Raw genomic sequence first — 113,695 nt, forward strand, 5'->3', positions numbered from 1 at the left:
TCGGTGGGGTAGACGTCGGAGAACTGGGTGACGCTGGTCACCTGATCAGCGGAAGCCGCGTAATCAGAAACGCCGTTGATGTTCAGCTCGGCGGCATTTGCTGCTGGGCTGTTGACAACAGCCAAAGGGGCCAGAAGGCCAAGGGCAGCAGGAGCCACCAGCAGTTGCCGGCAAAGCTTCATGGATAGGAAGAGACAAAAAAACCCCAGATGCGATCGCTGGGGTCAAAGGTTGCAAAAGGAATGCTTCCGATCAGTCTATCAGGGCCACCCAGGCAAAGGCCATGCCGATCCCCATCCAGATCCCAGCACCCAGCCGCTGGCCTTGGGAGCCAAGACGTTCCAGCAGCCCTTTGGACCATGCCGCCACCAGCAGAAGCAAGGCTCCCTGGCCTAACAGCAGGCCAAGGAAATACGTCAGTAGAGGCGTGGCTTCAGCCCCAAAGATCGTGCTGCCCAGTAGAAAGCCATGGAGGGCGATCAACGGGCACAACCAGAACGGTGACAGCACGGTGAGGGCAATCAATCCCTCCGCAACAAGGCTGAGAGACACCAGAGCTTCTGCCCAAGGCGCAATCGCATCAGGCAGCGGAATGAACTGCGAAAGCACACTGCCACCGAGGCCAAGGGCCAGAAGCGGTACCACCCAGGCCAGAGGGCGTTTCAGCCCGATCAAGGCGATCGCCAACAGGAACAAAAGATGGTCAGGACCCAGGAGCGGGTGCCCGATGCCACTGATCAAGCCCTGCCAAGCAGTCAGTGCTGAGCTGTCACCCATGCCGAAGGGATGGTGCGCAAACGCCGGACTGGCGATCAAGACAACTGCCGTAAGTGACGTGGCAGCAATCTGAAATGGCCTCCGAAAGGCCAAGGGCAAAAAATTCAAAGTCGATCCTCGTCGGTGTTGTCCTGGCGGGCGTTCTGACTGACGTCGGCGGAGCCGACGTTTCACAGCTGCGGGACAGCGACGGATTTTCACCGCTCTTTCCCCGTTTCCATCAGCGGCTGATCCCCGCTGATACCAGCATTTCACTATAAGGATGAGATTCGTGCTGAACAAAAAAATCCCCTGACCGGTCAGCCAGCCAGGGGAAACATTTGAGTCGAGCGTTCTCAGCTCTGCCACGAGCTGGGGGTTAAGGCCTTCAGGACCAGCCTTTTACCGACTGGGATTCGACATAAGCAGCAACATCAGCAATTTCAGCTGCGCTCAGATTTGGGCCAAAAGCAGGCATACCGTTTTTGCCATTGGTCACCTGATAAGCGATGGCCTCTTCATGACCCTCGTTGTAGTTGGCGAGATAAGCCTTGAGGTCATCCTGTTGGAGGGTGCGCTGACCATTCACAACGTTGCCGCCGCCGATATGGCAAGCCGCGCAATTGGCGGAGAACACTTGCTCACCATGGGCAGCATCTGCAGCAAATACCATGGATGGAGCGATCAATGCGATCAAAGCGGCCAGGGCCAAAGAAAGAAAGTGACGCATGAATGAGTGTTTTGACTCAAGCAACTTGATTCAGAGACCTCACTAAAGCCCCAGAAAAACACCGTTCTTCACTTTTTATACGTTGAGATGTAATGGATAACTCTGCAGAATGGCGAATGTGTCATGGGGCTCTTAAGCCATTGAGAGCACTCCTGATTGGCCTAGTGGCAGTGTTTGTGGTGATTCTTCCTGGGCACCCGGCCTCAGCCTGTGTGGAGGGCTTGGCCTGGGGAATGCCTCTGGAGCAGGTGGATGCTCATTTGGGTCAGGCGAAACCCATCGGAGATCGTCCCCAGGAAAGATTTGAAGTTCAAGATGTGATGCTTGATCGGCTGCCTGTCTCCCGCGTCACGTTTGAGTTGAGCCAGTCCCAGGGCTTGCAATGGCTCGCCTACGAATTCGCGATCGATGACATGACGGAAGTGCTGGCCGGATTGCGGGCCCGCCATGGCTCACCACTCAGCACGAGTGTTGAAGAAGCGGACCACAACGATCAGATTTGGGTCTGGAACACAGGGGAAGACCTGATCACAGCTGTTAAACGGAAGGCCAATGAAGAGCAGAAATTCCTGCTCTCCTATCGCCCAAGTCGCCTGCATCCGCAGACGCTCTAAAGAACTCCTTACTGGACCACCTCTGCCGCATGAAAATTCCAGGAGTCACCGTCCTCCAGCCATAACTCCCAAGCCAATCGTCGGCCACGTTTAAGGCGAAGCTGACCACCAAAGCCAGCCGGGGAAGGCTGATACAACTCGGTGATGTCATCGACAGGATGACCATCCCGAGTGAGCACCTCCTCCACCGCCTCTCCAAGCCGGGCCGTCAAGTCGCACCGCAGCTCATCAATCGTCACGATTGCTGGCTCGAAAAATCGAGCACCAGATCGCCGACGTCATCGCGACTGATCTGAAACCCGAACCCATCAACAGTTCCTGACCACAAGCCTGCATCGAGATCAGCCTCGACCCCCTGCAGCTGCTCCACCTTGTGATCGAAGAGGAGGCCGAAGCAATGGGCGGCGACCTGGGCGGCCTGGGACGCATCCATCTCATCGAGTTCATGGGCCTCCACCGGACACCCGTCGAGCAGTTCGGCATCGATCACGTTGCCGGAACCGACATCCTCAACAAGAGCTCGCAATCCAGCCAGGTCGTTCATTGCAGCCGCCGTTGAACCAACACATCACCCACCATCATCCCTGGGCCAAAGCCGTGGTGAGGGCCGTGTCCACACTCAATGTGCGCGATCCCAAATGCACCGGCTGCGCCAGCACAGCCTGAGCCAACTCCAGTTCAAAGGGAACAAAACCACCCTCCGGACCCACCATCACCACAGCATCCCCCGGAGGTGTTTCGCGCAGCGCGAGGGAGGCCCCCATCTGTGCAATCCAGCAAGGCCGTCCCGCACAGATGTCCTTCAGCTGGTCTTCCACAAAAGGGCGAAAGCGTCTGTATTGATGCACCTTTGGAACCACGGTGTCGCTCGCGCGTTCCATCCCGGCCAGCAACGCGTCATGAACCTTGTCCGGTGCGAGTAAAGGCGACTGCCAATAGCTCTTTTCCACTCGGGCGCTTTGGATCAGATGAAGATTGGCCACCCCGTACTCCGCCACGGTGCGGAACAGACGGCGCAGCACCTTGGGCCTCGGCAACGACAGAACAACGTCGAACCGGTGTCGCGGCGGCGGTGGCTGACTCAATTCAACGCGTAACACCACTGAATCCGCATCGATCGCGCAGATGCGTCCGTGACCCAAAAGGCCATTGAGCTCACCAACCCGAACGCTGTCGCCTACCGCAGCCCGCAGCACCGCACGAATGTGATCAGCCCGGCGATCAACAAGACGAACATGCTCTTCATCCCGCCAATCAGAACGATCTAAGACAACGATGTTCATATCTGAGGCAAGTCATATGAGCCACAGGCAGCTCCTGTTTAGGACGCCATGCCAAGCAGAGGGGCAACCGAACTGATGCTGACGGTGTTTACACCAAGGCAACAGTTGGAATCAGTCAGGAACTGCAGAACAATGCTGGTATGCAACAACCAACATCAAACTTCGGCAACAACAATCTCACACAACTTCTCAGCCAAAGACTAGATCTTTGGGATCAACAAGATGCCGCACAACGGGATGGAGCATTCCATCGGGCGTTATCTCTGGAACAACAGATCCGGCAAATCAGCGATGAGATCCACAAAGCAATAGCACTTCAGCAGTGCTCAAACACCCCGGGGATCAACTCCTGCTGGCGACGCGCCTGATAGTCGGCATCGGCAGCGCGCAACGCTGCCGCATCCTCCTGGAACCAACAGCCATACAGCAGGTTCAGGATCCGATCGACATCCAGATCGCGATCAGCCACGTCCTGCCAGAGGCGCTGGCTTAACTCAACATCAGCGAACTGAAATTGGGCCTGAGCCAGACGTCGGGCTGCGTCGAAATGAGCCTGCTGAAGCTGACGTGACGGCGAGTCGTACTGGAGCAGGCGACCTTGAATTGTCTGAAGCAAACCCATGCCACAAACCTGACTGCACTCAATTTGAATCCGCAGCTGCCCTTCGACAATGGGTTGTCATGCTGATTTTCATTAACAGACCTAGGGTCAATTCAGACGCGCTGCTGCAATGTCCTCCAACCGCCAGAGGCAACTCGCAGCAGCGCTGCTGATTCTTGGGGCCGTAGCGGCAATCCTTCTCCCCTTCATTTCAGCGACGCTGCTGACACTGGCCTTAGGAGGCATCGCCTTTTCGGCAGGGGTGAGTCAGCTCCTGCGGCTGGGGCAAGGCAATGCTCCGGGGAAGCTCTTCCGCGTGCTCTCGGCTCTTCTCTATATCGGTGGAGCGATCTTCATTTTGATCGACCCGATCGAAGGAGAGATCAGCCTGACCCTGTTCGCGGGAGTGGTTGTGCTGTTTGAGGGAATCATGGAGCTCGCTGCGGGCGCAACGTCGAAAGGCCCGATGGCTGGACTGGTGCTCCTCGATGGTCTGCTCTCCGCAGGCATCGGCCTGTTATTAGTGCTCGAGTGGCCGAGTGACAGTGTCTGGGCCTTGGGAACACTGTTCGGCATCACCCTGCTGTCCTCAGCATTCAAGCTCCTGCAACAGCCCGGCGGGGAAGTCGCTTAACCAGGCAAATCCCCAACCAGACCCTGGGGCAATCAGGGAACGTTGTAGAAAGCAGAAAAAACCACAACCCATGGATCTTGCTCCGTGGATCTAGGTCTTTCAATGGGATAAACAGCGATAACTTGTGAGCAAAAAACAAGCTTCTCGTCGCTTATTGATGACAAATCAAGCCCGAGTTTTTCCCATTATCGCAAATAAAAATACCGCAAGAGCGTGTGATCAGCAGACATCAAATCCCAACAGAATCGTGTCTTGTAAGGCGGCGTGATTAAGGCTCGGGCGTTGCCGTTGCAGGGCGGGAAGAATCTCCAATAACAGATTGTTAGCGCGGCGTGATTCAGTGCACACGCCGACGCGATCTCCAACGGAACGGGCGAGGCGGATCTGATCAATCACCAGCTGCAGCTGGAACACCTGCTGATCCAGGCTCTTGGATTGGGCTTGGGCGCTCCCCATCAAGCTGCAGCCCAGCAGCACTGCCAACCACCAGCCCTGTGATCGCATCGGCACACAACTCCACGCCAGGCATCCCCCTCAACCTCCCATGCCGCCTCCCCCCGGAGTGAGCATGCGAATGGCCTCGCCAGCCTCGAGCTCCAGCTGAACAGAACCGGGTAGGGGATGCTCCGCCCCGTCACAGTCCAGGCGCAGATTCACACCACAAGCTCCGCTTGACCCACCGTTGAGCCCGAACGGAGGCACCTGCCGGGATCCACTGATCAACGACACACACATCGGTTCAAGGAAACGGATCGTGCGCTCCAGGCCGTCGCCCCCAGGCCAACGGCCGTTCCCACCACTGCCGCAGCGCACAGCGAAGGATTCCAGCCGCACGGGATAACGGCTTTCCAGCACTTCGGGATCCGTCAGCCTTGAGTTGGTCATGTGCGATTGCAGGCCCACGGAGCCGGCAAAGCCATCCCCAGCTCCACCGCCACCGGCCACCGTTTCGTAGTACTGACAGCGCCCATTGCCGAAGCTGAAATTGTTCATCGTTCCCTGGCCGGCCGCCTGGACACCAAAGGCACCGAACAACAGATTGCAAAGGACCTGAGACACCTCCACATTGCCGGCCACCACAGCCGCTGGGTAACGCGGATTCAACAGACAGCCCGGTGGCACCACCAGATCGAGTGGTGCGAAACAGCCCTCGTTCAAGGGGATGTCGTTGTCGAGGAGGCAACGGATCACGTACAGCACGGCCGCGCGCGTCACCGCCAAGGGGGCATTGAAGTTGCCCGGCCGTTGGGGCGATGTTCCGGTGAAATCCAACCGCAGCCGTTGGCGTTGCCGATCAAGGCTGACCTCCACCACCAGGCATGAGCCGTCATCCATCACAAGCTGTTGACGGGCGCCCGTCAGGCGCGACAACAGGTGCTGAACACTGCTTGCTGCATCCCTCTGCAGAAGAGTCATCTGCCGTTGCACCACGACCTCCCCCTCCCGCTCCACGAGATGTTGCAGCGCCGCAATTCCGGCCTGATTGGCCGCCACCTGCGCCTGCAGGTCGGCCAGCAGTTCTGATGGGTTGCGTGGCGGCGTTGCCATTCCGCTCCACGCCGTTTCCAAATCAGCGTCGAGGACCCGGCCCTCGCGAACAAACAGCAGGTTGCGCAGCAGCAGGCCCTCATCAGCCATGGTGAGGCTGAAGGACGGCATCGACCCGGGGGCAATTCCGCCCACATCGGCGTGATGGCCACGACTGGCCACAAAGAAGCTGGGCTGATCCCCATTGCAGAACACCGGCGATATGGCGGTGATATCGGGCAGGTGGGTGCCGCCGTGGAAGGGGTCGTTGCTGAGCAGCGTGTCGCCCGGCTGCAGCGGTGCAACATCGCCAGCGGATACCTGAGCCAGCAGGTCACGCACGCTGTCTCCCATCGATCCCAGATGCACCGGGATGTGGGGGGCATTGGCCACCAGGGCACCCGAGGCATCGAACAACGCACAGGAGAAATCCAGGCGCTCGCGAATGTTCACGGATCGGCTGCTCTGCCGCAGTTGTTCCCCCATCTGTTCGGCGATCGCCATGAAGCGGTGGCGAAACAGTTCCGCCTGAAGCGGGTCGTCCGCATCACCCTCCGCCAGCGATGGCGAACCGGCCTGAGGCTGCCGGCGCTCCAACAACAACGTGTCCCCCTGCGCCACCCTTGCCTGCCAGCCGTCATCCAGAACCGTGCATCCGGTGGATTCGGCGATCAGAGCTGGGCCTGAGATCCTTTGATCCAGCACCAAGGCGCTGCGCTCGTACAGGGGAACCTGGGTCCAGCCGCTCTGCTCGAGGTGCATCGGCACCAGCTGGAAACCCGCCAGTTCTGACGTTCGTTCGGCAATCCCATTCGGCCCATTCGGCCCATTCGGTGCTGTCGCATCGAACTGTTGCGGCGCTGTGACCTCAACATTGAGCTGTTCGACGATCAGAGCCTGATCGGCATCGATGCAGTAGCCGAAGCGCAATTGATGGCTCGTCTGAAAGGCCGAGACCAGGTCGTCAACAACTTGGTCCGGAGACCAGGTGAGCACCAACGTCTGTTCTGCAGCGGCATAACGCAGGGCAAGGTTGACCCAGACCTCCGGCGCCTCAGAGTCGAGGTCAGCACAATCGCCCTGGCGACGTAACTCCTCCTGCGCCTCATGGGTCAGCATCTCGACCTGATGAGGCATCTCAGCCAGCAGGGCGGAGGACAGCGGAACGCCGAGATGCACTTGTCGCCGGCAGCGCTGGCGGGCCTGCCCCATGCCAAAGGCGGAGAGAACACCGGCCATGGGGTGCAACAGCACGGTGTTGAGTCCGAGTTCATCCGCCAGACGACAGGCATGCTGACCACCGGCACCGCCGTAGGCCACCAACACCCCGCCACGGATGTCCTCACCCCGATGCAGCGAAACGCGGCGAATGGCTGCGGCCATGGTTTCCACCGCCAGTTGCAACGCCCCCGCCGCTAGCCGCTCCGAGGTCTGCCCCAGCGTTGCAGCAAGATCCGCGAACGCACGCCGCACCACGTCAACATCCGGGGGCAAATCAGCGCAAGCGCCGAACACCGCCGGGAAGCACGCCACCTGCAGACGCCCCAGCAGCAGGTTCGCGTCGGTGATGGTGAGCGGTCCCCCAGCGCGGTAGCAAGCGGGACCCGGTCGCGCCCCCGCGGAGCGGGGACCCACCCGCAGGCGCTCCCCCTGCAGCTCCAGCACCGATCCGCCTCCGGCAGCCACCGTTTCAATCGGCAAGCGGGAGGCCAGCAACTGCAAGCCGGCGATCTCGGTCTGCTCCTTGACCTGCCGCAACGCCTGCGCATCAGCGGAAGCCACGCAGAACACATCCGTCGACGTCCCCCCCATATCGAAGCCCAGCACCGGTACCCCTTCAAAACCGGCAAGCCGCGCCGCCGCGATCGCACCCACCATCCCGGCCGCCGGCCCCGAAAGGATGGTGTCTTTGGCCTGCAAGGTGACCGGAGCCTGCAACGCTCCGCTGGAAGTCATCACCCGCAGTGGCGTGGCAGATCCAAGCGCCCCTCGCACTTGCTGCAGGTAGCCATCCAGCACCGGATGCACGGCCCCCTCCACCAACGCCGTCTGCCCCCGCGGCACCAGGCGGGGCATCACGCTCACCTGATGGGAGCAGACCACGGTGCGAAAGCCAACCTCGCGCAGCATTGCCGCACAACGCTGCTCATGGAGTGGATTGCACTGGGCATGCAGGAACGCCACCACGGCGACGTCGAGACCGGACCGGCGCAGCTCCTCCAAACGCCGCCGCAGCGGTTGATCCAGCACCAAAGGCTCCACCTCATCACCCCGCGCATCGAGCCGACCGGCCACCTCCAGCACCGTTTCCGCCAGAAAGGGACGCTTGGATTGCTCAAGAGCGAACAGATCGTCGCGATGTTGATCGCCGATCCACAGCTGATCCCTCAGGCCTGCATTGGTGAGCAAAAACAATGGCGCACCACAGCCCTCCAACAACGCATTGGTGGCGACAGTGGTGCCGAGGCGCACCTCATCGACGTCCCCCAGATCCACACCAGACGACCCCGAATCCAGCATCGCGACCATGGCCGACACCGCAGGGTCTCCAGAACTCGCCTGCTCAGACAGCACCTTGCGCACATGCAGCCGCCCCTCTGGATCGCGACCAATCAGATCGGTGAAGGTGCCGCCGCGATCAATCCAGAAGCACCAACCCATCCCGCTGCCACTGATGACTGGGCACCACCTTGACGCGCCAGCTCAACGACGGGCCACGGCGTACTGATCCCGCCACAGGATCGCCTCAACAGGAAGCACATCCCAGGGCTGGGGAAGCTTGAGGCCATCGTGAACCGCACGGTGCCGGTGCTCACTGATCCAAAGCAGAGAGCCAACCACCCAGTTGGGCAGGTTGGCCAAAAGCCGGGCCTCAAACTCCTGCTCCGTCTCCTGCTCGTCGTAAAGGAGAACCGTCATCACCTCACGGTCATCCATGGTCCAGCGGACCAGCCAGGTGAGTAGCGGCTCGGGAATCACCGACATTCGAAGATCAAAGTTCTCCTGAATGGCATGCACCATTTCATGGCGTAACACCCGCTCGAGATCCTGATCAGAACGACGAACATTGCTCTCGCAAAGCTCAATCAAGTTGGTGCCACTGATGTAGCCACCCATGAGCCCAGGTTGATCACGGCAGTCGCGGGGACTGTCCACGACACTCACGCCAGACAGGGCGAGAAAAACTGACAAACCAAGATCCAACACCCTTTCCCTCCTTAATCATCCCTTAAGAATCCAAGCACTGGCCTTGCCCGGCTCGGCATGAGCTCAACAAAGCGTTTCCTGGCTTTCCTTTAACGGGCCGACCTGGGAACGTTGGAGTGCGTTTCACCCCAACGACTTGGACAAGCTCGCCACCGCCTGGGCGATCTTTCAGGGGTTGCTGTTGGAAGCCATTCCGTTCCTGATGCTGGGCGTCGCCATCGCGGGGCTCGCCAGATGGGCGGTGCCGCCGGGCGCATGGATCGACAGGCTCCCGAAGAACCCCGTGCTGGCACCGATCATCGGCGCCTTAATGGGGTTTGCACTGCCGGCCTGCGAATGCGGCAATGTCCCGGTCGCCCGCCGTCTGCTGGCCAGCGGTGCCCCAATGGGCACCGCGTTTGGCTTTCTGTTTGCTGCGCCGGTGCTCAATCCCATCGTCCTGGCCAGCACCTGGGCGGCCTTTCCCGATCAGCCCTGGCTTCTGGTGGCCCGACCATTGGGGGCTTTTCTGCTGGCGATCCTGCTGAGTCTGTTGCTGGTGCAATTGCCCGAGACACAGCTGCTGGCAACAGCGCTTCTGGAGGAACGCCGCATGAGCCAGCCCCTGAGCAACGTGGGGCTGCTGCAGCGCAGCAGTGGCCTGATTGGAGCTTCATCCACCACAAAACGCCCAGCCACCAACCAACGGATCAAGGGCTGGCAGGTGTTGGATCAAAGCTGCCGCGAGTTTCTCGATCTCCTGGCCCTGCTGGTGCTGGGGTGTGTGATCGCAGCTCTGGTGCAGACCTGGCTGCCGCGCAGTTGGCTCTTGGCCGTTGGGGGCGCACCGACGGCGTCGATCCTGGCCTTGATGCTGCTGGCCGTCGTGGTGTCGGTCTGCTCCAGCGTGGATGCCTTTCTCGCCCTCGGATTTGCAGCTCAGATCACGCCAGGAGCCCTTCTGGCGTTTCTGTTGCTGGGCCCCGTCGTTGATCTCAAACTGGCGGGACTGTTCACGGTGCTGATGCGCCCACGGGCCATCGTGATCACTGCGATCAGTGCGAGTCTTGGGGTGCTGCTGATCGGTCAGTGGATCAACCTGTGGCAGCTGTGAGGGGCTGGTCGTGCTGAAGAGCGGATCCCTGATGGTGCTCTGGGGCCTCACACTTCTGTGGAGTTTCCACAGTGGCCGCCTCGACCTGCTGCTGCGGGGGGTCTTTCACAGCCTGGTGGGGGTCACCGGCCTGTTGTTGCTGATGGTGGGAGTGGCCCTTTTGCTGGAAAAGGGTGGCCGCCGGGAACGGTGGCGATGGCCCTGGCTGCTCAGCGGCTTGATGGGCGTGCTGGTTTTGATGGTGCCGCCGACCCCCTCCTTTAGTGACCTGGCCAGCAACCGCCCCCAGGGCCTTCCAGATCCACCGGAATTGGCGTTTGTGCTGCCGCCGGAACAACGCAGCCTCACGGAATGGGTGCGTTACCTGCGCAGCCAGCCAGACCCCGATCTTGTCGCTGACAACCCTGTGCGAATCAGCGGATTTGTCTGGAGGCAGCCGGAGGGTCCACCGCTGATCGCGAGGCTCACCGTTCGCTGTTGCCTTGCCGACGCCACACCCGCTGGCCTGGCAGTGGAGTGGCCTGAGTGGTTCACACCAAAAACCAACCAGTGGTTAGCCATAAGCGGGACGATGACAGTGCAAAGCCGGAAGGATCGGCGCATCCCTGTCGTCGTTCCATCAACCATCACTCCGATTGAGAGGCCCGAGCGGCCCCTGGAGCCATGAGGCAGCGGTTGTTGATGCTCATGCTGATGGCCTGCACTGCAGTCCTGGCGCAGCAACAACTGCTGCTGCGCCGAACTCCGCGACTGGTGCAGCTCAAGCCCCAGCAGGTGCAGAGCGGCACCGCGGCACTGGATTTGCAGTTCAGTCGACCGATGAATCGGACCAGCGTCAGCGACGCCACCCGACTGGAACCGAACGTGGCCCATCAGTGGCTGGGGGAGACAACACCCCTGCGGATGGTGATCGATTCAAAGGTCGTGCTTAAGGCCCCGATCGAACTATCCCTCTCCGGCCAAGACCAACGCGAGCTGCTGCTGGATCGGCAGCAATGGTGGTGGGATCCGAGACCCTGGCTGATCGCGACGCGGCCAGTGCCAGGCGGCGAGCAGGTTCAACTGCAAACGCGATCAGGAGGCTGGATTCCCATCAGTCGGGTCTGGCCTGCCATCCCCAGCGTCGTGCCCTTAGGCAACGGCCGAGGCATCGCCCTGGTGGGGCGTGATCAGAACGGCACCGAACAGGTGTGGTGGGAGCAACTGACTCCCCGCAGCACCGCCATCAGCGTGGCGGCCTTAGGGCCACCGACTGTTAGCAGCACGCAGCCACTCTTAAAGGGGGAAGTGCTCTTCGCTCATCTCAGCAGCAATCTCAATGGCGATCTGCTGGTGCAAAGCGGAGGGTTCCGTCCTGGGAGCGATCAAGCCCTGCTGGTGCAGGCCAATGGCAAACGGAAGCATTTGGCCTTGAAACCATCCGGGCCGATGCAGTTGCTTCCCGCCGGGGGTGGCGTCGTGATGCCCACCTATGACGGCCTGACCCTTCGAGCGCTGGAAACAACGAACCAAAAGCCTCAGATCCTGCCTGGGAGCAGGGAGCTAGGTGCCTTCTGCGGCGCCTCCGGACGGGCTGTGCTGATCCGACATTGGCCGGATTACAGACGCTCGATCGAGCTGGTGATTCCTGGAAAAGCACCGAAACAGCTTCACCTTGGCGATCAGGCCGTACTTGGGGTGGCCTGCGACAACCGCGGCGAAAGGGTCTGGGCAGTTCTTGGTCGCTGGGAACAGCAACGCGGGAATCACGAACTGGTGCTGATCAATCAAGAGGGAAAGGTGTCACAACGCCGGGCCCTGGCCCCCTGGACGCTTAAGGCAGGAAGCCCCATCCAATGGAACCCAGTGACAAACCAATTGTTGATGACCCTGACGCAACCCAACCGAACCAATGCTCATGCCGGCTTGATTAACTCCGACAGCTTGCAGATCATCAAGGTCATCAACGACAGCATCAGCGAAGCGCAATGGCTCAACGCAGGCTGACCAGCAGCCTCAACTGATCAACATCAAAAGGAAGCAATCAGTGAAGAGCACGCCCAAATAAGACGTCAGGAGTGACAGCCAAGAACAAAAAAAGGAGGGCAATTATGCCCTCCCGATCAACTAAAAATCCGCCGATCGCCGAAACCTAGAAGGCAAAGGTCACACCAGTACCGACATGGTGCTGCCACCCTTCACCCCAGCCCGGAGCATCTTCCCAACTGTAGGTTTGCTGCCAATGCAGGAACAAGGTTGCATCGCCGACGGGAACAGAGAGTTCGATTTCACCAGCAAAGTCTGTGCGCGGATCTAAGCCTGCATAGCTGCCAGGGACATAAAAACGAGGGCCAGCCTCAATCATCAACGAGATTTCATCACCGCCAAATTTGAATCCCAAACCAACACGAGGATCGGTGTAATTACCGACGTACATCCCATCAGACTCCCAACCCTGACGGTGATCCAGAGAAAGGTAAACACCGTTCACCAGATCTTCAATTCCATCGCCTAGGCCAAAGTTGACATCTCCATCACCAAGAGCCCAGGTCAGATTTGCCCCTAGTTCATTCTTAAGGCCCTGAATATCTTCGCCTTGATCCTGAGTGACGTAATAAGGGTTCCAGGAGAGAGCAACACTTAAACGGTCATTCGGCGCATAACGGGCCTGAAGAAAGCCTCTGATATCCGTGCGCTTGAAGTCGGTGTCATGACCATGATCATCGTGGCCATCATGATCGTGATCGTCATGATCATCGTGGTTGTCGTGATCATCATGGTCGTCGTGATCATCATGGTCGTCGTGATCATCATGATGGTCATCGTGGTCATGATGATCGTGATCGTCATGATCATCGTGGTCATCATGATCGTCGTGGTCGTCGTGGTCGTCATCGTGATCATGGACATGCACTTTTCCATAAAAGTGCTCAGCTTCTCCCCACACAAGTGCGGGACCTACAGCAGCCTCAATGACGATAGAGCCACCATTTTCGAGTCCCCACTCAAAAACACCACCAAACATGCCATCAATGGCGTAGTGCTTGGGATCTCCCTCGAGGTTGATGTCAAATCCGCCATGACCTTCGATGGTGACGATCGGCGTAAAGTTGAATTCACCAGCTTCTAGAGATTCTTCACCACCACCACCATGGGATCCATGGGCCTGGGCGGGTGAAATACCCGCCAAGGGACTCAACAGAAGAACCAGAAGCAGAAGACGTGAACGGAACATGAGATGAGATGAGATGAGACGAGACGAGACGAAAGAGAGTTGAAGACGGAAGTAGGAGTTACATCACCGGATCGATGACCACTGGGAATTCAACGAATTGGCTCCTGACTGATCACAGGAACCACCCTGACCATTGACGATCGTGCAGACGTTGAGCGTCGCTGTCGAAACGGCATTGCGACCTGCAGCAATCCCTTCTCCATAAAGAGGTGTTGTCGCGATCGGCAACCCCGTGTTCTTGCTGATGCGCCTAAGGGTTTTGTTCGGAGTAGCCGAAGGTGAAAAGATCGTTTTGGCACCGGAAGATTTCACTTCCTGCGTGATCTTGCGAAGACTGGAAGGCCTCAAAACGCCACCGGTGGTGTGACTGTCCAACATCGAAATCTCAACAAGTCCAAAGCGATCGGCAAGATGGCTGTAAGTCTTGTGATCAGTTACAAGGACACGGTTCTGAGATGGCAGAGAACCGAACTGCTTGGCTTCCCAGACCTGAAGAGCCTCAAAAACAGCCACGGCGCGTGCGGTGCGCTGCTGCAAGGCAGAGCGCTCACTGGCCGGCAGAACAGGTGACAGAGAACTGGATACAACCCGCACCATCGCAGCGGAATTGGCAGGATCGTGCCAAACATGCGGGTCGCTGCCTCGATAAGACGGCAGGGCAACTTCACCAACAGCGACAACCGTGCCGGGGTTCTTGAGTTTTTTGGCGGAAGGCGTCAGGCCAAAACCGATGTGAAGAACAAGATCGCTCTTGGCAATCTGACTGCGATCACTGGGCTTCAATCGATAGGAGTGGGGATCCCCGCCGGGAGGGATCAGGCAAGTTACCGAGGCGGCAGCACCAGCCAAAGTTTTGGTGATGTCGCAAAGCGTGCCATCAACTGCAACCACTACAGGTTGAGCCGCATGGGCAGGAACAACAGCAGCGCCAAAGGCCAGGGCCACACCGACGCCAGCCGATCGAACCAAGACAGAACGCATGGACGACGGAATTGAGAATGATTATCATTTTGCTGAACACATGGTTCCGCGCCACCATGAGGTGTGCAAAACAACAAGAGGCCCAAGTCAGGTCGCTGAAGAGTTGATGAGCGATTCGTCGTGCGTACTGAGCACAACCGAACTGAGTTTCAGCTACGGGGGCCGCAAGACCGTTGACAGGGCCAACCTGCAGCTTCAGGCGGGAACACTGACCGCACTTGTGGGGCCAAATGGAGCAGGCAAGTCAACGTTGTTGCATCTTCTGGAGGGGCGGCTCAAGCCCAGCCAAGGATCAATCAATTGCAGCAAGCAAATCGGATTGATGCCCCAAAGAGCAGCCATTGACTGGTCATTTCCAATCACCGCTCAGGACATGGTGCAGCTGGGCACGCCCAGCAACTGCAACACAACATCAGCAAACCACCCCAATCAACTTCTGGAACGCGTTGGCATGGGAGCCATGGGGTCCCGGCGCCTCAGCCATCTATCCGGCGGCCAGCAACAAAGAATTTTGCTGGCAAGAGCGTTGATGCAACAGACCGAGATCCTGCTGCTGGATGAACCCTGCAGCGCCATCGATCCGCCAACACGGGAACACTTGCTCAGAGTGATGCGAGAACAGGCCGAATCAGGCCAGACGCTTCTGGTCAGCAGCCACGACTGGGGCAGCGCCCTTAACGACTACGACCAGGTTGTTGTGATGGATGGACAGATCCTTGCCAACGGAACACCCGAAACAGTTCGCGAAAAACTGAGCGACATGACCTGCATGATGGGGAGCCATTGCTGTGGTTGAGCTGGACATCTGGTGGCTTCTGCCCTTGGTGATCTCGTTGTTGATTGGAGCCATCTGTCCAGCCACTGGAGCTCTGCTGATCACCCAACGACGGGTCCTTCTGGCCAATTTGATGGCCCATTCCGTTCTGCCCGGCCTGGTCATCGCCCTCGCCATCGGCATCGACCCAAGCATTGGCGGGCTGGTCAGTGGACTGCTGGGTGCCCTGTTAGCGGAACGCCTGAACCGACGTTTCAAAGGCCGGGAAGAAGGTGCGATGAACACTGTTCTGGCTGGCTTCACAGCACTAGGCGTTCTGCTGGTGCCACTACTGGAAACACGCGTTGATCTCGAGACAATTTTGTTCGGCGATCTACTGGCAGCCAACACAGCCGATCTGGTTCGAACAGCAATCTCAGCCAGCGCACTGTTGGCCATGGTGGTGTGGGGCTACCGCGACCTGGTGTTCATCGGCATCGATCCCGAAGGTGCCGCAGTTGCCAGACGACCTGTGATCCTGATTCGGCTGATCTGCAGCCTGATCACAGCCCTGGTTGTGATTAGTGCGATCACAGCCGTTGGCGTGATTCTTGTGATTGGTTTGCTCTGTGCTCCTGTTCTGATGCACGTCGAGCGGAGCCGAAGCCTCAAAGAATTAATGCTCAGAAGCGCGAGTACAGGACTGCTGCTATGTGGCGGCGGAATGATGTTGGCTGTTGCCATTGATCTGCCGCCAGGACCACTCATTGGCACGCTGTGCTTAGGGCTCTTGTTCACCTACAAAATTGCAGATCAAAATTAATGTGATCATTCTCTCAAAGAACTTTCATTTGAGATCATCCGATTAAGGCGGAACCTCATTCTTTTCATCAATGTGCGCTCTCGCTCCGAACGAAAAGTGCGCTGAAACCCAAAAAATAAAACAGTAAGAGTACTTGCCATACCCACACTAAAGAGCGAGATAGCCGTTGCCTCATTCATCGCGTAATTCATCTACTCAACGAACAACAGCAAACCATGCGCCAGCCAAGGCCGCAATAAGCCCACATGCAAGAGCCTGAAGAACGAATTGGCCTGAATCGTTCTTCTCCCATCGATCGATGACCTTCGATGCCGTGACAAAGGGCTCGTTGTTTCTGATCAATTTGGCGATATAGCGATCAACGAACTCATCATCGAGAGCAAGCCTGTGGAGCTTGGCACGAATCTGATTGACCTCAAACTGATTCATCAATCAAGAAGACGCAAAGTCTTGAACACTAAACAGCCGAAAAGTGCATGGTTCAATTAATTTTAGAGGATGCGAGCCGCAAGACGATTTCACATTTACCAGCTGAATCAGCATCAGACTCTAGCGAGCTTGCCGCCTTCATGGGGCTCGCCTCAGCGAAAGCGAATCAGCCATTAGCGCCAACGGGAAAAGCAGCACATACAAATGCAAAAAATCATAAAAACGCTTTTACGCAGACCGCCAAACAATCAAAAGCAAATAGCGAAACAAATAGATCAATCAAGCGCCGAGGCCATTCTCAACTCTTGTCGCAGCAACAACGATTTCTGTCCAACCATCTAGAAGCCCGTTGCCCCCTTTCGTGTCTTCGGCTGCATGACCTCAATTGTCTTGGGTCTTGTAGTGCTCGAATACCAAACTCTTTGCGCTTCGTCGTAGCTCTCGACATCCTTAAACGACCCATCACTCAACCACACACGGTAGTGATGTCGGTCATAGGGGTCCGAACTGGTTTCGGTGAACTGTTTCATGCGGCTGAACAGGGCATAGGAGCAGTTCTTGTAAGAATCTGAAAAACCATTTTATCGAGAGAAACTCATAACTGCATAGAACCTCTATCCAACACATGATGATATTGAACAGATCCTCTTGATCAGTCATATCCCATTCTTGTGAAGGCTTCGCGCCGAACTTCTCTGTACTGCTCCGCCACATGTTTTCCCCATAACCCCTCCCAATAGAAGAAAATCACGCCGTGACCACGATTGCGGGCTAGGCGTACTTTTTGCTCCAAAACGGCCATGGATGTGGTGCGTTTGCCGAATCCCGCCAACACGCCGATCTGAGACGGAATTCCCCAGCTGCGGGCTTTGCGCAGGGCGGGTTGATCCAGGTCCTTCGCGAATCCTTGGACGGAGTAGGCGTAGTTCTGCACCACCAGCTCTTCAATCAGCCCCCCCAAAGCCCAGAGCTCCCAATCCTGAAGCCAGAGGTTGTATGCCTGACGAAAGGGGCCGGGAGACAGGCTGATCCGTGTGGAGAGTTGCTCCTTCTTGAGACGCTGCCGTAACTCACGCAGGAGAGACGTGAGTTGGTTCCGACGCCATTTCATCCACTGTCGATTGCTGTGATCCCGCGGTGGTGCCATTCCCGTCTCTTGTTTGTAGAGCGCCACGGTGGTGGGGTCGTAGCCGAATTGAACCGGCCAGGCGAAGTGGTCGTCCAGTTGCAGGCCATCCAACGGACAGCGCTTTAACGTCTCCACCACCAAACCAATGAAACGGGCACGCACCTCCGGATGGGCAGGGTTGAGCCAAGCCATCCGATGGTTCCCGTGCATGGTCATCCAGCGTTGGCCATTCGCTTTGGCCAACACCCAGCTGGGGTTCTTGCGGATAACAGCTGAATTCGCCGGCTCCATCAAGCCGTACTCAAACCAGGGCATCACCTTGATGCCGCGGCGCCGACCTTCAGCGGCCAAGGTGCAGATGGGATCAAGACCGAGCCCCGCCTTCTGAAGCGGTGGCTCGACTGGAGCGAAACGGCTGCGGTGAAAGGTGGTTCCTCGGCTCCAGACATTGGGCACCACACGATTGAATCCAGCCTCCTGGAGCTGCTGCATCGCTGCGCTGATGCGCTTCCTGTCGTAATAGAGCTTGCTGGGGCTGTTGGTCAGCCACACCCCCATGGTGCTCCGGTTCCGCAGAAGCCGGTCCAATCGGGACTCCGCCATCAAGGGAGCCGGAAGCGCTGCCATCAGGCTGGCCAGGGCAACGCAAGCCAGTGGCCTCCAGCGCTGATCCACTGCTGTTGAAGCACCGCACCGCACCGCAAGAGTCGCTCGAATCAATCGCGATGCAGCCGCAGCAAGCCCGCTCGTTGAACAGTCCATTCCACCGAACCCAGCATTCAGCGGAACATCGAGCTCACGGAGCTCTCTTCGTGGATGCGCCAGATGGCTTCCCCCAGCATGTTGGCCACGGAGAGAACCTGAAGCTGAGGGAAGACCCGATCCTGCGGAATCGGAATGCTGTTGGTCACCACCACCTGTTCAAACAGGCCCTCGACGGAAAGACGTTCGCTGGCGGGGGGTGAGAACACAGCGTGGGTGGCGCAGGCCAGCACCCGTTCAGCTCCTTGCTCCCGCAACAACCGTGCACCTGCACAGATCGTGCCGCCGGTGTCGATCATGTCGTCAATCAAGATCGCCGTTCGGCCAGCCACATCACCGATCACCGTGAGGCTCTCAGCCATGTTGTGACCGGTGCGGCGCTTGTCGATGATGGCCAGCGGGGCATCGTTCATCTGCTTCGCGAACGCCCGGGCACGCGCCACACCCCCCACATCCGGAGACACCACGACGACATCCCCCAGATCCTGAGTGGAGAGATAGTCCACCAGCACGGGTGATCCGTAGATGTGATCGCAGGGAATATCGAAATACCCCTGAATTTGGGCGGAGTGCAGATCCATGGCCAGCACACGATCAACGCCGGACTGCACCAGAAGGTTGGCCGTGAGCTTGGCCGTGATCGACTCACGACCGGCGGTTTTACGGTCCGCTCTGGCGTATCCGTAATAAGGGACCACAGCAGTGATCTGCCGCGCTGATGCCCGTCGGCATGCGTCCACCATGATCAGCAGTTCCATCAGGTGGTCGTTCACCGGCGCGCAGGTGGGCTGGATCAGGAACACATCGCAGCCCCGAATCGACTCCTGGATCTGCACATACAGCTCACCGTCCGCAAACCGCTTGCAGACGCGGGGGCCATCTGGCACACCGAGATAAGCAGCGATCTCCCGCGCCAGAGCGGGATTCGAGGTGCCACTGAACAGACGCAGACGTCGGCTATCTGGAGCCATCTGCTCCTGTTCGGTACGGGCTGCTGTCAGGAAACTGGTCACGGCGCCCGCGTAACGAATTCTGCTGTAATCCGATGGTAGAGGTGAGCAGCACCCCCATGTCCAAAGGTTTCCCCCTGCTCGTGGGTGCGGGCCCACTTCCAGAGCTGAAAATGCGCCAAGCCTGCGAAGCCTTAGCCCAGGCCTGTCAATGCCCTTTGACCACCGTTGCCAGCGGTGCACCACCCGCAGCAGTCCTGCAGAACAATCCAGCTATTAAAGGGCTTGTGCGGCTAAGCGGTGACGCAGCACAGCCAACGCCGCAGGGTGATGTCAGCTGGTTGCAGGCCCTGGCTGACTGGCGTCAGACGGTGCTGCTGCTGACAACAGCCGACAGTGATGGAACGATCCCCGGCACGGCCCCGGCCTATGCCGCCCTCTGCCGAGAACTGCATGTCCCCCTTCTCGGCCTAGTTCAGCTCCAGGGCCCCTGGAACGGCCCTGCACGACGCAGAGACGGCCTCAGCTGGCTGGGGTGGATTCCCGATGAGAACCATCCAGATCAGGCCGAATGCATCGAGGCTCTCGCCCGGAGACTGCAGCTGCGCAGCCCGGGTTAAGGCTGGGGCCAGAGGGGACGGCTCACCCCGGATTTGATTTGGCGCAACGTCTGCTCACCAGACCGGTCGGCCAGCGGTAGGCGGGTGATTGCTGCAGGTTCAGGGCTGGCGATGATCGCCGCGGCCAAGCTCAACTGTTCCGAACGACTCAAGTTGGTCTCCACGTCAGCATCCAGTTGATCCACCAGAGCAGGGATCAACTCAATGCCACTGGGAGCCTTGACCTGTTCGATCAAGGCCTCAACAAGAATGTCCTGGCGCTGACGACGCTGGGAGACATCTTTGGGGTCTGGTAGGTGACGCACCAGCTGTTCCGCCTGGACTCCGTTCAGGCTTTGGCGCCCAGCCTGGAGATTGACGCTGTAGCCCTGTGCCTTGTCTTGGCGCTGGTAAGACTGCCCAAGCACCACCTCCACTTCGCCAAGTCCGTCCACCAAACGGCGTAAGGCCGCACGGGGCATGACCACATAGCGCTTCGGGTCGCCGTCCTCAAGGCCAACAATGTCGTGGATGGCATCACTGACAAGGCTGACGCCGCCCTGTCGCCACAACTCCGACAAGCGGCCTGGATCCTTCTGCCCAGGGAGCTGAACGCCAAGCTCGGTGGGGATCTGGAGCACCTGAAGCGGCTCCCTCGATGCAATGCGAAGCATCAAAAGGGCATCGGCGTTGGCAGGCCCCTTGGGCGCGGCCTGATTCGTGGGCGCACCAAGACGATTCGCATCAAGACCAATCACCAGCACCGTGACAGGGCTCTCGGGGAAGGGAGCCAGGGTTTCAGGTTGATCTGCGCTGAGAGGAGCTCCCTGGGCAACACGATCGGGTTCAGGCCACAGAGTCGCCAGCAACCACCCGGTGACACCGAGACCCAGCAACGCTGAACCGACACGCAGCACGCCGCGAACTCGGGGTGGCGACAACCAGTTCATTTCGCTGGAACAAGCGCAATGGCGCTTAGTTTCGCCCAGATCTCCAGTTCTTAGCCTGGCCCCGTGAAGCCGTCCTCGATGTCCCTCCGCCACGACTACCGCAACCGACCTCCCGAACAGGTGCGCGTGGTCGTGTTCGGAGCCACCGGGTACATCGGCCGTTTTGTGGTGAAGGAGCTGGTGGAGCGGGGCTACCAGGTGATTGCCTTTGCCCGAGAACGCAGTGGTGTGGGCGGCCGTCAGAGCAGAGACGAGGTCATCGCCGATTTTCCTGGGGCAGAGGTGCGCTTTGGGGATGTCAGCGATCCCGCCTCGATCACGGCCGAGGCCTTCGATCAACCGACGGATGTAGTGGTGAGCTGCCTGGCTTCCCGCACCGGCGGCCGCAAGGATTCCTGGGCCATCGACCACGCGGCGACCCTCAACACCTACGAACAGGGACGGGCTGCCGGGGTAGCCCATTACGTGCTTCTCTCGGCCATCTGCGTGCAGAAGCCACTGCTGGAGTTTCAAAAAGCCAAGCTGGCCTTTGAGGCCGTTCTGCAGGCGGACGAAGAGATGACCCATTCCATCGTTCGCCCCACCGCCTTCTTCAAGAGCCTGGGCGGACAGGTGGAAAGTTGCCGCAAAGGTGGCCCCTATGTGATGTTCGGCGGCGGCACCCTGGCCAGCTGCAAGCCGATCAGCGAAGCAGACCTGGCCAGGTTCATGGCGGACTGCATCCAGGACGATGCCAAATGCAACCAGGTGCTTCCCATCGGCGGGCCCGGTCCGGCGCTGAGCGCTCGGGAGCAGGGAGAAATGCTCTTCCGCGCCCTAAACCGCCCCCAGCGGATGCTCTCCGTCCCCATTGCTCTGATGGATGGTCCGATCGCCCTTCTGGACGGTTTGGCTCGGCTGTTCCCAGGCATCAAAGACACGGCGGAATTCGGGCGCATCGGTCGCTATTACGCCAGCGAATCCATGCTCGTCTGGGATGAGCAACAGCAGCGCTACGACGCCGATGCCACACCGTCCTATGGAACCGACACCCTGGAGCAATTTTTCGAGCGCGTGGCTCGGGACGGCATGGCCGGGCAGGACCTAGGAGATGCCGCCCTGTTCTGAAGTGGCCATCCTTGGGAGACCGAAGGGCCCCCATGGATCAGTCCACTGTTGAACCAGCCAAGGCTGGAGGGGGGCGCTGCACTGGGGTGCTGCTTCATCCGACCGCACTACCAGGGAGTCCCGTCTGCGGCAGCTTCGGTGAGCCATGCCGCCGTTGGCTCAACCTCCTCGCTGCCCACGACATCGGGGTCTGGCAGATGCTGCCCCTGGCCCCGCCTGATTCCACAGGCTCGCCCTACAGCTCGCCGTCATGCAATGCCTTGAACCCCTGGTTCCTGGATGGACAGGACTTGGCCAACGAGGGGTTCATCCATGAGGCAGCGCTCAGGGCAGCTCCGGGCGCTGATGCACCACTGGAGGGCGCAGAGCGTGTGGATTTCAGCCTGGCCCAGCAACGGGCCGATGCCCTGGGAAATGCACTGCTCGAGGCCTGGAGTGACCAGGATCCGGCGCGACACACCGACTTCGGCAACTGGGTGCAGCAGCAGCGCGCCTGGTTGGAAGACCATGCCCGTTTTCAGGTTCTTCATGATCAGCACAGGACGGCTTGGTGGGACTGGCCACTCCCGCTGGCACGACACAACAAAAAAGCGCTGCGGAGCTGGGCGGAGCAACACCAAGAGGCCTTGCTACGGGAACGGCTGATCCAGTGGCACCTCGACCGTCAGTGGCAGGCGATCCGTCGACAGGCGGCAGACCTGGGCATCCAGCTGTTTGGCGACCTGCCCTTTTACGTCAGCAGTGACAGCGCTGATGTATGGAGCAACCGTTCGCTGTTCACGGTCAAAGAGAACGGCCAACTCACCACCCAGAGCGGCGTGCCACCCGATTACTTTTCGGAAACAGGGCAACTGTGGGGCTCACCGGTTTACCGCTGGGGACAACATCGGATCACGCGATTCCACTGGTGGCGGCAAAGAATCGCTCGCCAGCGAGAGTTTGTTGATCTTCTACGCCTGGATCACTTCCGGGCCCTTGCCGCCTTCTGGGCCGTCCCCGGTGCCGACTGCACCGCTGAAAACGGGCAGTGGCAGGCCTCACCAGGCCACACCCTGCTGCGCTACCTCCGCAGGGATGCTGGTGGCGCCCTCCCCTTGATTGCCGAGGATCTTGGCGTGATCACACCGGATGTGGAGGCACTCCGTGATGCATTCCGACTGCCAGGAATGAAGGTTCTGCAATTTGCTTTTGATGGTCATCGCGACAATCCCTATCTGCCTGAAAACACCGATGGTCATGGCTGGGTCGTCTACACCGGCACCCACGACAACCCCACGACCCTGGGCTGGTGGAACAATTTGGATGCCGACAGCAGGGCCCGCATTGCCACGCGGGTGAATGGTGAGATCTCAGCACCCGCCTGGCATCTGCTTGACATGGCCTTTGCCACGACCGCAGGACTGGTCGTCGCCCCACTTCAAGACCTCATGCATCTGGATGACCGGGCCAGATTCAACACACCTGGCACCTGTGAAGGCAACTGGAGCTGGAGGCTGCGCAGCTTTGATGCTGATCTGGAGAATGCCCTTTGCGGCTACGGCACGAGGGGAGCGGTCTGGGGACGATCGCTCTCGGGAGCAGGCAGCTTGTTGACCCGGTAGATCCCCGGCCGCTCTTGATCCACAGGCAGGGGGTCTCCGTTCCAGAGCACCTGATCGCCAGCACCGGCGGGGGGATCCAGGCGGACCTCAATCGGGGCCTGCAACTGGAGCATCAACGTGCCGGCACTGGCCGTGAATTCAAACCTATCTCCACCACCGCTCGAGAGCTGCAGTGCTCTGGGCTCAGCAACAACAACCTCGAGAACCCCCTGAGACTGCGTCAGCGAGCCACTCACCAGCTCAAGCCACTCCTGCGGTGTGCGTTGCTGAACCTGTTCCAGGGGCCGCAAGGCGGCGATGCGGTTGTCAGAGCCAGCCAGGTTCGGGCGACGGTTGATCGCCTCCAGATCAGCACGCACGGGCTCGAGAGTCAGGCTGTTGCGAAGGGCCAAATCCTGCTGTTGTCGGTTGATAGCAAGCAGGCTGAGCGCAATCACGACGGTGTAAACCACCGTGCCCTGCCAGGTGGTGAACACATCGATATTGCCGAGGGTGAAGCGCCGCAGACCCGCCTTTGCAGATCCGCGGCGGAGCAACACCGGCTGGGGAAGCAAGGGGTCGAGGCATCCACTGGGAAGAGCCAGGCGGATCTCGATCTGAGGGAGCATCGAGGCGAGATAAGCCCGCTCGGGCAATCGATCACGCCAGCCACGCTCCAACGCTTCGATGACGGGTGTTGTGATCCGGGTTTCATTGGCCAGGTCCCGTAGCGAGAGGCCAAGTTCCTCCCGCCGCCGCCGCAGCATCAGTCCCAGATCCTGACTTTGCTGATCCTGGGTCTCAACAGAACCAGCATCAGCGCTGGCTCCACTGCGGGCACGGCGCCACCAAAGTCCTGGACGCTTCAGTCGCATGGGCGATGCAGATCCAAGGGGACAGCCCGGTCGAGCATTGGCTTCCATTCTCCCTCGCTCAACCACATCCAGCACCCCTCAGCCAGATCGCCAAGCGGCAACCCCGCAATGACCGTGCGCCGGAGGTCAAGCACCGGATGGCCAAGGACCTCCGCCATCCGGCGAATCTGTCGGTTTCGACCTTCCCGCAGCTCGATCTCCAATAACGAGCGCCCGCCCCTGGTCTGCAGTCGGCGCACCTCTGCGGGTCGGGTCGGTCGCCCATCCAAGGGAAAACCCCGACACCAGCGGTCGAGAACCGCTTCGGACGGCACACCCTCCACCCAAACCCTGTAGGTCTTGGCATGGCTATAGCGCGGGTGGGTGAGTTTCAACGTGAGCTCACCCAGATCGGTCAGCAGCAGAGCCCCACGACTGTCGGCATCGAGACGGCCAACAGGATGCAGTCCTGCCCGATGCTCCGGTGGCAGCAGGTCGAGCACCGTTCGGCGGCCCTGAGGGTCATCGCAGCTGCAGATCACCCCCACGGGCTTGTTCAGCAAAAGCACCCTCGCCGCGCCACGGCTGGGCAAGGCCCTGCCATCCACCCGAATCGTCTGCTGGTGCGGATCGGCCTGGTCCCCAACGCGGGCGACCTGGCCATCCACCGTGATACGTCCCGCCTGAATCCATTCCTCAGCACGGCGCCTGGAACAGAGACCAGCAGCAGCAATCAGTTTCTGGAGACGCTGACGCGTCATCCAACAGGCTCCCGGGGGAGAAGGAGGTCCATGCAGGCGCCCCCAGCAGGGTGGTTGCGCGCTTCGATGCGACCACCATGATTCACGGAGATCTGCTGCACGATGGCCAGCCCAAGGCCGCTGCCACTACGGCTGGAGCGTGCCCGCGAGGGATCCCCCCGGTAGAAGCGTTGAAACATGCGACTGAGATCGGTCTCACTCAACCCGGGGCCGTGATCACGGATGCTGAGCAGCCACCAGCCGCCGCTCTGGCGCACGGTCACATCGACGCTGCTGTCCTCTGGGGAGTAACGCAGAGCATTGTCGAGAAGATTCAGCACCGCGCGGTGCAGACGGCGTTGATCCCCAAGCAAGGGCCCGGATTCAGAGCGATCCAACTGCAGCGTCACCCGCCGCCCCTCCGCGATCGGGCGAATGGTTCCCCAAGCGCTGTCGACCAGATCCTCCAGGGTGAGAGGGACGTAATCGCTGTATTCCTGGGGCAGGCTGTTCTCCAGGCGTGAGAGCTCCAGCAGATCCTCCACAAGCAGCTGAAGACGCCGGAGTTCCTTCTGCAGCCGTTGCACCAGAGCCGTGTCCTCTGAACTCACGGCCAGCTCCAGCCGATCGCTCACCAGCATCAGGGCGGTCAAAGGGGTCTTGAGCTCATGGGCCACATCACTGACCCAGCGCTCCTGCTGCTGTTGCTGGGCTTCGAGGGACTGGCGGCTCTGGATCAACACCAACAAGCATTCATCGCTGCCCGGCAGAACGATGGCCTCCAGCGGGTCCCCCTGTTGCTCCCATTCACATCGCTGGGGGCGCTGCTGATAGCGGCTGCTGAAGATCACCTCCTCAAGTGCGGGAATGTCAAGGGCATCCCTGAGGTTCATGCCACGAACCAGACGATTGCGAGAAATGTGCAGCAAGCGTTCGGCCCGACCGTTGAGATAGGCGATGGAGTGATCCGGAGCCAGGATCATCCAGCCCTGGGTGGCCGCATCAATCCAGGCCAGAAGCTGAGGTGCGTTCAAGGCAAAAGGCCGCTCCTCCTCCTCTCGCAACGACTTCAGGAAGCGCCATCGTCGCTGCAACAGAAGCGTGATCCCGATGCCGGCCGCAAAGCCAAGTACTCCAGAGATCAACACAACAAGATCAGCCGAAGCGGTAACCGAAGCCGCGGACCGTGCGGATCAACTGGGGAGATGAGGGCTCATCTTCAACCTTTTCCCGTAACCAACGGATGTGAACATCCACTGTTTTGGTGTCGCCGACAAAATCAACACCCCAGATTTTCTCCAGCAACTGATCGCGACTCCAGACGCGCTTGGGGTTCTGAATGAACAACTCCAGGATTTTGTATTCCTTCGGGGAGAGGGTCAGATCAGTGCCATCCCGGGTGACCCGGCACTCATTGGAGAACAGGCAAAGATTGGCGTAATTGTGTGATTCAGAGGGCGACGACTCGGTTTGACGGGATCGCCGCAGCAACGCCCTGCAGCGGGCCACCAACTCACGTAGCCCAAAGGGTTTGACCAGATAATCATCAGCGCCAACCTCCAGCCCAAGCACCCGATCGGTTTCACTGTCGCGGGCACTGATTACAAGAATCGGTGTGGTGTTCTTGAAGCGACGAAGCTCGCGACAGAAATCAAGCCCCCCCAGCCCCGGAAGCATCAGATCAAGAACAATCAAATCAACCGGATCAGAGGATCTGTCCACGACCAGTTCGAGAGCCTCTGAGCCATTTGAGCTGGTGAGCACTTCATAGCCCTCCAACCTCAAGGCCTCACCAACTGTCTCCCGGATGCTGTCGTCGTCTTCCACCACGAGCAAGCGGCATGTGGAAACCGCCGCAGACAAGGTCGTCACATCCAACAGGCTGGAAACGAGTTAATTCTGACGGCTGCCTCAGCCAGAAGGATGAGATCAGCGGCTTCGCTTAAGAGGTCAGAAGACGAGATCAGAAGAATTCATCGAAATTGTCGAAATCAACCGCTTTGAAATTGCCCTCTTCCACCTGCACCATCAGGCGCTCGAGCTGAGCGAACAAGGCTCCACCCGTCAGCAGAGACAGCAAGAGAGCCACCAGAAGGGCAGCACCTGCCGCAAAACCGAAGATTTGAAGGCAGCAGCCAATAAACAAGGTCACACCGATCAGGGTGCCGCCGTAACTGAGGTTGATCTCAACTGTTCCAAGAGGCAACAGGGGGAGCCGGTCCTGCTTCCAGCCATCCAATTTGTTCTGGACCTGACGACCGAAAGTCAAGCCGCAGAGCACTGCCATCAACAGGCCGATACCTGCCAGCAGGTAAGGCGGCTGGGGCAGGGTCATCATCCGAAGCAGCTGCTCAAGCTCCTGGGCGCTGATCTCCTCAGGCATCGACGCCGATCTCAAAGAGCTGCGACCTTAGCGATCTCAGCTCAAGGTTCCCAGCTTTGGGAGCCGAGAAAGGTGAGTTCGACAAAGTCGCTGGCGTTGTGATCGTCCCTCCCCATCTGAATTCGGAAGCCCCCCAGATCAAGATCATTGATTGACTCAAGAGCCTGGACAAGGGATTGACGCGTTGGGTTCTTTCCAGCCCGTGCCAGCGCCTCGGTGATCATCCGCGCCGCGAGATACCCCTCAAAACTGGTGAAGCCAAAACCCGATGCCTCATCACTCAGCCGCAGGCAGCGCTGATAGTCAGCCACAACGGGGATCCAACGATTCCACGGGAACGGCACCACCTGGGCCACGCCGATGCCATTGGCTTCGCCCACCGGCATCGCCCTCTGCAGAGCTTGGGTGCCCACAAACGACACATTCATGATCTGAGCGCTGCTGCCTCGTTCGCGCAGCGAGGTGGCCAGGGCAGCCGAACTCACATAGGCAGAAACGAGCACGACTCCGTTGGGATTGACCGCCATAAGGTCGTCCAATGCATCCCCCACCTGAGCTGAATTGCGTTGCACCGTCGTGACCGCCACCGGTTTGAGCCCATGGCTGGTGAGGGCAGCCATGGCGCCGTCAAGGCCATCCTGACCAAAGGCGTCGTCTTGATAAACGATCGCAATGCGATGGTGCGCATCACGCACCAGCTCGTCGACCATCGCCGCAATCTCCCGGCGATAGCTGCTTCGCATGTTGAACACCATGCGCAGCTCCGGCCGTCGAAGCAGACTTGCCCCCGTCATCGGCGCCACCAGCGGCACCTCCGCAGCCTCGATTAACGGCAACGCCACTTTTGTGGTGGGCGTGCCCACATAACCGAACAACGCCAGCAGATCATTGCGTTTCAACAATTGGCGCGTGTTGATCAGCGTCTGCGACGGCTCGTATTTGTCATCAAGACTGACCAACTCGATTCTGCGCCCGTGAATTCCTCCCTCACGGTTCACGGCCTGAAACCAGGCCATGGCCCCGCGTCGATAATCCAGACCGAGTTGTGCCGAAGGGCCCGAGAGCGGTAGGGACTGGCCAAGCACCAGAGCATTGGGATCTTGCCCACTGCCAGGGGGCTGAGAAGCAACAGGGCGAGGTTGAAGCAGCGTGAGCAGTCCACTGCTCAGTAAGGCCCAGCACGTCAGAGTGACTCCAGAGCTGCGCCGCAAATGGCCTCCAAGAAACAGAAGCACTGGAACTTCCTTGCCGTTGTTTCAATTCTGCTTGCCGGTCTTCTTGCGTTCACCGGCATCAACAGGCTTGATGTCGGTCGTGTCCCTAGCCGTGATGCGCTGCGCTTGTCATCGGCATCACGAGCCCTGACAACAGACAGTCAACGGATACCCGGGGACGGCTGGACCTCCCTGCGGGGCGAAAAGCTGTCGGGCCAGGAGATGGTCCTGGATCAACAGGGGCTGGAGGACGCCTCGTACCACGTTCAGGTGGGGATCTATGCCACCAGCACCTACGACCTGGATCTGAGCATCCCCAGTTATTCATCCAACGGTTACGTCTGGATGCGCTGGGGAGAGGAGCTGCAGCGCTATCTGAGTGAACGGGATCAAACCATTGAACAGGGAATCACCCTGGTGAACGGATTGCTCTCCGATGCCGATCCAGTGCTGACGCCGATGTCCTCAGCCCCAGTGCACAACGACGACGGAACGTACTACCAACTGTTCAGCTATATCGGCCGCTTCTACATCGACAAAGCCAGCTTCAGGCACTTTCCCTTTGTGACCGTGAGCCTGCCCCTTGTCCTTGAAATGGAGGATGTGAATGGTTCCCTCGACTATCCCCATTTCCGCTTCGAGCCCGACATTCAAAACAGCGGAATGGGCCTGTTCGCAGGAATCATCGGCTGGCTAAACCGAGGCTGGTCCATTGCCGAATACCGGCATAACTACGCCACCAATTTCGGGCTGGGGGGCAGCGCGGATGACTACAGCCTGGTCATCTTCGATATCACGTTCGGCACCTCCTCCTGGTCTGCGTTCTGGCGATTGATGCTGCCCCTGCTGGTGGTGATGGCCATGGTTCTTCTCGTGTTCAAAGTCCGAGCCGATGAACAGGATGCCCGCGCAGGAATTCCTGTCACCGTGCTGTTGACCCTGGTGTTCCTCCAACAGACCTACCGGGAGGAACTGCCCGACCTGCCCTATCTCACCTTTCTGGATCAGGTCTATGTGATTGCCTATGTGGTCACCCTGCTGGCCTTCATCCTGGTGATCTTCATCGGACGGCGTTACGGAGAGCTGGAGGCAATGCCGGAAGGCGACGCCAAAACTCGCAAAGAGCATCGGCTGGAGCAACTGGACGAAATCTGGCCGCTCACCGTTGTGGTCTTCAGTTCCGTCAGCATCTTCGGCTGCTGGATCACGCTGCCGCCAGGGGGTTGAGACGTTGCAGCAGCCCACCGGCCAGCCGCCCGGGCCCGAAAGTTCGTCCAAGCAGGCCAACCAGGGCACGCACGTCGTCGGTGTGCAGGCGATCGTCACGGATCAGCGTCATCAGCAGACGCCGGCGAAGGTCGGCACCATCGCGGCTGAACAGCAACCGCAAGCCGGCACCGGCGACAGGAATCAGTTCCTTACCAGGCGCGGGTGCGTCCTGGCCGACCACTGCCAGAAGGCTTTCCAGCCGATCCAGGCGCAAGCGGCCTGACTCATCAAAAATCACCTCAAGCAACTTCTCGCGCATCTCGCTCGTGTCTCCCGCGAGCAGTCGACGGGCCACGTAGGGATAAGCGATGGCGATGATCTTGAAGTCGGGATCGAGACGCAGGGCCAGACCCTCCTGGCTGACGACCGCACGGATAATCAGCGCGAAGCGAGCCGGCACCCGGAAGGGGTAATCAAACATCAGCTCCGAGAAACGGTCGGTGATCGCCTTGAAGTTGAACGAACCGACCGAGTCACCAAGGCTGCCGCCGAGCACCTCCTCAAGAGCAGGAATGATCGGGGTGAGATCAGCGGTGGGGCTGAGAAAACCAAGGGATTGGAAATCCTTGGCCAAACCGGGGAAATCACGGTTGATCAGATGCACCACTGCACCCGTCAGGGTGAGACGGTCGCTGTCGCTGATGGAATCCATCATGCCGAAATCGACATAGCCCACATGGCCGAGGTCCCCCGTTCGCCCCCGCATGGCGAACAGGTTGCCGGGATGGGGATCGGCGTGGAAGTAGCCGAACTCCAGCAGTTGCTGAAGACCGCAGATCACACCCGTGCGGATCAATGCCGTTGGATCGAGTTGCTGTGAGCGCAGCTCTTCGCTGTCGCGCATCTTGGCTCCATCAATCCAGGTGGTGGTGAGCACACGGGTGGAGCTGAGCATCCGCTCCACCTTCGGGACATAGACGGCATCGTTTTGAGCAAAGAGAGCCGAGAACCTCTCAGCATTGGCCGCTTCAAGGCCGTAGTCGATCTCCTCGAACAGGCTGCGGCCAAACTCATCGATGATTCCGCCCAGACCGAAGCCAAGATTGAGGGGCAGGAGAGGAGCCGTCATCACACCGAGCGCCCGGATCAGAACCAGATCCCGCCGCAGGATGAAGGTGAGATTGGGTCGCTGAACCTTCACCGCAACCCAGTGCTGGCCCTGTAAACGAGCTTTGTAGACCTGCCCGAGGCTGGCGGCGGCGACTGGCGTGTCGGGGAACTCCTCAAACAACTCTTCAGCTGGTGCACCCAGCTCTTCGCGGATGCACGCCAGGGCGACAGCATGGGAAAACGCCGGCAGGTCGTCCTGCAGGCGCGTCAATTCCTCGAGCCAATCCCGACGCACGAGATCGGGACGTGTTGACAGGGCCTGACCCAATTTGATGAAACAGGGACCCAGACCGGTGAGGGTGTTGAGGATGCGACGCGCCAAGCCCTGCTGCACAGCGGCGTTACTACTGCCTCCGCGCAGCAGCAACACCAAAACCAGGCCAGCCAGGGACCAGAGCACCTGCACCAGCCGCGGGATAGCGACCCAGGGACGCAGCAGCAACCAGCCCAGATCCCGCCGGGGGTCGTAACGCATCGCATCGAGCTGAGTACAGAGGGAGACTTTAAGGAGATCAGGCGGATTCGATGGCGCTTCTGCCCCAGCTCACCCGTCGGCTCGGTGAGCCTCTGTTTCTGCCGGCCCATGGCCGGGGGGCCGCGCTTCCGGATGGACTGCGTCAATTGCTGCGACAACGCGCTGGCATCTGGGACCTACCGGAACTCCCTGAACTCGGTGGTCCACTGGAACCGGACGGCGCCATCGCCGCAAGCCAACGCTGCGCCGCAGCTCAGATGGGTGTGGCGCGGTGCTGGTACGGGGTGAACGGGGCCACGGGATTGCTTCAGGCCGCTCTACTGGCGATGGTCAGGCCTGGGGAGCGGGTGCTTCTCCCTCGCAATGTCCATCGCAGCCTTATTCAGGCCTGCATTCTCGGGGATCTGCAGCCGGTGCTGTTCGATCTTCCGTTTCAAAGCGACCGGGGCCAGCCTGCGCCGGTGGATTCCGCCTGGATCGAACGGGTGCTGGCGGCTTTGCCGTCCGATGGGGCACCCATCCGCGCCGCGGTTCTGGTGCATCCCACTTACCAGGGCTATGCCAACGACCCCACGGAGGTGATCAAACGATTACAGGAGCGAGGCTGTTGCGTGCTGGTGGATGAAGCCCACGGCTGTCATTTCGCCGCAGGCGTGAATCATCCCCTGCCTCCCAGTGCCGTGCACTGCGGCGCCGATCTCGTGGTGCATTCCCTGCAGAAATCAGCTGCAGCCCTCGCGCAAACGGCAGTGCTCTGGCTGCAGGGGGAGCGTCTGGATCCCGTGCGTGTCGAACGAAGTCTGGGATTGCTGCAGACGACGAGCCCCAGTGCGCTGCTGCTGGCCTCCTGCGAAGAAGCCCTTCAACACTGGCAGCGCCGCAGGGGACGCCGACAACTGCTGCAGCGTCTGCAGGAGGCTGAAGAGCTCGCCGATGTCTTACGCCGTAGCGGAGTCCCTCTGCTCAACAACCAGGACCCGCTGCGCCTGATCCTGCACACGGGCCAGGCGGGGATCACCGGCCTAGAGGCCGACGCCTGGTTCCTGCCCAAAGGCCTCGTTGGCGAACTGCCGGAACCGGCAACGCTGACCTTTTGCCTAGGCCTAGCCCGACACCGTGGGCTCGGGCGCCGGATCAGGCACCACTGGCAGGACCTCCGGCGGACCTATCCCGATCGCGATCCACTGCCGCCGTTCGAAGCTCCGCCTCTGCCACTAGTCACCACCACAGACCATTCACCGTCGCAGGCCTGGCACGCAGAACGTCTCCGCGTGTCGTTAGACGAAGCGGGCGGATGCTTGGCGGCTGAATTGCTGTGTCCGTACCCCCCTGGCATCCCACTGCTGATTCCCGGTGAGCGATTGGATCGCAACCGGCAAGCCTGGCTGAAACGCCAGCAGCTGTTCTGGGGTGAACAGATTCCCGACGGTCTGTTTGTCGTCAGCAGGGGGTGAAATCCAGCCCCACAACCGCTTCAATCCATGCATTCGGCAGTGGTGGATGCAACCTCTGACCTGGCTGGTGCTGGCACTGCTGATCTGCCCCTCCGTTGGGGCCAGCCCCAATGGCGAGGAATTCCTTTTGGAAGACATCCAGAAGAGCAAGGAGATCACAGGAATCAAGGGGATCAAGGATGTCGACACGATCAACGCTTTGCCACTCCCTCCCCCAAGCCCCCTGGCCGAAAAGACTCCGGTACCAAGCAAGCTCATCCAGGTGGTTCAAGGAGCAGCAAGCTGGTACGGGCCAGGGTTCTACGGCCGAACAACCGCAAATGGTGAGCGCTTCCGCAAGGGCACGCTGACGGCAGCCCATCGGACATTGCCCTTTGGAACCCAGGTGCGCGTCACCAATCTGAGCAATGGACGCAGCGTTGTAGTGCGTATCAATGACCGTGGGCCTTTCAAGGACCACCGGGTGATTGATCTCGCCCATGGCGCCGCATCACAACTCAAGATGATGCAGGCGGGTCAAGTACCAGTGAAACTCGAGATCCTCAAGTCGTCGCCATAAAGCAGCTTCAGGCTCGCCAGACGAAGCCAACCATGAGCGATTGATAGCCTGAACCAACGAAGCCTCCAATCAGCGTGATCCGTGAGGTTGTCTTCGATCAAAGCCAAGCGCCAGCCGCTCGTGCGGTGCTGCGCAAGCGGCTGATCAGTGGCCTCGGTGTCGGCGGATTTGGCCTACTGGTGGTTGGACTCGGGGGCTGGTGGTTCACCGCTGCGCTGGGGGGAATGGTGCACCTCGGCCTGCTGGAGTTCTTCCGAATGGCCCAGTTCAAGGGGATCCGCCCAGCCACCAAAACAACCCTGGTGGCCTGTCAACTGCTGTTATTCACCACCCAATGGTCGATGCAGGGAGGGCTGCCGGAAGCGGTGGCCTCCGCGGTGTTGCCCCTATCTGGAGCTGCCATCTGCGGCTGGCTGCTCCTACAACCGGTGACGGGCTCCATCGCCGATATCGCAGCATCGATTTTCGGCTTGTTCTACCTCGGGTTTCTACCCAGCCACTGGTTGAGTCTGCGTGGTCTTGAGGACGGGCTGGCGATCACCCTTTCCGCCTGTCTCATGATCGTGGCCACCGACATCGGCTCCTGGGCCGTAGGCCGGCGTTACGGCAAGCGCCCCCTCTCGCCGATCTCTCCTGGGAAAACCATCGAAGGCGCCATTGGCGGCTTCCTCTCGGCGATGTTGATGGGCCTGATCTGCGGTCAGCTGATGGGGTGGGTCCTGCATGGTCTGCCAGGCCTGCTGCTGGGAGCGCTGATCGCTCTGTTCGCGTTGGTGGGAGACCTAACGGAATCGATGATGAAACGAGATGCGGGCGTCAAGGATTCAGGTGACGTCCTACCGGGCCATGGCGGGATCCTGGACCGCATCGACAGCTATCTATTCACCCCAGCGGTGGTGTACTACGCGATCGCCCTGTGCCAACCGCTGCTTTCGAAGTAGCGCCGGTTCAACAACAGACCGGCACTAAGGGGTGACGATGGAATGGCCTTTCAGAACCAACTGGCCAGCAAACAGCTGGGCATGCTCGATCCGGATGGCCGGATCCATTGGAAGCAGGATGCAGGGTTCATCGTCTGTCTCAGGCCGGAAGCACAAGGTGCCTTGCTCAGCGTTAAGGCGGAAGCGACGGCGAGCCGGGTCTTGATGTGCAGCGACAACTGCATGCAACTCGATCAGATTCTCTTCAATGCTTAAGGCGCCCAAGGGGCTGAGACCCATCAGCTGCTCAGCCATCCAGTCACCGAGCCAGCGCCAGGGCTCGGCAAGCACAGCGCTATTGAGCTGACGGCCGTTGAAGCTGACTTCACCCTCCACCTGAAATGGCTGCTGCAACGCCAGCATCTGGCCTGGAGTCAGCAGCTTCATGTCCACCGCAATCGGACCGCTGCACAACGCCACGCTCTGCAGAGGCAGCCCCTGAAAACAAACGTCCCGCGCATTAAGCGACACGCCGTCCAGACGTCCCCGCAGCAGAGACCAACTGGAACCGTTCAGATGCAGTTCGAGGCTTCCGAGGCGGTCGCAGCGGCTGCGAATCCAAAGACGCAGAGCCCCGGCGAGCACAGTGAGAAGGGGATCAGCCACAGGCCAAAAGCGAATAACAACGCTCAGCCACCCTGTGGGGCTGATCGATGTGCGGGAGGTGCCCGCAACAGGGGAACGTTTCTACAGGCCGATCCAGCAACGCCTGAAGCGCCTGTTTTTGCGGGGCGCGCAGAATGCGATCATCCGCACCCCAGATCACATGCAGTGACTGGGATGGCAGGGGTTCTCCACATCCTGCGAAACCACCACTGCGGGCAAATGCCGCCAAGGCTTCAGCCCAGCCGGGGCATTGCAGGTGCAACGAGGCAATTTGTTCTTCCGGAGCTCCCACATCAGCATCGGGATCGGCGAAGGCCTGGCGACACAGCCCCCGCCGCACGCCGGGGCGACCCAGAAACCAGGCACCAAAACGATCCAGCAGGGGCGGCACAGGCATGGGACGCCCCGTCAAACCTGCTGGAGCGAGCAGCACAAGAGGACCCACCCGCTCGGGGTGACGCCGGGCCAACTCCACGGCCACGGAGCCGCCCATCGAGGCACCGATCACCCCAACAGGAGCCTCAGCGGGAAGCCGCTCAAGCAGGGCATCGAGATGACGCAAAACAGCGTCCGGCCCGTAGGTCAGGCCCAAGGGACGAGGTGAAAAGCCAAAACCGAACAGGTCGGGGATGAACAGCTGAAAGCGATCGGCCAGGAGGGGAGCCAGGCGCCGGTATTCCAGAAAACTGCTGTCGAAACCATGCAGCAACAGCAAAGGAGAGCCTTGGCCGAGCACCGCCACCGGGAAGGGATCATCCAGACCCAGGCCAGGCAAATTCCACCACTGCACATCAGCGGCCAGGGTCTCGGCCTGCGGGTCAAGCAGAGCCGGCCGCAATTGATCCAGAAGCGTCTTCAAAGGCTGATGGGGCTGAGTTCAGCGGCACCCACAAGGGCCTCCAGCAAAGCACCGGGCGTCACGGCGAAGGGCAAATGATGCAGATCGGAACCCTCGCGACAGGCGAAGCGACACACCTCCTGCAATTCACTGAGGCTGGCCTGCGCCAGACCCAGATCATCAAGGCTGACAGGCAGAGCCAGCTGCCGCAGCAGCGGCAGCAATTGGCGGTGCGCCTGCCCGGCGAGCCGGTTGCCGCCCAGACGTTCCTCCAATCGAAGCTGCACAAGGATTCCGAAACCCACCTTCTCGCCATGGAGAACGTGGTGACACGCCTCCAGCTGGGTGAGGCCGTTGTGAACAGCATGGGCCGCGACGGTACGGCAACGGGCACCACCAAGTCCTCCCATCACTCCGGCAGTCAGCGCGCAGGCTTCGGCGGTGCGCACCCACGCCGCGCTGTCTGGATCCTCCAGCGCCGTGAGGCTGTCGATCAGCAGTTGATCGCGGAGAACCCGTGCCATCTGCACGGCCTGCTGCACCAGACCATCGCTGCTGTCGCCACTGCTCACGGAGGCTTCGTACCACTTGGCCAGGGCATCAGCGACACCACTGGCCAGAGTGCGAGGCGGAGCTTGGCGCACCAAGCCGTGATCAAAGACGAGAAGGTCAGGGCAGCGATCCAGCGCCACATCCCCTTCGAAGGCACCTTGAGGGGAATAGATGTTGGCCAGAGCCGTCCAGCCCGCGCAAGTAGAGGCGCTCAGCGGAACGGTGATGCATGGAAGAGAAAGACGATGGGCCAGCAGCTTGCCGGCATCCAGAACCTTTCCGCCCCCGGCTGCCAGAACGGCATCACAGCCGTCGGCTTCAGAAGACACTCTCTGGAGGTCCTGCTCACAGCAGTCGAACTGAAGCTGAGCTTGAAGAGGATTGAGTCCCTGGGCCTGCAAATCGGCGACGAAGCGCTGACGCTGCCCCGCGGTTGAGACACTGCGTCCGAGCACCAGCGGACGCGAACACAGCGCTTTGATCTGAGGCAAGGCCTCATCCCATGCTCCATCCCCCCGCAACACACTGGCGGGGGCAATGGAATGGGACGAGATGGATCGAACCATCAGAGGCTTGCACCTGCCAGTTGCGGTGCCGCTTCCACCTGACCTTTGTGACGCACAACCACCTTCTTGTTCTCGTCGACATCAACCTCGGCATGGTCGCCGTCCTTGATCCGACCTGACAGCACTTCTTCTGCGAGGGAGTCTTCGAGAAGACGCATGACGGCACGACGCAGGGGACGTGCGCCATAGGCAGGGTTGTATCCCTCCTCAACAAGACGTTCCTTGAACGCATCGGACACGGTGAGGGTGATGCCCTTCTCGCCCATGCGACCAAAGACTTCCTTGAGCATGATCTCGGCGATCTGCTTGACCTCCTCGCGGTTGAGCTGACGGAAGACAATGATCTCGTCGAGACGGTTGAGAAATTCAGGACGGAAGTACTGCTTGAGCTCCTCATTCACCAAGGAGCGAATCCTGGTGTATTGAGAATCTTCAGCGCTTTCACCGGAGAACTCGAAGCCAAGGCCGCCACCCCCCTTCTCGATGACCTTCGAACCGATGTTCGACGTCATGATGATCAGGGTGTTCTTGAAGTCAACTGTGCGGCCCTTGGAGTCGGTGAGACGACCATCTTCCAGGAGTTGCAGCAGCAGGTTGAACACATCGGGGTGCGCTTTTTCGATTTCATCGAAGAGCACCACGGTGTAAGGGCGCCGACGCACCGCCTCAGTGAGCTGTCCGCCTTCGTTGAAGCCCACGTAGCCAGGAGGCGAGCCGATCAGCTTGCTGACCGTGTGGCGCTCCATGAATTCCGACATGTCGAGGCGGATCATGGCCTCTTCGCTGCCGAAGAAATAGGTCGCCAGAGCTTTGGTGAGCTCGGTTTTACCAACACCCGTGGGGCCGGAGAAGATGAAACTTGCAATCGGTCGATTGGGGTTCTTCAAACCAACCCGGGCCCGGCGGATGGCCTTGGACACGGCTTTCACCGCTTCGTCCTGACCGATGAGGCGTTTGTGGAGGGTTTCCTCCATGTTGAGCAGCTTGACCGACTCGCTCTCAGTCAGCTTCTGCACCGGGACACCGGTCCAGGAGGCAACGATCTGAGCGATGTCCTCCTCATTCACCATGGGGGAACTGTCTGAAGCAACCGACTCGGCAGCCGTCGTTTCACCGGGCTCTGAAGAAGTGTCGGCTTTGACCTCGTCCTTGTTGGCTTGCAGCAGGGAACGAATCTGCTCCCGCAGCTCTACTTCCTTCTCACGCAACTCACCCGCCTTGGTGAAGTCCTGATCGCGGACAGCATCCTCTTTGTCCTTCTGGACGGAACGCAGCTCCTTATCAACCTCCTTCGCAGCAGGAGGCAACTTCGAATTGAGCAGGCGGACCCTGGAGCCAGCTTCATCGATCAGGTCGATGGCCTTGTCGGGCAGGAAGCGATCAGAGATGTACCGATCACCAAGGGTTGCCGCCGCGACAAGCGCTTCATCGGTGATTTTGAGGCGGTGATGCTGCTCATAACGCTCTCGAAGACCGCGAAGGATTTCGATGGTGTCATCGATGGACGGCTCACCGACATTGACCGGCTGAAAACGCCGTTCCAAAGCAGCATCCCGTTCGATGTGCTTGCGGTACTCGTCGAGGGTGGTGGCGCCAATGCACTGCAACTCACCACGAGCAAGCGCCGGCTTGAGAATGTTGGCAGCGTCGATGGCACCTTCAGCAGCACCTGCACCGATCAAGGTGTGAACTTCGTCGATCACGAGGATGACGTTTCCGGCCGACTTGATCTCCTCCATGATCTTTTTGAGACGCTCCTCAAACTCACCCCGGTACTTGGTACCAGCAACCAACAAGCCGATATCAAGGGTCAGGACGCGCTTGTCTTCGAGGATGTCGGGAATATCTCCCTGCTGAATGCGCTGGGCCAGGCCTTCAGCGATGGCCGTCTTACCGACGCCGGGCTCACCGATCAGAACTGGATTGTTCTTGGTACGGCGCCCAAGGATTTGGATGACGCGATCGATTTCGTTGTGACGGCCCACAACTGGATCGAGTTTCGCCTCTGTCGCGAGCTGCGTGAGGTTGTTACCGAACTCATCGAGGGTGGGAGTCTTGGTGGAGCCCTTTCCACCACCGCCGCCACCGGCAGACACTTCGGCCGTTTCACCCAGCATGCGAATCACTTGGGTTCGCACCTTGGCCAGGTCGACACCGAGGTTCTCCAGAACCCGGGCCGCTACACCTTCGCCCTCTCGGATGAGACCGAGCAACAGGTGCTCCGTACCGATGTAGTTGTGACCAAGCTGACGAGCCTCTTCAAGAGAGAGCTCCAGAACACGCTTGGCGCGGGGAGTGAACGGAATTTCAACGGCAACGAAACCGGACCCACGCCCAATGATTTTCTCTACTTCCACCCGGGCATCCTTGAGGTTGACGCCCATGGACTTGAGGACCTTGGCAGCTACACCCGTTCCTTCGCCAATGAGACCGAGGAGTATCTGTTCGGTTCCAACAAAGTTGTGACCAAGCCTGCGAGCCTCTTCTTGGGCCAGCATGATCACTTTGATGGCCTTCTCGGTGAAACGTTCGAACATCGCTGGGCCAATGCAGTGATGTAACCAAGCTATCAGGGTTGAGGGACCGCCGCGAGTGTTCGGTTTGTACGGTCACTTTCCAGTCTGAGACTGGCCTTGAGCGCGCAAAAAATAACAATGAATCCCACAAGATTCACTGCTTATTTTTGTTTCCCAGGGACGGGAAACCGAACAACATCAATCCGACGTTGGAGATGTCGGTGGTGGGATGCGACACCACTGAATGAGGGCATCGCGACCATCGGAGTAGTACCCGGAACGGGTGCCTGCGGTGCGGAAACCGTTCCGGGCGTAAAGCGCCAGAGCGGCAACGTTGTCGCTGGCCACCTCGAGCGTGGCGTGCACCGCACCAACCCGACGTGCCCGTTGCAACAGTGCTTGTAAAAGAAGACCTCCATAGCCGCTGCGGCGACTGGCCGGATCCACAGCAACTGCCGTGATGTGGAGTTCATCGGCCACCAACCAGCCGCAGGCAACTCCTATCAATGTTTCGGAGTCAACAAGACCGATGCAGAGGCGCCTGGTGTCGTCCAGCTCACGCCGCCATTGGTCAGCCGTCCAAAGACCATCGAGAGCAGTCTGATCCAGAACCAGACAGGCGTGCTGCCATGAGGGATCAAGACGCAGGATCTGCAGGGTCGATCCACCCACCGCAGGGTCGATTCCTAGATTGCCCTTCGACGCCGACACTCCGTGACCCAAACCATCACTAGTCAACGGCCCTTCGAGGCGAACCGGGATGCGGAGAGCCCCAATCGCAACCTGGCACCGCTTACAACCGAGCTCGACGCCACAGACCGACTGGTCGTCGGAGGTTGTCGTCTCAGTGATCTGGCGGCGCGCTACGGCACACCTTTATATGTGCTGGATGAGGCGACCGTTCGCGTCACCTGCCGGGCCTATCGCGAGGCTCTGGCCAAGCACTACGCAGGTTCATCTCTGCCGATCTACGCCTCAAAAGCCAATAGCTCCCTGGTGATGAGCAGCATTGCGGCCTCTGAGGGCTTGGGCCTGGATGCCGTTTCCGCCGGTGAACTGCTGACGGCGCTGCGCGGAGGGATGCCAGGGGAGCGCATGGTGCTCCACGGAAACAACAAATCCGACGAGGAGCTGCTGCTCGCCTACGCCAACAAGGTCACGATCGTTGTGGACAACCAACACGATCTGGATCGCCTGGCCGAACTGGTGCCCGCTGGATCAGAACCAGCGCGCCTGATGCTGCGCTTCACCCCAGGCATTGAGTGCCATACGCACGAATACATCCGCACGGGTCACCTAGACAGCAAGTTCGGCTTCGATCCCGATCAGGTGGAGCCCGTGCTGCGCAAACTTGTGGGACAACCCTGGGCCCAACTCACCGGCCTGCACGCCCACATCGGATCTCAAATCTTTGAACTCGAACCCCACCGTGATCTAGCCGCGGTGATGGCCGACAAACTGAAGCTCGCCCGCGACCTGGGCCATCCCGTCAACGACCTCAACGTTGGAGGCGGACTTGGGATCCGCTATGTGGAATCCGATGATCCGCCGAGCATTGAGCAATGGATCAAGGTGGTGGCCGAAGCCGTCACAGCGGCATGCCGTGAGCGTGGCCTCGAGCTGCCACGGTTGATGTGCGAGCCGGGCCGTTCGCTGGTGGCGACCGCCGGTGTGACCTTGTACACCGTGGGCTCCCGCAAAACGATCCCCAACGTCCGCACCTACGTGGCCATCGACGGTGGAATGAGCGACAACCCCCGCCCGATCACCTACCAATCGCTTTACACCTGTTACCTGGCTGACCGCCCTCTGGCCCAGGCTGACGAAAGCGTGAATCTGGTGGGCAAGCACTGTGAATCCGGCGATGTGCTGCTGAAGGACCTTCCCCTGCCCAGCACCGAGAGCGGAGACATCGTTGCCGTGTTCGCGACCGGTGCCTACAACGCCTCGATGAGCTCGAACTACAACCGGATCCCGAGGCCTGCAGCCGTCTTGGTGCACGACGGATCCGCGGAGCTGGTGCAAAAGCGAGAGCAGCCGGATGACCTGCTGCGCTACGACGTTTTGCCAGAACGATTCAACGCGTTACGTTGACGTCAGCGGTTCGTAGATCGGAGTGAACGTGTTGGCGGTGGTGGATCCGCGCCTGGTGCTCGACGTTCTCTTTGCATCTTCCATCGGCTTTCTTCTGTTCTCGCGCGTCAACGAGCAGCGCACCCTCTGGTTGCTGCGGGGCTGGTTGTTCCTGGTGGCCATGGCCTGGTTTGTCCAGCGATTCGCCAACCTGCCTCTCACCACAAAACTGGTGGACGGGTTGGTGATGGCCTGCTCGCTATCGCTGGCCATTCTTTGGCAGGGGGAGCTGCGGCGCTTGATGGAGCTGCTGGGAACTGGTCGACTGGCGGTGTTGCTGGGGAATCCCCAGAAGGAGTTCCGGGCATCCGCCGGCACCGTGAGCCAGATCACCGATGCCGCTGGCCGGCTGTCTCAGCTGCGCCGTGGGGCCTTGATCGTTGTTGACCTGGGGAGCGACCTCAGGCCCGAGGATTTTCTCAATCCCGGTGTTGCTATCGGCGCAGTGCTGAGTCGCGAGTTGATGCTGAATCTGTTTGCTGCCGACACACCACTGCACGATGGTGCCGTTCTGGTGCGTGGGAACCGGATCGAATCGGCCGGGGTCATTCTTCCGCTCTCCCGGCACAGCGTGAGTCGTTTCGGCACTCGGCATCTGGCGGCGCTTGGCATTACCGAACGCTTTGATCGCTGCATCTGCATCGTGGTATCCGAGGAAACAGGGACGCTGTCCCTGGCCAACCAGGGCAAGCTGGAACGCCCGATCACGAGCTCTCGCCTTAAGGAACTGCTGCAGGAGCTGTTCAGCACCGCCGAATCGATGCCGCCGGCACGACGTACGGTGGGAAGCTCTCAGTCTGAATCGCTGTCTTGAGCCGCCCTCCGGCCACCAGCACTGACACGGCCGATCGTTCGCTTCTCCCTGCGGACCTCGACCCAGGCCGGCTCCCGCAGCACGTGGCCTTGATCATGGATGGCAACGGACGTTGGGCGAAATCGCGCGGGTTACCTCGGGTGATGGGGCACCGTGCCGGCGTGGAGGCATTGAAAACCAGCCTGCGGCTCTGCAGCGACTGGGGCATCCCAGCCTTGACGGCCTACGCCTTCTCCACGGAGAACTGGTCGCGTCCAGGGGAGGAGGTGAATTTCCTGATGACCCTGTTCGAACGGGTGTTGCAGGCCGAACTTCAGGCACTGGAAGCCGAACAGGTGCGGATTCGCTTTCTCGGAGATCTGGAAGCCTTGCCCCAGAAACTGCAGCAGTTGATCGCTGACGCCACGACCCGTACAGCCTCCAACAACGGCATTCATTTCAACGTGTGCACGAATTACGGCGGGCGACGGGAACTGGTGCAGGCAGCCCAGCGCCTCGCCCGACGCGCTGCAGCGGGGGAGCTCGATCCGGACAGCATCGATGAGAACAGCATCGCCGCTGAATTGTTCACCGCTGGCGAGCAGGATCCCGATCTGTTGATCCGCACCAGCGGGGAACACCGCATCAGCAATTTTCTGCTCTGGCAGCTGGCCTATGCCGAAATCCACGTCACCGACGTGCTCTGGCCCGACTTCAATGCCGATGCGTTGAAAGAGGCCCTACTCGATTTCCAACGCCGTAACCGCCGCTTCGGCGGACTCGATCCGATCAGCCCATGACGCTCAGCATCCGCCACAACTGGACCACCGCGGAGATCCAGACCCTGCTGGAACTCCCCTTGATGGAGCTGCTTTGGCAGGCGCAAACCATTCATCGTGAGGCCAACCCTGGCTATCGGGTGCAGCTGGCCTCGCTGCTGAGTGTGAAAACAGGGGGCTGCGAAGAGGATTGCGCTTACTGCTCTCAGTCGATCCATAACAGCAGTGATGTGGCGGCCTTTGAGGCCCAAATGCAGGTGGAACCGGTGCTGCAGCGCGCCCGAGCTGCCAAGGAGGCCGGTGCCGATCGCTTCTGCATGGGCTGGGCCTGGCGGGAAATCCGCGACGGTGCCCCCTTCGAAGCCATGCTTGAGATGGTGCGCGGAGTGCGCGGCATGGGGATGGAGGCCTGCGTGACCGCGGGGATGCTTACCGATCAACAAGCGGAACGATTAGCCGCAGCCGGGCTCACGGCCTACAACCACAACCTCGACACCAGCCCCGAGCACTACGACCAAATCATCTCCACACGCACTTATCAAGAGCGGCTGGAAACACTCCAACGCGTCCGCAACGCCGGTGTCACCCTCTGCTGTGGCGGCATCATCGGCATGGGAGAAACCCTGCGGGACCGAGCCTCGATGCTGCAGGTGCTCGCCAGCATGAACCCTCATCCCGAAAGCGTGCCGGTGAACGGATTGGTGGCCGTTGAAGGCACCCCTTTGGAAGAGCAAGCCCCCTTTGAGCCCTTGGAGCTGGTGCGGATGGTGGCGACCGCCAGAATCCTGATGCCACACGCCCGGGTGCGGTTGAGCGCGGGCCGTGAATCGATGAGCCGGGAAGCCCAGATTCTCTGCCTCCAGGCAGGTGCCGATTCAATCTTCTACGGCGATGTTCTGCTCACCACTGGAAACCCCGATGTGGAGGCCGATCGCCAGCTGCTCGCCGATGCCGGGGTAACCGCCAACTGGCAGGAGGAGGCTGCTCCTGCCAACTGTGCTCCCCGCTAAACAAGACGCGCCCCATTCCGAACCCCCGACAACATCTGCGGGACGCTTGCAGAACAAACTTCCGCAATCGTTAGGCCCAACTCCAGTGGGTGTTGATTAAGCAGACTGATTTTCGACAGCCCTATGGATGAAACGCCTAAGCAATGACATCGGCCATCCTTTCCATTGAAAGGACTGAGCGATGTCATCAATTGGTCGAGATCACTCCTCCACAGAAACGTTCTCTAAAGGACCGTTGCATGCTCCACGGAGTGCGTCTTCTGTTTAGGCATCATAAATTTTGCATCCGGGTGCAGTTGGCGACACATCGCAACGCTCTTCCCAGTACAGGTCGTGTTGCGACTGGATTGCTTGTCGAGGCTCGGAATCCTGCTTGGATTGCGTTTTATCGACCAAACCGAGAGGGATGCAGATATCAAAAAAACCAGAGCAGATCGTGATCATCGCTATCCTTGATACTGATTTCTGTCTACTCCTCTAGGCGATAAAAACAATAGGTACTTAACCCGAGAAGAGGAAGCGAAAGGATCACCTCACAAACATGAGGCGACCCTTTTGGCCACGGCTACATCAATCCAGGATGATCAAGACCAGAGAGACATGAGCCACACGGCTCAACAACCATGCCCTTGCTTGTCGCGAAAACCTTATAAGGCTGTCATCCGATTGAAGGAGAAATAGTTCTCTTCTCCTCCCAGCCCAAAGCACCCATTGCATGGGCAAACGCATCACCAAACCAAAAAGGAAAACCTTTCAAAGTCACCTCCTTTGAAGATGAGAAATCTGTAGAACAGATGTCTGGCGGTTGACGATAGGCACTTAAAACTCACCAACTTCAAACAACAAAAATCTGACCCGACAGCCACCAGCCGCCAAATCGGGTAAGAAGGTGCATCATCAAAAGACAATGCAGTTCAAACGTTTTGGCTTGACAGCCGGCATCTTGCTTCTGGCCAGCAGCGTGCAGGCTGCACCTCAGCCAGAGATTCAGGAGTTGTTCAGGGCGAGTCGAACACCAGGCGAACGGATCGTGGCCTATCCGCAGGGCACGCCGGAGCTGAGGGTGGTTCGGGTCAGCCTCCCCGTTGGAGCAACGATTCCACTCCACACCCATCCCTCACCCGTGGTCGTTGTGGTGACGAAGGGCGCGATGACCAACGTGCGCCTTGTCGACGGCAAAGAGGTTGTGAGCGTGGTCCGGCCCGGCAATGGCTTCCTGGATGGCCACCCGGATGAACCTCACTTCGTGACCAACAAGGGCCCAGAACCAGCAGAAGCAATGGTGACCTTTGCCAGCGTTGAAGGTCTCCCCAACATGATCCCCATGAAGTGAGCCATCAACCCAATTCACAACGAGCGTTGACCCATCTGCTTCAGCATTAATTTGGCATCCTGCTCCGTCAGCGGTGACACCATCCGCAGCACCTTGCGATGGATCTCCTGGGGTGCGGTGACATGGCCCTGCATCGATCCCCAAGACCTTTCCCAGAGTTCAGCCAATTGATTTTTATGTTGCATTGAAGGATGAAAATTCATGCGTCGTCTGTATGAATGATCCGAAGCGCATTGATATAGATGCCAATGCAGATTGCTACCAATACAAAAACCATTCATCGATTTCGTCTAGAGGTGTTCTAAGGGGAGAGAGGTAAAACCACCTCCCTCAACTGAGCGATTACCGGGTCCACTTGGCTCCACCGACTGGGGGATAGAGCGCATCCCCCAGGAACTCGTGTAACAATCTCTCTACTGGCACACAGCCTGGGCTGGAGCAGGGTTAAACCAGAGGTAGCCCTTCAACGAGGAGCCATGATTGACCCCATCGTCCTTCCATCACTATTTGGCCTCTTTGTTCTGTCCGTCATTCTTGATGCCGTAAAAGACGACCGCGAGCGTCACCACCATCGCCGTTATTGAGTGCTGGGCTAACGCTGCTTCCCCTTCACGAAGCCAGTGGCGTTTGATCTGGACGACAGCTCCTTGATCAGGGTTGCTGTGATGATCAGCGCTACAAAAACAAGTTCCATCACCAAAGCCAATCAGTACTTGTTGTGAAACACAGTTCCGATGGCTGTGGCTGTGAAGACAACAGCGATTAAAGCGAGTGCCATAGACGGAAGCGGAGCACCTTTCCGTGATGGCATTGAAGTCACTCAAGCGGCCGTATCGAAAAGCACCATCTCAGTGGAATCGGCAGAAGTAACTAGGAACGAACCTGACGAGCGAGCGTCAAAATCAAATACGCCGTCACCAAAGCCAGGAATGCAACCACGATCCGTCTCTGACCCAGAACACCGTTCAAACCAAAGGATTGTCCGGGTGAAGCAGACCGGTTGAGCCATTTGCTACCTGGCCTGACCAAAACACTGCAAGAAAGACTCATTGTTGGTGTCATCCATGTTGAGCTACACCGGATAGGTCAGAGGCTCAGCCATGAAGATCGACAGCGCAAACGCTCAACCCATGGGAAGCCTCATTTTTGAAGAGGGGCACAAGCCCTTTCATGCCCTGGCGTGTCCACTGCGGCCTGCCTCTGTGCGCATCAGCAGGAAGCACTGAAGGGGAACCCACCGTCCTGATGCAGGCTGGAGGGACGTTGAGCCTGGAGCACCGTGGACCCGATCCGCCAAGAGCCTGTGCTGGCGAAAGACAGCCGACTCCTGGTGGCTGCTTTTTATGCCTTCGTACCCCTTGATGACGAGCATCGCGAGACGTTGCTGGCCAGCTTGCCGACGCTTGCTCGCGAAGGGAGTGTGCTCGGCTCGGTTTTGATAGCTCTAGAAGGAGTCAACGGCACGATCAGTGGGCCAGAGGTAGGCGTTAGCGCAGTGCTGGATCACTTGCGCTCCTCCCTGGAACTCGGCAACGATCACTTCGCGCGGCTCGAGGTGAAGCGCAGCTGGGCCGACAAGCCGGTATTTCGCCGCTTCAAAGCCAGGCGCAAGAAAGAGATCGTGACCATCGGCGTGAACAGCGTGGACCCCCACGCCAGCGTGGGCACCTACGTGGAACCTGAAAACTGGAATGCGCTGGTGGATGATCCCGGCACGCTGGTGATCGACACCCGCAACAGCTACGAAACAGCGATCGGAACGTTTGACGGCGCCATCGACCCCGGCACTGAGAGCTTCCGTGAATTTCCGCAATGGGCAGAAGAAACGCTGCGGCCGCTGATGGAACAAAACGGCAGCCAGCGCATCGCCATGTTCTGCACCGGTGGCATCCGCTGCGAGAAGGCCAGCAGTTATCTGCAACAACGGGGCTTTGGAGAGGTGCACCATCTGCGCGGCGGCATCCTCAAGTACCTGGAGCAGGTGCCGGAAGCCGAGAGCCGCTGGCAGGGGGAGTGCTTCGTGTTCGATCAGCGGGTGGCCCTGAACCACCGCCTTGAACCCGGTGAATACAGCCTCTGCCATGCCTGCGGCCTGCCGGTTTCAGCCGAACAACGCGCACTGCCCAGCTACATCAAAGGCGTGCAATGTGTGCATTGCGTGGATCGCTTCACCGACGCCGACCGGGAACGGTTTGCGATGCGGCAACGGCAAATTGATCAGATGCAGGCTTGAGGGATTCAGACCGCATCGGACAATCCTTGCAAGGACGACTCCATGCCGTGCTGCCGATCCTCTACAGCTTCCGCCGCTGCCCCTACGCCATGCGCGCCCGCTGGGCCCTGCTGGAGGCCGGTCTTCTGGTGCAGTGGCGCGAAATCGCGCTGAAGGCCAAACCGGCTGAGATGTTGGCGGTCTCCCCCAAGGGCACCGTTCCGGTGCTGGTGTTGCCAGACGGAGAGGTCATCGAAGAAAGCCATGCGGTGATGGACTGGGCCCTGAATCAGGCGGACCCACGGGAGCTGCTGTGGTCCAGCGATAGCGACACGTCAGCGCTGATCCAGCAGAACGACGGACCGTTCAAGCACCACCTGGACCGGTTCAAATACACCGATCGCTATCCCGGCACCAACAAGGATGAGCAGCGGAACGCCGGCCTCACGATTCTGAAAAGCTGGAACCAGAGGATTGCCGAGCAGGGCTGGCTGCTTGGCGAGCGCATCTCACTGGCTGATGCGGCCATCTGGCCGTTCGTGCGGCAGTGGCGTATCGCCGATCCTGAGGGTTTCGACAACGACACCGCTCTGGCGCCACTGCGCAGCTGGCTCACCGGCTTCCTGGAGGCCCCCCGCTTCGAACGGCTGATGCAGCGGGCCGATCCCTGGAGTGCCGGTGGGCAACAGCACCACTTCCCTGCCGATGCCGTGGCGGTGCCCCTGGATCAACCCCTGTTCCACCTGGCCCTCAAGGGCGACTGGCAGGCCGCGCAGACCAACGGCAGCTATCGCATCTCCACGCGAGGTATGGGACTCGATCAAGTGGGCTTCATCCACTGCTCCTGGCAGGAGCAGGTGAACGCCACCTTTGAACGTTTTTACGCGGATGCCGGCGACGTGCTGCTGCTGGAGATTGATGCCGCTGCCGTCGATGCTCCCCTGCGCGCCGATGCGATTCCCAGCGGCGAACTGTTCCCCCACCTCTACGGAGCTTTGCCGCTGGAGGCGGTGCGCTCGGTCGTCACCATGCCCGCATCAGCATGAGCACGGCACCATAAAAATGGCCAGATCCCGATCGATGCTTGAACACCTGGAAGCCGAGGCCCGCGAACGGGGCCTGCTGCTGCGATTGCAGGTTGGCCGTCCCCTAGGACTGTGGAGCCTGAGGTTGGTGGTGGCCCAGCAAGCCACGAGCGGCAGCCTGCTGCTGCTGGGGGAAATGAAGGGATGGGCCTATCCCGCCGCCACGGGCCTGCAACTCGACACGATGCGCGTGATGCCGATGGCACCTCCAGGCGTTGGTGATCTGATCTGGGCCGCCACCATGGCCTGGGCCCAGGAGGCCACGCCTTGTGCAAGAGCCCGTTTGCTGGCCATCCGCGACGACGAGCGGCAACACCGACGGCTGGTCCGCTACTTCCACCAACGCGGGTTCAGCACGATGCGCGAGGTGGAAGCAGCACTTTGGGATCTTCCCCTCCGAATGGTCTGGGGTGGCGCCGGTGCCCTGATGAGTGGAGAGATCTCCACCGTTCTTGAACGCAGTCTGCGGGGATGGCGTCAGTCAGCAGCGTGATAGCTGCTGCGCACTAAAGGGCCGCTGCGCACCTGGGCAAAGCCCAGTTCACGGGCTACCGCCGCAAGCTCATCAAACTCCTGCGGCGTCCAGTAGCGGGCCACCGGAATGTGCTCCAGCGAAGGACGCAGGTACTGCCCCAGGGTGAGCCGCTGGCAATCCACAGCGCGGAGATCGTTGAGGGTGGCGATCACCTCATCACGGGTCTCTCCCAAGCCGAGCATCAAGCCGCTCTTGGTGGGGATTTCAGGCGCCAGTTCACGGGCGGCCGCCAATAGCCCGAGCGACCGCACATAGGTAGCCCCCCGGCGCACCTCGCCCTGGAGACGCTGCACCGTCTCCAGGTTGTGGTTGAAGCACACCGGTTGGGCTGATAACACCGTGGCCAGCCGCTCACGCTGAGCCTTCACCGCCAGGGCCTGATCAGCCACGCCCCCCCAGAAATCGGGAGTGAGCACCTCAAGAGCGATGAGCGGATTTCGGGCCCGGATCGCCGCCATGGTGGTGGTGAACAGGCTGGCGCCGTGATCGATGAGATCGTCACGGGCGACTGCCGTGAGCACCACATAACGGAGCTGCATCGCTTCCACCGCATCAGCCACCCGTTCGGCTTCTGCAACATCCACCGGCATCGGTGCCTGCCCCTTGTCCACCTGGCAGAAAGCACAGCTGCGCGTGCAGATCGAACCGCCCAGCAAAAAGGTTGCCGTCCCTGCGGCATAGCACTCACCACGGTTGGGGCAGCGCCCTTCCTCACAGATGGTGTGCAGGCGGTTTTGCTTCACCAGCCCCTGCACCCGCTCCAATTCAGAGGCGTTACCAATCGGCCGACGCAGCCATTCGGGCAATCGCTCCGCAGGGGGAATGGCGCTGAACTTGCTCATACCGGCGGACGGCCTGTGTTGATTCTGCTCAAGAAACAACGAATCAGGGCACTGACATCAATCAATCAACCGGCCGGCGCCCCTCCAAGGCTCGGCTCAGGGTGACCTCATCGGCGTATTCGAGTTCACTCCCCATCGGCAAGCCGTAGGCGATTCGGCTCACCGGACAGAAGGGCTTCAACAACCGTGCCAGATACAAGCTGGTGGTATCCCCTTCAACACTTGGGGTAAGGGCCAGGATCACCTCGGTGATCTCCTCCTTGCTGATCCGCTGCACCAGTGCCGTCACATGAAGAAGCTCCGGACCAATGCCATCCATCGGCGAAATCAATCCACCGAGCACGTGATAGCGCCCTTGAAATTCGCGGGTGCGCTCCAACGCCAGAAGATCCCGGGAATCGGCCACCACGCAGATCACCCCATTGCGGCGCTCCGGGTTACGGCAAATCTCACACTCCGGCTCAGCGGAGAGGTGAAAGCAGATCTGGCACTGGCCCACCTGGGTGCGGGCCGCTAAGAGGGCATCCGCAAACTGGTGAATCTGCTCCTCGGGCTGATTCAGCAGATGCAGAGCAAGCCTCTGGGCCGTGCGCGGACCGATGCCTGGCAGACGCTCGAACTGATCAATCAGTCGGGCCAACGGTCGGGTGAAGCCGCTCAGTGGTCTGCCGCCAATGCGAGGAATGTAGGAGTTGTTGAGATCATCTGCCGGAACACCAATCCATGATTAGAGAATTCGATGAGCAACCCCGCTTCACCGCAAAGCAAGGGAGCTCAGGGTCTTGAACAGTGGAAGCATCAGGCCTGAATCTGATCCGAGGCCAAGGCGTGCCCCGATCAAACGCTCCGAAGATGCCACAGGTTGCGCTTTTTTGGCGCTTCACATCAATGAGGCCGCAACGGCAGAATGGGTCGTGGATTGATTTCACCGTTAATGCAGCTCCTCCGGTCTCTCAGTCGCCTAATCGTTTGCGGCGTCCTGGCACTGGTGCTGGGAGCCTGTGCGGCGGGACCGACGGCAGGGCTGCAGTCGTACCAGAGCCCGGATGGCCGTTTCGCCTTCCTGTATCCCACCGGTTGGACCGAGGTTCAGGTGAGCAACGGTCCGCGGGTGGTGTTTCACGACCTGATCCACAGCGATGAGACCGTGAGCCTGATGATCAACAAGGTGAGTGAAGACAACGAACTCAACGAACTTGGCAGTGCCGTCGCGGTCGGTGAGCGCTTGCGCCGAGAAGTGATCGCCACCGCCGGCAGCGGCCGCACTGCTGAGCTGGTAGAAGCGCAGGAGCGCGAGGTGAATGGCCACACGTTCTACGACCTGGAATATGCGGTGCACTTGGAAGACCGCGACCGTCATGAGCTAGCGACCGTGGTGGTCGACCGCGGCCGGCTTTACACCTTGGCAACCAGCGTCAACGAAGACCGCTGGAGCAAGGTTGGTGAAATCTGCGGCCGGGTGGTGCGCTCACTAACTCTGCTGATCTGATCAGAACAAAAATCTGAAGCGTTGGCTGCTGGCCTCACTGGCATCAGCACCACTGCTGGACTTGGCCGGCCACTCTGTATCCAGGTAGCTGATGCCATCAGCATTGAAAGGCACCGCATTCAAGCTGGAGGCATTGAGGTCAGTTGTGCCCATCGCAGTAATCAAGCCGCCCAATTCCATCGGCCCAAGGTCTGTTTCCAACGCCTGACCCGCAGCAGTAATCAAGGCCGGCAGGCGAATCAAATTCTGAGGTTGTTTCATCTGTTCGAACAGGCCCTTGAGCGCCAACTGCTGCCGTTCCAGGCGACCGAAATCACCTCGGCCGTCATTGCGCCAACGCAGAAAACCCTCGAGATCCTTCCCCTTTAAAAGTTGAGGCCCGGGCTGCAGGTCGATCACCAAGTTCTGACTGCGGTCGACGTAATACAACCGCTTGGGCACATCCACCTCGATCCCCCCCACCAGATTGGCCAGGGTTTCGATCGCATCCAAGCGCACCACGATGTGATGGCGGATCGGGCGATTCATTAGTCGAGACAACTCCCGCTCCACCGCCTCCACACCGCCGTAGGCCATCAGGGCATTGAGCTTGATGCCCCCCAAGCCCTCAGCATCGATGTAGCTGTCGCGGGGAATCTGAGTAATCGTCGTGGTGGTGCCCTTCACCCGCACCGTGAAGATCACATCGGTGTTGTTGCCAGTGCGGTCACGCCCCAGCACCACCACTTCCCTGGCACCGAAGCCAGTCCAACCAGCGAATGGGTTGGCCATCGGCGGGGGCTGAGCTGCCGCCACAGGTTGGTCTGCCGTGCTGGACGGTTCAGTATTGATCAATCGGCTCAGCGGCACCGACAGCATCAAGCCGCCGCTGAGACCCACCACGACAGCACAAACAACCGGCCACCTGGTGGCCGCAGAAGATGGCTTGGCAGGAGGGTCTTGTGCCATGGAATACAAGCTATTCCGCATCTTGGCGTGCAGATCCTGTCTGCGGTAGAGGGTCGGACGGCCTCCCGCTTAAACCAGAGGATCGCTGATCACCATTGAGGCGCAGGGAAGCTGGCGGATCAATTTGCTGGTGCGATCACTGCCAGGAATCGGCAGACCCGCCACCCGTCTCCGCTGGGTGCGCAGGATCACCAGATCGTGCTCGCGGCTGAGTCGATGAATGGCCCCATCGATACCGGGTCCCCGCACGATGACGATGTGGAACCGCTCCGCCGGAATCCCCGGCGGTCGCCAGCGAATCAGCTGCTGCTCCATCCACTGACGGTCCTGCCCGCTGAAGCGAGGGTCGTGCACATGAAGCAGGGTGATCCGGAGGCGCTGTTCCTCCGGGGCTGAATTGATCACCCGCAGCGCCAGTTCGAATTGCTCGCGAGCACTGGCGGAGAGGTCTTTGATCGGAACAAGGATCCGGCCCAGACCGCTGTCGGAATCGCGGCCAAAGTTCACCACCACCACTGGACAGTGCGCTGTGCGGCAGACCCCATCAACAATGTCGCCCATCAGCCAAGCCCGCAGCTGATCCGTACGTGCAGCACCGATCAACAACAGGTCTGCGGCCTGTTCAAGCGCCGTGCGGCTCATGCCACCAGCAATATCCTCATCCAGCCGCAGCAGGCTGCGGGTGGGGACGGCCAACTGAGCGCCGATGGCCTCAGCCGTGCTGAGCCGCCCGCGAGCCGCTGCAACCGCCCGATTCAAGCCGCCGCGCATCTCCTCGAGGCTGGGATTCACCATTGCCAGAGGAAGCAGCAGACCTTCAGCCCCCGAAGAGCCCTGCACCAAGCGAGCGGCCATGCTCAACAGCCCCTTCTCGGTGCTGGGGTTAGCCACGGGCACCACAATCCGCAAGGGGCGCTGAACAACCTCGTTGACGCCATCAAGAACCGCCGCCTCCTCCCCGAAGCTGACCGGCACCGCATCGGGACTGGGATCCTTGAGCCGGGTCACCGACTGCTCGGTCAGGATCGGCCCCAGGGTGGCCGTTACGACCATCACCGCCAGCACGCTGTTCAACACGGTCTGATTGAGCAGACCCGCCTGATAGCCGATGAAGGCGGTGGCCAGCGTCGCCGCCACCTTGGGCATCGTCAGCGACCACATCATCAAAATCTGGGCTCGGCGATAGCCGAACAGCCGTCCGCTGAGCCACGACGCCAGCCCCTTGCCGCCGATCGCGCCCACCAGCATCAGCGCGGTGAACTGAAAGTTGCTAAGGCTCTGCCCCAGGCTGCCCAGATCCAACAGCAATCCCAGATCAATGAAGAAGATCGGGATGAACAGCACCCCACCCACGAAGATCACCTGTTCCTTGACCCGGCCTTCGGGCAAGACGGAATTCACCGCCAGGCCGGCCAAGAAGGCGCCGACAATCTTCTCAACGCCAGCCAGCTCAGCGCCCAGGGAAGCCAGGAACAAGGCCACCAAAACGGCGAGCACCATCCTGTTTTCATCGCTGATGCCGCGCAGCACCAGGCGTCGGCCTAGCCAGCGGATGCCCAGCACCACAACCAGGGCAAAGATGCCGATTTTGAGCAGCAACAGGCTGAGGCCCATGCCGCTGAGGCTTCCCTGACCCAGACCAAGACCCACCGCCAACAGCAGCAGGGCAACGATGTCGGTGAAGATCGTGCTGCCCACACTCACCACCACCGACTCATCCTTCTGGACGCCGTAGCTGCGCACGATCGGATAGCCAAGCGGGGTGTGGGTGGCCATCAAGGCACCGAGCAACAGGCACGACACCGAAGCAAAACCAGCCAAGAGGCCGATCGACACGCCCGTTCCCACACCGATCAACAGGATCAGCAGGCCATAAATGAAAGATCGGCGTTTGACCCGGTTGAACTCCTCCAGGTCAATTTCCAGACCCATCGTGAACAGCAAATACACCGCCCCGAGATCTGAAAGCAGCCGAACCGTTTCGCTGGTGCTGTCGACCCAGTTCAAAGCGTGCGGCCCCACGACCACGCCGGCCGCCAGCAATCCCACCAGATCAGGCAGACCGAGCCGCCGGATCAACGGCGGCACCGCCGCACTGATGGCCACCAACAGCGAAAACACCCCGAGGGGGTGATGCATGACATGGCTGATCGAGGCCTGCATGGCCATGGCTGCACCGCCGGCTTGCGGACCCAGCATGGTCACCGCGCCGGCGGCCAACAACGCTTGCTTCAGGAAGAAATAACCCCTTCTCCGGCCTGCACCTGCCAGAGATTGGTGTAGATCCCGCCTTGGGCCACCAGATTGTCGTGGCAGCCCTGCTCCACAATCCGGCCTTGATCCATCACCACAATCCAGTCGGCATGGCGGACTGTGCTCAACCGATGGGCAATCACCACAGTTGTTCGCTCCTGGGTGATCTGAGCCAACGACCGCTGGATGGCAGCTTCGGTGTCGTTGTCCACCGCTGCGGTGGCTTCGTCGAGCACCAGCACCGGAGCGTCCTTGAGAATGGCGCGGGCCAGAGCAATGCGCTGGCGCTGCCCGCCGGATAGACGCTGGCCCCGTTCGCCAACCAAGGTGTCATACCTCTGGGGCAAGGCATCGATGAATCCGGAGGCTTCCGCTAAGCGAGCGGCCTGCTCAATGGCCACTGGGTCGGGATCCGCCACCCCATAGGCGATGTTCTCGGCAACGGTGCCATGGAAGAGGTAGACGTCTTGACTAACCAGGGCGATGCAACGGCGCAGGTCTTGAAGCTGCAGGGTGTCGATGGGGACACCATCCAGGCAGATGCGTCCGCCATCGCGCTCATACAGACGCAACAAGAGTTTCACCACCGTGCTCTTGCCGGAACCTGTGGCCCCGACGATGCCCAGGGTCGAGCCTGCTGGAACTGTCAGATCAAAGCCCTGCAACAGCGCTGAACGCCCTGAATAGGCGAAATCAACCGCTTCAAAGCGAATCTCACCCCGCAGCTGATGCGGATCCACAGGGACCATCCCTCCCTGAATCATCACCGGCGTATCGATTAGATCAAGCACCCGCTGCGTGGATGCCATCGAGCGCTGGTACTCATCCAGGGTTCGACCAATGGCGGTCAACGGCCACAAAAGCCTCTGGGTAATGAACACCAGAACGCTGTAGGTGGCGACCGGCAGTTCACCGGCCAAGGCCTTGAAGCCACCGATCAACAGAATCGCCAAGAAGGCGAACAGGATCGCGAAGCGGATCAAGGGGATGAAGGCTGCCGAAAGACGAATCGCACGGGCGTTGCTCTGGCGATAGGCCAGGCTTTCAGCGCGCAGGCGCTCCAATTCGAGAGCCTCTGCAGTGAAGCTCTTGATCGTGAGCATCCCCCCCAAGTTGTTGGCGAGCCGGGAGGCGAGATCACCAGCCCTTGCCCGCACTTCCCGATAACGCGGAGCCAGCTGACGCTGAAAATGCAACGATCCCCAGAGAATCACCGGAATCGGCATGTAGGCGAACAAGGCCACCTCCGGCGCCACCATCGCCATGCCAATGCCCACCACTAAAACAGTGGTGATCAACTGCAGGATCTGATTGGCACCTCGATCCAAAAACCGTTCGAGCTGATTGATGTCGTCATTCAGCACCGACATCAGACGACCGGTGCTGTCCTGCTCGAAAAAGGCCAGCTCCAGCTTCTGTAGATGGTCGTAGGCCTCGAGCCGCAGGCTGTGTTGTGTGGTCTGCGCCAGGTTGCGCCAGAGCACGTCGTAGAGGTACTCGAATAGCGACTCCGCCGCCCAGATCACAAAGGTGAGAAGAGCCAGCATCCAGAGTTGCTGTCCCGCCGTCTTCAGGCCAAAGCCCGCCAACACAGATTGCTCACCACGCAACACCACATCCAGGGCAAGACCGATCAAGGCTGGTGGCGCCAGATCGAACAGCTTGTTGAGCAGAGAGCAGCTCACCGCAGCGAGCACCAAACGACGCTGCGGGGCGAGGTGGCGCAGTAGCCGCATCAACGGTGAGCGGCTTGCTGAAGCTTTGCTGAGGGTTCGTTCCAACAGGGTTTTCTCCCTCTGAAGACGCACTACAACGGAAGAACAACCGAAGGAGGTGCCATGAGCCGATCAAGGTCGTTCAACCGCTTTCACCGTTACTTGGCACGACAAAAACGCCGTGGACTGCGGGCTGTATTGCCGCAGTTCCAGAATCACCAAGACAACCAACCAGGCCCAGTCGACGGCAGCGCAGATCGTCTGCATCAACTGAGCCAACGTGAAATGGAGTTGGACCTGTTGGAAGCCGAGGCTTAAGCCTCAGCCGCGGTAACCGCCGCCGCCGCCGCCGCCACCACGGGGGCCGCCTGAACGCTCCCGGGGGGTGGCTTTACTAACGCGAATCATGCGGCCCATCCACTCGACGTCCTGGAGGTCGTCGATTGCTTTCTGTTCATCGGCATCGTTGGCCATCTCGACGAAGGCGAAACCGCGTTTGCGACCTGTCTCCCGATCCAGGGGAAGGCTGCAGTTTTTGACCTCGCCGTACTCAGTGAAGAGATCAACGAGGTGCTCTTGCTCCGCCTGGAACGAAAGATTGCCGATGTAGATGGTCATGGACCGTGGAACCGTTGGACTTGATCGATCGCTTGAGCCGGTTCCGAAAGCTCGGAAAGTGCCAGTGCTCAAACGTGAACCCGATGACGTTACAGGGCAGTCGTATGAAACAACACAAAAAAAAGAAGCAATTCCGAAGACCTGCCCGCAATTCGCCCATCCACACCATTGTCAGAAGACCCTGACAGAGAAGTGAGATGACATTCGACAGCCTTTACTGCCAAACCCTGTGCTGGACCACTGACGGGGAACTGGATCCTGGTGACAAGCTTGTGCTGCTCAACAGCTTGATTCCACAGGCCACACCTACCGAGCAGATCGAGCTGATTCAAGTCGTGGAGAAGCTGGCCCTGCTTCAGCCTGAAGTCACCGTTCAGGTGTGCAGTCTCTAACCAAAATCGAGCCCCTGGGATCAGAAGGCGTAGGCCTCAGCCGCCTTGGCCTTACAGGAGGCCTGGGCTCCCGTGATTCCAGCCCCGTTCTGCACCTCCGCCAGGAAACAGCGGCAGGTGTCTTCCACCATGCCTTCAGGAGGAACCTTCCCAGCGCTCTGCAGCTCGGCCTTAACGGCCGTTCTGCAGAACTGGGTGATCAGGCTGTTGTCCGAAGCCACTACCGAAACAGGGGCCAAAACCAGGGCAGCAGCCAGAAGCTTGCGCATCAGGAGGCCTGAGTGATCTGCAGTTCGCGGTTCATCACCCGCAGGCGACGCAGATTGTTGAACACATCCTCGGGCATGCCCTTGGGCAGATCCACCAGGCTGTGGTTGTCGAAGATCTGAATGCGACCGATCAACCGTCCCTGCAGACCGGTCTCGCCGGCAATAGCTCCAACCAGATTGCCCGGCTTCACCCGATCGCGGTGGCCCACCTCAACCCGGTAACGCTGCATGTTCTCCTCGGGAGCCCGCGCCGGTCGGTCGCGCCGCTCCCGGCGATCTCCCCCATTCCGATCGCGGTCACGGTCGTTGCGACGGGTGTTCTGAATCCAGTCATCGTCCCCTTTACGCAGAAGCGGATCAGGACCGATCGCCAGATTGAGAGCCGCCATGGCCAGTTGCTCAGGGCTCAATTCCAGCTCGGTTGCCACCCGCTGCATCAACTCCTGAAGCAAAGCCGCTTCATCGGCATCGGCGCGTTCCGCCTGGGCCGCATCGCTCAATCGCTTGCGCAGACGGTCAAGACGTCCCTGGTTGATCGCCGTATTGCCAGGGACTTCGATCGCTTCGATCGGCTGACCGGTAGCCCGCTCAAGGTTGCGAATGAAGCGTCGTTCCCGGGGGGTCACAAACAGAACGGCTTCTCCGGTCCGACCGGCCCGGCCCGTACGGCCGATGCGGTGCACATAGGCCTCGCTGTCGAACGGCATGTCGTAGTTGATCACCAAGCCGATGCGCTCAACATCGAGACCGCGGGCCGCAACGTCGGTGGCCACAAGGATGTCGACCGAGCCACTGCGAAGCCGTTCCACGGTGCGTTCCCGCTGGTTCTGCGGAACGTCGCCATTGAGAACCGCCACCTGATGGCCGCCTGCTTCGAGGGTTTCGGCCACCGTCAGGGTGATCGCCTTGGTTCTGGCGAAGATGATTACACCCTCTCCACCACAGGCATCCAGAACCCGTTGCAAGGCCTCGAGCTTGTGCGGCATCGGCACCGTGATCGAACGCTGGCGGATTCGCTTGCCTTCTTGATCCTTGGTGCGGATCGTGACCTCAGCAGGATCCTTGAGATAACGCTTGGACAGGCGACGGATCTCCGGCGGCATCGTTGCCGAGAACAGCACCACCTGCCGCTGCTCAGGCAACTGGCCAAGGATCCACTCCACATCATCGATGAAGCCCATGCGGAGCATTTCGTCCGCTTCATCAAGCACAAGGCTGCGCAGCCCACTGGTGTCGAGCGTGCCCTGCCGCATGTGATCCATCACCCGTCCAGGGGTGCCCACCACCACATCAACCCCACGCCTCAGGGCACTGATCTGAGAGCGGAAATCCGTGCCGCCATAAACGGCAAGCACCTTCAGGTGGGGATGGCCGGCGGAATAGGCCTTGAAGGAATCGGCCACCTGCATCGCCAGCTCCCGGGTGGGGGCGAGCACCAGGGCCTGGGGGGTTTTCTGGCCACTCTCCAGGCGCTCAAGCAACGGCAACGCAAAGGCTGCTGTTTTGCCGGTGCCGGTCTGGGCCTGACCCACCAGATCACGGCCAAGCATCAGTTCGGGGAATGCCGCCTTCTGAATTGGGGACGGTTCGCTGTATCCCTTATCAGCCAAGGTGCGCATCATGGCTTCGCTAAAGCCAAAACCAGCAAAACCGGACTCCGGTTCAGACGGCGTGATGGTGGTGGTGAACACCTCAGCATTCGGTTCAGATTCCGGAAGAGCCGATGCAGAAAGATCGACTGCGCAGGCGGAATCGTCGCGCTGCTGCTGCTGTTCAGTCATAGAAGGTGGCTTCGCCTGATTGATCTCTGAAATCAGGCTCACAACCTCCCTGCAACCGAAACAGTTGCGCTCTGGTTGTGTTGCCTACGCTTCAAAGGTTGAAGTTCAATTTATCACCCGGCCGTAATCATCCTGCAGGCGTTCAATGTCGTCTTCCCGCAGATCCTCACCATGCTGAACCTCGAGAATCAGCAAATCAGCATCGTCTGCACGGGCGCGATGCACGGCGCCGCAGGGGATTGAGAGCATGACGCCAGTGCTGGCCGGTTGCGAGTGATCACCGCAGAGCAGAGCACCTGAACCAGACACCACGGTCCAACTTTCGCTGCGGTGATGATGCCGCTGCAGAGACAACTGCTGCCCGGCACGTACAAGCAAGCGTTTAACCAAATAATTCTCCCCCTGGACCAACGTTTCGTACCAGCCCCAGGGACGCTCAACACGCATCAGTACACCCGAGTCAGATCACTGTCACCAGGTCAAGGCTGACACGGGCACGGGTAATGGCTGTGTATAGCAATCGGCGTTGATGATCAGCAGCCGGTCCATCCTCTAGGGGATCAGGCCAAAGCACGATCACCCGATCCGCCTCACTGCCCTGGGCCCGATGGATGGTGAGGGCGACAGCAGGCTCCAAGCGACGCAAACGGGCTGGATGGAAGCGGCGCACCTCCAGTTGGCCATCAGGGTCCACCACCTGAAACAGCAAACGTCGTTCGGAACCGGCCCCGATGGCAACACCGAGGTCGCCATTGGCCAAACCGAGTTCCGGTTGATTGCTGCCGCAGATCACCGGCAACCCGACCGGCCATCGCTCGACCTTGAGCAGGGCACTGGCCCCCAGCAGCGTGCGGTGAACATCCTCGAGGCTCCAGGGCCCCCGACGGCGTGGACACAGCAGCAGGTCATGCTCCAGGGACTCGAACAACGACCGGGAAGCTGCCATCAGCTCCTGGTCGCTGCAGCGGTCAAGGTCACGCGCCAGCACCTCCAATTGTTTGAGGCGCTGGATGCAGCGCTCACGCACTAACGCCGGAAAACGACGCAAGGGGCTGGGATGCACCTGAAGATTGGCCTGTTCGGGCAAAGCAGTTAGATCCGCTGCAAATGCCGTCAGATCCCCCTGACGCAGCAGCTGCGCCATCTCGGCCAGAGCACCTCGGTTGCGATAGGTGCGTTCCAAATGCACCGCACCGGCGCCGAAACGGTCGCGCACCTCGGGCTGCTGAAGCCGATGCCAGACCGCTCCACTTCCCACCGGAGGCAGCTGGGCTGGATCCCCCACCAACAACAGCCGACAAGCGCTGGGCAACGCCTCCAGCAAGGCCTGGGTCAGGGCCAGATCCAACATCGACATTTCATCGATCACCAGGAGGTCCAACTCCAAAGGGCGATGACGGTGTCTGCCGAATCCACGGCTGCCAGCCTCGAGCCAGCGGTGGAGGGTGCTGCAGGGCAACGGAGCCCGCTCGGACAGCACCGCATCCCCCAGGCGCCGGGCTGCCTTACCGGTAGGTGCCGCCAATCCGATGCGTAAGCCGGGATCGCGTGCTTCCGCCCGGGCCAAAATCTCAACCACAGTGCTGGTTTTGCCCGTGCCGGGGCCACCGCTGAGCAGCACGACCGACGCCTGATCCAGGGCGCGCACGGCGGCGCACTGTTCAGGATTGAGACGAGCCGACAGCCCTGGGTCGGCATCATTAACGGGCTCCGGGAAGGAAGCATGGGCCCGCTCCACCAGCTCGTCCACCACCTGCTCCATGGCCTGCAACCAGCGGCGCCAGCCCAGCCGGTCGCCCTGACGAAGCAGGGGGGAGGTCTCCCCCTGCAGCCATCCACTGGCTTCAGCAACGACCAAACGTTCCGGCGTGAGAGGCACCGTCAACTCCCCCTGCTCCAACGCCAAGACAAGGTCGCGACTGAGCTCCTCCAACTCCGGACCATCGACTTGGGGCGGAATCCGACGCCGCAAAGCGGCATGCAGACCGGCCGTAAAGCCGGAAGGCCAACCACTGTTTCCCAGGGGCAGGAGCTCCGTCACGACGTCACCTCAGACAGGGCACGATCAAGAGCTGCGATGCGATCAAGCGGCACGGATTCGACGATGCGGCCAGGGCCGACAGGACCCTCTGGAGAGGCACTCATCGATCCGGGCATCCCCCGCAAGAAGCAGTAGACATAGCCCCCCAGATGCCGCTCGGGGGCGTAATCCGGCAGCCGCCAACGCAGATGTCGATGCAGGGCCACCAGGTAGAGGTGCGCCTGAAGGGGGTAGTGGTGATGCAGCATCTGATCCTCCATCGCGTCCTGGGAGTAGTGATGCGGACCGCACAGCCCGGGTTCAACACCGGTGCGCCGCTCACCGATCCAGTTGCTCTTCCAGTCGAGGACCCACCAGCGCTTGTGCTGGGGGTCCTGGAACACCAGATCGATCGACCCGGTGAGAAAGCCACGACTGTTGATCGACAACGACGCCAAAGCAGGGCTGTAGGACGCACCAAAACGGGCTTTGGCATCGAAGGCAAAGGCAGCGACCAGATCGGCAGTACGCACGTGCTGAACCGGCAAATCAAAGCTGAGTTCGGGCAGGCGCTGGTCCGGGCCCAGCTGATCCAGCGACAACGACCCCAACGGTCCACCCAGGGGCGTCTGAAGCACCTGATCCAAGCCCGTCAACACATCGTTCTGCAGGCCTGGATCGAGGCCAGCCCGCCGTAACTCGGCGGCGATCAGCTCCAGTCGTTCGCTTGGCTCCGGCGACTCTGCTGCGGTGAAGGGGAACTGTTCGAGAATCCGATGCAGGCAATCCCCCGCCGCGGCTCCACGGGGGAAGGCCGCCAAAGGCCCCGTCTCAGACCACTCTGATTCAGCAACTGCCGAGACAACTTCCTCGGCCCCTGGGTCACGATCGCGCCCATGCTCATGGAGCCGAATCTCGTCGGATGAGGCAATCCAGGCTGAGTAACTGGCACGTCCCCAACTCCGATCGATGCGCTTGGGAATCGGACCCAAGGCCAACGTCTCCGCCCGCAGCGGAGACCGCCAACGCGCCCCGCTGGGCAGGCTCTCCGCCAGGGGGGAGACGCGGATAGAAACCTCTCGCTCGACCAGGGCATCACTCAGCCGTTGATCGGTCAGGCTTTCGATCGCGTCTCCAGCCGCCTCAGCACCAAAGAGCCAGGCAGGCATGGGCGAGCCCTCCTGGCCAAAGGCTCGAGCCCAGATCAGGATGAGCTGGGATTTGGCTCGGGTCACCGCGACATAGGCCAGCCGTTCGGCCTCGGCCATGGCCTCCTGCTGCGCCTGTTGCGCCGCTTGCCAGCCCTCACCCCAGTGGACATCCACCCGAACCAGGCACTCACCAGAACGGGGATCACGCCAGAGCGGGCCAGCAACAGCTGGGGGTGACTCCCAGAGATACGGGCAAATCACCACCGGATATTCGAGACCCTTGCTGCGGTGAACAGTGACCACGGCGATGGCGCTGTCGGCCTGATCGCTGTGGGGCTGGCGCGCTTCCGGCACGGGCCGACTGGGATGTAACCGCTCCCGCCGCAACCAATCCGCAGCAGTGGCCACGTCCAGCCCCTGGCGGTGCATTGCTTCCTGCACCAGCCGAGCTGCCTGCTGAAGATCCCCCAACATCCGCCCCCGTTCCGACAGACCCGCCAACTGTTCCCCCTTCAGCAGGTCGGCCAGCGCTCCGAGCAGGCCCAGCCGGGGCATCAACTCGGCCAGTCCACGCAATTGCAGGGCCAGCTGATCCAACCGGTCCTGGTCCAAGCCATCTGGCGGTATGCCCATCAATCCCGAACAGGCCAGCAAGCGCAGGCGAACGTCATCGCCCGGTTCTGCCAGCGCATCGAGGAACCACTGCAAGAGCAGGGCGGCTTCACTTTCGAGCACATCCCCCTGCGTCACCAGACGCGTAGGGAGACCACAGGCACCCAGGGCGCGCCGCAGCGCTTCAGCCTGCTGATGGCGGCTCACCAACACACACAGGTCGGCGGGGTTGAGGGTGTCCTGTTGCTGCAGTTGCTCCAGCACCATTGCAGCGAGGCGATGGGGCATCTCCTCCTCCAAGGCACTGCGGGTGGATGGCGACTCGGTGGAGATCAACTGCAGTTGCAACGCCGCGGCGTCCTGCGGTGGCGTGGCAGAGCTGCAGGGCTGCACCGCGGGCACTGGAAGCGCAGAGCGGGGGAGACCAGGAGCCATTAACCGGTTCAACCCCTCCATCAAGGGTGCCGTCGTACGGAAGTTGTCGAGCAGGTGATCGATCCGCTCCACCTGCTGCCGGGCCGCCATGTAAGTCGCTAGATCACCGCCGCGAAAGCGGTAGATCGCCTGCTTGGGATCCCCGACCATCAGCAGCAGATGGCGTTCACCATCGCCGAAAGCCCGCTGCAAAAGGCGCCACTGCACAGGGTCGGTGTCCTGGAACTCATCCACCATCACGGCCCGGTAGCGCTGTTGCAGCGACGCAAGCCAAGCGACGTCGCCATCACCGGGATCCATCGCCGCCAACAATCCGGCAAAGGTGATCACACCGCGACGGCGGCGGCGGCGGTCCAGCTCCTGCAAGCCTCGCTCCAGCAAGTACTGCCAGGTGCGCTCCAACGGTGCATCCCAGAGCGCTGCGACGGCGGCCTGCAATCCCGGCATCACAAGGCTGGGGTCGGTTTCACCGCACTTCCGCGCGATACGGCACCAACTGGAGGGGTGGAAGTAATCCTTCAGTGGCTTCTCATGGGACGCAATCTCCAGCAGCGAGGGAACAGCCGTCTGGACACTGAGCCACTGATTGATCTGCGCACAGCGATCGCTCTTCGGCTTGGCGGAGTAGGGGGTGGTGGAACCACATCCCTGGGCTTTCCATTGTTCAGCGGCCTGGCGGAACCCGGCATCAAGGGCGGCATGGTCCCGGTGCCAGAGCGGGAGAAAGTCCTCCCAGAGTTGCGCCACCCAGCGGTCCAGCTGCGGTGCGAGAGAGCCGTCCAGATCGATTGCCGCTTCGCTGGCTCTGAAGCGCGGCTGCTGTTCGCCATCGAGTTGCGCTAACCCCCTGCGGAGAGCCTGCGGAGAGAGTCCACGCTGACGTAAACCCTTGAGCTGGTCCGGCGGCAGGCTCAACAGCTCCTGTTGCCAGAGGTCCTGCACCACTTCGGCCTGAAGCGCGGTGGCATCGGTGTCGAGCTGGGGCTCCATCGCAGCACCGTTGCTGAGGGCTAAACGGCGAAGACTGCGTCGGCAAAAGCCATGAATGGTGGTGATATCAGCCCGGTCCAGCTGCTCCAGAGCCACCAGCAAGCGGCGAATCCAAAGCTGACGCGCATCCCCTGGGTCCGTTCCCGCCAGCCAATCCTCAAGAACAGGATCTGGGGCGGAAGCATCTCGACCCTGCTCAAGTTGTTCCAGACCCTGCAACGCCTGCTGCAGGCGCTGGCCGATGCGGGAACGCAGCTCTTCAGCCGCCGCATCGGTGAACGTCACCACCAACAGACTGTCGAGAGCGTGATCGGCCTCCGTGATCAGACGGAGACAGAGATGAGCCAGGGCAAAGGTTTTGCCTGTGCCAGCACTTGCCTCGAGCAAGCGGACCCCGGGACTGAGGGGGTAAGAGTTGGCATCGAAGCGCTGAGCCATGGATGAAGTCTGATCGGCACAGACCTCAAGAGCAGTGTTAACTTCTATTAAGTAGCCGGCGAAAGCTGCGAACTGGACTGGGTGCTGTCACGTCCCAGAACAGAAGACGACCTGAGCGAGGGCCTGAAGAACCCTCGCTTTTTTGTGGGCTTATGAAGCGATACGACTCAACCCTTGAGAGAACAGGGGCTTGTGTCGATGCGGTGCCAGCAGCGAACAGGTTGGTGAAAAGCACCTGCGTTGTTGTGTCTCCTGAACGTCGTCAGAAATTGGCTCAGCTGCTCGTGAGCAAGGCCGCCGCTGTCGAAAGCATCGGCCAGGAACATCGGGCTTACTTCTTCCGACGTCAGGCAGGAGATCCCGTGGTGATATCGAATGAACGCATGGGCGAGATGTTGGACGAGCTTTTCACTTAGCGAAGTTGCGCCAGGAGAGGGCCGTAAAGCAGCTGGCAAGCCTCTTGGAATCCGTCCTGATCCATCAGCTGCTCCGCGGAGATCTCCGTACCAAAGCAGAGCTGCATCACCGGGGTGGTTCCTTCCTCCTGCCAGGTCGCTCGAAATCCCAGTTCCCCGGAACCCGGTTTGCGCTGCTCTTTGGCCACCATCTGCCAGCCACTCTTCGGGGGAACCGGCCAGCACTGCACCAGGCCCTGTTGCGCCAAATCCTGAAGCTGGTGCAGCCGATCCATGGCTTCAGCCTCCGGTAACGCAGCCCAACGCAGATGCACCTCAGCTCCGGCAACCCGTGTGCTGCGGGCCACCACCGCTGAACCACCAGCAGGAGCCAGACCCTCAGCACAAAGCAGCAGATGCAGCAACCAACCGCGCATCACGGCCGCGGCCGTAAGCATGCCGGGCTGCACCACCACCTGGGTGTCCCCGGCAAAAAGCAGGGGCGTTGGCAAGCACGCGAGGACATGGACCTCCCGCCGGCAGGGGCCGAGCGATGCCAACTGACGCTGCAGGGCCTGCCAACGCTGCTGCAGATCCTCCTGCTCCAGAGCAGCGCCAGCACCCGCAGGAAGCACGCCCTGGCCCGCCAGCAACGCCGTCCAATCTGGAGCCGACCCAAGAATGAATTGCTCCTCAAGCTCATGGTTGAGCAGCAGATAGCGCTGCAAACCGTCCAGCTCGAGGGCTTCAAGGTCTTCCACAGCCTCAATGCCTTCACCTGGACGCAACCCCCGCGCTTGCAACCAGGCCTTCTGGGGCTGCTGCATCCAGGTCAGCAACGCTTCAGGGTCCAACGCCGAGACCGAGGTCGGAACGTCAGCGTCCCTAGCCAGCGGTTCCCGCCAAAGCGATGACCAGGCCAGCCCCAGGGAGTCCTGGGCCGATGCTGGGGCGCGATCGAGACAACGCCTGGCCTCCAGCTGGCGTCGATCACAACTAAGCGGCGCCTCGGGTCTGAAGTTTTCAGGGGACAGGGGGTTGGCCGCCGGAGTGATCACCAACCCCTCCGTGGAGGCGCTGGCCCGACGCAACTGCTCCTGCAGGACGGCAAGCCACTGTTCCACGGGCGCCGCTGGCGGCTGGGGCTCACCCGTGCGCTCCAGCCGACCGCACCAGCTGATCAAAAGATGACGCCGAGCGGACATCAAGGCCTCCAGCAGCACGTAGCGGTCCTGGTCGCTGCTACGGGGGTCCCCCAGACTCCGTTGCTGCTCCAGCAGATGGAAGCCAGGACGCCGGCTCGGGCGAGGGAAGTCAGCGCTGTCTAACCCCATCAACACAATCACCTTGTGGGGAATCGCTCGCATCGGCTCCAGGGCGCTGATGGTGAGAGCACCACTGCGGTGACCGAAGCGGCCGCTGTCCACCGACAACGCCTCCTGCAGCACCTCCAGCGCCACGGCAGCGTCGAGGTCCAAGGAGCAATCTTCCGCCCGCAGCCGCCACTCCTCCAGCGCCGCAGCCCAGCTCTGCAACTCGTCGGCCCAGGCTCCACCATCAGCAAACAGCTCCTCGAGCAGGGACTGCAGCAGCTGAACCCAGCCATGGCATGGCCGGGGCTGGCGCAAGCGATCCAGCATGCGCGCCAGACGATCCAGAAGACTCCACCAACGCACCAGGTGGTCGGGGTCGAGCCCCTGCTGAAACGGTGCCGCCCCCGCTGGCGCCAGGCCCGGCTCGACCGGCAGCACCAGCCCGAGCAGCCAGCGGTCCAGACACCAGCGCAGGCTGTGCACCTCATCACTCCCGCGCTCCCGGGAATCCAGACCCCAGCGAAAACCGCTGCGTTGAAGCGTTTGGGTCATCAACACCGCGTCCTCCGCCGTGAGTCCCTGCTGGCCCTGAATAGCCGGGTTGGCCAGAAGACGTTCCAGACCCGTAGCGGTGAGGCGCGTGGCCGCTAGCTCCAACAACGTGAACATCGCCATCGACAACCCAGGACTGTTCTGCTGACTGCGGTCGGTGAGGCGCCAGGGCAAATCGATACCGATGGCAGCCGTGTCGTTGAACACAGAGCTAAGCAGCGGTGCATAGCGCTCAATCTGCGGCGTCATCACCAGCACGTCTCGCGGCGCAAGATCGGGATCGGCCGCCAGCCACTGAAGAATGCGATCACGCACCAATTGCACCTCCCGCCAAGGCCCCGGCGCTGCCTGAAACAACAGCGACTGGTCGTTGGTGAAACGGGTTAACGCGGGGATGCTTTCGGCATCCACAAGCTGCTGCTGAAGCTGATCGAGCAGGGTGGGCTGACGCTGTTCAGCAGCGGCGATCTGCAGGGACCCCGCAAAAAGGTCACCCTCGCGTCGCTCCCCCAGCTGCGCTTCACCGGAGCCTTCCAACAACTGCTGAAATTCAGCACCCATCCGCCCGAGAACAGCCTCCAAACGAGGCGCTTCAGCCAACCAGCCACCATCGGGAGGGGAAAGCCAGTCCTCCCCAAGTGAGGCCCGCCGACTGCCGCAACGCTGCCAGAGGTCCGGGCAAGGCGTCAGCAGGTAGATCTCCACCTCCAGAAGCCCAGACAAGGCCTGAATGAGTTCAACCTGCACCGGCGCCAGAGCGCTGATGCCGAACAGCCTCAACCGCTCCGGCAGCACGGCCGGGTCGACGTCTCCTCGCCGAAGCGAATCAACAGCCTCACGCACCTGCAGGCCAAAGGGGGCGCGGGGCAGCCGTTGGGCTAGCAGTCTCCAGAGAACGGCTTGCCAGTCATCTTCTGGCCGCGGCCGTTTCCATCGCTCCAGTTGATCTGGGCGATAGAGGGCGTAATCGTCCATGGCATCGGCGATTGATCGTGCCAGCTGCCAGCGATCCCGCGTTAACCCCGAGGTGGTTCCCTCTCGCTGGGCTAACCACACCTGAAGAGGCTGGGCGACCGGTTGCTCCAACAGTTCGGGAAGCAGCTCAAGTACAGCCCAGACCAGCTGGCCCGCCCGCCAAGGATCATCTTCCTGAGCCGGGAGATGAAGCACCTGGCGCACCAGCTGCCGCAAGCGACTGCCCGGAAACGGGAAACGCACCAGAGAGCTGATGCCATTGGCCATGGCCAGCTGCTCCCCCAGCCATCGGCTGGTGGGCCAGGTGTTGACCATCACCTCAACCGTCTCCAAAGGCCCAAGCTGCTGCTCAATCAACTGCCGAGACAGCAAGCGAGCCAAAAATTCAGCCCTGTTGCTTCGGTAAACCGTCAGCAAGAGCCTGTATTTGCAGACAGCACAGACGGTCTTTGCTGGAGATCCGAAGGCCTGGGAAAGGATGTGTCCGTTGCAGCCCCCTGAACCTGCACAACAGCATCCGTTTCCGGGCAGAACGCCGACAGACAACCGCCGTAGACCGCCCCTGTATCGATCAGCACGATGCGCTCCAGGCGCTCCACCTGGGGACGGGGCGTGTGTCCCACAACAACGAGGCCAAAACGACCGTCATAGATCTCCCAGAACGGGTCGCGAATGGAGAGATCCGGCTGGCCATCAGCATTGAATCCGGCGTGGGTGGCGCACCAGCCGTCACCTCGATACACGAGGGGGAGCTGTTGCAGTCGCGGGAGCCACTGTCTCGCGCTGCTCTCGCCCAACTGGCCGACGGTGGCGTGTTGGCTCAAGCCTTCCTGCGATGAATCAACAACGTGGTTCTCCAAAGCATGGATGAGATCTTGCTCGTGGTTACCGCGCAACCACGTTGCACGGCCCGTCTGGATCAGATCCCAAACCAGATCCATCGTTGCAGGGATGGCCTCACCACGGTTGATCACATCCCCGCAGAACACCAGATGGTCGTTCGGCGGCAGAATCGCAAGCAGATTGAGCAAAGGCTGGTAGCAGCCGTGCACATCTCCAATCACCCAGTGCTTGCGTTTGCTCTGGTTCAAGACAAGGCCATGGAGATCTCCCAATTCTGTCTACCCCACTGACCCCAGCAATCAACCAAAAAGCAGATCAGAACAAACCGAGAAAACGCTTGCGTTCCGGCTGTTCTGACGAGTCTGGCTTGGCTTTTTCTGGGGTTGCTCGTCGATAACGGGGCTTGGTATCACCGACGGTGACCAGAGGGTCATTGTTTTTGAACCAAATCCAGTCACGAATCGGGGGCGTCTCGGTGAGATCGCGACGGGTCAGCCTTAACCCCAGCTTGGCCGAAGCACCCAAAAGGATGTCCACCATTGCGTCTCCATCGGCACAGGTTGCCAAGGCCTTATTGGTTTTCTCAGCACCATCGAGGGCTTTGACCAGAAGTGCGATGCGCTGCTGAACAGGAAGGGAACTGGGATTCATCAGACGGCATTGGCAAGAGCATCGGGAATAACCTCGGACGGTGCCTCGAAGGAGCCCACCACGACGTATTCGAGACGCAGTTTGAGGAAGGTGATGAAGGTGGGGTCGGTGGACACCACTGCAGCAGCTGGTTGAGGGACCTTCGCCTTGACGTCAGCCATCTCTGGCGCCTCAAGAAACACCGGTTGCTTCACCAACCAAAAATCGATCTCCTTTCCCGTCTCGGCGTAGTTGCGCTGACGCTCCCGAAGCACTTCCTCCAGCGGCTCCTCCACCGTGAGGAAGCGCTCGCTGGCTGCAATGAAGTGATACGTCGTCATCCGGGCGCTTGTCCAAAAAGGGGATCCAGGCGGGGATTCTGAACCAAGACCTTCATATCCCGCACCGCCTGTTGCAGTCCGACGGCCACGGAACGCGCCACGATCGTGTGGCCAATGTTGAGTTCCTCCATGCCGGGAATGGCTGCAATTGGCTCAACGTTCTGATATGTCAGGCCATGGCCGGCGTTGACCCTTAAACCCAGCTGCCGAGCGATGGCTGTGCCTTCGTGCAACCGCGCCAACTCCTGCGGCTGGGTGTTCCAGTCGGCATCGGCATACCGTCCCGTGTGCAATTCCACCCAGCAGGCACCCGTGCTTCTGCAGGCATCAAGCTGATTGGACTCCGGATCCACAAACAGGCTGACCGGAATGTTGGCGGCCTGAAGGGTTTGCACAAAACCACGCAGGGAGTCTTTTTGTCCTGCCACATCCAGGCCTCCCTCGGTCGTGACCTCCTCACGCCGTTCCGGCACCAGCGTGACCATGTCGGGCTTAATCCTCAGCGCAATGGCCACCATCTCTTCGGTGGCTGCCATTTCCAGGTTGAGCCTGGAGCGCACGGTTTGCCTGAGCAACTCCACATCCCGATCCTGGATATGGCGGCGATCTTCCCTCAGGTGCACGGTGATCCCATCAGCACCGCCGAGTTCGGCGAAAAGAGCCATAGACACTGGGTCTGGCTCCACGGTTCGCCTCGCTTCTCGAATGTTGGCGATGTGGTCGATATTGACGCCGAGGCTGGCCATGACGAGGCAGTCGTTGGCCGGATCCTATGCAGCTTTGCCTGGGGGCCTTAAGTTCTCAAACGTCGAATTTGTAGAGCCCGTTGCAAGCGGCCCTGGCGACCCGAGAAAGCGCCCTAAGTGTCGGAATCGACCGTTTCTGGGCCCCCCTGGCGATGTTCACCACCCAGGATCTCGCGCTGCGTCTTCAGTTTCGTGAGCGGCTGGTGCTGCATCCGGAGCATCTGCCCCATCAAGGACCAGTGATCTTGGCGCCAACGCACCGCGCCCGCTGGGATGCCCTCATGCTGCCGATGGCCGCTGGCCGACGGGTCAGTGGCCGCGACTGTCGCTTCATGGTGACAACCACTGAAATGCGTGGGCTGCAGGGATGGTTTCTCCAACGGCTGGGCTGCTTTCCGGTGGACCAGGGACGACCCTCGATGACCACCTTGCGCCTCGCCATCGATCTTTTGGCCGCCGGACAGCAGCTGGTGATGTTCCCCGAAGGAAGGATCCATCGAACCGACCAGGCCATTCAGCTGTGGCCGGGTCTGGTGCGTCTGGCTCAGCTCGCCCAGAGCCGAGGCGTTTCCGTTCCTGTCGTTCCCGTCGGGCTCGGGTACAGCCAGGCCCCACCACGGCCCTTCAGCCGGGCTGCCATTTGTTTCGGTTCCGCCCTGACGGTGCCACCAAAAGGCGAGCGTGAGGCAACACGCCTGTTCAACATCCAATTGGCGGATGCGATGCATACGGCTGAACAAGCGGCCCGTACTGCCGTTGGCCGACCACTAAAAGGCTTCTAAAGTCCGCCAAACTTTTCTTGCTGTTCTCATGGGTTGTCGCGCATTGCTGACAGCTGCTGCACTGGTGGCGACCCTGGGTGTCACTGCGGCTCCTGGCATCGCACAAACGTCAGCAGGAAACCGCGTTCTTGCTCAAACCCAGGGTGGATTCAACCCTGCGGCTGTTCGATCCATGCTCGCCAGCGGCGATGCTGCCGCCAGCCGGGGAGACCTTGCAGCGGCACGGGCTGATTACGACAAGGCCCGTCAAGCGTCCAAGCAACTGCTGGCCTTCTACCGCGATCTCAGTGGTGCCTTCCGCGGGCTGGACGCGCGCATTCCCCGTGAGATGGACAACAAGGGCCGTGAAGCCCTCGAGCTGCTGGCCGAAACCAACCTGAGGCTTGCAGCCTTGTTCCGTCGCCAAAACCAGCCGGAGGTGGCTGTTCCAGTGCTGGTCGAGGTGGTCAAGCTGATGACACCCGCCAAGCCCCAGGGTCAGCAGGCCTACCAAAGCCTTCTGGAACTGGGCTTTGTCGAAACGGAATTCCGAGGTGCATCTGCAGCCGGCCAATAAGCCGGTCTGTCAGCATCTGAGCCAGTTCCCACTTGCGCAACCACCGCCATGGTGCAGCCGGATGCCGTTGAAGCCGCGATCCAACAGGTCATTCCAGACGCCAAGGTCACCGTTGAGGATCTGACCGGCGGCGGTGACCACCTCCAAGTGACGGTTGTGTCGTCCGCTTTTGCGGGCCTCTCACGCATCCGTCAGCATCAGATGGTCTACGGCGCTCTGCAGCAAGAATTGGCAAGCGAGGCGATTCATGCCCTCGCGCTCAACACCTCAACTCCTTCGGACGCTGCGTCCGCTTAACGCTCAACCCACGATCAACGATGGACCCTTCCACCAAAGCTCGAATCGAAACTCTGGTCGCCTCCAGCCCGATCTTCGTGTTCATGAAGGGCTCCAAGTTGATGCCCCAGTGCGGTTTCTCAAACAACGTGGTCCAAATCCTGCACTCCCTCGGTGTGGCATTCGAGACATTCGATGTTCTTTCCGATATGGAAATTCGCCAGGGAATCAAGGACTTTTCCAGCTGGCCCACCATTCCCCAGGTTTACGTGAACGGGGAATTCATGGGCGGCTCTGACATCCTGATCGAGATGTACAACTCCGGCGAACTCAGGGAAAAATTGGAAATTGCTCTGGCGAGCTAACTCAATAGCCCCGGGGATGCTGCATATACAAAGTGCTGACATCCCCGTCAGGGCCAATAAAGCTGGAGGGATCCATGATCCAGCGATCGATCAATTGCTCAAGGCGATGCTGAGAACGAGGGTCAAGAGAACCTGATTTTCTCAAGGCATGCAGATAGCCGTCGGAGTACAGCCGCAGCTCCGAAGGGGTGTGATAGCGCGTGGTCAGCTCCTGGCAGGCATCGCACAGCGACTGGAAATGACGGATAGCTTCAGGGTCGTCGAGTGATGTCATGAGATGCAACAGCAGCCCCTGTTACCAGCCTGCCAGGAAATTCGGCTTAGCGTAGGCGCGCCTGAGCCGATCCAGTGACCTCCACTCCCCACAACCTTTCGGCTGAAACGTCTGCAGCCAGCTCCGATTCGGTTGTGATGCCAACCTCAAACACCGGTCAGGAGCCTTCTCGGGTCTTGGTGGTCGAGCCGCATCCAACCCTGCGCACGGTGCTGGTCCAGCGGCTCCGTCATGACGGACATCTCACGGCAGCTGTTGCCAATGCCGTTGAAGCTTTGGAGGTCTGTCAGGAACAGTCTCCCGATCTGTTGGTCAGCGCGGAACTGCTGGAGCGGAGCTCTGCACTCCGTCTGGCCGAACAGCTGCGATGCCCTGTGATTGTGCTGACGGCACGTACCGGTGCAGAACCAGTGGTGGGCCTGCTGGATGACGGCGCCGATGATGTGTTGCGCAAGCCTTTCGGTCTTGAGGAATTGGCCGCCCGTTGCCGCACCCTGCTCAAGCGGGGGCACAGCGGTCTGCAGGAACGGGTCACCGTCGGACCGCTCGAAGTGCATCTGCTGCTGCGCCAAGTGACGCTGAGGGAGCAGCCGGTGGAGCTCAGCCCTCGCGAATTCGCCCTGCTTTGTGCCCTTTTGATGCCCCCTGGGCTGGTGCGTAGCCGACAGGAACTGCTGCGGATGGCCTGGCCACCCTTCAGTGGCGGCCCCCGCTCCGTGGACACCCAGGTGCTGACCCTGCGCCGCAAGTTGGAACAGGCTGGTCTGGGCGAGGGCGGTGGAATCACCACCGTGCGTCAGCGGGGCTATCGCTTCAGCCTGGACAACCTGCCGGCGAGCTAGATCAGGTGTCGTCATTCCAGTCAGAGACTGGATTCTTACCGTCGTTGGATGAGTTGAAATCGACGTTCTCACAACCCTGGGATGTTTGCTCACACCAGTAGGGGAACGCCAAGAGTCACCGCAAGGGATCGCTTACAAGCAGCCACGAGGAGACGACAAAATCCCACCGCTCCATCACGAATCACCGCCAGGGCAGCATTCAGAGAGATTCGCTTATGCCTTCCGAGTGGAGGCGGATTGATTTCTTCAGTTGAGCCTCTTTAGGCGGGACCAAATGGTGTGAGGTCACCCAACCCAATTCACAGACGTGGTTCAAACAGACTTTGACCTGAACCGTTCCACAGGGGAGGTTTGTTAGCTCGGTTGTCATCCCATAAGACCAACTGGGTCGATTTGAGCGTCTTGAAGCGACTTGGCAACCGCAAACATCTGAACGAAATCAAGAGTTGTTTCCAGCCCAGGCGCAGTTGATTTATCCGTTCACACGGGTAACCATGGCGGGGTCGACACCCGGGAGCCCCCGCCGTGATCGGATTAACCAGGATTTATTGCAACCAAGGAGAGAAGTTTCTCCTCATCGATGTCGTTTCTGAAGACGCCCCCAAGACGTCGGAAGAGCTTGCCAATGAAGGCTGGGAGATCGAAGCAGAAATACCTGTCTGAAATCAGTCGACGATCACCACGTCAGCCCTGGGGCGACCGTTACAGACGGCTACAGCACCTATGCCGCCCAGAGGCTTCCCGGTCACTTTCCCAATGGTTTCAAAGCACTGGTTGAAGTGCCGGCGATCGGTGCGATCTGGATGGCTGCATCGATCACCACAAAGCTGATCAGTACAGGACAAAGGTGAGCATTGATGAGGCCTTTGACTTTGCTCATTGGGTTGGCCTGGCTGGATTCAGCCTTGTCTCCACATCTTCGATGGACGGACTTGTGCCTGGGTATCCCCAAGCGGTTCTGCGGCATAGATGGCTGTGATGGTTCACAGTGAAGGGGTACTTCGGTCCGAGGACCCAGCGCGAACACTCAATAACGAAATTTCAGAGCTTCAGGCCCGAGTTGCATTCCCTCAACACTGGAGCAGCGGAGAGCACGCGCAGCACATTGAGAAACTCCGCCAGCTCCAATACCAAAAGCAGCAGCTGGTTTCCGAATCAAGGCAAGCTCATATGGAGCGAAACCATTACTGAAGATCTTTCCTACAAAACTGAAGGCGCTTGGCTAAGCAATGAGCCACAGCAGATGTTCTGCCAGTTCACAAGCCATCGGGATGGCTCTCGAAATGAATTAATTTGCCTGCGCAATTTTCATTGGCGACCACCTGATGATCCAATCCCCCAGGGCAGTCAGCTGATGACGCGCCAAGAGGCTTTGGAGAAATGGAACACGCTCAAGTCGATGGGCTGGAAAAAATGTGCTGGCCCCCTGCAGCAAGGCACTCTCTGAGAATCAACTGCCGCTGAATCTGCTTGAGCTGACAGACCAGTTGCGATTCGGCGTTAACGAACCAGACGTCTTCGCCGGATTTCTGCACCGGAGGAGGGGTAGGGATAGTCCTTGGTTTCCGCAGTGTTGAAGCCTGTATCAATCACAAAGCCACCGAGAAGCACGATCCGGGGCTTTCTTTCGTCAGCCTGGATAACCTGCAGGCAAGCCGATCCAGCCTTGAGCCAGGGCCAGGGAAGCAAGCAGTTCGCCGGCAATCATCATCACGGCTAGGCCAGCCAAGAGCTGATAGGTCCAGGGTGGTGTCAAACGCCCGATGCCCTTGGTCGACACATTGGTGTTGGCCGCCAGCAGAGCCAGGAATCGATCAAAGCGCTCGATGCGTTGCGGCAACAGCTGGTGACGAAGATCGGCTGCCTTCACGTAATACACCGTTCCGCCCTGACTGGTGCCGACGGGAACCAAGCCACGGATGTCCTGCCAACGCATGGTCCAGCCGCGGCGCAGCAACCAGCGGATCCAGGCGGGGTAACGCACCTGAATTCCCTCGGCATCGGTCTCCACCCGTTCACTCAACAAACCGATCACCAACACCAGGCCCAGCAGCAGCCCTGCCACCATCAGCCATCGAAGCTCAGCAGGAGCGAGCAACGGCAAGGGCAACACCAAGGCCCCATAGAGGCTGAGCAGGGTGAAGCGGATCAGGGGTGATAGGCCGAAGCGTTCGATGCCGGTCATCGGTCGTCCGGGGACCCCGGCAGCGGTTCGATCAGTTCGGAGGGTTGGTAGGTGCCACCAAACACCTCCTGTTCACGGCCTTTCCAGAACTGTCCCAGACGCATTAGATCGGCGTGGGCCTCCTGCACCTTCTCGAGATACAGCTGAGGATCCATCGAGTCTTTGGCTTCCTTGAGTTTTTTGAGACGCAGCATCTGCAGATTCCAGGGCTTGCTGAGCTCACCCCTCTGTTCGAGGTAGCGGGCCAGATCTTCCGACGACGGCTGAAACTCAGGCGACATCCCAACTCCTAGATGAAATCACGCTAAGCAAAAGATCAGGCCGGCAGCGCCCAGGGGTTCAGGCCCAGATCGGCCCCAACCCGATGGGCACAGGCAAACCCACTGAAGGCCACAGCATTCAGACCCTGGCCGGGGAAACAGGAATCACCCACGCAATAGAGGTTCTTCAGTCCGGTGCGGTTGAACGGCATCGGCAGCAGACCCGGGAGCTGCATCGCCGGGATCGGGCCGTAGCTGCCCTGAAAGCGACCAAGAAAACGCCGGTGGCTGCGGGGCGTGCCGATCTCCTTGTGGGTGATGGCCTCCGCAAGGCCGGGCAGGACCGCCTCGAGTCGCTGGATCAATCGCGCGGCATCGGCTTCCTTTTTCTCCCGGTACTGACTGGGAGATAGCCCTTGCCAGGCCTGCATCGATGAAGGCGTGAAGGTGTGGACGATGTGATGGCCAGCCGGGGCCAGATCCGGATCCAAAAGCGAAGGCATCGACACGAAGATGACCCCCTGCTCGTCTTCCATCCGGCTCCATTCTTCGAGAAGCAGGTGGTGGCAGTGGGTGCCGGCCGGAATTAGATCGGCCCGAACGCCCAGATGCAGCGAGAGGAAGGACGGCGAAGGCACATAGCGCTTGCGCCAGAACTGCTCCTTGTCAGGCGTGTGGGCAGCATCAACCAGGGCCTGGCCAGAGCGGCGCTTTTCATCACCATCACCCGAGAAGGTGTCCCATCGGGTGGCATTGGAGATCACCCGCTTGGCATGGATGATCTCGCCATCGGCCAGTTTCACGCCCACCGCCTGATCGTTCTCGATCAGGACCTCGGTGACCCGAGCCTTGTAGCGAATGGCGCCACCGTGGCGTTCCAATCCCTGCACCAGCTTTTCGGCGATCACGCCGACGCCTCCTTTGGGGTAATTGATCCCCCCCGCATGGCGATCGGAAAACACCATGCCGGCATTGATCATCGGCGTGCGATCCGCCGGCATCACCGACCAGCAGAAGCACTCGATATCGATGAACTTCAACAGCTGCTCGTCCTTGATGTGCTGGCGAGCCACCGCTCCGACATTGAACGGCAGCCAGCGAGCTAGGCCTAAGCAGGCCAGTGGCGCTTTAAAGAACACCTTGGTCAGATAGGCCGGATCCTCCAGGGACAGCAGCGGCATGGCGTCCAAGCAGTTGAACACCTGCCAACAGGTGTCGTAAAAGCGGCGGATTCCCTCGGCCTCGTGGGGAAACCGTGCCGTGAGATCAGCGATGAACTGCTCGTAGTCGCGATCCACCGCGATGCGCAGGCCACCGGGCATGTGGTACTCCAGCTGGGCGGAGTCGGGAATGGTGTCGCAGTGCTCGCCCACGTCCGCCAAGGCCCGAGTGAGCAGGTTGGTGTATCCCTTCGTCCCGAAGCCGAAAATCATCGAGGCCCCAACGTCAAAGGTGTAGCCCTCACGCTTGAAGGCTCCCCCACTGCCGCCGGGGATCACATACCTCTCCAAGACAAGAGTCTTGGCTCCTTTCGCCGCCAACTGACTGGCGGTGACCAAGCCACCGATGCCTGAACCGATCACAACGGCATCCCACTGCTGCTTCTCGCTCATGGCATCGCTTCTTTGAAGTGACGCTAAGGGGCCGTCTGCGGCCTTGGATCCGGACGATGAATCGGCGGCATCACCGTGAGGATCACTTCAGAGCGCACCGGCCGCCCGAGTTCGGCACTGCAACGGGCATCAATGTGATGGCGCAGCCCATCAATCACCCAACTTTCCTGGGGCTGCAGAGGATTGATGTAGACCACGACAAAGGCTGTACGGCCCAACTGCTGCACGGTGAAGTCCATCATTTGCAACTGAAGCCCCACCAGTTCCTGCATCAACACAACCCGGGTGCGCTGCAACACATCCGGGTCGGCGGCGCACCCGGCGGCCTGGGCCATGGCATCACGCAGCGCCGCCAAGGGTTCGCGCAACAAGGCCAGGCTGACCGCAAGCACCAGCAGTGCATCGGTAATCGGCGCCAGCGCGGAAAGCGGCGTTGCCAGCAACAACGGAGAGGCCAGCAGGGCCAGGCCTGTGGCCAGGGTGATCACCGCATCGATCCGAGCATTACGGGCCTCCGTCAACAGCAATAGGGACACTCCCCCGGTGCGGCGCCAATCCCGCCGATGCCGCCAGGCCAAAAGCCCGCACAGCGCTGTCATCAGAACGGTGTAAAGCCCCACCGGTTCCAGATGCAGAGGAGCAATGCTGGAGCCCCGCCACCAGTCGATCAGGGTGGAGCAAGCGCTGCCGACGCCAAAGCCGATCACCCCCAGCAGCACCAGGGAGCGGAACAACACATACAGGGCCTCCTGCCCCTCATAGCCATAGGGCCAGGCTCGATCCGGGGGACGCACAACATTCATGCTGATGCGGCTGGCAATCAACGATGAACCCACCAGCACACCGGAATAGAGACCGTCCAACAGCAGGGCCGACGAACCGGTCAGCACATGGGCGGAAAACCCGGCGAGTGCCATCACTGCATTGGCTCCGACCCCAAAGCGCAGCGAGCGCTGTTCGATCCGGCGAGCCTCAGCAGGGGTGTTCATACCGTCAGAGTCTCGGGTTGAAGGGCCTGCACCGGCTCTAGGTCATGCAAGGCGCGATCGCGGTAAGCGCCATAGCGGGCTCGCTTGTCGCGGATCCGCTCCGGTAGATCGGGCAAAAGTCCAAAATTGGGGGGCATCGGCTGAAATTTCGCGGTGGGCGCCTCGCTAACGAAATGGGTGAGGGCTCCACTCATGCAGGTCGATGGCAGATCAATGGGCTCAAGCCCCCGGGCCAACCGAGCCGCATTGGTGCCGGCCAACCAGCCACCGGCAACGGCGGCGGCATAGCCCTCGGTGCCCGTGATCTGACCAGCAGCCAAGAGGGTGGGACGCTGGCGGAATTGCAGCGTGGGCTGCAGCAGCTGCGGCGATTCAAGAAAGGTGTTGCGGTGCATCACACCGAACCGCACGAATTCCGCCTGGCCCAACCCAGGAATCATCTGAAGAACACGCTTCTGCTCTCCCCATTTGAGATTCGTCTGGAAGCCCACCAGATTCCACAGACGACCATCCTTGTCTTCCTGCCGCAGCTGAACCACGGCGTAGGCGCGCTTGGCCCGGCGCACGTCGCGATCATTCACATCACCCCAACGAGGGTCCCAGAGCCCGATCGGCTTCAACGGGCCGTAGCGCATGGTGTCTTCACCCCGACGGGCCAGCTCCTCAATCGGCAAACAGCCCTCAAAGAAGGTGGCGTCGTTCTGATCAAAGTCCTTGAGTTCGGCCTGTTCGGCTTCGAGCAAGGCCTGGCGGAAGGCCAGGTATTGCTCCTTGTCCATGGGGCAGTTGATGTAGTCCGCATCACCCTTGTCGTAGCGGCTAGCGCGAAAAGCCACCGACAGATCAATGCTGTCGCCATGGACGATTGGGCTCGCCGCATCAAAGAAGTGGCAATCAGCTCGGCCGGTGAAACAGCGCAGATCCTCCGCGAGGGGTTCACTGGTGAGCGGCCCCGTCGCCAGCACCGTGATCGCATCAGCCGGCGGCAGGGTGTGCTGCTCGCGGCGTTCAATCGTGACCAGAGGGTGTTGATCCAGAACTTCAGTCAGCGCAGCGCTGTAGCGACCGCGATCGACGGCCAACGCCCCACCCGCCGGGACAGCGTGGGTGTCGGCCGTGCCGATCACGAGGGATCCCAGCCGACGCAGCTCCTCCTGCAGCAAACCCGCTGCACGGTCGCTGCTCAGGGCGCCGAAACTGTTGCTGCAGACCAACTCAGCGAAGTCGCTGCTGTGGTGGGCGGGAGATCGTCGAATCGGACGCATCTCCACCAGGGTGACTGCAACCCCAGCACGGGCGATCTGCCAAGCCGCTTCGGTACCGGCAAGACCGGCACCGAGCACAGTGACATGTGGAGATTGAGACAACCAGCTGCATCAAGCAGCCTTCAGCCTACGAAGCTTGCTCGCCTGTGAATCAAGCGCGGCTGCGCTTGAGCATCAGCTGCAACTGACCCACCGCAGCACGGCCGATGTTGAAGGCAGCCCAGCTGACGGCGGCGAGAATCGGAGCAACCACAAGGAACAGACGGGCATCAATACCCAGGACTTGGCCCGTGGTGATCACGCTGAAGGCCGAGTAACCGACGATCACCAGGATGAGGACCAGACCGATGGCAACTCGGACCATTCTTGAAAACGGAAATCAGTGTCGCCGATCTTACGGACTTCTACGTGGATCCCACGACCTTCCTTGAAAGCTGATCAAATTCGCAGCAATCAAGGGGTTGAGTTCAAGGAGTGATTTGAGCGTGGGATGCCGCCAGTCGGGCATAGCGCTGGGCATGGCGGCGCTGCTCTTCGATCGCTTCCGGAGGAAGATCCCGCTTCACGACGGCCGGGGCGCCCATCACCAGGGTCCCAGGGGGCACATCCCTCGTGACGACTGATCCGGCGGCGACCAGAGCACCTGCACCAACGGTGACGCCATTCAGAACGATGGCACCAATCCCCACCAGGCACCCATCCTCCAGCGTGGCGCCATGGATCACGGCCCGGTGACCAATGGTGACGTTGATACCGATATGTACCGGCTGCCCCGGATCGCCATGGAGCACGGCGCCATCCTGAACATTGCTCCCCGCTCCGATGCTGATCTGTTCCAAATCACCGCGAGCCACAGCCATGGGCCAGAGGCTGCTGCCCTCAGCCATCCGGACGTTGCCGATTACAACAGCGGAATCGGCGATCCAAGCGTCCGCATCGATCTGGGGATCGGGCCAGGGCTTCGAGCCAGTCATGACCATGGTTCAGCAACCACCAGTTTCTCTGGCGACCTGAGTGATAACCTCATTCGGTGCCATAAATGGCATGCCCAAGCGGGCACGGGTCGCTAGCTCAGCGGTAGAGCATCCGGCTTTTAACCGGCTGGTCCTGAGTTCGAATCTCAGGCGACCCATATCAACGCTTTGATGTCGTCTCGTGACTCAGGCTGGCCATCACTGCGGCGGCTGTTAGAAAGCCGTGAATTCTTGATCAGGCCTACGGTTCAGATGGCGTATTTCGCGTTTTTTGGCGTCACGATTCTTCTGGCTCTGCTGGGCGGACTGTTTTCCCGGGTCGCTGCCGAGCGCTACTGGATGTGATCAGCGGCGATGACGTCAGCGAGCGTGCCTGAGGTTGATCTCGCGGTCATCGGTGCTGGGCTGTCCGGTTGCAGCCTGATCGGCCGATTCCACCAGTTGCAATCCAATCTGAACATTGCGCTGATTGAAGCCGGCCGGGGGCCGGGGGGCAGGGCTGCTAGCCGTCGCAGGAGAGACCAAAGCGGCTGGTTGCTCGACCATGGAGCACCTGGTTTTGCTCTCAAAAACCCTCCCTCCAAGGGGATGGAGGAACTGCTTTCACCGTTGCAGTCGGCAGGTGTCCTGGAGCGCAACAAGCGTCCTGTGCTTTCTCTGGACGCAGACGCAGCCTTGTCTGCCGCCACAAGCCCTGAGGCCTGCCCGGAGGGCGGGTGGTGGCATGGCGTTCCCTGCATGGCCCGCATCTGCGAAGAGCTGCTTGATGGTGTTGGCTCAGCGCAAGTGAGCCGTCATTTCGAGACCCGCGTGCGCTGGCTTGAACGACGCAACGATCATTGGCTGCTGGAAAACGAGGATCGGAGCTGGAGCCTCAAGGCCCAGAAACTGGTGCTTAGTGGAACCCTGCTGGCCCATCCCCGCTCCCTGAAGATGCTGGCGTGGGACGACGTCCCCTTGAGATCAGCCGTGGCAAAGGGCGTGGACGTCGGCCTCGATGCCGTGCTGAGTCAACTCCAACGCATGCGCGCCGAGGTGCGCTGGAACTTAATGGTGGACCTCGGCGTGCCCGACCTCAAGGGTGATGGCTTCCCTGCTCAAATCTGGTTGAACGAAGCTGCGAAGGCGCGCTGGCAGGTGGAAAGACTCGTTTTTCAGCCTCAAAGCGATGGACGCTGGGGGCTGGTGGTGCATGGTTTGGATTCGGGAGAAGCGATCACTCCCCAAAGCCAGGCTCGCCTGCTCGCCCAAGAGCAACATCGTCTTGTGAACCTGTTGCCAGAACTGCTCAAGTCTTCATCGGGTCTATCAGCTGCGGTGAACCAGGCAAAACCCCTCGGCGTGATGCGCTGGGGAGCATCACGCCCCCTCAACCACCCTCTTCACCCAGAGCTTCAGTGGTGCCCCAAAAGCGGAGTGGGATTTTGCGGGGATTGGATCGAGGGCCCTGGCTTTGGAACAGCGGAAGGAGCGATTCGCAGCGGCGTCGACCTCGCTGAACAACTGCACGCTGACCGCTAACCTCTTAAGGCGCCGGGGAGTGGCGCAGTTTGGTAGCGCGCTTGCTTTGGGAGCAAGATGCCGCAGGTTCGAATCCTGTCTCCCCGATGCCTCAAAAAGTCAGTCCCCAGCTGACATCTTCACCGCTCCGCAAGGGGCGGTTTTTTCTTGCATTCACTCAGGCGTGCGTAAAACGTGCGTAAAACCAGCTGACCACAATCCTTTTTGCGCACGACTTTCCAGAACGCCTAGTGACGCTTACACACACCAGCTAACGTCCCTATTAACGGAATCGCGCTTCTCGGTGCCCCCGACCCGCGGTGACGTCGACCTCCTTCTCTCAGTCAACAGTTGTCTGGAGAACAGCTGCCAAAGCCCATTCATCCGACGCAGCAGACGCTGCCCTTAGAAGAGTGGATTGCCTTGCCAATCCGCACACCTAAAGGTGAGCGCCCGGTGCGTTGCGGGAATGCGGCTGAAACGGCGGCGGCTCATAGCAAGGTTCGACGCGCCCACGCCTTAGGCGTCATTCGGGAGCACACCGAGGGCAAACCTCGCGAAGGTGAACTGCTTTGCCACAAGATCGGCAATCGCTTTCACCACCTTCAGCAGCATCTGTTCAAGACCGAGGGAAGGCCACCCGCTGCAGTGCAGCAGGAAGCAATAGATGCAGAAGCATCGAAACCTCCCGCAGAAGACTCACCCGAAATCAGCGCCTACTTCGAGTGGTTATGGGGACCTCTCAAATACCCCGACCTCCACATCACAAATCACTCATTGGGTGCATGAGCCTGAAGCCGCAAAGCTTCTAGCGATTAGACAGAACACACTCAGAGCAATGCGCCGTGACGGCAGGTTGTCACCTGGCGATCACTACATATTTGCCACTGGGAACCTTGGTGGTCCGGTGGTCTATGACATCGACGCCATCAGAAAAACACTTGCCGAGAGAACCATCGCGGCAGTGCGCAAACACGAGACTCAGCGGAAAGCTGAATTAGAGCGACGCCTGGGGCTGATCGAAACCTATGGCGAAGAGGACCACCTCAAAAAAGAGGGGGAATGAGTCATGCGTTCCTCTGGAAGAAACAATCCCTGCCCCATTTGCGGCAGGACAAAAGACGGTGATTGCCGTATCACGGACGTCGGGATGGTTCTTTGTCACACCAGTCGTGGTGGCGTGGTCGCCAAAGGCAATCGTCATCCTGAGCGCCCTTACATCTACTGCGGTGAATCAGATGAAGCCCAAGGGTTTGGGAAGTGGCTACCAGAGCAACTCGCTAATGACAAACCTCAGAAGCTGAAGCGAGAACCCAAAACCCACCATTTTCTATATCGCTTTTGGGATGGCTCAGAAGTTCCCGTAAAGCGGCGGCGGATTGATTACCCCGACAACCGCCCAAAAGATGTCCGATGGGCTGGAACCCTCACCGGTCGCCCTGAAGCCGAGATACAGCCCTATCTATGGAAGGAATCAACAACCCGTCTGGCAACCGATGGTGGTGTTCTCTTCGTTGTCCGTGGGGAGCTGAAGGCAGAGCTACTGCTGAGCCTTGGGCATAACGCCATCAGCATCCTTGGCATCAGTGAGCGGTTGATTGCTGAACTGCGCCGTCTCGGTCGTGATGTCGTGCTCTGTCCTGACTGTGACCTAGCGGACCTAAACAAGTGGTATGCGGAGCTAACCCGTCAGCTCCCTCAGTGCCGTCATCTGCTCAGCCCAATGAAGGGTCTGAACTGGAGACAACCGCCAGAGCACGGTGGGCTTGGTGTTGAGGATTGGATCGAAGCAGCGAAGCCTGATGCCGACACCATCAACGCCGCCATCACCAGTGAGCCTTGGCAACCTCAGCCAGTCATTCTTGACCGCGCAGAAACGCTTGACGACCTTCTCGGTCCAGTCGAAGACGGGAAGCTCCGCAGACCTCGCACAGACAAACTGACGCAGGCAATCGACATTGTTCTGCCGCTGCGGTTCAACGAACTGACTCAGCGCATTGAGAACAACGGCAAAGAGGTCGACAGCGATTTCCTGCAAACCCTTTATCTGCAGCTGGCTGAACTACACCAGCTGGAAATCAATTCCAAGCGAGCCGCTGATGCTGCACTCGTCGTTGCCAGGCGCAATGCCTATCACCCTGTTCGCGATTACCTCAACAGCGGTCTCCCAAAGCTTGAGGAGGTTGATTGGCAGCAAATTGCAGCCTGTTGCCTGAACACTCCTGAGCCGTGGGCGCAGGTTCATCTGCAACGCCAGCTGATCGGATTGGTCGCGCGGGCGATGAAGCCTGGCTGCAAGCTCGACACCGCCCTGGTTGTTCATAGCCCTAAGCAGGGCATCGGCAAATCAACAATGTGGGCAATCCTTGGGGGTCGGTGGTTCTCCGATTCCCTAGGCGACCTCCGCAATCTGAAAGACGACGTTCTGTCGCTCCATTCAGCATGGATTCACGAATGGGGAGAGATTGATTCGGTTGTCGGGAAGCGTGAGTCGGAAACGCTCAAGAAGTTCCTCTCAGCTCAAGTCGACAACGTTCGCAAGCCATACGGACGTGGCGTTGAAACGCTCCCACGAACCTGCGGGATCGTCGGCACCACTAACCGCGACGACTTCATCAAAGACCCGACAGGTAATCGTCGGTTCCCAGTGATCAGCGTCAACAGCGTCAATACCGATTGGGTCAAAGCCAACCGTGATGCGATCTGGGGTTCAGCCCTGGCGGCATTCAATGCCAACACTGAGTGGCATTACTCCAACGAGGAGAACACTCAGATCAGCGCCGATGCCCAGAACTTTGCTGCTGAGGATGTCGTGCTCAATGCCGTCGAATCCTGGTGCGATGACCACCCAGACCTCACTGAGGTGGTGGTTGCTCGGATTGTGTGGGACATCAACCGAATTCGAATGGGCGAACAGGAATACAGCCGTCAGGTGGGCAACCGATTGCGGATTTTGGGCTGGACGCGATCCAAGACCAGAACCAGAGCACTTTTACCTGATGGATCCAAAACCGACAAAACCAATCAATGGATCAGACCCACTTCCCCTGCACTGCCCCAACCACAGCCCAATGCTTAAAACTCACTCCCTAATTGCGATCTCTCCATTGCTGGGGCAATGGGGCAGTGAATACAGAAGAGTTTTTAGGGGAGTGTTTCGGGGGTGAAGAGCGCCTCCCGCGCCAAGCAATAACCCTGATTTCAGGAAGGAACTCAGTGCCCCACTGCCCCCAGCCCTACTGCTGGCAGCTTCTTTCTCCTAATTCTTTAGGTCACTAACCTGAAATCAAGGTCGAATCGTTATGGCGAAGAAGTCCGACAAAGCAGAAATTGATCGGCGGATTCATACCGTCGTGAAACTGTTGTCGTCGGCGAAAACAAACAGCTACATCCTGCGATTCTGCGCGGAAGAATGGGGGGTACAGAAGCGACAAGCTGAGACGTACCTACAACGTGCAAGAGAAATCATCCGTGCTGATTACTCAGTCGAACGCTCTGACTTCCTCGGCACACGTCTGGCCCTACTGGATGAAATCATCGAAGCCAGCATCCGCTGCAAGCAACACAGCAATGCTGTTGGTGCTTTGAAGCTTCAGGCACAGCTAACCAGGCTGCTGGAAGGCAACTAGATGCCAATAAAAACGCTGTCAAACGAGCGGGGCTAAGTGTGAATTAAGCCAGCGGAATCAGCTGAATCCAAGAACAAGGCCAAAGGCTGCCCGCGGTCATCCCCCCCCCCCACTTGAAGTCGACCCTGGAGGTTCCAATGAATGGCGGAGCCAGCGGCATCCGTAATAACAGCACCGATTAAAAGTAGAGGGATCATCATGAGTGCAGACCAAGCGAACAACCTTGCGCATCGCCGTCATTGGAGCCTCCGGCCACTGCGGACGTCAGCTAGTGGTTCAGCTTCTGAACCGCCGCTTGATTCCGACCGACGGCTGCCTGCAGCTGGTGGGTCATCGAGGCGGTTCCAGCGAAACCAGTCTTTGGGCCTTGCGAACGGATCTCAACGACGCCTTCTGTGACGACGCGCCGACGATCGAAGTTGTGCTTGATGTCAACAACATCTGTGCCGACGTCGTGGTGATGCTGGCGGGCAGAACCCTCAGTACCGACCCCTCTCAAACCGCCGACCGCGCGCAGCTCGGCGCACAGAACCGCCTGGTATTCGAGCAATACGCAGAAGCAATATGCAATCCATCCGGATCCGGACCGGTGGTGATCGTTCAGTCCAATCCCGTGGAAATGGGTGTCCAGATCTTTGCGGATGCGGTGGGACGCCATCGGGTGATCGGCGCCGGTGCGTGGTCAGACACTCTGCGTTTTCGCGCTGAACTGGCACGGTCACTGCAACTCCGCCGAACCCACATCCAGGCTTGGACCCTGGGGCAACACGGCGATCACCTGGTGCCCTGCAGGAGTCAGATCAGTGCTTGGGGGGTACCTGGCGACGCGGTGATTATCCTTCAGGAGCAACTGCGACAGCAGGCAGAGCTGCAGTCATTCCCGGAGCGGTTACGACAGCAACGGTCTGTGCTGCTCGAGCACCTGCAAGAGAAGCGGTGGGACTTGGCCAATGCCCTAATAGAGGCTTGCCCTCCGGACCTTCGCACCGGTTTGCGTCCCTTTTTGACCCACTTCACCAGTGACGGTCACACCACAGAGGTGATGACGGCGCACGCCGTCACCGATCTTGTGGCCTGCCTTGCGGAAGCCAAGCCCCAGGTGTTTGCAGCCCAGGTGCAACTGGCTGGGGAATGGCTCGACTGGCACGGCGTCCTAGGTGTACCCGTTCTGCTGGGGGTAAACGGTTGGAGTCAGGTCTGCCCCCTGCCCCTAGAGCCTGACGAAATCAAGGCCCTTCTCACGGCAGGTAAAGCGATTCAAAACGTGTTGAAGATCGCCACAGCCTAGTTTCAGCAAAGACCTCAACTTTGTAATGGCCTAGCAATAAAAACCCCGCGATTGCTGACGGGGTGGTTTGTGTGAGGTTTTGTCTGGAGATGGATGGCTATTACTCTTCTTCTTTATATTCATAATATTTGCCTTCTGGCTCAGGTCGAGGATCAAATTTGATTAAATATATTGCAAGCTCAACTGCTTCTCTCGCCAGCCTTTCTAGATCGAATTCCGCCAAGCTGTATGCATCAAGACCTTCATGCCATTTAAATACAGCTACTTCGTCATATGCAAAAAATCTAAGAAACGGTGGATCAAAGAGACTGCCCTCCCGAAAATACTTCAAAGTCCAAGAGTCTTTGTTGTAGTAACGCTCAACAATCCGACGAGCAAGAATTGTCTTCCGCTCGTCAAAGTGATTCAGAAATTCACATCGCTTAAAGAAATTGCGAAAAGGCATAATTAAAAAATTTATGGAGAATAGATTTCTGTCGGGAGATGGATGGCGACAACAACGCCCCCTGCTTTTCCCTTGCGGGTCTTGTATAGCTTTCAGCCAATAGGCATCAGGCTTCCCGACAAGAGTATTAACTACATGCCGCTTGCAGGGTTGCTGCGCCGACAGTTCCGGGCAACTCGTCATCCCAAGAGGACCAGTCAGTCCATTTGTAAGGTCCCCACGGTGAGCTGATATCTGGGCGCGATGTGCTGTAAGACCTATCCCTTGATCTCCATCCACGGCAATCAAATTGCCTCTAATTTATTTTATCACTCCAGTGCTTTTTGTAAAATTTATCAATATCCTCGTCTGGAGATGTGTCCTTAATTTCTGCGGTAACGAATGGGTGGTCAGTTGAAATAACTTTTACATAAATACAGCCACTACTGCTGGAAAAACAGCCACCCCTTCTCCAGCCATTTGGGGCTGTTTGCCCAAAAGCCGGAATAGCTAATACTGATGCGGCACTGATTACAGCAGCTGTTGCAGCGAATGTCTTGAAGAGTTTCATTTGATTCCTGTGTGTTGTGAGGCTCTCGCCCCGTGAAAACACCATCTCCGTTCCAGCCGGGAATCAACTCCCCCATTCGAGCCATTTATTCGTGGCTTCAGGTAGCTCAGTTAGGGGATACAGCTTCCTTATACGGATCAACACCCGAGCAATAAACCCAGTGTTTGCAGGACTTCAGGGAGTGTGACCCAGGTGCCAACAACCCTTGTCTCAGCTGACAAGCGCCCAGCACCTGGCACTGACTCAACGTCACGTACCCGAAGTGGTGACAGGTAGAGCAACTCCTATGTCCCTTGAAGGATTCCAGCTCCCTTTGATCCAGAAAGCCCCACTCCTCCATCAAGCCCCTCCCTTGCAGTACTTCTGTACTACTCCAGGTCAGAGGGGATTGGCAATGGGTTCACTTCCCACCTCCACCACTCAAACCAGGAGATTGCGCTCAAGGATCAGTGACTCAAGTCGATCCACCCTGTGTTGGAGCCTTGCGAACTCGGCTTCGTTGACGAGTTGGGCATTAGCCAGCTCGTGGAGATGCTCAATGAAGTGCTGGAAGATCTCGTGCAGCTGACGTAGTGACTCGTAAAGCTCCACGACTTTCCGCTCAAACTCTTTGTAGAGATACGCCAGCTGAGCATCCAACTCCTCCAAGAGTCTTTCGTGCGATGTCCCGACAAGGTGGGTCGTGATCTGAAGATTGCGAATGAAGAGCACATCGGGAGTCGTGAAGTCGTGAGAGAAGGCCATGGATTTGGTTGCTCTGGACACCACGAACCTGACCGGACTCTGTCAATTCCGCAAGATCAATTTGGCTGATTTATCCCGAGGAATCAAAATCAGGATCGACTGGCATCACTGAATAAAGTTGAATCTAATAACTTGCTGAAAACGGCCTATATTGAGTTTTACTGACACCTGACTCCGGTGGAAGCAGCTGCTGAACACGGTGATTCTTTGTTGTCACTGACCCACCTCCACCGCTGCTTTGAGCAGTGACTTCCAACTGCGGTGCTGTTCAGGATTGGCAGCGGGTTCAGGCTTCCGTTGTGACATCCACCTCAAACAGGACTGCTCCATCTGGGCTGAGCACCCTGGTTTTCCTGCCGATCATCCTGGCGATCCTCTTCGCTTCTGCTGAGGCGACCTCCAATGCCGCTGCTGACGTATGAAGGTGCCACTCCAAGAAAGGGTTGAGTTCTTCGACTCGGAACTGCCTTTCTGCCATGCCTCTCAGTATCAGACGAACCCAGACAACACGATCTAGGCGTTCTAGGAGTGATGTGACGAGTGTTCGCTCGCAGTAGTAGGCAATACAAAAAGAACGTCGCTCAGTAGTTTTTCAGGGAATTGAGAAATCGCTGCAGGCCCCCCGAACTGCCCCCATATTTGGTGTCCAGATGGTGTCACCTATCACCGTCTTGGCAGCACGGGAGAGCGACCCGTTGGCTGGCAGTCAAAGCACCCTTGGCACGAGCGATTGTCAGGGGTAGCTTTCTGCGCTTTTCGCAAATTGGAAAACATTTGTGCCTTTTTAGGCGAAGGTTTGTATACCGAGGAACGTGTTTAAGCGGATACTGCATCGCTCGGGGAGAACTAGCTTCTCCTCGCAGTTCCGTGACCCCAAGTCCTTGCTTCGGTTGTTGACCTTCCGACGGAGGGGTCTGTCAGTAAGTGGGGCGATCTGGAACCGTTGATCAGTGGTTAGGGAGAAGGAGGCAGCCGTAAGCCTCCCCTCCGCTACGGCAAGAAAGACCCCTGGTGGTGTCAGTCCCAGGGGCTGAGCACTTCTCGCCGACCTCAAGTTGATGCACCCATGTGACCAAGTTGTGATCAGCAGGCGCGAGGTTCACGACTAGGTCCAACTCGATGGCTATCAAGTGGAATAGCTGAGCTCTATGCAGATGCGACTCGCTGTACTCCTATCACTGGCTTTGCTAGCCCCAGCGACTGTGTTTGCCCATGAGGCCAAGGTCACAGCCGAAGGAATGTCAGAAGAATTCGCGACTGCTGAGGCAATGCGTGGAGTTCCCAAAGGTGCATCGGTGACCGACACCGCTTGCAGGAGTCAAGACGTTGGGATGTCGACCCGCTACTGGTGCACCGTCAAGTACAGCGATTAGCCGGCTGCGGGCTAGCTCTCGTTCTTCTTGAGCTTCACGAATGCAGCCAACACGTTTGCAGTAGCCACCGCTTGAGACTCTCCGGTGTTCTGCATCCGTCTCTCTACAAGCTTCTCTACAAGCTTCTGAGTGGCGTCCATTCAGGTGTCCTCCTTATACGGATCCACTGCTGAGCAGAAGACCCAATGCTTACAGCTCTTGAGGGGGTGGGCACTAGGGGGCAGAAGCCACCACCTTGGTTTGATGCCCGGTTATCGCTTAAAGGCAGAGGACAGTCCTCTACTCAATACCCACCAATTCGCAGAACCATCTCAAGAGCACTCAAGCCAAAGATGAAAGTGCCGCCCAGCAGTGCGAGTTCCTTCTTGGACGAAGCCATTGGAAGCAGGGCAGCGCCCATGATCAGCGATGCGAAGAATATAAAGGGATTCTGTAATTCCAAATAGGCGGCTCTTGTTATAGAAGCCAGTCTCTCACTGGATGTAACGGAAACTTCATGTACTTGAGTTCAAGTACCTACAGATATCGACACACTTTTTACACAAGTTAATTTCTTTGGCGAGAGACAATTCAGGATTCAGGGCTGATACGAATCAACTCCTGAGCAGAACGTCCAGAGCTTGCACCGCTTCTTTAGGTGCTGCCCCTGCTGCAGCTGCTTCTGCCTGAGGGATCGGGCAATCAGACGTTTACTGCCGCAATGATGTCCGCGGTTGCATTGGGTTTGAACCGCGCGTAGCTCTTCAAATGCACCTCAATGGTGTGCCCCATTGCCTCGCAGATGTTGGCGATTGGCACGTTGGCAGCATGCATCCCCTTGGCGTAGCGGTGCCTAAATGAATAAGGCGTGAGCTGTTCACCCTGGTGCTCGGCTTCATCCCGAAGCATCATCCAGACATTGCGTCTGCGCAGGTATTGATTCAACGCCTGCCCCCCATCGCCCTCACGGTTCAATGGCGGCAATTTCTCGCCCACCTGCAACCGAGCCTGGAGCTTCCAATCAATGGCGGAGCCATCTGCTTCACGAAGAAGCAACGGGTGGAGTCGCCGCGGCTCTGTCTTCGCTCCCTTGGTGCCGCCCATCGACTTTTGATAGATGGTCCAGAGTTCTGCCCCGCTTACCCCGTCTTTGATCCGGAGATGTCTCAACTCCTCAGGACGCAACCCGTAGACGGCGCATAACTGGATTGCAAAGCGCCAGCGGTCATGAACTTCGCCCGCAGGCAGGTTGTCGAGCAACTGGAGTAATTGCGCATCACTGAGGGGGTATCCGATTCGCTTTGGCTTCAGGGTCTCTGGAAGCGACGCGGGGGGGCTGTAGATCGGCTTGAGGTGCCCACGTTGCACCGCCCAGTTCAGGAAGCCATAAAGCTTCTGACGGCTCGTCTGTCGCATCCGAGAGCCTTGTTCCCATTGCTTGAGGCACTCCATCGCCAATGCCTCACCATCAACCGGTGGCTTGCCTTCAAAGCAGACACGCAGGTTCTTCAGAACAGGCAGATAGTTGTATCGCCACGTTGTATCACCAGCGTTGGGGACGAACTCTCGATATTTCTCAAACAGCTGGTTGAAATCCAGCTTCTGATGACTGCTAGCGGTGTCAGCTTTCTGCGCTGCAGCAGCAAGGGTGATCTGACCACCGTTCCACCGCTTAAAGATCTGCTGGATACGAGGGAGGGCTGAACTAGCTCCTTCTTGAGACCAGGGGTAGATCAACATCACCGAACCATGATCTTGAACCTCAAGGCGCATCCGCCCACGGGCATTGCGTACCTTCCATCCCGCGCCACAGGAGGTGCGAACCAAATCTCGAAATGGCTTGATCCAAGGGGCTGCATCGACGACGCGCGGCAAAACGACAGAGGCATCTCGCTATCTCAAGTGTGCGCAAAACGTGCGCAAAACGCAAAATATCTGCCAACACCTGTTGACAGCTCACGACTCAGAAGCATTACCAGAACTGAGTCACAGACTGGGAAAACACAGAAAACGACTTAAGGAATCTCTTGCTTTGGGAGCAAGATGCCGCAGGTTCGAATCCTGTCTCCCCGATGCCTCTAAAAGTCAGTCCCCAGCTGACATCTCCACCGCTCCGCAAGGGGCGGTTTTTTGTTGCTTGCGCAGACGTTTGGGGGCAGATCACTAGGACACGCAGCGCTCACCACATGACTTTTCTGGGCACCACCTGACATGTTGTCAATGGAGGGATGGCCCAAAGTCCCAACCTCTCATTAGGTCTTGCTTTCCGAGACCTAATGAGAGGTCAATCTCGATGTCTGAGTAGTTCATTGCTTGAGTCTCGACACTTCACTCTCGACCGCAACGACACTTACCGCCTCTCCACTTGGAACACTTCGACTTTTTGCAACCCTTCTTTTTCTTCTTCTTCTGTTCTGAAGGGACTTGTTTCTGAGCCATCTCGCCCGTTGAAGACCGTGTGCCGCAATAGAAGGCAACCCCTCCGATGAGACCCCCTAGGGTCCATCTCGACGTTGTTGGATTGCCAAAAAGCACAGCTCCCGCAACAACAGCGGCCACTAAGGCTATCCAATATTTCCGTACTGAGGACATCGGTCGTCTCGGTGAATGCGTCGCCAGAGCACTTGGGACGTCTCATCCTTCCAGACTTGCAGCCTCACATCTGAACCACAGATGCGCGTGCGAACGGCAGGAGTGCTTTTAATCGCAGCCTTGGTCGTCGTGATAGCTACCGGAGTGAGGAGATCCGAGAGCTACACGACCCACGTCGTCCAGGGTTCCCCCAGCAGAAGCTGATTTTTAAGGCAGCGGAGGACCGAATAGAAGAGAGCGGCCGCTGAAGGCCTTTTAGTGCCCTGTATGGGGGATTGCCCCTTTGTTTCTACTCATTGGTTTGTAAGTAGATACTCGCGGTGGCCAGTGTTGAGATGGCCTCTAAATAAACAAGAAATTCAATGGGGTGCCTCAACGATTCGCTTTGTGATCTGGGGACACTCCACATCCCGAAGACACCCACGTCGGTAGCTTCTGGTGATCCGTCCAGGAGCAGCAAAGTGGGCAGCAGGGTGTGCGGCCTGAATGGAACACCACACTTGAAAGACTTTGATTTGATACGAGAGCTGTTGATTCAATGTGCTGAAGAGTATCGGAAGCCGTTCTGACGTCTCGGCCCATGCTGAAGTAGAGGAATGCTCGAATCGCGATCAACCAACGAATGGGAATCATGGTTGCAACGCCGTGATTCAAATGATGTCCACTGGGAGGATGCAGAAGAGCTGAGGTTCCTATCAAGTGTTCTGTTGATCTGTTTGCCAAAACGCTGGATGCACGAAATGCAAGTGGCAGGCAGTAGCAACGTGAGTACCTAACCAGGCGCTGGAATCCAATTCATAGTCGTCTTCCAAACAGGAAGCCAGATTGTTGATTGGTATTTAAAAGAGTTATGCATTGAGTCAATGCTCCTTCGTTGCTTCTGCACTCGATCGACGTCCAGCAGGCAACAACATGACCGAAAACTTTCATCAAATATCAATAAAAAAGCCCGCACGATTATTGACTTATCACTCCAAATTAGCGGCAGCATTATTGCCTGCTGTACCGATTCAACCCAGTGAAGCCATCAACTGGTCTCGTAGAAGGCGTTTTTGATGCCTAACGGACAGATACTGGACAATCCTGAACCCGCGCCAGGATCTTTTGAGCGGCGCAATCTGCTCATAAGTCAGACACGAGAAGTCTTGCAACCGCCAAACTCACCAAAGAAGGCGCATACGAAGGCACCTTCTTTCCAATGGTTTTTCCGTTAACCATTGGGCGCTGGTCACTGCACTGACTCTCTTCTGGCGATGCGGGGAGTCAGACCAGCGTTTCTTCACTTGGAGGGTTGCAACGCAGACGGCCTAACTTCTGCATCGTCGCTCCGCCTTCGATGATGGTTTCACTGCGAATCAGCGTCACACGGCCATAATCTCTAAGCAGAGCTGTCGCCTAGATGCGAGAGGGAAACCACATCGGGCGTGGTTATTCGATGGATGGATGGTTAACAAGCTGTCGGCTATTTCTCTCCTTTTCTGGCGACTCATCAACGGCAGCTGCGTTGAATAGCAGCATTTGAGTGGAACACAGCGACAGCTACTCAGCACCGACACCCCGGAAAGCATCAGCAGCAATCCAGAGAAGCAATAAAAAAACCCTTGGAGTGGAAACACACCAAAGGCGCTTTTTCTTCTAGCGATGACACCCATCAGCCATGGACCAATTCAGCAATGACCCAGAAAGGATCAACAGAGCAGAAACATTGCAATTATGCAGCCAAAGACTGTTGCTTAAGAGATAAGCGACCTCCAGCCATCGAGTTATGAACTAAATCTTGAGCATATTGGCGACCTGCTTTTTGTGCTTCACGGACACTTTTAAAATTACCGACAAAATCGTACTCTTTTCCATCAACTGTTGCTGCTACGGCGTAGAGCTTGTCAGCGACCTTACTGACAGACCAGCGCAAGAAACACGCAGGGGAGTTCTTCTGGCTGTGCATACTGTCCTCCATAAAATACAAGTGGACTTAAGCACTTACCTGCTTAACCAAGCCAAAGGCTTTATATTACGCAAATAGGTAATTATTTTCTTTTCATTATTTGACCGTCAAAGGCTCGTTCTCTCAATTGCATACGTGGGGAACAATTGCCTATTTTTTGTTCAGGTCCGTCGGGCATGGCATCGCCCACACCAGGATCTGATGATCGCGATGGAGCAGCGAACCTTGACCTCCTGAGCTCAGCTGAGGAATGGGGGGGGGGGGCTCGAAACTGAGCCCCGCTTAAGAGCTCAGAGGATGCCGAGAGGTCCCTTTTTCTTCTTGCAGTAGCCAGCGCCAATATTCATCCATCCCGACGGGCAAGCTTCGCCGGCAGTAGGGGCCACCTCGTAATAGATGGGCGACACACATGTCGTACCAAGGGTATTGACGTAACCAAGCGGGCACTGGTCATGCCCCGGAGCTTTGGGGATCTCCTTTTGAGCCATTGCAGCAGGAATGGCTGAAGCAAGTGCCAAAGGCAGCAGCGCGAAGAGTGCTCTATTCATGGACGGATGGTTGCTTGGTTGCGCTCTAGCAACTCCAGTCGTCCAAGACAAGGTGATTCGGGCTTAAGTGAAGCCATCAGATCAGTTATGGCTTCAGCTTGAGCCGCGCATGAGTAGAGATATTCAGGTGCACCTCAATGGAGCACTCGATGGCCTCGCAGGTAGAAGCGATAAGGATCAACAAAAATGGGGTCAGTGGGACCATCTAGAGCACTTACGCAAAGCGACATCAGCGGTTGCAAGGCCTAGAGCAGCAAAGAATTGGCACAATTTAAATGAATTGCTAACAATAAAGATGCATTGCTCTTCTTGGCTTGAGAAAAAACCACTTCGGAGCCTATTCATTCGGATTAGTTGTTGTTTCTATATTTGTATCGATGATACCCACAAGCACGCTCGCTCAGCAGAGCGTGATGGGCACCTGCACCTGGACGAAAGGAAACTCACAGCCACGCAAGCAATCATGCACAATGCAGCACTTCAACTCTGGAAGCCTCACAATAACTACATACAAAAAGAATTATATTTTCGAGCCTTACAGCTCCAGAGGTGGATACAAGCATTTTAATCGAATTTTTCAATTACATGGCGATTTAAACCCGAAGGTTAGTGGACAAACTTCATTCAGCCTGATTAGCGTTGAAGCCAGCAAAACGTTTAAGAAGCTTGAGTTCAAATCTGAGAATCCATAAAAGAGAATTGCCATCTACATCAATCAAGAGCTAGTCTTCAAACAGGTGATCAGGAAAGAATTTATCAAGGTTGATCAAGACCTCTCTCCTTCGCATAACTCTTGAAATGATTCGGGAATTCATCTGCAAGAAGAACAAGCGCATGGCTTGCGGAGCCCATTTGTTCGGTGACTTCATCAAAAACCGAAGCGAAGCAGCTTTCGCACCTGATTTCCAGGCAGAGCTCTTCCCATGTTGTTTGTTGTTGATTAAAACTGGCAACAAGCTCCTGGAACGTCATTGGAATCAGCTACTTTTAAACCTGCTTATCATAAGGAACGCTCAGAGAGGATTGGATGTCTCTCAGCCTGCATGAATTCATCATCCATCATCGATGGCGTTAAACTCTCGGGGCGGACATCGATAGGCTCACCCTTCACCGTTATGGCCTAAGCAGAACTGAGTGTGATTGACCAAAATAGGAAAATGAAACGACTGCAGCGACTGCTTCAGCGATTGGTAGGCAAACGGGAAAAGCCTCCATTGCACACACCTGAAGAGCTGGAATGCTTTAAAGCAGATGCGATTGAGAACCGCAGCAAGCACTACTGATGCAGGGAGCAACAGAACTGGCACTGCTCACTCTTGCTTTTGTCGGTCTTCAGCTGTGGTGGCTCAGCAAGGTCTTTTTGAATCGCCCTCGACAGCCAAGACCCCTGGGCAAACCGATGCGAGCTAATTCACTCCAGCATGAAAAAAATATCCTGCAAAAGATCTTTGATCAATCCTGATCACTCACATCTGATGCTCTTAGCTCGATGGCCATGGCCTAGAGAACAGGGCTATCGGTATGCCTAGGGACAAACACCGATGCATTCCATGATCTGAACGATCAACGTGGTTCATCAGCAAAGACAAGGATGTCACTCATTTGTTGTGCTCACTGTGGTCACATGCACTCGAGCGTGAGAGTCGACTGCCCTCAGTGCAACCTAAAAGCGGACGATCTGAGCCGCCTTAGGGCAACTGCGCAAAGAAAAACATGGAGACCCAATCCATGTGCTGATCGTTTCAAAGCGAGGAAGAGCCAGCCAAAACCAATCTGAAGACAGCATGGACGATGACTCGCATTGGGGTGTTTTGGCAAGGCATCCCGCTCCTCGGATGGGATGACCGCTCAGTGCAGTGCTTCAAAAGAGGCCGTTACTAGCCCGTGGGTGCTGAAGCTGGGGTTAAAACTCTGGTGACAAACCGGTCGGTCATTTTTATTTCGGTCGATACCGTCAGCGACAGCAGAAGAAGGATCTCCGATCTTGTCTCCCCTCAGGCCAACGGAGGCTGGCAGCAAAACTCCTCGAACTGATTCTCTGCAACTGAGCTCAGACACTGCCGGCTGCTACAGCTGCGTTTCAGTTGCTAAGTGTTGGGTGCGTGATGCAACAACCATGGCCTTTGAAGCTCCCCCTGCAGAGGGACGTCAGTGCACAAGCTGCGGTGACATCAAAATCCTGAATTTCTTTGGCTTGGACAGCAAAGAGTGCCGGAACTGTGAAGCGAAACGTCGCCGACATGCCTTGAAGCAAGAGGCCGATGGAGCAACCGAGGCTTGAATCCTCAACAACGATCAGGTGACTTAACCAAAATCGCGTATTGGCACAGCCTGCAATAAGTATATGCACCAATGTTAAGGCAGTAGCAATGCGCTATCACCAGAGAAGAGTTGAAAAGAGTTGTCATGGGCAAGGTTCTTTCCGCAGCCAAATGGTCATTCGATCTTCTTGGTCAGCGCATCGCCGCTCTACGGCTGAAAAAAAGCTTTTCAGAGTCAACAATTTACAGCGAATTTGCCTACGACGAATCGCAGATGAGGGAAACAAATGCAATTAAGAGACAGCAGAAATCAACCCTCGAATACGACTGCTGAACCTGCCAACACCATGGATGCGAAGTGGATGAAGAGGCCACTTCGGATAGTCAAGTGATCCCACTGGAAGAACTCAGAGTCCCCCCCGCGCTAAGAGCTCCCGATTCAGTAGCAGGATCTCAGCCGAAATGCCATGGAGGTCTAACAGCTCTAGGGGAGTTGGCGCTTTCAGCCCCAGTCCCCTAGAACGCAAGTCAACACGCTTGTCGTTATGGCCTTGATTCCCCGCTGGCAGTACATGACTGACAGCAGCAAAGCAATGGTCAAACGATCCGCGATCACGCTTGTGGTCGTCTTGATCGGTTTAACGCTTTTGCGGGCCATTTTCCCGTGGATTCTGCTTGGGCTGGCCATCTACGGAGCTTGGTGTCTGCTGAACCGGCAATAATCCATGAAAGAAGAGACATCGCAAGCCAGACGAACGCTATTCATCTGGGCCCTTGCTCTCAATATCGTCGCTTGGGGCGCCTATTTTTATTTAACCAAAGTGATGGGATTCGACTTGGAATCGATTCGTCAAGCCAGGATTGCTGGTTGAGTCTTGATGCACCATGTGAGGGCTTTCCTCACAACAAACCAGCGCACAGGTCGGATGAAATTCAACGATCTACAGGCTCGATCGACTTCGAATGCCAGTGCGTCGTTACATCCGGACAACCGCGCCACGATGAACGAGATGCTCAGCCCAGGCTGAGCAATGGCGGGGCTTCAGCATGGGTTGCGCCATGCAAGCAGCAGCTGCATGCTCACCCACTCTTCATCGGCCTGCACCAATGAAAGGCGTCGCGTCATAACCTCCTGTTAAACAGCAGAGCACTGCCGCATGAATCGCTCCCTGAAGCCGAGTCCTGAGGCTCAGCAATCCTCTGGAGATGGTCAATCGGAGAGCTTGGTGAGGCAAAAGACTGTGCAGAAGATATGTGGCCAAGCCTTTGTGTTTTTTGGAGTTGTTGTTCTGGGGGTTTCACTTTATAAATTTTTTAGCGCTTTTTGGCTCAATGTTTCTCCCTGGCCCGAGCTGCTGCTTGGAACCGTTGGTTTGCTGTTGGTTATCTCAGGAAGCATTGTCCGAAACTCAGCTTTTTCAACGTCCTTGCTTTCGGAATTCAGCCCTTCAGCTCGAGCTCGACGTTCACTACTCATGCTTGCCCTTGCGTGCTTGATCATGGGCTGCCTGGTTCTGCTCAAGTTTTCCGTTCAGGATGTCTTGCGTTACAAGCGCCTGCTTGGTGAGGGAGGAATTCTTGAGTATTTGCAAGCCCTGATCTTGTTTACTTCGGCGTGGGTTTCTTGGCTGATTTCCAGGGATCTATGGAGACGTCTATTCATGCGCTTGCACGCTGTCATTTACGCCATCATTTCTTTTGGCATGTTCTTCGTTGGCCTAGAGGAGATTGCCTGGGGTCAAGTATTATTTGGATGGGAAACACCAGAGAATATTGCAGCTGTTAACGCTCAGAATCAAACCACATTTCACAACCTAAAGTTCTTCCAAAACCATCTCGATCTCAACCTTTTCTTGTTTTCAGCCTTGATCCTGATTTTGGTGCTATGGCGACCTTCTGTTGGCTTAATCCGATCAAGACTTCTTAGCGGTGGGGCAACTTTGCCCACAGTATTCTTTATGCCAAGATATTTCTGGCCCTTATTCTTCTGCGCCGCATTACTATCTTATTTCGTAGCTACGGAATCGGGGACTGATTTCGTAATTAATATCGATCAAGAGTGGGCAGAATTTTGCCTATACCTCGCTTTTGGATTGGGCTTATTAAGAACATATATTCTGCTTGGTGATGCTCCACACCATCGGCGTGACTGATTAAGCCATATCAACACTTCACCCGATGCATCCGTGTGACTAAAAATCACTATTAAGCTGTAAAAATAAAGATGCAAGACCCATTAATCTCTGCACTGAGAGATCGATCTTGATTTCGAGATGTGCTGAGTTCTTTGACGCTTTCATGAAGTTGCTCCTCTTTCGTCATCGATGGCGTCATCCAGTCTCCGGATGAATTCATCAACACTGTGGCGATGGGAGCACCTCACTCCAATGGCGCCACCCGATCGGTCCTTTTCTCCGCAGCGTTGTTGCATTCAATCCGGCTCGCCGGCTTTGGCATGGTGCTGACAAGCCTGGCGCCAAGAGAAAGGCCGTCACCACTGCAAGCGGCCTTAATCCGAGCCAACAAACAACCCAAGCCTGATCAGGCTCCACAAGCTCCTTGAGTGCGAACCATGGCTTGCCAAAGCAAGGGTTGCAGGTGCAGATCAACAGCTGACCGCATCCAGCTGCAACAGGCTTGCTCGAAGGGAGACCGAGGTTATAAATCGTTCGGTGCAGACAAAAAAACCGCCCCATCGCAGGAGCGGTTTCAAGAGCCGTAGCAATCCCCATCACCCGGCAATCTGCACCAGATTTTGATGCAATAGAAAAATAATATCCATTAGCCCCCAGATGTAGTGGACGACAACAGTCACTTAAGACTCAAATGAATATGCGTAACGAAGCTGCATCAGGCAAGGGCAGCACTGCATCTAGTGCTAGCGGTAGTTAGGCATCCTCACCCACATCGACCATGCTTGTCGCGGCGACAAGCTCGTGATTGGCGAGACACTAGATCTGGTGGAGAGCGTCAACCCAGCGATGGAATCATGCTGCGCCATGATGAAGACATTCTTAAGGGAGCAGCCATGATTGCTGGCCCGTCCTGCCCATTGCACTTAGGACTTCTCGACAGTCCTGACTACTGGACTGATGACGCACTCATCTCTGCATTGCGTCCCTTGAATGCAGAGGAACTTCACCACTTGGCCATCGGATCCCAACAACAGAAGAAGCGGGAAGAACGTCACAGACGCTTCGCTTAAGCGCGAATGATCTGGCCTCATGCCAATGCACAGAGGAAGACAGTGATGCATTCATTCAACGCCACTGGCTCAACCTGAGCTCAACCCTGCTTGTGTGCATCACAGCGTTGTCGTTACATCCCCTCAACACGCTTCCTGAAGTTCCAGGCTCCGACAAAACCCATCATTTCGTTGCCGACGAGGCTCATCATCCTCGGCTTTGCGCTTTACAGCGGCTTCATCGAACTGATCCAGCCCCGTGTGAATCGCCAAGGAGAATGCATGGATTTTCTAGCCGATACCTGCGGACTTTTAATTAGCGTTATGTTGTCTTTTTAACCAATATTCTTAAAAGGCATAAACCCGGCAAGCATTAATTGGTAGCAGAGCTTGCAAAAATATCTCTCTGCATGAACTAGAAATATTTTCATCTAACGAGAGCTCCGTGGAGACATTATACAAATAACATCGCAACATGAGACAGACCAACTTTCATCCTTGTTGTGAAAAATGCAGTCTGCAAGCCCTCGTTGTCTCGGCCTCAACAATTACCCTGGCTTGTCATTTTAAATCGATAAACTTCAACGAAGGATCCATGGCTGATGTTCGTGGATTGGGCCTCTCACGAAGATTTCTCCCTCATGAAATTAGATCGTGTCGTTTTCTACGGGAGACTTGGGGAGCAGGCCATGCAGATGTTCGGTCTCGCGGCTGAACTCGACCGCTGGCGGGGCTCCACAGTTCTCGACTGCCCTGGAGGTCCGGGGACCCTGGCGGCCCACCTGCGCGCCGAAGGCTGCGACGTTACGGCCATCGATCCTGTCTATGCGCTCCCCCGGGCGGACCTGGAGCGCCGCGCCCTGGCGGATCTGGAGCAGACCATGGCGATACAAGCCACCAGCCCCACACTGCGCAGCGACTTTGATCTTGAGGCCTGTCGACAGGAGCACCTAGTCGCCCTAAAAGAATTTCTCGACGACCACCGGGCCCATCCAGATCGCTATCTGAGTGCGGCCTTACCCGATCTGCCCTTCAAGGATCAGAGCTTTGATCTGGTGCTCTGCGGTCACCTGCTGTTCTCCTATGCGCCCCTGGCCGATGGGGGGCTGATGGCTGGTCAGGGGCTGGATCTGACCTGGCATCGTCGTGCTCTGGCGGAACTGTGCCGTGTCAGTCGCCGGCAGGTTCGGCTTTATCCGGCCCACACCATCGCCCTCAACGCCCGCCGCCATCCCTATGCAGAGGCTCTGCTGGCCGAGCTGCCGGCCGGCTGGCGAGGCTGTTTCGTCCCAAGCATCTATGACCAGGGGCATCGAGGCTGCACAGATGCCCTGCAGTTGGTGCGCCTTGAACCATGACCGGCTCCGCTGTCGCGACTTAGCTCAGCGCAGAGCGCATGTTCAGATCCACCCCAGTTTTGGCGTAGAGCTTCAAGTCGGCAGGGTTGCCCCCAGATGCTGCCAGCACGATGGAGGCCCGAGCAGGACGCGCCTCTGCCTGAGGACAAAGCATGGGAACCAAGGTTGCCAGGGACTCCGGACTGAACTCGTTAAGCAACAGGACATCCGCGCCGGCCACCACCGCAATTCCTGATCGATCCGGAGGGACGAAAAGCGTGTCTGGGCTGGGTTTCGCGAGGCTGACATGGCTGGCAGAGATGACATGCCTCCGGCCTGCATCCAAACCAATCCCTTTGCCAACAGTCGATGACGCTCTTTAGCGAGACGACTCTTCAGCTCGCGCTTTACAAACCGTTACGCAGGGCTTAACATTTTGAAATCTTCAGAACAGTCATGGCATCTTCCACCCCCAATGACGACTGGTTCCAAAACGCCGCCGCTGCACAAATCCGCAACGAGCGCTTTGAGCGAGCCGAGCTACTCAATGGCCGCACCGCAATGATTGGCTTTGTTGTGGGCATCCTGACGGAGGCCCTGACGGGACACGGGATCGTCAGTCAGATCACCTTCGGGGTTTTCGGCTGCAACTGATTGCCTCGGGGGCTTCCTGGACACCTCAGCAGTGACTCCCAGGCCCCCACTCCATCGATATCTGCAGGCAATCCCCAAAAGCCTTCGATGGGGACTGCAACTCATCGCATCGCCACTACAAGAGAAGTCATGCAGAAGCCGCCTTTAAACCCGCTTGTTGCAATGACTCTTGAAGTTATGGACGTTTTGCGTTAGAAGGTTATGGATTGGTTATGAAGCGATGAAGACAAGCACTGCTCACCTACGTCTCGAGTCCCTCCAGCTCGCTGCTGAAGAGTGCAAGACCCGTGACGAAGCCCAGAAGATCCTGAAGAAAGCTGACAAGGCTCACGCCAAGCTCGAGTCATCAGCAGCTCCATTTCACCGCCCCAGCTCTTAGACGTCCAATCAGATGTCAAGGTCATACAGGGGCATGTTCGATACATGACAACTCCTTCATGATGAATCGGAAAAGCTGAGCACAACCGACTGTGGATCTTCGTTCTTCAGGTGCATTGCTTCGGATCTTGGTGCTGATGGCAATTGCCGATGGTGTCCTTGCACCAGAAGAGCTTGTGATGTTGGAGAGATTGAGTAAGGAATACTTCAAGAAGTCAGAGTTCGATAGCTGGGATCAGGCTTTTCAAAACCCGATGGATCTGAAGCAACTCGCCCAGGAGATTGCAATTGCCGACCGCCCTCTGGCCGCGAAGCTCGCTTATATGGTGATTGGCTGCAGCCGAGAGGAATACGGGTTTGCTGTTAACTCGGCAGAACGCAAAGCATTCGATCAATTAACTCAGAGCCTTGATCTTACGGAGCTTCAAAAAGACTTAGCCATCCAAGAGGCAAGCCGTGAACTCGCTCGCCGACCTGGTTTTTGGGAGATTCTGATTAACACCTTCAGCAACCAATTCATGTTGGATACAGATCCCAATCCCCTGGCTCCATCGAACTGAACACGTCCTGTTCATATCAGTTCCGGATGGTTGGGATCCCCCTTAAACGGACCACGTGTCCAAGGTGTGATCCAGCCTCCGTAGAACAAACCTGGCTGAGCCAAAACCGTCTCCCCTTCCAACCTGCAACCATCAACGCTTCTTGGATAAATGCTGATCCATCCGGCTAAGAGAGCAAACGACTGGGTTGGATCGGGGTAGCTCCACCCCGCACGAACGCGACGACTGGTTCCATCATCAGCACTTACATCCCAGTAGGAAGCTACTCCTTTCCATTCGCAAAATGACGGCCGCCCCGTTGAAGGGTGGAGCGTGCCAGGTTTAAAAGCCGAAGGATGAAGATAAATCGTAGGAGGGTGGAATGTCTCACAGACACGCACATAGCGCTGATCTTGTGCAATCAACTCTCCCAAAATCCAAATTTCGACAGAACCAGACACCAGCTCAACTAAAGGGGGACGAGGATATTCAGAAGCATTTTCAACGGGTCGCATGTGATCTATCCCTGTCTCATTCAGAAGCAATCTTAACGGCGATGATTGGCACAAGAAAGCGACACTGTTCGATCACAATTCCTGCATTGATGGCCAAATCAAATCCATCCGCTGTAGAGGTCAGCCCATGTCGAGCAGATAGTGCATCACCGCAACTCGATGGGCGACCCCAACTCCATCGGAGCAATCGGGACCGATCAAAGCATCCGGAACCCGATGAATACGACTGATCGGCCTGATTTCATAGGCCGTTCCTTCGGGAGCACCGCCGCCTCGACTGCGATCCCAGATCCCATTGGGGTCCCCCTTGTAATGCCCCACCACCTGCGAAAGGTGTGCGTAGAAATTCAGCCCCATTCGACATAAGACGATCGCCAAACAGGCATCAAAATCTTCGGAGGACAAAACATTGACGCCATCGCGAACAGCACGTTCGTCGACACCGAGAACCATGTCTTCAAGGGCTGTTTCACCCGTCAATTGCCAGCAACGGATGGTGACGGCTTCGTGTTGGCTCACTTTCTACGCGTGAGGTCTCCAAAATCATCGTCGTTTGGCTGAAGAAATTGCCAAACGACAGGAACTGTGATGATGACTGTTAAGCCGATGGTGACCCAGATCGCTGTTGCGTAGTCACCCATGCCCATGCACCAAACCCATCAGACCATAACCACTTCGATCTACGAGAGCTGATCGGAGAGTCGGGCCTGACGTTGACGGTGGAACCGACGCTTCTTAGCTTTGCCGCACCCACTTCAGCCGAATGCGCGGATTTCTGACGGCTGGATTCCTGCTTTGCACGCTTCTCCCTGCAGGGCAAGCAGCTGTTTTCACCGTCAAACCAGGCACGTCGTTTTATTCCAAACCTCAAGCCAAGCAAGAGCTTCTGCTGCAGCTGCCGGAAGTACGTGTTCATGTTCCACCGAAGAAAGACGCCGCTGGCTTCTGCCAGTTCAAGCTGATCTACAAAATTGCTGACCGTGACAACCCCGAGCTGCCATCAACCGGCTGGGCCCGGTGTGTCTCTACCGACAAGCTTGTCCCGAACTGACCGCAAGTGATTCAGCTTCAGCGATCGATCCCAATGCTGTTCGCAGCACTTATCGCCGCATGTGCCATCGCACCAGAGGCAGCCAAGGCCACTGAGCTTGAACAGACGGTTTGCAGGAATGGCACCAGAGAAGCTGTCTGTAGCGTCAAGCTCGACGACAACAGCCTTGAACTGAAGCTTGAACCCGATCTCATGCTGCAAGCAAGGCGCCTGGGGCGCTGGCGGATGAGCCACCAAGACGGGATCACAACCCGCAGCTGCAATGCACGCATCGATCTCGGAAGCGAAGTTGTCTATGGGGTTTTACGGATCAGCTCCAGCACAGGGACAAGCCTGATCTGGCCCCAGCAGAAACTTGAAATCCCGGATTTGCACTTCAGCTCAACCCACTCCATGCCGAGAGAGTCACACTTGGACACTCCCTCGGCACAGCCTGGTCATCCTTAATCCGCTCGCTGAGACCACACTCAGCTCGGGGGCGAGACACCCCTCACACGCGGACCAAAGGCTTCCGTTCAATCCGGGGGCCTTTTTATTGAGCCCATAAAAGAGACCGGCGAGCCTCATCATGAAATAATTAAGCGATCCTTAAGGGTCGCTGCATGGGTTACCTCGCAAAGCAGCTGAGCGCGCAAGAGGTCAAGCAGGGATACGCACTGCTCAACCTGATGGAGCACCTGGATCGCGAAATGGACCTGCTCAACCAACAGCGAATCCGCGTCGGAGCATCATCCGAGGAGGGCCAACGGCTCACCCAGCTCAAGCAGAGTCATCTGCGAAAAATTCAGAGCTGCATCAGCGAGCTCAACACCAGTGGCTTCAACGACTGGTTGCTGCACCAACAGCCTGCATAATCCTTGAATGGGCCTGAGACCTCTTGGGTGAGAACAACCCCTTGACGCTTTCGGTTGTCTACCACCCTCGCTACTCCGCTCCGCTGCCGAGCACCCATCGCTTTCCGATGGCGAAGTTCCGGCTGCTGCATCAACTTCTGCTGGAGCAGGGGGTGATCCAGGCCAACCAGGTCCATCGGCCCTTGAGCATCGCCCGCAAGGATCTGGAACATGTGCATCCCCGCGGTTATCACGAAGCCTTCAGCCGCGACCGCCTGCCCCATCCGGCGCAACGCCGCATTGGGCTCCCTGCCACACGTCCGTTGGTGCAGCGCACCTGGCTCGCCGTGGGCGGCACCTTGTTAACGGCACGCCTGGCTCTACAGCGAGGCCTGGCTTGTCATCTCGCTGGTGGCACCCACCATGCCCACCCCGACTTCGGGAGCGGATTCTGCATTTTTAACGACTGTGCTGTCGCCGCACGGGTGTTGCTGACAACAGGGGAGGTGCAGCGGATTCTGATCATTGATCTCGACGTGCACCAGGGCGATGGTTCAGCAGCCTGTTTTCAACACGACCCCAGGGTGACCACCCTCTCGGTGCACGCCGGCAGCAATTTCCCCTTGCGCAAAGTGCAGGGGGATATCGATATTTCCCTCGCCGATCACACCAGCGATGACGACTATCTCGCCGCCATTGCCGATCGATTGCCAGACGCCTTGGACAACACCGCGCCGGAACTGGTTCTCTTCAACGCCGGCGTGGATCCCCACCGCGATGATCGGCTCGGCCGACTTGCACTCAGCGATGCGGGATTAATGATGCGGGATCGACTCGTGCTCGATGCCTGTCTGCGCCGCAGAATTCCAACCGCGACCGTGATCGGTGGTGGTTATGACGCCCTCACCCCGCTGGTGCAGCGCCACGCCATCGTTGTGCGTGCCGCTGCCGAGCAAGCTCGCTTGTTCGATCTGCCATGACTGAGGCCTTGCCCCCCTGGAGACCTCTGCTGCGCGCTGCCTTGCAGCGGGAGGGGCGCTCCGTTAGCGCCCGCTGGGTGCAACTGGCCACGAACGGGCGCGATCGAACGCCCCGGGTGCGGACGTTGGTGTTCCGAGGCTGGTCCGGTGTGGACCAGCTGGAACTATTCACTGATCAACGCAGCGAGAAAGGGAAAGAACTCTCCAACGATGGAGCAGCAGAACTGTGCTGGCTGTTCCCCAAAGCCCGCCAGCAGTTCAGGCTTCGCGGCATGGTGCAGCTGATCACACCTGCCGAACAAGCTGAACTCTGTCAGCAGCGCTGGCAACAGCTCTCCGATACAGGGCGTGCTGTCTGGGGCTGGCCCACACCGGCCGATCCACTGGATCCCTCTGCAACTTTCCCCGAGCAACTCAGTGAAACGTCACCGCTACCAAACCATTTCGTGGTGCTGCGGTTGCAGATAGAGACCGTCGAGCGGCTCCACCTGGGGCCTCATCCCCATCAACGCACGCGTTGGAGCGCGGCAACGCACTGGCAGGAGCAATCGCTCAACCCCTAATCACCACCAACGATCGACGCGACCAACAGAAGGGCGGCCCGGCTTACTAGGTACTGTCACCACCGACAACCGCTGCAGATCACGTCGGTAATCAAAACGGCAGAAGCCGACGCCTGTGCCGGAACAGGCGGAGAGACTTTTGAGTGCAACAGACGACCAGCGCCGCTCTTCCGGCGTTGGCATTTGTTCAGGGGCAGGACGCCAACCATCGGCGATCAGATGGCGGTTCGCCTCAAGGATGGTCTGTCTGGCACTGAGCTGCGGCTCAGGCTTGGCAAGCACCGACCCTCCCATCAACCAGGGGAGCAAAAGCGATAGGAGAACACAACGTCCCATGCAGGGCCTCATCCCTCTCTGCCATAGCCATGGATTCATCGGCTGACCACAGGATCAGGCGACTCAGGCCACACCCTCTGGGACAAGCAGATACTCCGCATAACGGATCGTTAATCCCAGCTGACCATCCCAGGCCACGGCGTAACTCCAATGGCCTTCACCGCGCATTCCGGTGGAAGATGGCCCCGGCTCGACCCAAAGAAGGGGCTCATCAGCAATCACACCGCAACGGCCGCTGGCCTTGTTGCACACACGATCACCCACATGAAAACAAGGCATCGGCGTCGACGCCTGCCCCTGTTGATGTTGTGAATGATCAGGCTCGTTTCCACCTGCAGCAACAGGCTCAGCTTCCTCCAGCAAATCAATCACCGGGGGCAACCAGTTGGGGTCAGGCAGAGCACCCTGCAGGAGGTGGCCAATGGCCCGACCACGACCGACGCCGTAAAAGGCGCAGTAGGTGTCGAGCCGTTGCAAGACATCAGGCTTCAACCAAACCTGCACCGGCTTGGCCTTGGGTTCCTTGCTGGCCTGAAAGCGACCACCAGAATCTCTGGACGTGGATCGGGGAGCTGCCATGAGATCAAGCGGTCAACCTGCAGTGAACTGAGCGAGAGGCTGGATACTGAGGGCAATCACCAGACTCACCACCACGCCGATGGCGGCTTTCCAAAGATCACTACCAATGATCTTGGCGAGCGTGCCGCTTTCCTGGTTGGTAAACACGTACTCGAATTCCCTTTCCTTGATCCTCAGGGCAATCTCTCGACCGCCGAGCAGCCCCAAAAACACCCAGGTGGTGCTCAAAGGGAACGTCGAAAGAAACGCCTTATAGAGCAGACAAAGGCCAAAAAAGAAGTCAATCACCGTGGCCGACCGAAGATCGGACGTGTTCGTCTTCGAGCGGAGCACAGCCTGTATGGGACCACCCCCGGTGGCTACCAGAACACATAGGCCCATGCAGAGCACCAGCGTGCAGATCAGCATGGGGAAGAACCCAAGCTGACGGGGCAGGAACACAAAGATATTGGCCAAGTCCTGCACCAACCACATGCTCCAAAGGAAACCGGTGGAGCACCACTGCAGTAGGTACCAGATTTTGCTGGGATCCTTACCCTCCTCAGAGCAGCGGAACACCCAGCGCTCCAGCAACCACATGCCCAGGCCATAGGCGGCGAGGCCCACGGCGAAGGCGAGGACGTAGCCCGTTAGAGAACTGTTCAGCAGCTTGCCGATGTTGGCCGGCTGGAACGAGGACAACACCAAGAACGAGGTGCTCACCGGCGCCCCCCATTGGGTTAACGCCAGAACAGCGAGCGGGGGAAGGACATAAACCCAGGTAAAGGGTTCAGGCAAAGGGAACTCTGTGCCAGGAACACTGAGCCTTCCCCAGGCGGGATCACCATTGGACAGAACCCAGCCCAACATCAACACCACGGTTGTCACCGTGCAGATAAAAAGCATCTGCACCGGCTTTGGCGTGCGTTTTTTGTTGGATGAGATGTAGGTGCCGAGGGTCTGAAGAGAGTCGTTCGCGACGACGGAGTACGCCGCCAGGAGGAAACCGACAACCATCCAGAGGCTGACGTCCATGAAACCGGTCAAGGTGCTGGATTGACTCCGTTGTAGTGCTCTGCCGAGGGAACGTCGGTGCTACAGACCACCCTGTCATCGGATGGCATCTGATCCGTCCGCTGCAATCTGCGCGTCGACGATGAATGTTGTGTGGTCGACGGCGATGCACCACCGGAGCGATTCGACCACTGATTTACGTTGACGGACAAATCCGTGTCTACCGATACACCACCGAATTTCTTAAGGGGCGAAGAGGCTTGACACAAGCCAAAACCAAGGCGAATCCCAGCGCCTGGCAGGCATCACTGAAAGCAGCGATCAAAGGCTTGAAGCAACCAAAACGAGACGCAAAGAACAAAATCGCAGACGATAGGTCGACATTTTTGTCGACACATACAAAGACAAAAGTCTTCATTTAGAGAATCCATCCAATACAAAATAGGTCGGTCAGGAGCTCGACAAGCCCTTGCAATACTCTTGTAGCCCTTGAGATGCTTGACGCGAGACGGACCATAGGTCTCACGACAACGAAGTGGATATCTGCACCGCAGCCTGAAAAAATACGGCTAAGAGGTTACCGACAAGACGAAATAATCCAGGAAAAGGATGATGTGGTTTCAGAAAGAATCAGACAAGTCGGACTTCCGGCCGAATCACGAAACAAAAAAATCCCCCCATCTCACTGAGATGAGGGGTACATCAGAAACGGCAGATCAATCAGGCGCTGATCTTGGAATTCCCCATGTTGTCAAGCGCCTCAGAAACGCGCTTGAAGTTAAAGCCCATGCCGCGCAAGGCATGCCAAAAATGCCCCTGCAGGAAGAAGAATGCAAGGTAGAAGTGCGTATTGGCCAGCCAAGCCCGGGCTGAGTGGGCACCACCTTCAAGAGTAGTTGCGTCGCTGAAGTAGGGAGAGAAGGCGAAATTCAATTTCAATGGATCGCCATACAGCTCAACGGGATAAATTGTTGTGTTTTGAGCACACCAAATGGTGGTCACAAATCCCATCAGAGCTATACCTGCAAGCGAGTAAGACAAAATTGACTCGCCGTTGTAGATCAAGACCTTTTTGAAGGGACCGAAAGGGCTGGAGATGATATGCCAAACACCACCAATCGTGAGAATGAAGGCCAAAACAGCATGGCCACCCATCACGTCCTCAAGACTGCTGATGGAAAGAAAATTAGCCTGATAACCCCACACCATGCCGAGGTCAATGTTTGGTTCCACCCGTCGAACAGCTCCGATGGCGCTGTCGTAAATTCCATGGCGCTTTGCCCATTCAACGAAGGCGATGACTCCGAGGCCGAGAAAAATCAGGTGATGACCCAGGATGAAAGTGAGCTTTTTGCCATCACTCCATTCAAAATGAAACTTTTGGGCGCGGCCCTCAGCTTCTGAAAGGTCTTTGGGAGCTCGAAGCGTATGCCAGATTCCAGCTGCTCCAAGTACAGCAGATGAAACCAGATGGAATGCTGCGATCGCGATGAGGGGTTGCTGGTCAATGATTACAGCACCTTCTCCTACGCCGAAGCCAAGGCCGGCGAGATGTGGAATCAAAATCAGCCCTTGTTCTCCCATTGGCAGTGTTCCGTCATAACGGGCCAACTCAAACAAGGTGAAGGCACCAGCCCAAAACATGATCAAGCCTGCATGGGCTGCATGGGCTGCAATAAAAGAGCCGCTGCGTTTAGCCACGCCTGAGTTTCCAGCCCACCAGTCATAACTGACTGATGAACTTCCATAAGACTGCATTTTCAAAAAAATGTGGCATTCGCAACTTAAGAATTGACCCGATCCAATTCGCCTTATTTTTACATTACTTTTTAGGGTTAGATCTTATTTAACCAGAAAAAGAATCATTTGCACATATTAAACCTTGACCGCATCAATGGAGACAACAGGAAAGTCTAATTGTAGCAAGCAGTGGATCAATCAAGAACATGCTGGATCGTGCTAGCTGCAAAAATCCACCGGCATCCACAACAAAGCACAAAATCAATTGAGAGCATTCGAAGTATCAAATGAATGCGCAGGAATAGAAGAACAGTCTTTAGATTTCGCCTGAGCCTGCAGGGGTTTTGCAGGCTCAGGCGAGCCATGGTTCATCCACCCATGGCTTGTCTTTTAAATACAGAATAAAAAAGAGATCTACCCCTCGAAATTATTGACGAGGAGTAAATCACTTATGTTTTTGCCGAACCCCGTCCAAGGGCGACCTAACTATTATCAAGACTTGACAGCACAGCCACGTAATTAACGCATCAAGAGGGTGTTAAATCTAAAACGTTGATCGAGACAATTGATCGAAAGGAAGAGCGACACCTTTAGTGATGCCCATCCAGAAGGCAATGCATATGCGATGACTTCGAGCCATCCTTACCACCAGATTGAAGAATATGGGCAATTCCACCAACGTTCATATCAAAGCCAAAAAGAGGCATCAAAACAATAGAACAATATTTTGACTATTATTTTTTGCTAGTGAGACCTAGCAAAACATCAGCATTACGAATTACTGGTGGAGTGTGGATTATAGGGATCATGCCAAACGGTGGGACGCAACACTCGACGCCGCTCAGTAACGCATCGAACTGTGGTCTGATGGGCTTGTGCAATAGCATCAATAAGACCAATCGGCCATTCAGTTCCACAACGCATCTCTGCTTCTAAAACTGATGCATCAAGGTTGGTGAGACGAGTTGTCTTACGGGACATCAGAGAGCGGGGCCAGAGTGGGAAAGACTCATGCAGGCGAGTGATTAGCGCAAAAAGCAACCCAATCAGCACCGACATTAATACTGTTTTTAGTGCACGTCTGACTGACCCTTGAACCTGGAGGGAAGAAGGGCCAGACGACGCCAATGAATTCGACAGCAGCGAATCCATTGAAGGAACAGCTCCGGCTGGAATGAACTGTTCAAACAAATATTCGCTGGCCCCCTGGAAAGATGTGCTTCCAATGCCGCTACAGCGAGATTCCTTTGAGCAATGACAACGTGACCAATGCAACCCCAGACTGAGGGATCAACTCTCTCGATCTTCCAT

120 protein-coding genes, 2 tRNA genes, 1 pseudogene and 1 riboswitch are annotated in these 113,695 nt (G+C 58.4%); of the genes and pseudogenes, 54 read left to right on the top strand and 69 right to left on the bottom strand.

What is annotated here, in order from left to right; translation table 11 throughout:
* The 3 genes and pseudogenes from DXY29_RS10820 to DXY29_RS10830 all read right to left on the bottom strand — a co-directional run.
* Positions 1–182: pseudogene (locus tag DXY29_RS10820) on the bottom strand (porin); the annotation flags it as partial.
* A gap of 70 nt (positions 183–252) precedes the next feature.
* On the bottom strand, positions 253–777 hold the full coding sequence (locus DXY29_RS10825; RefSeq protein ID WP_371411090.1) for a HupE/UreJ family protein: 525 nt from the start codon (positions 775–777) through the stop codon (positions 253–255).
* A 115-nt stretch (positions 778–892) separates the two neighbouring features.
* Positions 893–1,040, bottom strand: a riboswitch (cobalamin riboswitch).
* Positions 1,041–1,144: 104 nt separating this feature from the next.
* Positions 1,145–1,486 carry a c-type cytochrome gene (locus DXY29_RS10830; RefSeq protein WP_115025066.1) on the bottom strand — a complete coding sequence of 114 codons (342 nt, stop codon included), beginning with the start codon at positions 1,484–1,486 and terminating at the stop codon, positions 1,145–1,147.
* A 92-nt stretch (positions 1,487–1,578) separates the two neighbouring features.
* Here DXY29_RS10830 and DXY29_RS10835 point away from each other — a divergent pair, with 92 nt between their 5' ends.
* Positions 1,579–2,100, top strand: coding sequence for a hypothetical protein (locus DXY29_RS10835; protein ID WP_244279381.1), 522 nt, complete (start codon positions 1,579–1,581; stop codon positions 2,098–2,100).
* A gap of 8 nt (positions 2,101–2,108) precedes the next feature.
* On the opposite strand, the gene DXY29_RS10840 is transcribed toward DXY29_RS10835, so the two are convergent.
* The 4 genes from DXY29_RS10840 to DXY29_RS10855 all read right to left on the bottom strand — a co-directional run bounded on the left by DXY29_RS10840 (position 2,109) and on the right by DXY29_RS10855 (position 4,005).
* Complete coding sequence (locus DXY29_RS10840) at positions 2,109–2,339, bottom strand: hypothetical protein (RefSeq protein WP_115025068.1); 231 nt, start codon at positions 2,337–2,339, stop codon at positions 2,109–2,111.
* Positions 2,336–2,644, bottom strand: a complete 309-nt coding sequence (locus DXY29_RS10845; protein ID WP_115025069.1) for a hypothetical protein — start codon at positions 2,642–2,644, stop codon at positions 2,336–2,338. Before DXY29_RS10845 ends, DXY29_RS10840 begins: the two co-directional genes overlap by 4 nt.
* Positions 2,645–2,678: 34 nt before the next feature.
* Positions 2,679–3,383, bottom strand: a complete 705-nt coding sequence (locus DXY29_RS10850) for a 16S rRNA (uracil(1498)-N(3))-methyltransferase (RefSeq protein ID WP_115025070.1) — start codon at positions 3,381–3,383, stop codon at positions 2,679–2,681.
* A gap of 316 nt (positions 3,384–3,699) precedes the next feature.
* Positions 3,700–4,005, bottom strand: a complete 306-nt coding sequence (locus DXY29_RS10855) for a hypothetical protein (RefSeq protein ID WP_115025071.1) — start codon at positions 4,003–4,005, stop codon at positions 3,700–3,702.
* A 109-nt stretch (positions 4,006–4,114) separates the two neighbouring features.
* Here DXY29_RS10855 and DXY29_RS10860 point away from each other — a divergent pair, with 109 nt between their 5' ends.
* Complete coding sequence (locus DXY29_RS10860; RefSeq protein ID WP_115025072.1) at positions 4,115–4,618, top strand: HdeD family acid-resistance protein; 504 nt, start codon at positions 4,115–4,117, stop codon at positions 4,616–4,618.
* Between the two features lie 219 nt (positions 4,619–4,837).
* Here the strand turns inward: DXY29_RS10860 and DXY29_RS10865 are convergent, their stop codons facing one another.
* Genes DXY29_RS10865 through DXY29_RS10875 form a run of 3 tightly spaced genes read right to left on the bottom strand, consistent with a single transcriptional unit; the run spans position 4,838 to position 9,301 of the window.
* The gene (locus tag DXY29_RS10865; RefSeq protein WP_115025073.1) at positions 4,838–5,122 is read right to left on the bottom strand and encodes a hypothetical protein; all 285 of its coding nucleotides are present in this window, start codon (positions 5,120–5,122) and stop codon (positions 4,838–4,840) included.
* Positions 5,123–5,152: 30 nt separating this feature from the next.
* Entirely contained in the window at positions 5,153–8,806 is a 3,654-nt protein-coding gene (locus tag DXY29_RS10870) for a hydantoinase B/oxoprolinase family protein (protein ID WP_115025074.1), read from the bottom strand.
* A 42-nt stretch (positions 8,807–8,848) separates the two neighbouring features.
* On the bottom strand, positions 8,849–9,301 hold the full coding sequence (locus DXY29_RS10875; RefSeq protein WP_170952213.1) for a hypothetical protein: 453 nt from the start codon (positions 9,299–9,301) through the stop codon (positions 8,849–8,851).
* Between the two features lie 187 nt (positions 9,302–9,488).
* On the opposite strand from DXY29_RS10875, the gene DXY29_RS10880 reads away from it, so the two are divergent.
* Genes DXY29_RS10880 through DXY29_RS10890 form a run of 3 tightly spaced genes read left to right on the top strand, consistent with a single transcriptional unit; the run spans position 9,489 to position 12,431 of the window.
* Positions 9,489–10,445, top strand: a complete 957-nt coding sequence (locus DXY29_RS10880; protein WP_115025076.1) for a permease — start codon at positions 9,489–9,491, stop codon at positions 10,443–10,445.
* 13 nt (positions 10,446–10,458) lie between these two features.
* Positions 10,459–11,112 carry a TIGR03943 family protein gene (locus DXY29_RS10885; RefSeq protein WP_115025351.1) on the top strand — a complete coding sequence of 218 codons (654 nt, stop codon included), beginning with the start codon at positions 10,459–10,461 and terminating at the stop codon, positions 11,110–11,112.
* Complete coding sequence (locus DXY29_RS10890; protein ID WP_115025077.1) at positions 11,109–12,431, top strand: hypothetical protein; 1,323 nt, start codon at positions 11,109–11,111, stop codon at positions 12,429–12,431. The genes DXY29_RS10885 and DXY29_RS10890 overlap by 4 nt, the downstream gene beginning before the upstream one ends.
* A 145-nt stretch (positions 12,432–12,576) precedes the next feature.
* Here DXY29_RS10890 and DXY29_RS10895 read toward each other — a convergent pair whose 3' ends face one another.
* Both DXY29_RS10895 and DXY29_RS10900 read right to left on the bottom strand, forming a co-directional pair.
* On the bottom strand, positions 12,577–13,659 hold the full coding sequence (locus DXY29_RS10895; protein WP_115025078.1) for a hypothetical protein: 1,083 nt from the start codon (positions 13,657–13,659) through the stop codon (positions 12,577–12,579).
* A gap of 63 nt (positions 13,660–13,722) precedes the next feature.
* Positions 13,723–14,640: a metal ABC transporter substrate-binding protein gene (locus tag DXY29_RS10900; protein WP_115025079.1), complete on the bottom strand. Its 918-nt coding sequence runs from the start codon at positions 14,638–14,640 to the stop codon at positions 13,723–13,725.
* Between the two features lie 106 nt (positions 14,641–14,746).
* Between DXY29_RS10900 and DXY29_RS10905 the strand changes: the two genes are divergently transcribed.
* Positions 14,747–15,436, top strand: coding sequence for a metal ABC transporter ATP-binding protein (locus tag DXY29_RS10905; protein WP_115025352.1), 690 nt, complete (start codon positions 14,747–14,749; stop codon positions 15,434–15,436).
* A complete protein-coding gene (locus DXY29_RS10910) occupies positions 15,429–16,217 on the top strand; it encodes a metal ABC transporter permease (RefSeq protein WP_115025080.1) in 789 nt (262 codons plus the stop codon). The genes DXY29_RS10905 and DXY29_RS10910 overlap by 8 nt, the downstream gene beginning before the upstream one ends.
* Before the next feature lie 195 nt (positions 16,218–16,412).
* Here DXY29_RS10910 and DXY29_RS10915 read toward each other — a convergent pair whose 3' ends face one another.
* Positions 16,413–16,646 carry a hypothetical protein gene (locus tag DXY29_RS10915; RefSeq protein WP_115025081.1) on the bottom strand — a complete coding sequence of 78 codons (234 nt, stop codon included), beginning with the start codon at positions 16,644–16,646 and terminating at the stop codon, positions 16,413–16,415.
* Positions 16,647–16,693: 47 nt separating this feature from the next.
* Here DXY29_RS10915 and DXY29_RS13570 point away from each other — a divergent pair, with 47 nt between their 5' ends.
* Positions 16,694–17,218 carry a hypothetical protein gene (locus DXY29_RS13570; RefSeq protein WP_170952214.1) on the top strand — a complete coding sequence of 175 codons (525 nt, stop codon included), beginning with the start codon at positions 16,694–16,696 and terminating at the stop codon, positions 17,216–17,218.
* An 80-nt stretch (positions 17,219–17,298) separates the two neighbouring features.
* Here the strand turns inward: DXY29_RS13570 and DXY29_RS10925 are convergent, their stop codons facing one another.
* Positions 17,299–18,402: a glycoside hydrolase family 10 protein gene (locus tag DXY29_RS10925; protein ID WP_244279402.1), complete on the bottom strand. Its 1,104-nt coding sequence runs from the start codon at positions 18,400–18,402 to the stop codon at positions 17,299–17,301.
* 152 nt (positions 18,403–18,554) lie between these two features.
* Positions 18,555–19,550, bottom strand: a complete 996-nt coding sequence (locus DXY29_RS10930) for a ribose-phosphate pyrophosphokinase (RefSeq protein ID WP_115025083.1) — start codon at positions 19,548–19,550, stop codon at positions 18,555–18,557.
* 56 nt (positions 19,551–19,606) lie between these two features.
* Here DXY29_RS10930 and DXY29_RS10935 point away from each other — a divergent pair, with 56 nt between their 5' ends.
* A complete protein-coding gene (locus DXY29_RS10935; RefSeq protein ID WP_115025084.1) occupies positions 19,607–20,107 on the top strand; it encodes a hypothetical protein in 501 nt (166 codons plus the stop codon).
* Here DXY29_RS10935 and DXY29_RS10940 read toward each other — a convergent pair.
* Positions 20,104–21,036 (bottom strand): LCP family protein, encoded by a 933-nt coding sequence (locus DXY29_RS10940; protein ID WP_115025085.1) that lies wholly within the window; start codon positions 21,034–21,036, stop codon positions 20,104–20,106. The genes DXY29_RS10935 and DXY29_RS10940 overlap by 4 nt on opposite strands.
* A 78-nt stretch (positions 21,037–21,114) precedes the next feature.
* Here DXY29_RS10940 and DXY29_RS10945 point away from each other — a divergent pair, with 78 nt between their 5' ends.
* Together DXY29_RS10945 and malQ are read left to right on the top strand one after the other, a co-directional pair.
* A complete protein-coding gene (locus DXY29_RS10945) occupies positions 21,115–22,143 on the top strand; it encodes an NAD(P)-dependent oxidoreductase (RefSeq protein WP_115025086.1) in 1,029 nt (342 codons plus the stop codon).
* A gap of 32 nt (positions 22,144–22,175) precedes the next feature.
* Positions 22,176–23,744 carry a 4-alpha-glucanotransferase gene (gene malQ, locus DXY29_RS10950; protein WP_115025087.1) on the top strand — a complete coding sequence of 523 codons (1,569 nt, stop codon included), beginning with the start codon at positions 22,176–22,178 and terminating at the stop codon, positions 23,742–23,744.
* Here the strand turns inward: malQ and DXY29_RS10955 are convergent.
* The 6 genes from DXY29_RS10955 to DXY29_RS10980 all read right to left on the bottom strand — a co-directional run bounded on the left by DXY29_RS10955 (position 23,678) and on the right by DXY29_RS10980 (position 28,935).
* On the bottom strand, positions 23,678–24,598 hold the full coding sequence (locus tag DXY29_RS10955; RefSeq protein ID WP_115025088.1) for a RodZ family helix-turn-helix domain-containing protein: 921 nt from the start codon (positions 24,596–24,598) through the stop codon (positions 23,678–23,680). The genes malQ and DXY29_RS10955 overlap by 67 nt on opposite strands.
* A complete protein-coding gene (locus DXY29_RS10960) occupies positions 24,589–25,338 on the bottom strand; it encodes a pseudouridine synthase (RefSeq protein WP_115025089.1) in 750 nt (249 codons plus the stop codon). The genes DXY29_RS10955 and DXY29_RS10960 overlap by 10 nt, the downstream gene beginning before the upstream one ends.
* Complete coding sequence (locus tag DXY29_RS10965; protein WP_115025090.1) at positions 25,335–26,465, bottom strand: sensor histidine kinase KdpD; 1,131 nt, start codon at positions 26,463–26,465, stop codon at positions 25,335–25,337. Before DXY29_RS10965 ends, DXY29_RS10960 begins: the two co-directional genes overlap by 4 nt.
* 7 nt (positions 26,466–26,472) lie before the next feature.
* Complete coding sequence (locus DXY29_RS10970; RefSeq protein WP_244279382.1) at positions 26,473–27,180, bottom strand: response regulator transcription factor; 708 nt, start codon at positions 27,178–27,180, stop codon at positions 26,473–26,475.
* Positions 27,181–27,280: 100 nt separating this feature from the next.
* Positions 27,281–27,700, bottom strand: coding sequence for a hypothetical protein (locus DXY29_RS10975; protein ID WP_115025092.1), 420 nt, complete (start codon positions 27,698–27,700; stop codon positions 27,281–27,283).
* A 41-nt stretch (positions 27,701–27,741) separates the two neighbouring features.
* Positions 27,742–28,935, bottom strand: coding sequence for an ABC transporter substrate-binding protein (locus tag DXY29_RS10980; protein ID WP_115025093.1), 1,194 nt, complete (start codon positions 28,933–28,935; stop codon positions 27,742–27,744).
* Between DXY29_RS10980 and DXY29_RS10985 the strand changes: the two genes are divergently transcribed.
* On the top strand, positions 28,912–30,141 hold the full coding sequence (locus DXY29_RS10985) for a hypothetical protein (RefSeq protein WP_115025094.1): 1,230 nt from the start codon (positions 28,912–28,914) through the stop codon (positions 30,139–30,141). The two genes, DXY29_RS10980 and DXY29_RS10985, sit on opposite strands and share 24 nt — an antisense overlap.
* Here the strand turns inward: DXY29_RS10985 and DXY29_RS10990 are convergent.
* Positions 30,119–31,768, bottom strand: a complete 1,650-nt coding sequence (locus DXY29_RS10990) for an AarF/ABC1/UbiB kinase family protein (RefSeq protein WP_115025095.1) — start codon at positions 31,766–31,768, stop codon at positions 30,119–30,121. The two genes, DXY29_RS10985 and DXY29_RS10990, sit on opposite strands and share 23 nt — an antisense overlap.
* 50 nt (positions 31,769–31,818) lie before the next feature.
* Here DXY29_RS10990 and DXY29_RS10995 point away from each other — a divergent pair, with 50 nt between their 5' ends.
* From DXY29_RS10995 to DXY29_RS11005, 3 genes are all read left to right on the top strand, one after another.
* Positions 31,819–33,222 (top strand): aminotransferase class I/II-fold pyridoxal phosphate-dependent enzyme, encoded by a 1,404-nt coding sequence (locus DXY29_RS10995; protein WP_115025096.1) that lies wholly within the window; start codon positions 31,819–31,821, stop codon positions 33,220–33,222.
* Positions 33,203–33,781, top strand: a complete 579-nt coding sequence (locus DXY29_RS11000; RefSeq protein ID WP_371411085.1) for a septal ring lytic transglycosylase RlpA family protein — start codon at positions 33,203–33,205, stop codon at positions 33,779–33,781. The genes DXY29_RS10995 and DXY29_RS11000 overlap by 20 nt, the downstream gene beginning before the upstream one ends.
* Positions 33,782–33,855: 74 nt before the next feature.
* Positions 33,856–34,722: a phosphatidate cytidylyltransferase gene (locus DXY29_RS11005; protein WP_115025098.1), complete on the top strand. Its 867-nt coding sequence runs from the start codon at positions 33,856–33,858 to the stop codon at positions 34,720–34,722.
* A 24-nt stretch (positions 34,723–34,746) separates the two neighbouring features.
* Here the strand turns inward: DXY29_RS11005 and DXY29_RS11010 are convergent, their stop codons facing one another.
* The 5 genes from DXY29_RS11010 to DXY29_RS11030 form a co-directional block, all read right to left on the bottom strand.
* Positions 34,747–35,367, bottom strand: a complete 621-nt coding sequence (locus DXY29_RS11010; protein WP_115025099.1) for an LmeA family phospholipid-binding protein — start codon at positions 35,365–35,367, stop codon at positions 34,747–34,749.
* Positions 35,360–36,226, bottom strand: coding sequence for an alpha/beta fold hydrolase (locus DXY29_RS11015; RefSeq protein WP_115025100.1), 867 nt, complete (start codon positions 36,224–36,226; stop codon positions 35,360–35,362). The genes DXY29_RS11010 and DXY29_RS11015 overlap by 8 nt, the downstream gene beginning before the upstream one ends.
* Complete coding sequence (locus DXY29_RS11020) at positions 36,223–37,323, bottom strand: iron-containing alcohol dehydrogenase family protein (RefSeq protein WP_115025101.1); 1,101 nt, start codon at positions 37,321–37,323, stop codon at positions 36,223–36,225. Before DXY29_RS11020 ends, DXY29_RS11015 begins: the two co-directional genes overlap by 4 nt.
* A complete protein-coding gene (locus tag DXY29_RS11025; protein ID WP_115025102.1) occupies positions 37,323–39,860 on the bottom strand; it encodes an ATP-dependent Clp protease ATP-binding subunit in 2,538 nt (845 codons plus the stop codon). The genes DXY29_RS11020 and DXY29_RS11025 overlap by 1 nt, the downstream gene beginning before the upstream one ends.
* Before the next feature lie 177 nt (positions 39,861–40,037).
* A complete protein-coding gene (locus DXY29_RS11030) occupies positions 40,038–40,550 on the bottom strand; it encodes a GNAT family N-acetyltransferase (RefSeq protein WP_115025103.1) in 513 nt (170 codons plus the stop codon).
* A 3-nt stretch (positions 40,551–40,553) separates the two neighbouring features.
* On the opposite strand from DXY29_RS11030, the gene lysA reads away from it, so the two are divergent.
* The 5 genes from lysA (at position 40,554) to DXY29_RS11055 (ending at position 45,887) form a co-directional block, all read left to right on the top strand.
* Complete coding sequence (lysA, locus tag DXY29_RS11035) at positions 40,554–41,933, top strand: diaminopimelate decarboxylase (protein ID WP_115025104.1); 1,380 nt, start codon at positions 40,554–40,556, stop codon at positions 41,931–41,933.
* A 22-nt stretch (positions 41,934–41,955) separates the two neighbouring features.
* Positions 41,956–42,786 carry a diadenylate cyclase CdaA gene (gene cdaA / locus DXY29_RS11040; protein ID WP_115025105.1) on the top strand — a complete coding sequence of 277 codons (831 nt, stop codon included), beginning with the start codon at positions 41,956–41,958 and terminating at the stop codon, positions 42,784–42,786.
* Positions 42,783–43,565, top strand: coding sequence for an isoprenyl transferase (locus tag DXY29_RS11045; RefSeq protein ID WP_115025106.1), 783 nt, complete (start codon positions 42,783–42,785; stop codon positions 43,563–43,565). The genes cdaA and DXY29_RS11045 overlap by 4 nt, the downstream gene beginning before the upstream one ends.
* The gene (gene bioB, locus DXY29_RS11050) at positions 43,562–44,554 is read left to right on the top strand and encodes a biotin synthase BioB (protein ID WP_115025107.1); all 993 of its coding nucleotides are present in this window, start codon (positions 43,562–43,564) and stop codon (positions 44,552–44,554) included. The genes DXY29_RS11045 and bioB overlap by 4 nt, the downstream gene beginning before the upstream one ends.
* Before the next feature lie 907 nt (positions 44,555–45,461).
* Positions 45,462–45,887, top strand: a complete 426-nt coding sequence (locus DXY29_RS11055; RefSeq protein ID WP_115025108.1) for a cupin domain-containing protein — start codon at positions 45,462–45,464, stop codon at positions 45,885–45,887.
* A gap of 14 nt (positions 45,888–45,901) precedes the next feature.
* Here the strand turns inward: DXY29_RS11055 and DXY29_RS13575 are convergent, their stop codons facing one another.
* Positions 45,902–46,054, bottom strand: coding sequence for a hypothetical protein (locus tag DXY29_RS13575; protein ID WP_170951076.1), 153 nt, complete (start codon positions 46,052–46,054; stop codon positions 45,902–45,904).
* Between the two features lie 1,112 nt (positions 46,055–47,166).
* Between DXY29_RS13575 and DXY29_RS11060 the strand changes: the two genes are divergently transcribed.
* The 3 genes from DXY29_RS11060 to DXY29_RS11070 are packed head-to-tail and all read left to right on the top strand — an operon-like array spanning position 47,167 to position 49,677.
* A complete protein-coding gene (locus DXY29_RS11060; protein ID WP_115025109.1) occupies positions 47,167–48,120 on the top strand; it encodes a rhodanese-related sulfurtransferase in 954 nt (317 codons plus the stop codon).
* Between the two features lie 47 nt (positions 48,121–48,167).
* Positions 48,168–49,145 carry a DUF952 domain-containing protein gene (locus tag DXY29_RS11065; protein WP_115025354.1) on the top strand — a complete coding sequence of 326 codons (978 nt, stop codon included), beginning with the start codon at positions 48,168–48,170 and terminating at the stop codon, positions 49,143–49,145.
* A 34-nt stretch (positions 49,146–49,179) separates the two neighbouring features.
* Positions 49,180–49,677 carry a hypothetical protein gene (locus DXY29_RS11070; RefSeq protein ID WP_115025110.1) on the top strand — a complete coding sequence of 166 codons (498 nt, stop codon included), beginning with the start codon at positions 49,180–49,182 and terminating at the stop codon, positions 49,675–49,677.
* On the opposite strand, the gene lipA is transcribed toward DXY29_RS11070, so the two are convergent.
* Positions 49,662–50,561, bottom strand: coding sequence for a lipoyl synthase (gene lipA / locus DXY29_RS11075; protein ID WP_115025111.1), 900 nt, complete (start codon positions 50,559–50,561; stop codon positions 49,662–49,664). The two genes, DXY29_RS11070 and lipA, sit on opposite strands and share 16 nt — an antisense overlap.
* A 61-nt stretch (positions 50,562–50,622) precedes the next feature.
* On the bottom strand, positions 50,623–51,201 hold the full coding sequence (recR, locus tag DXY29_RS11080; RefSeq protein ID WP_115025112.1) for a recombination mediator RecR: 579 nt from the start codon (positions 51,199–51,201) through the stop codon (positions 50,623–50,625).
* Positions 51,202–51,495: 294 nt separating this feature from the next.
* Between recR and psbP the strand changes: the two genes are divergently transcribed.
* Entirely contained in the window at positions 51,496–52,050 is a 555-nt protein-coding gene (psbP, locus tag DXY29_RS11085) for a photosystem II reaction center PsbP (protein WP_371411086.1), read from the top strand.
* Here psbP and DXY29_RS11090 read toward each other — a convergent pair whose 3' ends face one another.
* From DXY29_RS11090 to DXY29_RS11110, 5 genes are all read right to left on the bottom strand, one after another.
* The gene (locus DXY29_RS11090; RefSeq protein ID WP_115025114.1) at positions 52,051–52,998 is read right to left on the bottom strand and encodes an LCP family protein; all 948 of its coding nucleotides are present in this window, start codon (positions 52,996–52,998) and stop codon (positions 52,051–52,053) included.
* Between the two features lie 69 nt (positions 52,999–53,067).
* Positions 53,068–55,167 carry a cation:proton antiporter gene (locus tag DXY29_RS11095; protein WP_115025355.1) on the bottom strand — a complete coding sequence of 700 codons (2,100 nt, stop codon included), beginning with the start codon at positions 55,165–55,167 and terminating at the stop codon, positions 53,068–53,070.
* Positions 55,168–55,229: 62 nt separating this feature from the next.
* The gene (locus DXY29_RS11100) at positions 55,230–56,987 is read right to left on the bottom strand and encodes an ABC transporter ATP-binding protein (protein WP_170952215.1); all 1,758 of its coding nucleotides are present in this window, start codon (positions 56,985–56,987) and stop codon (positions 55,230–55,232) included.
* A gap of 111 nt (positions 56,988–57,098) precedes the next feature.
* On the bottom strand, positions 57,099–57,233 hold the full coding sequence (locus DXY29_RS13870; protein ID WP_256377609.1) for a hypothetical protein: 135 nt from the start codon (positions 57,231–57,233) through the stop codon (positions 57,099–57,101).
* A gap of 54 nt (positions 57,234–57,287) precedes the next feature.
* Positions 57,288–57,584, bottom strand: a complete 297-nt coding sequence (locus DXY29_RS11110; protein WP_115025116.1) for an RNA-binding protein — start codon at positions 57,582–57,584, stop codon at positions 57,288–57,290.
* 197 nt (positions 57,585–57,781) lie between these two features.
* Between DXY29_RS11110 and DXY29_RS11115 the strand changes: the two genes are divergently transcribed.
* Complete coding sequence (locus DXY29_RS11115) at positions 57,782–57,976, top strand: hypothetical protein (protein WP_115025117.1); 195 nt, start codon at positions 57,782–57,784, stop codon at positions 57,974–57,976.
* Positions 57,977–57,996: 20 nt separating this feature from the next.
* Here the strand turns inward: DXY29_RS11115 and DXY29_RS11120 are convergent, their stop codons facing one another.
* The 5 genes from DXY29_RS11120 to DXY29_RS11140 form a co-directional block, all read right to left on the bottom strand.
* Complete coding sequence (locus tag DXY29_RS11120; RefSeq protein WP_115025118.1) at positions 57,997–58,245, bottom strand: hypothetical protein; 249 nt, start codon at positions 58,243–58,245, stop codon at positions 57,997–57,999.
* The gene (locus DXY29_RS11125; RefSeq protein ID WP_115025119.1) at positions 58,245–60,026 is read right to left on the bottom strand and encodes a DEAD/DEAH box helicase; all 1,782 of its coding nucleotides are present in this window, start codon (positions 60,024–60,026) and stop codon (positions 58,245–58,247) included. Before DXY29_RS11125 ends, DXY29_RS11120 begins: the two co-directional genes overlap by 1 nt.
* Positions 60,027–60,131: 105 nt before the next feature.
* Complete coding sequence (locus DXY29_RS11130) at positions 60,132–60,473, bottom strand: phosphomannose isomerase type II C-terminal cupin domain (RefSeq protein ID WP_115025120.1); 342 nt, start codon at positions 60,471–60,473, stop codon at positions 60,132–60,134.
* A gap of 13 nt (positions 60,474–60,486) precedes the next feature.
* Positions 60,487–62,067, bottom strand: coding sequence for an ATP-dependent RecD-like DNA helicase (locus tag DXY29_RS11135; RefSeq protein WP_115025121.1), 1,581 nt, complete (start codon positions 62,065–62,067; stop codon positions 60,487–60,489).
* A complete protein-coding gene (locus DXY29_RS11140; RefSeq protein ID WP_115025122.1) occupies positions 62,064–65,672 on the bottom strand; it encodes a UvrD-helicase domain-containing protein in 3,609 nt (1,202 codons plus the stop codon). The genes DXY29_RS11135 and DXY29_RS11140 overlap by 4 nt, the downstream gene beginning before the upstream one ends.
* Before the next feature lie 224 nt (positions 65,673–65,896).
* Between DXY29_RS11140 and DXY29_RS11145 the strand changes: the two genes are divergently transcribed.
* Complete coding sequence (locus tag DXY29_RS11145; protein WP_170952211.1) at positions 65,897–66,088, top strand: hypothetical protein; 192 nt, start codon at positions 65,897–65,899, stop codon at positions 66,086–66,088.
* Here DXY29_RS11145 and DXY29_RS11150 read toward each other — a convergent pair.
* From DXY29_RS11150 to DXY29_RS11170, 5 genes are all read right to left on the bottom strand, one after another.
* Positions 66,085–69,324, bottom strand: coding sequence for an exodeoxyribonuclease V subunit gamma (locus tag DXY29_RS11150; RefSeq protein WP_115025124.1), 3,240 nt, complete (start codon positions 69,322–69,324; stop codon positions 66,085–66,087). The two genes, DXY29_RS11145 and DXY29_RS11150, sit on opposite strands and share 4 nt — an antisense overlap.
* Positions 69,318–69,998: a metallophosphoesterase gene (locus DXY29_RS11155; protein WP_115025357.1), complete on the bottom strand. Its 681-nt coding sequence runs from the start codon at positions 69,996–69,998 to the stop codon at positions 69,318–69,320. Before DXY29_RS11155 ends, DXY29_RS11150 begins: the two co-directional genes overlap by 7 nt.
* 67 nt (positions 69,999–70,065) lie before the next feature.
* A complete protein-coding gene (locus tag DXY29_RS11160; protein ID WP_115025125.1) occupies positions 70,066–70,401 on the bottom strand; it encodes a hypothetical protein in 336 nt (111 codons plus the stop codon).
* Positions 70,401–70,721, bottom strand: coding sequence for an MgPME-cyclase complex family protein (locus DXY29_RS11165; RefSeq protein WP_115025126.1), 321 nt, complete (start codon positions 70,719–70,721; stop codon positions 70,401–70,403). Before DXY29_RS11165 ends, DXY29_RS11160 begins: the two co-directional genes overlap by 1 nt.
* Positions 70,718–71,467, bottom strand: coding sequence for a pyridoxine 5'-phosphate synthase (locus DXY29_RS11170; protein ID WP_115025127.1), 750 nt, complete (start codon positions 71,465–71,467; stop codon positions 70,718–70,720). Before DXY29_RS11170 ends, DXY29_RS11165 begins: the two co-directional genes overlap by 4 nt.
* Before the next feature lie 80 nt (positions 71,468–71,547).
* Here DXY29_RS11170 and DXY29_RS11175 point away from each other — a divergent pair, with 80 nt between their 5' ends.
* Genes DXY29_RS11175 through grxD form a run of 4 tightly spaced genes read left to right on the top strand, consistent with a single transcriptional unit; the run spans position 71,548 to position 73,446 of the window.
* Entirely contained in the window at positions 71,548–72,249 is a 702-nt protein-coding gene (locus DXY29_RS11175; protein ID WP_170952216.1) for a lysophospholipid acyltransferase family protein, read from the top strand.
* A 28-nt stretch (positions 72,250–72,277) separates the two neighbouring features.
* A complete protein-coding gene (locus tag DXY29_RS11180; protein WP_115025128.1) occupies positions 72,278–72,805 on the top strand; it encodes a hypothetical protein in 528 nt (175 codons plus the stop codon).
* Positions 72,806–72,853: 48 nt separating this feature from the next.
* Positions 72,854–73,102, top strand: a complete 249-nt coding sequence (locus DXY29_RS11185; RefSeq protein WP_115025129.1) for a BolA family protein — start codon at positions 72,854–72,856, stop codon at positions 73,100–73,102.
* A 20-nt stretch (positions 73,103–73,122) separates the two neighbouring features.
* Complete coding sequence (gene grxD / locus DXY29_RS11190) at positions 73,123–73,446, top strand: Grx4 family monothiol glutaredoxin (protein ID WP_115025130.1); 324 nt, start codon at positions 73,123–73,125, stop codon at positions 73,444–73,446.
* A gap of 1 nt (position 73,447) precedes the next feature.
* Here grxD and DXY29_RS11195 read toward each other — a convergent pair whose 3' ends face one another.
* Complete coding sequence (locus DXY29_RS11195) at positions 73,448–73,720, bottom strand: DUF6761 family protein (RefSeq protein WP_115025131.1); 273 nt, start codon at positions 73,718–73,720, stop codon at positions 73,448–73,450.
* Between the two features lie 74 nt (positions 73,721–73,794).
* Here DXY29_RS11195 and DXY29_RS11200 point away from each other — a divergent pair, with 74 nt between their 5' ends.
* Both DXY29_RS11200 and DXY29_RS13580 read left to right on the top strand, forming a co-directional pair.
* A complete protein-coding gene (locus DXY29_RS11200; RefSeq protein ID WP_115025132.1) occupies positions 73,795–74,562 on the top strand; it encodes a response regulator transcription factor in 768 nt (255 codons plus the stop codon).
* Between the two features lie 525 nt (positions 74,563–75,087).
* A complete protein-coding gene (locus DXY29_RS13580) occupies positions 75,088–75,225 on the top strand; it encodes a hypothetical protein (protein ID WP_170952217.1) in 138 nt (45 codons plus the stop codon).
* A gap of 82 nt (positions 75,226–75,307) precedes the next feature.
* Here DXY29_RS13580 and DXY29_RS13875 read toward each other — a convergent pair whose 3' ends face one another.
* Positions 75,308–75,442: a hypothetical protein gene (locus tag DXY29_RS13875; protein WP_256377610.1), complete on the bottom strand. Its 135-nt coding sequence runs from the start codon at positions 75,440–75,442 to the stop codon at positions 75,308–75,310.
* 180 nt (positions 75,443–75,622) lie between these two features.
* Here DXY29_RS13875 and DXY29_RS13735 point away from each other — a divergent pair, with 180 nt between their 5' ends.
* The gene (locus DXY29_RS13735) at positions 75,623–76,009 is read left to right on the top strand and encodes a hypothetical protein (RefSeq protein ID WP_226407693.1); all 387 of its coding nucleotides are present in this window, start codon (positions 75,623–75,625) and stop codon (positions 76,007–76,009) included.
* 183 nt (positions 76,010–76,192) lie between these two features.
* On the opposite strand, the gene DXY29_RS11210 is transcribed toward DXY29_RS13735, so the two are convergent.
* From DXY29_RS11210 to DXY29_RS11240, 7 genes are all read right to left on the bottom strand, one after another.
* On the bottom strand, positions 76,193–76,747 hold the full coding sequence (locus DXY29_RS11210; RefSeq protein WP_115025133.1) for a hypothetical protein: 555 nt from the start codon (positions 76,745–76,747) through the stop codon (positions 76,193–76,195).
* Entirely contained in the window at positions 76,744–77,028 is a 285-nt protein-coding gene (locus DXY29_RS11215; RefSeq protein ID WP_115025134.1) for a hypothetical protein, read from the bottom strand. The genes DXY29_RS11210 and DXY29_RS11215 overlap by 4 nt, the downstream gene beginning before the upstream one ends.
* Before the next feature lie 35 nt (positions 77,029–77,063).
* Entirely contained in the window at positions 77,064–78,620 is a 1,557-nt protein-coding gene (gene crtH, locus DXY29_RS11220; RefSeq protein ID WP_115025135.1) for a carotenoid isomerase, read from the bottom strand.
* A 23-nt stretch (positions 78,621–78,643) separates the two neighbouring features.
* Positions 78,644–79,609 carry a cation transporter gene (locus DXY29_RS11225; RefSeq protein ID WP_115025136.1) on the bottom strand — a complete coding sequence of 322 codons (966 nt, stop codon included), beginning with the start codon at positions 79,607–79,609 and terminating at the stop codon, positions 78,644–78,646.
* On the bottom strand, positions 79,606–80,976 hold the full coding sequence (gene trmFO, locus DXY29_RS11230) for an FADH(2)-oxidizing methylenetetrahydrofolate--tRNA-(uracil(54)-C(5))-methyltransferase TrmFO (protein ID WP_115025137.1): 1,371 nt from the start codon (positions 80,974–80,976) through the stop codon (positions 79,606–79,608). Before trmFO ends, DXY29_RS11225 begins: the two co-directional genes overlap by 4 nt.
* A gap of 49 nt (positions 80,977–81,025) precedes the next feature.
* Positions 81,026–81,148, bottom strand: coding sequence for a photosystem II protein Y (locus DXY29_RS13585; RefSeq protein ID WP_025362202.1), 123 nt, complete (start codon positions 81,146–81,148; stop codon positions 81,026–81,028).
* A 193-nt stretch (positions 81,149–81,341) separates the two neighbouring features.
* A complete protein-coding gene (locus DXY29_RS11240) occupies positions 81,342–81,848 on the bottom strand; it encodes a gamma carbonic anhydrase family protein (RefSeq protein ID WP_115025138.1) in 507 nt (168 codons plus the stop codon).
* Between the two features lie 86 nt (positions 81,849–81,934).
* Between DXY29_RS11240 and DXY29_RS11245 the strand changes: the two genes are divergently transcribed.
* The 9 genes from DXY29_RS11245 (at position 81,935) to DXY29_RS11275 (ending at position 88,265) form a co-directional block, all read left to right on the top strand.
* Positions 81,935–82,006: transfer RNA gene (locus DXY29_RS11245), tRNA-Lys, on the top strand.
* 13 nt (positions 82,007–82,019) lie between these two features.
* Entirely contained in the window at positions 82,020–82,193 is a 174-nt protein-coding gene (locus DXY29_RS13590; RefSeq protein ID WP_170952219.1) for a hypothetical protein, read from the top strand.
* Positions 82,194–82,202: 9 nt separating this feature from the next.
* Positions 82,203–83,369 (top strand): NAD(P)-binding protein, encoded by a 1,167-nt coding sequence (locus DXY29_RS11250; protein WP_115025139.1) that lies wholly within the window; start codon positions 82,203–82,205, stop codon positions 83,367–83,369.
* A gap of 13 nt (positions 83,370–83,382) precedes the next feature.
* Positions 83,383–83,456, top strand: a tRNA-Pro gene (locus DXY29_RS11255).
* 243 nt (positions 83,457–83,699) lie between these two features.
* Positions 83,700–84,137, top strand: a complete 438-nt coding sequence (locus tag DXY29_RS13595; RefSeq protein ID WP_170952212.1) for a hypothetical protein — start codon at positions 83,700–83,702, stop codon at positions 84,135–84,137.
* A gap of 49 nt (positions 84,138–84,186) precedes the next feature.
* A complete protein-coding gene (locus tag DXY29_RS11260) occupies positions 84,187–84,414 on the top strand; it encodes a DNA-binding protein (protein WP_244279383.1) in 228 nt (75 codons plus the stop codon).
* A gap of 84 nt (positions 84,415–84,498) precedes the next feature.
* Positions 84,499–86,427 (top strand): VapE domain-containing protein, encoded by a 1,929-nt coding sequence (locus DXY29_RS11265; protein ID WP_179948578.1) that lies wholly within the window; start codon positions 84,499–84,501, stop codon positions 86,425–86,427.
* A 223-nt stretch (positions 86,428–86,650) separates the two neighbouring features.
* Positions 86,651–86,977: a hypothetical protein gene (locus tag DXY29_RS11270; RefSeq protein ID WP_115025141.1), complete on the top strand. Its 327-nt coding sequence runs from the start codon at positions 86,651–86,653 to the stop codon at positions 86,975–86,977.
* Between the two features lie 202 nt (positions 86,978–87,179).
* Entirely contained in the window at positions 87,180–88,265 is a 1,086-nt protein-coding gene (locus tag DXY29_RS11275; protein WP_115025142.1) for a lactate dehydrogenase, read from the top strand.
* Between the two features lie 100 nt (positions 88,266–88,365).
* Here DXY29_RS11275 and DXY29_RS13110 read toward each other — a convergent pair whose 3' ends face one another.
* The 7 genes from DXY29_RS13110 to DXY29_RS11325 all read right to left on the bottom strand — a co-directional run bounded on the left by DXY29_RS13110 (position 88,366) and on the right by DXY29_RS11325 (position 97,413).
* Positions 88,366–88,989: a hypothetical protein gene (locus DXY29_RS13110; RefSeq protein WP_136987761.1), complete on the bottom strand. Its 624-nt coding sequence runs from the start codon at positions 88,987–88,989 to the stop codon at positions 88,366–88,368.
* Between the two features lie 16 nt (positions 88,990–89,005).
* Complete coding sequence (locus DXY29_RS13115) at positions 89,006–89,260, bottom strand: hypothetical protein (RefSeq protein ID WP_136987762.1); 255 nt, start codon at positions 89,258–89,260, stop codon at positions 89,006–89,008.
* A gap of 420 nt (positions 89,261–89,680) precedes the next feature.
* On the bottom strand, positions 89,681–90,004 hold the full coding sequence (locus DXY29_RS11290) for a hypothetical protein (RefSeq protein WP_115025145.1): 324 nt from the start codon (positions 90,002–90,004) through the stop codon (positions 89,681–89,683).
* A 2,054-nt stretch (positions 90,005–92,058) separates the two neighbouring features.
* The gene (locus tag DXY29_RS11305; protein ID WP_115025148.1) at positions 92,059–93,231 is read right to left on the bottom strand and encodes a site-specific integrase; all 1,173 of its coding nucleotides are present in this window, start codon (positions 93,229–93,231) and stop codon (positions 92,059–92,061) included.
* Positions 93,232–95,659: 2,428 nt separating this feature from the next.
* On the bottom strand, positions 95,660–95,893 hold the full coding sequence (locus tag DXY29_RS11315; protein ID WP_115025361.1) for a hypothetical protein: 234 nt from the start codon (positions 95,891–95,893) through the stop codon (positions 95,660–95,662).
* Positions 95,894–96,183: 290 nt separating this feature from the next.
* Positions 96,184–96,441: a hypothetical protein gene (locus DXY29_RS11320; RefSeq protein ID WP_115025150.1), complete on the bottom strand. Its 258-nt coding sequence runs from the start codon at positions 96,439–96,441 to the stop codon at positions 96,184–96,186.
* Between the two features lie 756 nt (positions 96,442–97,197).
* Positions 97,198–97,413, bottom strand: a complete 216-nt coding sequence (locus DXY29_RS11325) for a hypothetical protein (protein ID WP_115025151.1) — start codon at positions 97,411–97,413, stop codon at positions 97,198–97,200.
* A gap of 310 nt (positions 97,414–97,723) precedes the next feature.
* On the opposite strand from DXY29_RS11325, the gene DXY29_RS11330 reads away from it, so the two are divergent.
* From DXY29_RS11330 to DXY29_RS11355, 5 genes are all read left to right on the top strand, one after another.
* Complete coding sequence (locus DXY29_RS11330; RefSeq protein WP_115025152.1) at positions 97,724–97,903, top strand: hypothetical protein; 180 nt, start codon at positions 97,724–97,726, stop codon at positions 97,901–97,903.
* Between the two features lie 944 nt (positions 97,904–98,847).
* Positions 98,848–99,036: a hypothetical protein gene (locus DXY29_RS11335; protein ID WP_115025153.1), complete on the top strand. Its 189-nt coding sequence runs from the start codon at positions 98,848–98,850 to the stop codon at positions 99,034–99,036.
* Positions 99,037–99,247: 211 nt separating this feature from the next.
* Positions 99,248–99,424, top strand: a complete 177-nt coding sequence (locus DXY29_RS13600; protein WP_170952220.1) for a hypothetical protein — start codon at positions 99,248–99,250, stop codon at positions 99,422–99,424.
* A 435-nt stretch (positions 99,425–99,859) separates the two neighbouring features.
* The gene (locus DXY29_RS11340) at positions 99,860–100,855 is read left to right on the top strand and encodes a pectate lyase (RefSeq protein ID WP_115025154.1); all 996 of its coding nucleotides are present in this window, start codon (positions 99,860–99,862) and stop codon (positions 100,853–100,855) included.
* A gap of 1,720 nt (positions 100,856–102,575) precedes the next feature.
* Positions 102,576–103,244: a methyltransferase domain-containing protein gene (locus DXY29_RS11355; protein ID WP_170952221.1), complete on the top strand. Its 669-nt coding sequence runs from the start codon at positions 102,576–102,578 to the stop codon at positions 103,242–103,244.
* A 19-nt stretch (positions 103,245–103,263) separates the two neighbouring features.
* Here DXY29_RS11355 and DXY29_RS11360 read toward each other — a convergent pair whose 3' ends face one another.
* On the bottom strand, positions 103,264–103,467 hold the full coding sequence (locus DXY29_RS11360; protein ID WP_244279384.1) for a hypothetical protein: 204 nt from the start codon (positions 103,465–103,467) through the stop codon (positions 103,264–103,266).
* 212 nt (positions 103,468–103,679) lie between these two features.
* Here DXY29_RS11360 and DXY29_RS11365 point away from each other — a divergent pair, with 212 nt between their 5' ends.
* Together DXY29_RS11365 and DXY29_RS11370 are read left to right on the top strand one after the other, a co-directional pair.
* Positions 103,680–103,877 (top strand): chlorophyll a/b-binding protein, encoded by a 198-nt coding sequence (locus DXY29_RS11365; RefSeq protein WP_115025157.1) that lies wholly within the window; start codon positions 103,680–103,682, stop codon positions 103,875–103,877.
* Between the two features lie 470 nt (positions 103,878–104,347).
* Positions 104,348–104,815, top strand: coding sequence for a hypothetical protein (locus tag DXY29_RS11370; protein ID WP_115025158.1), 468 nt, complete (start codon positions 104,348–104,350; stop codon positions 104,813–104,815).
* 11 nt (positions 104,816–104,826) lie between these two features.
* On the opposite strand, the gene DXY29_RS11375 is transcribed toward DXY29_RS11370, so the two are convergent.
* On the bottom strand, positions 104,827–105,309 hold the full coding sequence (locus DXY29_RS11375; protein WP_115025159.1) for a DUF427 domain-containing protein: 483 nt from the start codon (positions 105,307–105,309) through the stop codon (positions 104,827–104,829).
* 120 nt (positions 105,310–105,429) lie between these two features.
* Positions 105,430–105,828: a hypothetical protein gene (locus DXY29_RS11380; protein ID WP_115025160.1), complete on the bottom strand. Its 399-nt coding sequence runs from the start codon at positions 105,826–105,828 to the stop codon at positions 105,430–105,432.
* 244 nt (positions 105,829–106,072) lie between these two features.
* On the opposite strand from DXY29_RS11380, the gene DXY29_RS11385 reads away from it, so the two are divergent.
* From DXY29_RS11385 to DXY29_RS11405, 5 genes are all read left to right on the top strand, one after another.
* The gene (locus DXY29_RS11385; RefSeq protein WP_115025161.1) at positions 106,073–106,360 is read left to right on the top strand and encodes a hypothetical protein; all 288 of its coding nucleotides are present in this window, start codon (positions 106,073–106,075) and stop codon (positions 106,358–106,360) included.
* Between the two features lie 33 nt (positions 106,361–106,393).
* Positions 106,394–106,807, top strand: a complete 414-nt coding sequence (locus DXY29_RS11390) for a hypothetical protein (protein WP_115025162.1) — start codon at positions 106,394–106,396, stop codon at positions 106,805–106,807.
* 155 nt (positions 106,808–106,962) lie between these two features.
* Complete coding sequence (locus tag DXY29_RS11395; protein ID WP_115025163.1) at positions 106,963–107,214, top strand: hypothetical protein; 252 nt, start codon at positions 106,963–106,965, stop codon at positions 107,212–107,214.
* A gap of 41 nt (positions 107,215–107,255) precedes the next feature.
* Complete coding sequence (locus DXY29_RS11400; protein WP_115025362.1) at positions 107,256–108,173, top strand: histone deacetylase; 918 nt, start codon at positions 107,256–107,258, stop codon at positions 108,171–108,173.
* Positions 108,170–108,736 carry a pyridoxamine 5'-phosphate oxidase family protein gene (locus tag DXY29_RS11405; RefSeq protein ID WP_115025164.1) on the top strand — a complete coding sequence of 189 codons (567 nt, stop codon included), beginning with the start codon at positions 108,170–108,172 and terminating at the stop codon, positions 108,734–108,736. The genes DXY29_RS11400 and DXY29_RS11405 overlap by 4 nt, the downstream gene beginning before the upstream one ends.
* On the opposite strand, the gene DXY29_RS11410 is transcribed toward DXY29_RS11405, so the two are convergent.
* From DXY29_RS11410 to DXY29_RS11425, 4 genes are all read right to left on the bottom strand, one after another.
* A complete protein-coding gene (locus DXY29_RS11410) occupies positions 108,737–109,072 on the bottom strand; it encodes a hypothetical protein (RefSeq protein ID WP_115025165.1) in 336 nt (111 codons plus the stop codon).
* A 63-nt stretch (positions 109,073–109,135) separates the two neighbouring features.
* Positions 109,136–109,651: a hypothetical protein gene (locus DXY29_RS11415; RefSeq protein WP_115025166.1), complete on the bottom strand. Its 516-nt coding sequence runs from the start codon at positions 109,649–109,651 to the stop codon at positions 109,136–109,138.
* A 12-nt stretch (positions 109,652–109,663) separates the two neighbouring features.
* On the bottom strand, positions 109,664–110,677 hold the full coding sequence (locus DXY29_RS11420; protein WP_115025167.1) for a hypothetical protein: 1,014 nt from the start codon (positions 110,675–110,677) through the stop codon (positions 109,664–109,666).
* Positions 110,678–111,364: 687 nt separating this feature from the next.
* Positions 111,365–112,402 (bottom strand): chlorophyll a/b binding light-harvesting protein, encoded by a 1,038-nt coding sequence (locus tag DXY29_RS11425; protein ID WP_115025168.1) that lies wholly within the window; start codon positions 112,400–112,402, stop codon positions 111,365–111,367.
* Between the last annotated feature and the right edge of the window lie 1,293 nt (positions 112,403–113,695).

It is taken from the genome of Synechococcus sp. UW69, assembly GCF_900474185.1.
Classification (GTDB): Bacteria; Cyanobacteriota; Cyanobacteriia; order PCC-6307; family Cyanobiaceae; genus Parasynechococcus.

Coding starts and splice junctions, on each gene's coding strand:
- DXY29_RS10960 (WP_115025089.1), bottom strand. CDS start 25,338: ATGACGCGTCAGCGTCTCCAGAAACTGATTGCTGCTGCTGGTCTCTGT.
- DXY29_RS11130 (WP_115025120.1), bottom strand. CDS start 60,473: ATGCGTGTTGAGCGTCCCTGGGGCTGGTACGAAACGTTGGTCCAGGGG.
- DXY29_RS10895 (WP_115025078.1), bottom strand. CDS start 13,659: ATGTTCCGTTCACGTCTTCTGCTTCTGGTTCTTCTGTTGAGTCCCTTG.
- DXY29_RS11210 (WP_115025133.1), bottom strand. CDS start 76,747: ATGACCGGCATCGAACGCTTCGGCCTATCACCCCTGATCCGCTTCACC.
- DXY29_RS11260 (WP_244279383.1), top strand. CDS start 84,187: ATGCGCCGTGACGGCAGGTTGTCACCTGGCGATCACTACATATTTGCC.
- DXY29_RS11125 (WP_115025119.1), bottom strand. CDS start 60,026: ATGACTGAACAGCAGCAGCAGCGCGACGATTCCGCCTGCGCAGTCGAT.
- DXY29_RS11355 (WP_170952221.1), top strand. CDS start 102,576: ATGCAGATGTTCGGTCTCGCGGCTGAACTCGACCGCTGGCGGGGCTCC.
- DXY29_RS11180 (WP_115025128.1), top strand. CDS start 72,278: ATGGGTTGTCGCGCATTGCTGACAGCTGCTGCACTGGTGGCGACCCTG.
- DXY29_RS11185 (WP_115025129.1), top strand. CDS start 72,854: ATGGTGCAGCCGGATGCCGTTGAAGCCGCGATCCAACAGGTCATTCCA.
- DXY29_RS10835 (WP_244279381.1), top strand. CDS start 1,579: ATGGATAACTCTGCAGAATGGCGAATGTGTCATGGGGCTCTTAAGCCA.
- psbP (WP_371411086.1), top strand. CDS start 51,496: ATGCAGCTCCTCCGGTCTCTCAGTCGCCTAATCGTTTGCGGCGTCCTG.
- DXY29_RS11095 (WP_115025355.1), bottom strand. CDS start 55,167: ATGGCCATGCAGGCCTCGATCAGCCATGTCATGCATCACCCCCTCGGG.
- DXY29_RS11265 (WP_179948578.1), top strand. CDS start 84,499: ATGGTTCTTTGTCACACCAGTCGTGGTGGCGTGGTCGCCAAAGGCAAT.
- DXY29_RS13875 (WP_256377610.1), bottom strand. CDS start 75,442: ATGAGCAAAGTCAAAGGCCTCATCAATGCTCACCTTTGTCCTGTACTG.
- DXY29_RS11415 (WP_115025166.1), bottom strand. CDS start 109,651: ATGGCAGCTCCCCGATCCACGTCCAGAGATTCTGGTGGTCGCTTTCAG.
- DXY29_RS11115 (WP_115025117.1), top strand. CDS start 57,782: ATGACATTCGACAGCCTTTACTGCCAAACCCTGTGCTGGACCACTGAC.
- DXY29_RS11315 (WP_115025361.1), bottom strand. CDS start 95,893: ATGCACAGCCAGAAGAACTCCCCTGCGTGTTTCTTGCGCTGGTCTGTC.
- DXY29_RS11110 (WP_115025116.1), bottom strand. CDS start 57,584: ATGACCATCTACATCGGCAATCTTTCGTTCCAGGCGGAGCAAGAGCAC.
- DXY29_RS11070 (WP_115025110.1), top strand. CDS start 49,180: ATGCTTGAACACCTGGAAGCCGAGGCCCGCGAACGGGGCCTGCTGCTG.
- DXY29_RS11425 (WP_115025168.1), bottom strand. CDS start 112,402: ATGCAGTCTTATGGAAGTTCATCAGTCAGTTATGACTGGTGGGCTGGA.
- DXY29_RS10845 (WP_115025069.1), bottom strand. CDS start 2,644: ATGAACGACCTGGCTGGATTGCGAGCTCTTGTTGAGGATGTCGGTTCC.
- DXY29_RS11290 (WP_115025145.1), bottom strand. CDS start 90,004: ATGGCCTTCTCTCACGACTTCACGACTCCCGATGTGCTCTTCATTCGC.
- DXY29_RS11340 (WP_115025154.1), top strand. CDS start 99,860: ATGAATCGCTCCCTGAAGCCGAGTCCTGAGGCTCAGCAATCCTCTGGA.
- DXY29_RS10865 (WP_115025073.1), bottom strand. CDS start 5,122: ATGCGATCACAGGGCTGGTGGTTGGCAGTGCTGCTGGGCTGCAGCTTG.
- DXY29_RS11240 (WP_115025138.1), bottom strand. CDS start 81,848: ATGACTGGCTCGAAGCCCTGGCCCGATCCCCAGATCGATGCGGACGCT.
- DXY29_RS10915 (WP_115025081.1), bottom strand. CDS start 16,646: ATGAATCAGTTTGAGGTCAATCAGATTCGTGCCAAGCTCCACAGGCTT.
- DXY29_RS13570 (WP_170952214.1), top strand. CDS start 16,694: ATGGTTCAATTAATTTTAGAGGATGCGAGCCGCAAGACGATTTCACAT.
- DXY29_RS11270 (WP_115025141.1), top strand. CDS start 86,651: ATGGCGAAGAAGTCCGACAAAGCAGAAATTGATCGGCGGATTCATACC.
- DXY29_RS10990 (WP_115025095.1), bottom strand. CDS start 31,768: ATGCGTTACGACCCCCGGCGGGATCTGGGCTGGTTGCTGCTGCGTCCC.
- DXY29_RS11320 (WP_115025150.1), bottom strand. CDS start 96,441: ATGAATAGAGCACTCTTCGCGCTGCTGCCTTTGGCACTTGCTTCAGCC.
- DXY29_RS10860 (WP_115025072.1), top strand. CDS start 4,115: ATGTCCTCCAACCGCCAGAGGCAACTCGCAGCAGCGCTGCTGATTCTT.
- DXY29_RS11335 (WP_115025153.1), top strand. CDS start 98,848: ATGGGCAAGGTTCTTTCCGCAGCCAAATGGTCATTCGATCTTCTTGGT.
- DXY29_RS10905 (WP_115025352.1), top strand. CDS start 14,747: ATGAGCGATTCGTCGTGCGTACTGAGCACAACCGAACTGAGTTTCAGC.
- DXY29_RS10870 (WP_115025074.1), bottom strand. CDS start 8,806: ATGGGTTGGTGCTTCTGGATTGATCGCGGCGGCACCTTCACCGATCTG.
- grxD (WP_115025130.1), top strand. CDS start 73,123: ATGGACCCTTCCACCAAAGCTCGAATCGAAACTCTGGTCGCCTCCAGC.
- DXY29_RS11410 (WP_115025165.1), bottom strand. CDS start 109,072: ATGGGACGTTGTGTTCTCCTATCGCTTTTGCTCCCCTGGTTGATGGGA.
- DXY29_RS11405 (WP_115025164.1), top strand. CDS start 108,170: ATGACTGAGGCCTTGCCCCCCTGGAGACCTCTGCTGCGCGCTGCCTTG.
- DXY29_RS10955 (WP_115025088.1), bottom strand. CDS start 24,598: ATGCGACTGAAGCGTCCAGGACTTTGGTGGCGCCGTGCCCGCAGTGGA.
- DXY29_RS10850 (WP_115025070.1), bottom strand. CDS start 3,383: ATGAACATCGTTGTCTTAGATCGTTCTGATTGGCGGGATGAAGAGCAT.
- DXY29_RS13870 (WP_256377609.1), bottom strand. CDS start 57,233: ATGCAGACGATCTGCGCTGCCGTCGACTGGGCCTGGTTGGTTGTCTTG.
- DXY29_RS11365 (WP_115025157.1), top strand. CDS start 103,680: ATGGCATCTTCCACCCCCAATGACGACTGGTTCCAAAACGCCGCCGCT.
- DXY29_RS11020 (WP_115025101.1), bottom strand. CDS start 37,323: ATGGTTCGATCCATCTCGTCCCATTCCATTGCCCCCGCCAGTGTGTTG.
- DXY29_RS11120 (WP_115025118.1), bottom strand. CDS start 58,245: ATGCGCAAGCTTCTGGCTGCTGCCCTGGTTTTGGCCCCTGTTTCGGTA.
- DXY29_RS10825 (WP_371411090.1), bottom strand. CDS start 777: ATGGGTGACAGCTCAGCACTGACTGCTTGGCAGGGCTTGATCAGTGGC.
- lipA (WP_115025111.1), bottom strand. CDS start 50,561: ATGAGCAAGTTCAGCGCCATTCCCCCTGCGGAGCGATTGCCCGAATGG.
- DXY29_RS10890 (WP_115025077.1), top strand. CDS start 11,109: ATGAGGCAGCGGTTGTTGATGCTCATGCTGATGGCCTGCACTGCAGTC.
- DXY29_RS10855 (WP_115025071.1), bottom strand. CDS start 4,005: ATGGGTTTGCTTCAGACAATTCAAGGTCGCCTGCTCCAGTACGACTCG.
- DXY29_RS10935 (WP_115025084.1), top strand. CDS start 19,607: ATGTCCAAAGGTTTCCCCCTGCTCGTGGGTGCGGGCCCACTTCCAGAG.
- DXY29_RS10975 (WP_115025092.1), bottom strand. CDS start 27,700: ATGCCTGAGGAGATCAGCGCCCAGGAGCTTGAGCAGCTGCTTCGGATG.
- DXY29_RS11395 (WP_115025163.1), top strand. CDS start 106,963: ATGGGTTACCTCGCAAAGCAGCTGAGCGCGCAAGAGGTCAAGCAGGGA.
- DXY29_RS11250 (WP_115025139.1), top strand. CDS start 82,203: ATGACGTCAGCGAGCGTGCCTGAGGTTGATCTCGCGGTCATCGGTGCT.
- DXY29_RS11325 (WP_115025151.1), bottom strand. CDS start 97,413: ATGACGTTCCAGGAGCTTGTTGCCAGTTTTAATCAACAACAAACAACA.
- DXY29_RS11215 (WP_115025134.1), bottom strand. CDS start 77,028: ATGTCGCCTGAGTTTCAGCCGTCGTCGGAAGATCTGGCCCGCTACCTC.
- DXY29_RS13590 (WP_170952219.1), top strand. CDS start 82,020: ATGTCGTCTCGTGACTCAGGCTGGCCATCACTGCGGCGGCTGTTAGAA.
- DXY29_RS10900 (WP_115025079.1), bottom strand. CDS start 14,640: ATGCGTTCTGTCTTGGTTCGATCGGCTGGCGTCGGTGTGGCCCTGGCC.
- DXY29_RS11375 (WP_115025159.1), bottom strand. CDS start 105,309: ATGCGACCCGTTGAAAATGCTTCTGAATATCCTCGTCCCCCTTTAGTT.
- DXY29_RS11390 (WP_115025162.1), top strand. CDS start 106,394: ATGCTGTTCGCAGCACTTATCGCCGCATGTGCCATCGCACCAGAGGCA.
- DXY29_RS10985 (WP_115025094.1), top strand. CDS start 28,912: ATGGCCTCCAAGAAACAGAAGCACTGGAACTTCCTTGCCGTTGTTTCA.
- DXY29_RS10995 (WP_115025096.1), top strand. CDS start 31,819: ATGGCGCTTCTGCCCCAGCTCACCCGTCGGCTCGGTGAGCCTCTGTTT.
- DXY29_RS10925 (WP_244279402.1), bottom strand. CDS start 18,402: ATGGCAGCGCTTCCGGCTCCCTTGATGGCGGAGTCCCGATTGGACCGG.
- DXY29_RS11160 (WP_115025125.1), bottom strand. CDS start 70,401: ATGAATCCCAGTTCCCTTCCTGTTCAGCAGCGCATCGCACTTCTGGTC.
- malQ (WP_115025087.1), top strand. CDS start 22,176: ATGGATCAGTCCACTGTTGAACCAGCCAAGGCTGGAGGGGGGCGCTGC.
- DXY29_RS11330 (WP_115025152.1), top strand. CDS start 97,724: ATGCAGGGAGCAACAGAACTGGCACTGCTCACTCTTGCTTTTGTCGGT.
- DXY29_RS11165 (WP_115025126.1), bottom strand. CDS start 70,721: ATGACGACGTATCACTTCATTGCAGCCAGCGAGCGCTTCCTCACGGTG.
- DXY29_RS11140 (WP_115025122.1), bottom strand. CDS start 65,672: ATGGCTCAGCGCTTCGATGCCAACTCTTACCCCCTCAGTCCCGGGGTC.
- DXY29_RS11195 (WP_115025131.1), bottom strand. CDS start 73,720: ATGACATCACTCGACGACCCTGAAGCTATCCGTCATTTCCAGTCGCTG.
- DXY29_RS13600 (WP_170952220.1), top strand. CDS start 99,248: ATGGCCTTGATTCCCCGCTGGCAGTACATGACTGACAGCAGCAAAGCA.
- DXY29_RS11055 (WP_115025108.1), top strand. CDS start 45,462: ATGCAGTTCAAACGTTTTGGCTTGACAGCCGGCATCTTGCTTCTGGCC.
- bioB (WP_115025107.1), top strand. CDS start 43,562: ATGACGCTCAGCATCCGCCACAACTGGACCACCGCGGAGATCCAGACC.
- DXY29_RS11385 (WP_115025161.1), top strand. CDS start 106,073: ATGCGCGGATTTCTGACGGCTGGATTCCTGCTTTGCACGCTTCTCCCT.
- DXY29_RS11170 (WP_115025127.1), bottom strand. CDS start 71,467: ATGGCCAGCCTCGGCGTCAATATCGACCACATCGCCAACATTCGAGAA.
- DXY29_RS10940 (WP_115025085.1), bottom strand. CDS start 21,036: ATGAACTGGTTGTCGCCACCCCGAGTTCGCGGCGTGCTGCGTGTCGGT.
- DXY29_RS11100 (WP_170952215.1), bottom strand. CDS start 56,987: ATGCGGCTACTGCGCCACCTCGCCCCGCAGCGTCGTTTGGTGCTCGCT.
- DXY29_RS10945 (WP_115025086.1), top strand. CDS start 21,115: ATGTCCCTCCGCCACGACTACCGCAACCGACCTCCCGAACAGGTGCGC.
- DXY29_RS10830 (WP_115025066.1), bottom strand. CDS start 1,486: ATGCGTCACTTTCTTTCTTTGGCCCTGGCCGCTTTGATCGCATTGATC.
- DXY29_RS11225 (WP_115025136.1), bottom strand. CDS start 79,609: ATGAACACCCCTGCTGAGGCTCGCCGGATCGAACAGCGCTCGCTGCGC.
- DXY29_RS11025 (WP_115025102.1), bottom strand. CDS start 39,860: ATGTTCGAACGTTTCACCGAGAAGGCCATCAAAGTGATCATGCTGGCC.
- DXY29_RS13115 (WP_136987762.1), bottom strand. CDS start 89,260: ATGAAACTCTTCAAGACATTCGCTGCAACAGCTGCTGTAATCAGTGCC.
- DXY29_RS11090 (WP_115025114.1), bottom strand. CDS start 52,998: ATGGCACAAGACCCTCCTGCCAAGCCATCTTCTGCGGCCACCAGGTGG.
- crtH (WP_115025135.1), bottom strand. CDS start 78,620: ATGAGCGAGAAGCAGCAGTGGGATGCCGTTGTGATCGGTTCAGGCATC.